An 89851-nucleotide genomic window follows, 5' to 3' on the forward strand; every position below is an offset into this window, starting at 1 on the left:
GTAGGCAGTGGTAGTAATACTGATATCCCTGAAATTATAGTTGGACCTCCGAGAGGTGGGGGAGGAATGTATTTCCCTCCTTACGACGGTGGAGGTGGATGTACAGCCTGCCCACCAGATCAAGGATCACCTTCGGGAGAGTGTCCCAAATATGGAGGGTGTAGCAGCAATGGAGGAAGTGGTATTGTAAATACTCCACCAGCTTCAACGAAAGATCCTTGTGAGAAAATGAAAGAACAGAATTCTAATCAGACCTTTAAAAATAAAGTTTCAGACTTGGATAAGCAAGAAGTATTTAATAAAAATCAGGAAACAGGACTTGCTGCTGCATATGGGCCACAGACCAATTACGAGCCCTTGGCAAATACTGCAAATGATAATTTGAAGTTCCCACCGGGGAATAAATATTTTGGCTATATGCATACTCATCTTGATAGTAAACCTGGAGTTGTTAAGATATTCTCACCCGCTGATGTATCTACTTTTTTAACAAGTTGTGTAAGAAATGCTCAAGTTAAGGGAACAATGAGTGATGCTTATGGCATGGTAATTACATCACAGGGGAATTATATATTAAAATACTCCGGAGATGGTAATTATGGTATTGGACCTAATACTCAAGCTAATTGGCAGTCTTGGTATGAAACAGCGTACGAACGATTATCTCAAAATGAATTGGCTAATCCTGCGATTGTTGAAAAGTTGTTTACTCAATTCCTTGAAGAGAAGGTAAAACTTGACGGGTTAGAAGTTTATAAAAGTGATAAGACTACAGGTAGTACAAGTAAGTTGAAATATGATGGAAAAGACAAACCTGTAAAGCCAATTCCTTGCCCTTAATAACAATTTAATTTCAAAATTATGAAAAATTTATTTCTATTTATATTCTTTAATGTGAGCATATTTTTTAAGGCTCAACAGATATATTCATTAAGACCATCTGAAATTGATCTTCCAGAGAATTCTTATCAAAAAGATACAAATAATGAGCTTCCTTATTATGAAGGAATATGGAAAGGAACATGGAATAATAAAATTATCTATGTAACTTTAAAAAAACTATCCAATAAATATGATAATAATTTTAAGCATTATAAGGATTATTTAATTGGAAAGTTCAAAGTATTAGATAATAATGGAAATATTCTATTTGACAATACCAGTTTAACAGATGATAATGCAAAAATAAATGGTGTGAGCTTTAGAAAGTATGGAGATAAGTATTCTCTTATTTATGTTGATCCAGACCTTTGTAATACTTCAGGAGGGATAGCAATTAATTTTACAGATTCCTCTAAAACACAGCTTAATTGGAAACTTACCCTTGGAAGTAATATGATTACAACTGATTGTCAGTATTATAATACAACTCCATTTCCTCAGGCTCTACCTAAAGAAATTGTATTGACAAAACAATAATAAAGCCTCTTCGGAGGCTCTATCATGAAAACAAAAAATAAAATAGTTCATTTCTCAAGCACGGAAAAGTCAAACATATCCCCTTGAAAATTGAGCAATATAATGCTAGCCTCTCCAAAGCGGGAGGTTTTTTTGTTTTACGATCAATAATGTTGTAACAATTTGTTGTAAAATCAACAATATGTTACTATTTTTGAATCATGATTAAAGCAAGAAATATCCATAAGTCTTATGGGAATTTAGAAGTGTTGAAAGGAGTTGATATTCACATCAAGATGGGAGAAGTTGTCTCTATTGTTGGGGAATCGGGAGCCGGTAAATCTACATTATTGCAGATTTTAGGAACATTGGATCATCCTACGGCTTCATCTAAATATGATACTGAAATTGCCATAGCTGGAGAATCGTTTATCAATATGAATGATAAACAGCTTTCTAAATTCAGAAACCAGAATATTGGTTTTGTATTTCAGTTTCATCAGCTTCTTCCCGAGTTTACTGCTTTGGAGAATGTTTTGCTTCCTACCAAAATTGCCGGAGCTAATGAAAAAGAAGCTCTTGATAAGGCACATGCTTTATTTGAAGACTTAAAGATAGAACAGAGACTGCACCATAAGCCCAATCAGCTTTCAGGTGGTGAAGCTCAAAGGGTAGCTGTAGCCAGAGCATTGATTAATTCTCCTAAGATTATTTTTGCGGATGAGCCAACAGGTAACCTGGATTCAAAAAATGCAGACGACCTTCATAGGCTGTTTTTTGATTTGAGAGATAAATATAATCAGACATTTGTTATTGTAACCCATAACCCGAATCTTGCTGAAATCACAGACCGTAAACTTGTTATGAAAGACGGAATGATTATAGAATAGCAGAGGCCAGCCAGATGATGAAACACTTTATTTTCCTTTTTATACTATTGATCTCCTGTTCAAAAGCTGAATCCCAGCAGTTGGATGTATCCGGAGTTCCTCAGTCTAAAATCTCTGAGATTAAAAGCTATCTCAAAGGGAAAAACTATAATCAGGAATTGGCTGTTTTTATAAATTTTAAAATACATTCCGGGAAATACCGTTACTTTATCTACAATTTAAAAAAAGATAGAATAATACAAAAAGCAATTGTATCTCATGGTTCAGGTTCGGCTATTCCCCATTCAAGTACTTTGCAGTTTAGTAATATTGAAGGATCTTATCAGTCTTCATTAGGAAAGTATGAAATTCGGGAAAGCTATGTTGGGAAATTTGGAAAAGCATACCGTTTAAAAGGGCTGGATAGCACTAATAGCAATGCTATGCAAAGAGCAATTGTACTCCATTCTTATGGATGTGTTCCGGATAGTGAATCTCAAAATCCGGCATGTCTGAGTCTTGGATGCCCAATGCTTTCTGCCAATGCATTTAATGAAACTGCAAAATATATTGATCAATCAGAACAGCCCATCATTTTATATGCATTTTATTAATTTTATATATAAATCATAACCCATAAATTATCTCCCATGCCCATAAAGTTTCTTGCCGAGGATGACAGACCGAGAGAAAAGTTTTTACATAAAGGTAAGAACTCGCTTTCTGATTCTGAGCTATTGGCTATCATAATGGGAAGTGGAAGTAAAGAGGAAAGTGCTTTAGAACTGGGAAGAAAGATTTTGGCTTCTGTAGATAATAACTGGCATCAGCTGAGTCTGCTTTCTATTAAAGATTTAATGAAATTTAAAGGAATAGGGGAAGCTAAAGCCATTTCTATTGCTACCGCTTTAGAAATAGGGAGAAGAAGAGCAGGACAGGAAATTCCGGAAAAATCAACTATTGGAAATAGCAATGACGCTTACGTACTGCTTAAAAATCAGTTGTCCGATCTGAGAACTGAAGAATTTTGGGCTATTTTTCTTAACAACAGTAACAAAGTCATCCATATATCACGGCTGACGCAGGGAGGAATCAGCCAGTCTATTGTAGATGTAAGAATTCTTTTTAAAAAAGCATTGGATCATTTTTCAACAGGTATTATTATAGCACATAATCATCCTTCGGGAAGCTTAAAAGCAAGCAGGGAAGATATTAATATTACACAAAAAATAAAAGAAGCCGGAAAAACCCTAAATATCCAGCTTTTGGACCATATTATCATTACACAGGATTCATATTTTAGTTTTTCGGACACAGGATTATTATGATTAGAAGATTAAGATACAATGAAATTGATTTCGTAAAATATTCCCGATGTTTAGAAAAGTCTGAACAGAAGAAGTATTCTGCTACAAAGGATTTTTTAGATACCACTTCGGAAAAGCAATGGGAAATCTTAGTCTATAATGACTATGAGGCAGTAATGCCTGTTCCTTTTGTAAAAAAATATGGAATTAAAATTGTTCATAATCCTAAACTCTGTCAGCAATTAGGTATTTTTTCTCCTAAAGATGATGTACAGCTTAACGAGGCTTTTTTGCATTTTCTGGAAAAAAACTATTTGATTAGAGCTTACCCACTGAATGATTGTAACCAGCTTCAAACGAAGCTCCGATTGAAAAAAAACTTTTTGCTCTATCCGGATTCTTACGAAAAAGTATATGCACGGTATTCTCCAAAAAGAAAAAGAAAACTCAGATTGGATGATGAAGTGGTAAAGAATTCTGAAATTAAAACAATTAGCTATGAGGAAGCTAAACTCTTTATAGAAAATAATATGATAGGGTTGAGTAAGGAAAATGATCTTCCTGATTTCATGAGGATTTTTGAAGCTTCCTATCACTTGAATTATCTCAAATTTTCTGCCTTTTTTTATTACCATAAGATTATCAATATTATTGCAACTTATTCTGATTGCAATATGGTAGCACTTTTAGGAACATTTAATGACAAGGATTACGTGAAAATATCGGGAGCTTCGGTTCTGATCGATACCGTCATCAGAGAAACTATTGAAACTCATATCTTTGATTTTGAAGGAGGGGAACTACCCAATATTGAAGAGTTCTTCAGAGGGTTCCGCCCGGAATTAAAACCTTATGCAATTATTGAAAATTCCAAAAAAGATCTTTTGAAGAAATTTGGATATTTTTTAATAAGCGGTAAACTCTTGTAATATGATAAAAACCATTGTTTAGATTGGTTCTAATTAAGTATTATTCCCTAACTTTATAACATACTTATTCCAACAATTATGTTCCAGCAACTTCGCAATTATAAATTATCATATATGTTATATAACTTATTTAAAAAGAGTAAGTTAAAGCATAATATCCCATTGTATAAAAAATACGGAATTAAGAAGAGTTATTTTTCCAGTATTTCCAGCTCAGATTTTGCCCATCTCCCTGATACAGAAAGAAAAGCAGATAAAGATAAGCTTACTGCCACTCCTTTTTTTACTAAATTATCAGAAGATGCTAAAGAAAGTGCTCTTCAATATGATGATAACGGATATATGATCATCAGAAACTATCTAAGCCCGGAAACTGCCGATAAAATCAATCAGGAGATTGAAAACATGGTTAATGACGGTACTCTGAAGTTTAGATATGGAGGGAAACTGATGTTTGCGATTCATCATTCGGAAATTCTTAAAAATATAGGAAATGATAAGGACCTCACAGAATTCTTATCCGTACTATTAAATGGTAAAGCCAAGCTTTTCCAGAGTATAAATTTCATCAATGGAAGCCAGCAGAAAACCCATTCGGACAGTATTCATATGACTACTTATCCATTGGGAGGACTTCTGGGGGTATGGATTGCGTTGGAAGATGTAGATGAAAATAATGGAGCACTGCATTATATCCCCAAAAGTCAAAAGCTTCCTTACTTCCTGAATTCTGATTATGATAATGAAGGAACTGCTTTCAAAATAGGTAAAAAGAGCTATACAGCATATGAAGAATTCCTTGAGAATAAAGTGAAAGAACTGGGATTGAAAAAAGAAATTTTCAGAGCCAAAAAAGGAGATTTACTAATCTGGCATGCTAATATTCTTCATGGCGGAGAACCTCATTTGGATAAAAACAGAACCAGAAAAAGTCTTGTTTATCATTTTTTTGATGAAAACAGCGTGTGTTATCATGAAGTTACACAAAGGCCTGCTTTATTTGAGTTATAGTTTCAGAAAATATTAGTAATTTTGCCACCTAAAATTATGGCTAATTTTTCAGAATATCTACCGTATGCATTTGCATTGATCATTGCGATTCCTTTCCTGGTATTGCTCAGACAGTTTGTACATTCGTATATTACCCTTAAAAATCAGGAAATCAAGCTGCTTTCGGTGAAGTCGAATACAGAAAATAAAGCACATTCTTATGAAAGGATGACTTTATTTCTTGAAAGGCTGAAACCTTCCAATCTTATTCAGAAATTTGATAAAGAGCTGGCTGTTCACGAATTCCTTTTCCTTACAGAGAAAACGATTAATGAAGAGTTTGAATACAATTCTTCACAGCAGCTGTATCTTTCGAAAAATTCATGGAAGAATATCGTAGATTCTAAAAATGCCGTAATAGAGCTGCTTCATAAAACTTACGAAGGACTGAATGGAAATGCTGATCTGAATGAGTTCAAGACTATTTTTATCATGAACTATATGGAGGACAATGACTATATTGCAGCGACAATAGAAGACTTGAGAAAAGAAATTTTAATAATAACTTAAAAAATAAGAGATAAAATAATGATTCCAAATTTTAAAGCACATCCATGGCACGGAATTTCTGCAGGAGAGGATGCACCGAATGTTGTTAATGTATTTGTGGAAATTGTTCCTTCAGATACAATTAAATATGAAGTAGATAAAGAAACAGGATACTTAAAAGTAGACAGACCACAGAAGTTTTCCAATATTATTCCGGCTTTGTATGGTTTTGTACCAAGAACATACTGTCATAATGAGGTAATGAAGCTTGCTATTGAAGCGGGAGCTGATGATGTAACAATGGGAGATCATGATCCACTTGATATTTGTGTATTAAGTTCTCATAATATCCATGCAGGAGGTTTATTGATGGAAGCTATTCCAATTGGAGGTTTCAAAATGATCGATGGAGGAGAAGCAGATGATAAAATTGTTGCCGTAATGATTAACGACCACGCATTCGGACATTTCAGAGATATTTCTGAATTACCGGAAGCTGAAGTTAAAAGATTGATGCACTATTTCCTAACCTATAAAAACTTACCGGATGAGCCTGCAAAATGCAGAATCCAGGAGGTATATGGTGCTGAACACGCAAGAAAAGTAATCAAGGCTTCTCAAGCTGATTACGCAGAAAAATTCGGAGGATAAAATTCTCTGATCCATAAAACTAAAAAGGATAAACAGTTTTCTGTTTATCCTTTTTTATGATAGGAAAGCTGTATAAGCTTTTTAATCTTGAATATAACAGCCGGGAAATTCTAAATAAAAAAAGCCCCCCAAAAAAGCGGGAGGCAAAAATTGACTGTATATTGAAGTGTAATTCAATCGGTTATTTATTGTTTTCAAGCCATTTCAGTCTACGTTCATCCGGCAAATGCTTGACCCTGAAATTTTCAAATGTTGCTGTAAACCCTTCACCATCGGGGCAGGCTGCCATCAAACCTACCATGACAGGTGTGTTATCCTGAAGTGGGGCATTTCTCATCATGCTGTAATTTTTGTCATCAAAGGAGTAAAATATCTCAACAGCATCCAGTCTTCTTACAGCTTTTATCCAGATGGCTGAGGGAATTTTGTCTAATGTAATGACACTCCAGTCACTTTTACCGTGAGTAACAACGGTACTCAGATTGTATTTTCCGTCTACAAATTCTACACCGGCTTTGATGTAATGCTCTTTATCTGTCCGCAACATAAGGCCCATCTGATCAAATCTAGCTTTGTAATTACCCGTTATTTTTACTTTGGCTTCAAATTCACCGCCATAGAGACTATAGTAAAAAGGAGCGTCATCTACTGTAAATCCGTAATGTGAGACCCTCCAGTAATCACTTTGGGGTGTGACAAACATGGATATACTGTTGTTTTTGATCTCCCATTTTTCGGGTTCATTAAACCAGGTCATTTTTTCTAAGGTCTGAGCCGAAATCTTTTGGGTCAGAAATAGCGCGCAGAAACCTAATATCAATCTCTTCATTCTCTTTTTTAATAAGTTCTAAGGGTAAATTATTATTTTAGCAAAAGTATAATTAAAGAAGTCTCATATCAATACTGAAAAATAACCATATGGAGATCCGGGAACAATTAAGTGATAAGCTGCTGGACAAGACCTCAAAGAAATGTTTACTGGACATCGAGATCTATAAGCAAAGGGCACAAATGTACTCGCAGATAGAAGGTGCAATAGGGGTGCTAAGCGACATGCAGGCTGATAAAAGTTATATTTATAAATCAAAAACTGCCTTAGAACTGGGAATAAGTTTTCATACGGATTCTGTAGAAATTGATTCCATTTGGGAAGAAGAGATGCTGAAGAAGATACATCCTGATGACAGACTTAAAAAATATATTCATGAGCTCCGTTTTTTTAATTTATTAGATTCAATAGAACCTGAATTTCGTTCGGACTATGCTGTTTTGTCAAACATCAGGATGAAAGATAAAAACGAAGAATACAAGGCGGTAAAACATCGTATGTTTTATATATATTCACCGGATAATGGGAAGTTAAGATTTGCACTTTGTCTTTATAATATTGCTTTAAAACAGTCTTTAATGCCTGAATTTATGATTGTTAATACTGTGAAAGGGGAAATTATTGTTAAAGATAAACTGGATTATAAAAGTATACTGACCCACAGAGAACTGGAAGTTTTAAAATTTGTAGGAGAAGGATATAGCAGTAAACAAATTGCAGATTTGCTTTTTATCAGCGTAAATACGGTGAGCAGACACCGCCAGAATATCCTTGAAAAGCTGAAAGTGAATAATTCTACCCAGGCCTTTAAAGACAGTTTTTACTAACTATATATTCTTAAAATCCGAAAAGTTCACCATATTGTTTTAATTCTTATTTTTAAATTTATAATCTGAATTAATTTAAGAATAACAAATGATGAAAAGAAGCGAAGAAATTACAAGTCAGTATTTTGACTTTATAGATAAACATGTCCGGGATGTAATTGCCGGGAATGTTCCTGAGTTTATGGAGCTGAATGAAATTGCAGGAAAACTTGCCATTTCACACACGCACCTTACAGATACCCTAAAAAAAGAAACCGGAAAACATCCATGCTATTTTTATGACGAAAAAATTATCATGGAAGCCAAGCTTATGCTGGCTAATTCTGGGAAGTCTGTTGCAGAGATTGCCCGTATTTTTACCTATGATCCGTCCAATTTTTCTAAATTCTTTAAAAAGAAGACTGGTGAAACACCTGGTAATTTTAGAGAATTCAATAAAAAATAATAATTTATTTTTATATAGAACCCTTTTTATAGGTGTTTACGTGTTATGATTTCTCTATAAAGTGAGTTAATTATATTAGAATTATATAATAAATCACCATTTAATAAACATTCAAAAGAGTACACAAAAAAATAATGTTGTATAAATGAGATAGTTGCAATTAACAACTGTCTTTTTTGTTATTTATTTATTGATATTACTTTATCATTTTCTTTTTTTTAGTAAATTTAGGTTAGAAAAATTGATTGAATTAATTAGAACAAAATATACTAAGAGCCATGGAAACAGAAGAAATCTTGTTTCTGTGAAAATAAGACTAAACCGCTGTATCTTAATAATATTTTAATGTCATACAGAAGGTGAGGACTCTTATAATAGTCATATATTTGTTTCTTAAATCACAAACACACACACAAACAACATTAAGGATGAGTATTGATTTTACAACGGCAACTTTTAAAGATTTTGAAAATATTCCGGATTATGATATTGCTCAAAGAGCCGAATATTTTTATGAATTCTTGGATCATATGAAATCTAGAGGACATATGAACTACAGACTGAAAAACACTTCAGGAACGAATGCAACATTAAATATTGATATTGCAAACCAAAATAAGGAATATGTAAGTTTCGTTTCCAGTGATTATTTAGGATTTACACAGCATCCAAAAGTAAAACAGGCTGCTATTGAAGGGATTGAAAAATATGGAACCGGAACAGGAGCATCACCTCTCATCGGTGGATATTTTGATTATCATAGTGCTATAGAAAAAAAAATTGCCGGCTTTTTTGGAAGAAAGGAAGAAGAAGTGATATTGTTCACTACGGGCTATGCAGCTAATAGTGCTACTTTGCAGATTTTAATGCAGAAGGAAGATCTTGCTATTTTAGATATGGGGGTACATGCTAGTGTGCATGAAGGATGTGTTTTTACAAATAAAAAAACATTTCCCCATAACAATTTGGAAGCTTTGGAACATATTTTGAAGATATCTGAAAATACGTACCGTACAAAACTTGTTATAGTAGATGGAGTATACTCTCAAGAAGGAGATACTTCACGTGCTAAAGAAATACATGCTCTTGTAAAAAAATACAATGCCTATCTCATGGTAGATGACGCCCATGGTGTCGGAGTGATGGGAAAAACCGGAAGGGGAGCCCTTGAAGATGATGGTTTATTGGATAAAGTAGATTTTATAACAGGAACATCAAGTAAGACATTTGGTAACTTGGGAGGATATGTTATTGCGAACAAAAAAATAGCATCATTCCTTAAGTTCCAGTCTCGTCAGCATATTTTCTCAGTAACAGCACCCCCTTCTTCCTTCGGAATTTTAAAAGCAATTGATCTAGTTGATGAAGAACCATTCTGGAAAGATAAGCTTTGGGATAACATTAATTATTTCAAAAATGGGCTTAATGATCTAGGGTTGGATACAGGAATTACCTGCTCAGCGATTATTCCGGTGAAAATAGGGGATCAGAGCAAAATGTGGGATATCGGAAGAATATTGCTTGAAGAAGGTGTTTATACAAACCCTATTATGTACCCCGCTGTAGCCAGAAAAGATGCCCGTATCAGAATGACTGTAACAGCGAGACACGAAAAAGAGCATCTTGACAAAACATTGAATGTCTTTGATGATATTAATAAAAAATTGCATATTGCAAAAAAATAATAAATTATGCCTAGAAAAGTAGTGCAAGGCCCCATTAGGGACAAAGAAAAAACAAAACAAAAACTGCTTGCAGCAGTTGGGAAAATTTTGAGAGTAAAAGGCTATTCAGGTCTGAAAGTAAGTAAAATTGCAGCCGTAGCCGGATTTGATAAAAAGCTTATCTATGAGTACTTTGGAAGTACTGATAAGCTTATCGACGAGTATATTAAATCTCAGGATTATTGGAGTAAGTTCAGCCCGAATATAGAAGAAGAAGTACAGATTGGAAAAGGTAAAGAAGCTTTAACTCAGGGAATCCTTACACAGTTTGAGAGCTTGAAGAAAAATAAGGAGCTGCAAAAAATTATTCTTTGGGAACTTTCCGAAAGTAAACCTATCCTTAAAAACATCTTAAAGCAAAGAGAAGAAGTAGGAGCCAATTTATTTGAAAATGTAACGGACCCTTATTTCGGAGAAAATGCGACGAGTATAAGAGCGATGCTGGCTTTGGTAGTGGCAGGTGTTTATTATCTAAACCTGTTCCCGGCCTATAACGGAACCGAATTCTGCGGTATTGATATGAGAACTGAAGAAGGAAGAGGAGAAGTTGAAAAAGTGATCGTTGAGATTATAGATCATTTTTACCAAACCAAAAAATGATGATTAGAAGTTTTCCGATTTGACCAGAAATAAAATTTTGTAGACAATTTGAAAACTTTTAATTTTCAAATTAAAACTATATTCCTTATTTTTGACCAATGGAAAATTTTATAGTATCTGCAAGAAAATATCGCCCCCAAGAGTTTGATACAGTTGTTGGGCAATCTCATATTACGGATACTTTAGAACACGCAATTGAAGAGAGCCAGTTGGCTCAGGCTTTGCTTTTTTGTGGACCTCGTGGTGTGGGTAAAACTACTTGTGCCAGAATTCTGGCGAGAAAGATCAATGAAAAAGATGGCTCAGTCTCAGAAGATGGCTTTGCTTATAACATCTATGAATTGGATGCAGCATCCAATAACTCTGTAGATGATATCAGAGAACTTATTGATCAGGTACGTTTTGCCCCTCAAGTAGGAAAGTATAAAGTGTATATCATCGACGAGGTACACATGTTGTCCTCTGCTGCTTTCAATGCTTTCCTGAAAACACTTGAAGAACCGCCGGCACATGCTATTTTTATTTTGGCGACTACTGAAAAGCACAAAATAATTCCTACCATTTTATCACGATGTCAGATTTATGACTTCAAGAGAATTGTTATTGAAGATATTCAGAATCATCTAAGGGGTATTGCTCAAAAAGAAAATATCCAGTATGAGGATGATGCTCTTTATATGATTGCCCAGAAGGCTGACGGTGCTTTAAGGGATGCATTATCTATTTTTGACAGGCTCTCCACATTTTCCCAGAAGAATATTACGCTGGCTAAGGCTGCTGAAGTTCTCAATATCTTAGATTATGACCAGTATCTGAATATAGTAGATCTGGCCAAAGAGAATAAAATTCCGGAAGTCCTGTTCGCATTTAATGAAATTGTAAAGAAAGGATTTGATCCTCACATTTTTATTGCGGGCTTAGGAAATCATTTCAGAGATCTTATGATGGCCCAGAATACAGCCACTTTAGAACTTATTGAAGTGGGAGAGAAGACGAAGGTCAAGTTTGTAGAACAGAGTCAGAAATGGAATGCCCAGCAATTGATTGATGCTGTTGAGATTTGTAATCACGCAGATATCAATTATAAAAATTCTAAAAACCCAAGACTTACGGTTGAAATTGCATTAATGCAGCTGGCTTCTCTGACAGCTAATTTAGGTGATACTAAAAAAAAAAGTTCTTAATACTGGCGCCATTTCTCAGTGAGAGGCAGGAAGTGAAATTACCTGCAAAGGCTCCGGAGAAAAAAGAATTATCTGCACAACCCACAACCCCACAAGCTGATACAGTTCAGGAAACTGTTATTCAGAAAACCAATAAACCTTTATCGAGACCAGGAGGTTCTTCGGGCTTCAGTATCAATTCTTTTCTGAATAAAGAGGAGAAAGAAGTGGTAGAAGAAACCGTAATGGTGAAAACTGAAAAACTCCCGCAAAACCATTTTACGGAGACAGATTTGCAGGCAGAATGGATTCTTATGCTCAAGCAGCTGCAAAGAAAAGACGGTTTTATCTTTAATGCGGTAAAAACCTTTAAACTGGTAAAGGAAGAAGAGAATAAAATCAAAGTTTTATACCCTTCAGATTCTGCTAAAGTAGAATTTGATAAAATAAGCGGAGAATTTTTCAACCATTTCAGAAGCAAAGTTCACAATCATGCTATCGTCGTAGAATACCAGCGGGACGTTGAAAATCTGAAGATTGAGGTAGTCACGAAAAGAAAAATATTTGAAAAATTTATAGAAAAAAATCCACTTTTAAAAGATCTTGATGATTTAATGAAGTTTGATTTGACATAATTTTTATATATTTGTAAAATCATTTTGTGAAAAATCATTTTTTGACAAAAGCAAATAGTAACAAGAAACGCTAAAACAAGACATTTCCAGAACAAAAATGGAAAATTTATTTACAACATATCTGTCTTATTTTACACCCGCTAATTATTTTAGCGGTTATTTTAGCTTTTCTGCTTCTTATTATAGAAATTTCAGAACCTATTACCGATTTTACTGGTATTACTAACTGAATTTCTTTCCAAAAAATACAGGAGGAGTGAAGCCCTTTTATTCTCCTGATTCCTTTAAAAAATTTTGAACGGCATTTTTTGAAAAGAATTATAAAGTAATTTTATAATGAAAGGGCCGTGCTGTGAACTTTAGAATAAATAACAACAATAAATTTAGAATATGAACCTAAAAGATTTAAAAAGCGAGTGGATTAGCGGGCTTACGCAACCTCTAATGATCGCAGGACCGTGTAGTGCAGAAAGTGAAGCTCAAATGCTTGAAACGGCTAAAAGAATTAAAGAATCAAATGCTCAGGTATCTGTTTTCCGTGCAGGAATCTGGAAACCTCGTACCAAACCTAATGGTTTTGAAGGAGTAGGAGTAATTGGTTTAAACTGGTTAAAAAAAGTAAAAGAAGAATACGGTTTTAAAACTGCTACGGAAGTTGCGAATGCACATCACGTGTTTGCCGCTTTGGAAGCAGATGTAGATGTTCTTTGGATTGGGGCGCGTTCTACGGTAAACCCTTTTACGGTGCAGGAAATTGCTATGGCTTTAAGAGGTACAGACAAGCCTGTATTCGTTAAAAATCCAGTGAATCCTGATTTAGCTTTATGGATTGGGGCATTAGAAAGACTTTTAGGTCAGGATATTAAAAATCTTGGAGTAATTCACAGAGGATTTTCCACTTACCAGAAAACAAAATACAGGAATAACCCAAATTGGCAGATTGCTTTGGATTTCAAAAGTCAGTTCCCGGACATTCCAATGCTGATTGACCCTTCTCATATCTGTGGAAACAGAACAGGATTAGCTGATATCACGCAGGAAGCGCTTAACGTAGGATACCAGGGAGCTATTATTGAGAGCCACTGTAATCCTGATGAAGCATGGAGTGATGCAGCTCAGCAGATTACCCCTGAAGTACTGGCAGAACTTATCGGAAACTTAAAAGTAAGAAGCTCAAACCTGGCAGGATTTGAAGGTGAAATGGGGAGACACAGAACCCTAATTTCTGATCTTGACTTCCAGTTAATAGAACTTCTTTCTCAAAGAATGAAGATCTCAGAAAAAATTGGAAAACTTAAAAAGGAAAATGATATTGCGATCTTCCAGCCTGAACGTTGGAAAGTAATTACTGAATATGCTAATCAAAAAGCTAAAGAAACAGGAATGTCTAACGAGTTTATCGAAAAGGTATTCAAGGCAATCCATGAAGAATCTATTGAGGTGCAGAATAATATCATGATTGATAGAGCATAAAATGAAAGGACTTAAGACAGGAGGATTTGAACTGAAAAGCTCAGAAACTCTATGAATTAAGTTCTGACAATACTAAATAAAGGGCTTAGAGCTTAGGGAGTAGCGACTGAAACATTGGTTTTAACCTATTTCCTAAACCCTAAGCCCTACTTTCTATCTCTTAATTTCTTATATTTGCACCTAGTATTATCTATGAAAGGAAAAATCATTAAATCTACAGGAAGTTGGTACCAGGTTTTGGAACTGGAAACAAATAAAATTTTCGAGGCCAGAATCCGGGGGAAGTTCAAATTAATAAAAACAAGGCTTACCAATCCGCTTGCAGTAGGAGATTTTGTTGAATTTCAATTAGAGCAGGATGATATAGCGTGGATTACTAAGATAGAACCCCGCAGAAATTACCTGATCAGAAAATCAGTAAACCTTTCAAAAGAAGCGCATATCATTGCTTCCAATATTGATACAGCATGTTTTATTTTTACCTTGAAACATCCAGAAACATCACTTGGCTTCCTGGATCGTTTTTTAGCATGTTGCGAAGCTTACAATATCACTCCTTTACTCTTATTCAATAAAATTGATGTCCTGCATGAGGAGGAAATTGAAATTGTAAAAGATATTGAATTCCTTTACCAGGAGATAGGGTATGAGACATTAGAAATTTCTTCTTACTCCCGTTTGAACCTGGATCAGCTTCAGGAACTCCTTCATGATAAAACTTCAGTATTCTTCGGTCATTCAGGATGTGGGAAATCTACTCTGGTAAATGCACTACAGCCTGGACTTAATTTAAAAACTTCTGAAATTTCAGATACCCACCTAAAAGGAAAACATACAACAACCTTTGCCCAGATGCACTTTTGGGATTTCGGAGGTAATGTGATCGATACACCTGGGGTACGTGAGTTTGCCATGATTGATATCGAAAAGGAAGAAGTTCAGCATTATTTTCCTGAAATTTTCAAGAAAAGAGAAGAATGTAAATTCCATAACTGTCTTCATATTAATGAACCAAAATGTGCGGTTTTAGATGCTCTGGAGACCGGAGAGATTCAACATTCCCGTTATGCTACCTACATTAAGCTTATGGATGAAGCAGAAGAAGCTTCTCAAAAATAATCACTTATTTTCCACTTTCCATTAAAATATCGGATCAGTATAAATTGACCCGGGAATAATTTATGTCAAACATCGAAAACAGGCTAGGGAATCATATTAAAAAAATACCCTATACATTTCGGGGTCTTATTTTTAATTAAAATTTTTCCCAGGAAAATATTCCGACTGATTTTTTCTACGCCTTAAAAAAAATATTTTTACAATAACTCCACTTTTTGACATTCAAAATATAGGGCGTAATGTCATATTTTTGATCGATATGGGTCGTCCCAATAAGTCACTCAAAAAAAAATCAAAAAAAAACCATTATTTCATTGATTGAAATAGAAGCAATAACGTATAAATATGATTTTATATGGTTTTTAATTTTACGAAATCAGCAATAAAAGTGTTGATTTTTTACAAATAAAAAACCCAGCCGAAGCTGGGTAAAAACTAATAACCATGAAAACTCAAATTAAACATGAGAATCGCAATAGAATAAACAATTACTGTGCCAAAGTTTAGTTCACGATTTCTTAATAAAAGTTATTTTTATGTTAAAAAAAAATTAAAATAAAAATCAAAGATATTTTTTGTAATTTTGCGGCATTAAAAAAATATACATTTATGTCTAACATTACATTCACTATGATTAAGCCTGATGCAGTTGCTGACGGACATATCGGTGCTATATTAGGTAAGATTGCAGAAGGAGGTTTTAAAATCAAAGCTTTAAAATTAACTCAGCTTACAGTAGCTGATGCTAAAAAATTCTACGAAGTACATGCTGAAAGACCATTTTATGGAGAATTGGTAGAATTCATGAGTTCAGGTCCTATCGTAGCTGCTGTTTTAGAAAAAGACAACGCAGTTGAAGACTTCAGAACATTGATTGGTGCTACAAACCCAGCAGAAGCTGCAGAAGGTACAATCAGAAAAATGTTTGCAAGAAGCATTGGTGAAAACGCTGTTCACGGATCAGATTCTGACGAGAACGCTCTTATTGAAGCTCAATTCCATTTTTCAGGAAGAGAGATTTTCTAGGAAACTACCTTACAAAATAAAAAATCCGGAGAATTTCTCCGGATTTTGTTTTTTACACCTATTCTGAAATTAAGATTAAAGATTATTTTCAATGGCTCCAATCTTTTCTCTGTAGAGCTCGATGGGCTTGTCAAGCAAAACGGCAATGACGGTCATATTTTTATCGAGTCTTTCCTTCGGAATATCTACGTATATAATACCTGGTCTGTCACTCCAATATAGCTTATTGTAAATGCTGTGATCAAGTAAAGTACCTTCTCCAACAATTCTGATTCTGGCAATGTTATTTTTTATTCCTTTTAAAGCAATAGGACCGGTAGGTTCACCTTCCACAAAAAGATAAACTGTCTGTTTGTCCTTAGACAGGCTGCTCATACCCGGATAATGACCTTCTGGCAACCCTTTTTCAGTGTCAAGAAGAGCTTCTGTATGCTTGCTGATCCATTGAAGTGTTTCAGGATTTGTATGAGCGCTTTTACCAAGATGCATATCAATCCCATCACCGGTTAATCCGGAATTGGTGAACAGATCATCCCCATCATGAAGGGCGTCAGCAATATCATAAATGGCTGATCGGGTGTTTTTTTGATCCATAAGCTTGGAAAGGGGTTGCTTTTCTTTCTCAAAATCCTTGAGAAATACAGGAGGGGTATCGAAAGATAGCTCTACAACACTAACATCTTTATCGAATTTCACATTTGAAAAGTGAAGGCTTACTGTATTTTTGTCATTATAGCTCACGTCTACTACAGCCTTGCTGTCTCCTATGATTTTTGCAGAGGTTGGCTTTGTGCCCAAACCATATATCTTGGTCATGTTTTTAGCCTCTTCCAGATAGAGGAATACAGACTTTTTAGAATCAGACAGGGAAGACTTTCCTTTATAATTTTCAAAAGGAATTCCCCGTTGTGTTTCATAAACAGCCTTTTCATTTTTGGAGACCCATCTTCCAAGATTTTTTAAGATTTCCACCTGTTTTTCGGGAATCGTTCCATCAGCTTTAGGTCCTATATCAAGCAATAGGTTGCCTCCCATGCTGATAACATCTGCCAGGGTACGGACAATCATATTAGGAGTTTTATAGTTTTGATCATAGGGTTGATATCCCCACGAATCGTTCATCGTATAGCAGAGTTCCCAATAAGGGTTTTGCGGAGCAATAACGGGAATTCCCTGTTCCGGAGTGTCATAATCACCATGATGATTAAGCCTTGAGTTGATAATGATATCCGGATTGTATTGCTTCAGAATTCCAAGTGTCTGCGTAGCTTTCCATTCTTCAGAGGTATGTTCCCAGTCTCCGTCAAACCATAAAAGATCAGGTTTGTACTTTGAGGAAAGTTCAGTAAGCTGGGTCTGGTAGTAATTGGTAAATTGCTGCCAGCGCTTGGGATCATTTTTTAAATCATACCGCTTTTTAGTCCGGGTATTGATGTCATAGTACGGATGGCTCCAGTCCGGAAGCGAAAAATAAAGGCCTGTTTTTAATCCTGAATTTTTAAGACTGGTAACAAAAGGACTTAAAACATCTTTTTGGGCTGAAGCATTACCGGGAATAGTGATCGCTTTTTCAGCATTAGAGTTCCAAAGTGCTATGCCATCATGATGTTTTGTGGTGATAACCGCATATTTTGCTCCTGATTCTTTGATAAGTCCAACCCATTGTTCCGGCTGGTATTTTGAAGCTGAAAACCCATTCAGTTGCTTCATATAATTCTCATAATTGATATAATTATTGAAGAAGGACCATGATTCAGAAATTCCGTTAACCGAATAAATTCCCCAGTGAATGAAAATCCCCAGTTTAGCGTTCCTGAACCATTCCATTTTCTTATTGTTGTCAACGGACTGTACTTGTGCATTGATGCTGTGTGCCGATATTGCCAATCCAAGGAAAACAGCTTTTATAAGCCTGTTTCTCATTTTTTATTTTTAATGATAAATATAAATAAAGAATACCTATTTTTCAAATATCCGTTTCAAATATTCGTTTAATAAGAGAAATACTACGTGAAAAAACTAAAATATTCAATGATAAATTATTGTATTTTTAAAGCAAAATAAATGGAACACTTATTGTAAACTTCCTTAAAAAGAAAAAAATGAAAATTCCAACCCTATTAATGGCCAGTTTATTAGCAGTAGGAGTGTCTGCACAAACTACCAAGCCTGCTACGAACACTAAGAAGCCCGTAAAGAAAGTTAAAAAAGCGGTAATTAAAGAAACGCCGGAAAAACCAAAACCGGGAACTCCTAAAGTTATTGCGAAGAAAGATACAGTGGTACGTTTACCTCATGGTTGTCCTGCCTGTGGAATGGGATAAGATATGGGAAGACCACTATTAGGATTATCCATGATGGCAGAGGCGGATTTTGTTTCTGCTATTTTGCCTTTATTACAGGACAACGCTGTGGATGTAGTAGAGTGGTCATTTGATACCTTCTTTGCAGCGGAAGAGCCGTCATGGCTTAAAGATCTTTTGAATTTTTATGCAGAAAATGGGCGTTTGCTTGGGCATGGCGTTTATTATTCCTTATTCGATGCAAGATGGACGGAGCGACAGGAAATGTGGCTTCAAAAACTAAAGCACGAAGTTCAAAAGAGAAATTATAATCATATTACAGAACATTTCGGTTTTATGAATACCGAAAACTATCATCAGGGTGTACCATTGCCCCTTTCGTTGCATCCGAAAACTCTTGAGATTGGAAAAGACAGGCTTTACAGACTACAGGATGCTGTACCTATTCCTATTGGAGTAGAAAATCTGGCATTTTCCTTTTCCGTTGATGACGTCAGAGAGCAAGGTGTTTTTTTGGATAAGCTGGTGGATGATATCGATGGTTTTTTAATCCTTGATCTTCATAATATATATTGTCAGTCTTGTAACTTTGATGTGAGCATACAGGAAATTGTTAGTTTGTATCCTTTGGAGAAAGTTAAAGAGATTCATCTTTCGGGAGGAAGCTGGCAGGATAGTGTTTATGGTAAAAAAATGATCCGTAGAGATACGCATGATGATGTAATCCCGGAAGAGATCTTTAGTGTACTTCCCTCAGTGTTGTCACAATGCCGTAACCTTGAGTATGTGATCATTGAAAGGCTGGGGCATACCATTCATACAGAAGAGGAGAAGCAGCGTTTTTTTAATGATTTTGTGAGGGTTAAAAGCATTCTTAATGATTCAGATGGGATGAAGAGGAAAAAAGAAAAGTGGGTGAAAAGAGAAATGCTCCTTCCAGAACCTGTGGAAGATTCCATTTTATATGAGGAACAGATCCGGCTTACAAAACTGTTATTTGATCATACTGACCCAACGTTGATTAAAAATCAGAATTTTCATTATTTTAAAACAGAAAATTGGGATCCTGAAATGATTCTGACTGCCCAGAACATTATTAAAAAATGGAATCCCTATTAAAATATACCGACTACTAACCACAAATCAAAATATATGAAAATGGCAACCCTATTATTAATTTTTACTGCTGTACTTACGGCTTTGATTGCCGGGCTCTTTTATGCTTATTCCTGTTCTGTAGTATTGGGATTGGGAAAGTTATCTGATGGAGAATATCTGAAAGCAATGCAGAGCATCAACCGGGAAATTCTTAATCCTGTATTTTTTATAAGTTTTATGGGAACTGCAGTTCTTCTTCCGGTAGCTGCATTTGTATTTCGTGGACAGCCTGCTTTTATTTTTCTTTTGCTGGCAACATTAGCTTATCTGATTGGTGTTTTCGGGGTTACGGTAGCAGGAAATGTTCCGATGAATGATATACTTGATAAATTTGATATTTCTGGAGCTACCACCGATGCGATTCAACAAATGCGCGAAGGGTTTGAGAAGAGGTGGAATCTCTTAAATAACATAAGAACGGTTTTCTCGGTTATCAGTATTGCTTTGGTGGTCTGCGCCTGCATTTGGAGCAAGGAAATATAAAGAAATAATAGTGATTACGTAGAAGTGCTTACGTTTAAATTCAGTATTTCTACTGATGGATGTGTGGATCTTTATTGAGAAATTTGTGTTGTTATCAGGAAGAAATAAAGATAAAAACTCAAAATAGCTAATAACCACATCTACTCAAAGTTCCAAAATGAGGAAAGGCAGTCCCTACGAACTGCCTTTTTCTGTATGTTTAAAAATACAATTTAAATTTTAAGAAGCTCGATGGTTCTTTCCGGGCTTTCTGCAGAGAATACCGCATTTCCGGCCACCAATACATCAGCTCCTGCTTCAAAAAGCTTAGAGGCATTATCAAGGTTAACACCACCGTCTATTTCAATGAGTGCAGTAGAGTTATTGCTTAAAATAAGATCTTTTGTTTCTGCAATCTTTTTATACGTGTTTTCAATGAATTTTTGCCCTCCAAATCCAGGGTTTACACTCATTAATAAAACAAGATCTACATCCGCAATAATATCTTCAAGCATTAAAACAGGAGTGGAAGGGTTTAAAACAACCCCAGCTTTCGCACCTTTGCTTTGGATATGATGAATTGTTCTGTGAAGGTGGGTACACGCTTCATAATGTACAGAAACAAGATCAGCACCGTGGTTGATAAATTCATCAACATATTTTTCGGGCTCTACAATCATTAAATGTACATCCACGAATTTTTTAGCATGCTGCTGAACCGTTTTCATCACCGGAAAACCGAATGAAATATTAGGTACAAATCTGCCATCCATGACATCAATATGGAACCAGTCAGCCTGAGAGGCATTCAGCATTTCAATGTCTCTTTGCAGATTCCCAAAGTCTGCAGATAAAAGGGAAGGAGCAATAAGCTTCGTTTTCATTTTTACTTTTTACTTAATATTAGATTTCAGATGTTAGACATCAGATATCAGACGTAGAATTCTGGTGTAATAGTCTAGGGTCTGATATCTGCTATCTAATATCTTTAATGATACTTCAGTTTCATTTCCGGTTTAATCTTCAGAATGGTTTCATAGATGAGTTTGATCACATTAGCCACATCTTCCTTAGATACCATTTCCACCGTTGTATGCATATAACGCAAAGGTAAGGAAATTAAAGCACTTGGTACCCCTCCGTTGGAGTGGGCGAAAGCATCTGTATCCGTTCCGGTTGCCCGGCTTGCCGCTGCTCTCTGGAAAGGTATTTTCTTTGTTTTTGCGGTATCAATAATCAATTCTCTGATCGTATGGTGAACGCTTGGTGCAAAGAATACCACTGGTCCGTCTCCGCATTTCTGATCCCCTTCTTTTTTCTTTTCGATCATAGGAGTGGTTGTATCGTGGGTAACGTCGGTTACTATCGCAATATTAGGTTTAATCGTGTCTGCGATCATGTCAGCTCCATAAAGGCCTACTTCTTCCTGAACAGAATTCGTGATATACAGCCCAAAAGGAATTGTTTTTTTATTCTCTTTTAAAAGCCTTGCCACTTCAGCAATCATAAAGCCTCCGATTCTGTTATCCAAAGCTCTGCATACAAAGTATCTGTCATTCATTTCAAAGAACTCATCCGGGTAAGTGATCATACAGCCTACATAAATTCCCATTTCCTCCACTTCTTTTTTGGAAGTGGCTCCGCAATCGATGAAAATGTTTTCAATTTTTGGAGTAGGTTCGTTCTGGTTGGTTCTGGTATGAATAGCCGGCCATCCGAATACTCCTTTTACAATTCCGTTTTCTCCGTGGATATGTACTACTTTTGAAGGAGCGATGGTCTGATCCGATCCTCCGTTTCGGATGACATAAATCAATCCGTCATCAGTAATATAGTTTACGTACCAGGAGATTTCATCGGCATGGGCTTCAATCACTACTTTAAATTCAGCTTCGGGATTAATGATGCCATAACAGGTCCCATAATGATCCACTTCAATTTTATCTACATACGGTCTGATATAGTCCATCCAGACCTCTTGTCCCTTGTGTTCGTAACCTGTTGGCGATGAAGTATTTAAATATTTTTCTAAAAATTTTAAAGATTTCTTTTCAAATTTCATAAAAAGGAATGATTTTTGCGTTTAATTTTTATTCTTATAAGTGTAAAAATAATGAATTTTAGGAAGATTATCTGCCTTTTTATTTTCTTTTTTGGAGTCAGTGTTTTTGGTCAGAAGGATTCTATTGTGGCAAAACCCCTTAACCAATACCCTGCTGAATCTCTGAAAGTGGATGAATTCGGTAATAAGTATTATTACGACGAGCAGCAAAAGGTTAAAATCTATGAGATTAACGGAGAACCTGTAGTGGTGATGGATGAGCTTGTTTTAGTAAACAAACCCCGATTCAACAATCAGCTGGATAAAAATTACTATTATTTCCTAAATAAAAAGCTATACAGAGTATATCCGTTATTTGTGACAGCTTTGCAACAGTATAGGGATATGCAGGCGGATATGAATGATATGGACAGCAAGGCTAAAAGAAAATTTATAAGAGAAAGACAGAACATGCTTGCTGACCAATATGAAAAACAGTTAAGAGATCTTACGACAACTGAAGGACAGGTTTTTGCCAAATTGATGAACAGAGCTACAGGCAAAAATGTTTATGAAATTATAAAAGAGCTTAGAGGAGGATGGAGCGCCTTTTGGTGGAATGTAAAAGGAAAGATGGCTGATATTGATTTGAAAGAACAATATGATCCTCACAGAAACAGAAGTGATGAATTTATAGAGTCATTGCTTCAGTCCAACTGGAATTCCGGTTATTTAAAACCTTATCCGGGAGCCAATCAGTTTAAAGTGAAAAAATAATAATATAAAATTCCTGTAAGTTTCTTACAGGAATTTTTCTTTTAATTTATCGAATACAATTTTATCTATGGGAAGAGGAAACGGATTGTCGGGTCTGTCGATAGCCATCCATTCTGTTTTCTCAATGCAGGGATCCATAATCAGGAAATCTTCTTCATTGGTGATATGGACAATATAATATATGGTAAGGAGCTGTTCGTTTTCTCTGAAGCGGGAAACCAAAAAATTTTCTTGAGTAAAGAAATGCTCTTTAATATCTATTTTTACATTGAGCTCTTCATCGAATTCACGGTGCAGACATTCCAGGACTCCTTCTCCATATTCCAATCCTCCTCCGGGGAATTTAACTAAAGCTTCTCCTGCATATTCTTCAAATAAGGTTAAAACTTTTTTGTCTTTCACTGCACAACCATACACTCTAATGTTGATCTTGTCTATCATATATAATAGGTATAATATTTTGTAAAGCTAAGGTAAGGAATTTTCATGAAGCAGTAGGGCGAAAATAGGAAAAAGGAATGGAGGTAAATCCACCTTTTTACACCCATTAAAGCTTTAGTGCGTTAATCATCTCTCTTTTTCCCGGGGGACCCTGTTTTTTCTCTACCTTAAAGTTCAGCTCCTGAAGAATTCTTCTTACGCTTCCTTTAGAAGAGTAGGTTGTTAATAATCCATTAATGGCCATTTTGTCAGAAACCATTTCAAATAATGGTTTTTCCCAAAGATCAGGCTGCACCCTTGCTCCGAAACAGTCGAAGTAGACCAGGTTAATGTTGGGCAATTCTATATCCTTCAGGTCAAAAAAGTCACATTCTATCTTTTTTAAGTTGAAACCACTAATGATTTCAACTGGCTTTTCCCAATCTGCTAGATGAATTTTCTGATAAATATTTTTGAATTCAGGGTTATCAAAAAGCTCAAAATATGCCAAATCGTTAACTTCGGATTCATTTACGGGGTATTTTTCGAGCGAAAAATAATTAATGACATGATTTTTGTCAGTTTTTAAATATTCATTAATTGTAACCAAAACATTCAAACCTGTTCCAAAACCGAGTTCTAAAATATTAATTTCGTAATAATTAACTAAATTTAGTCCATTTTTGATAAACACATGTTCTGCTTCTTGCAATGCGCCATGATGAGAATGGTAGTTTTCATTTAAATCATTGATAAACAATGTTTTACTCCCGTCGTTTGTGGTCTTTATTTCTCTTTTCAAGCTATTTTTTTGTCAAATTTACTCTAAAATTTTTATATTTAGAAAATTATATTAAATTTGTAGAACATCGTAAAAAATTTTAAAAATGATAATTCAAAAAACTGAAAACTCTAGAATTTCTACATTTGACCCAAATAATTTTTCATTTGGTGGTACTTTCATTGATCATATGATCATCTGTGAGTATGAAGATGGAAAATGGGGTGATGTGAAATTAGTTCCTTACGGTCCGATACCATTTACACCTGCTATGATGGGAGTAAACTATGGGCAAGCTTGTTTTGAAGGTATGAAAGCTTATAAAGACAAAGATGGGCAGGTTTTCCTTTTCAGGCCTGAAAAGAATTTTGAACGTATCAATAAGTCAGCAAAGCGTCTTGCTATGCCTGAAGTGACTGAGGAAATGTTTTTAGACGGATTGAAAGCGTTGGTAGATATCGACAGAGAGTGGATTCCACAAGGAGAAGGAATGTCTTTATATATCAGACCATTGATTTTTGCTACTGAAGAAGCTTTGAAAGCAAGAGTTTCTAACAAATATATGTTCGCTATTGTTGCAACCCCTGCGAAGAGCTATTATTCAGAGCCTGTTTCTGTAAAAATCTCTGATCACTATTCAAGAGCAGCAAATGGAGGGGTAGGTTCTGCTAAAGCTGCAGGAAACTATGCCGCTTCTTTTTACCCAACTCAGTTGGCTATCGAAGAAGGATATGAGCAAATTATCTGGACGGATGATGCTACCCATGAATATTTTGAAGAGAGTGGTACTATGAATGTATTTGTAAGAATTAACGATACTATTTATACACCTCCAACTTCAGAGAAGATTCTTGACGGAGTTACAAGAGACAGTTTCCTTCAATTGGCTAAGAAAAGAGGTATTGAAGTGAAAGTAGAACCAATTCCGGTAAAAACGGTAGTTGAAGCTCAGAAAAATGGTACTTTAAAAGAAGTATGGGGAGTAGGAACTGCTGTAGTAACTACGGTGTTCCAGGCTTTAGGATACCAGGGAGAAAAACTGGAGCTTCCAAGATTATCTGATGAGGATAGTTTTGCAGCTACTCTTAAGAAAGATTTGGTAGACCTACAGAACAATCTTTCTGAAGATCCATTCGGATGGAGAGTTGTGGTTGACCACGCTTTAGAAACAGTTTAATCTAAACTGAATATAAAATATATAGAAGCCGGAATATTTCCGGCTTTTTTTATTGACCTGCCATAGGGGATGAAAAATTAATATGGAAAATCCAGTATTTTTTAACATGAAAGAGCCTTGCATAAAGTTTTTCTTAGTCATCTTAAAAACCTGTAGTTGGAAGCAATTTTTTGTTACGGTAAAATATCGTATTTTATGTTCCTTAAATTGTTCCTGGAAATCTGATATAAGTTTTGTAATTGATTCACGAAATGTGTATTTTCGCAAAAGTTTATGAGAAAATTAGTCTTCATATCATTAGTCAGTCTGTTGAGCTGCAATAGAAATGCACAGCCGGCACATCCTCCCGTAGGCGGTGTTTTGAGCCAAAAAGATCTGGACGTTTCTAAAGAAAGGATGAAAAATCTGAATACCATAGAAAGAGGGCATATCCAGCAGTGGGCCAATAGCCAGCCGGTAAAATATTATCCTACACAGCTTAATTACTGGGTTACAGTGGAAGGGTATGATCAGAGAGAAAGGAGAGCAGATAATACCATGATCTCTTATTCTTATGATCTGTATGATTTTGATGAGACCAAGATTTATGATCAGTCTTTTGAAAGAAGAGACGCTAAATTTGGACATTTTGATGAGCTGAAAGCTGTAGAAAATGCATTACGATTTATACGTAATGGAGAAGAGGTAACCCTTTTGGTACCATCTTCCCTGGCATATGGAACATTTGGAGACGAAAAAAAAATAGATAACGACATCCCATTAATCATAAAATTAAAAGCTTTATAATACATGAAATTGTTTAACAAAAATATAATTCTGGCAGCGGCAAGTATTTCGCTGATGAGTTGTACTCCAATTTATAAAAAAATGAACGTAGACAAAGAAACTTACGAAGGTCTTAATGACGGACTTTATGCAAATTTTCAAACCACAAAAGGGAATCTGATTGTAAAGTTTGAAGACAAGAAAGCACCAGTAACTGTGGCCAACTTTATCGGTCTTGCAGAAGGGAAAATCGACAACAAGGCTAAAGCTAAAGGAGTTCCTTATTATGATGGAACAATTTTCCACAGAGTGATCAAAGATTTCATGATTCAGGGAGGTGATCCTCAGGGAACAGGAATGGGAGATCCTGGATATAAATTCGAGGATGAGAGAAACGACCTTAAACATACTGGAAAAGGTATTCTTTCTATGGCAAACTCTGGACCTAATACCAATGGTTCTCAGTTTTTCATCACTGAAGTGGCTACACCTTGGTTAGACGGAAAACACACTATTTTCGGTAAAGTAGTGAAAGGAAATGACGTAATTGATGCTATTGCTAACGTTGAAAAAGGAGCTCAGGATAAGCCTAAAACAGATATCGTTTTAGAAAAAGTTTCTGTTTTCGGTAAAGGTGATGAGTACAAAAACTACGATGCAGCTAAGACTTTCAGCGAAGGGAAAGCTAAAATCGCAGAAAATAATAAAGCTTTCATTGCTAAAGAGGAAGCTGAAAGAAAGAAAAAAGAAGAAGAATTCAAAGCTAATCAGGAGAAAATGACTGAAGCCCTGAAAGCAGGTATGCAGAAAACTGAATCTGGTCTTTATTACAAAATTACAAAAACGACAGACGGAAAAGCTCCGAAATCAGGTGATAATGTATCTGTACACTATGCTGGAAAGTTAGTAGACGGGACAGAATTTGATTCTTCATTCAAAAGAAATGAGCCTATCGATATTCCAATCGGAATGGGAAGAGTAATCAAAGGATGGGATGAAGGGATCCTGTTATTGAAAGAAGGTGAAACTGCTACTTTATTGATCCCGCCAGCAATGGCTTATGGAGAAAGAGGAGCAGGAGGAGTTATTCCGCCAAACGCTTGGTTAATCTTCGATGTTGAGCTTGTAAAAGTGAAATAATTGAAATCTTTTTAAGATATAAAAGCCGTTCCGGAAGGGGCGGCTTTTTTTGTTTTTGATGGAAGAATAAGAAATTTTGGTCAGACTTTAAAAAATATTATTTTAGTAAAAAATACCTTGTGAAAAAAATTTTACTTAGTCTCTTGTTATTATCTAATCTTAACTTGTTTGCCCAGGGGAAGAAATTCTTTGAAGGGGGAGAGGTTCAGCTAAAAGAAGCCGTTGAAAAACTCAACTTACAATATTCTACCGATTTACCTTTTGTAAAAGTGAATATTAATGGAAAAATGTATAATTTTCTGTTCGATACCGGAGCTCCAACTATTATTTCTACAGCCATCTATACTGATCTGGGGCTTGAAAAAAAACATAAAAGTACTGTAAAGGACTCTCAGAAAAACAAACAGGAACAGATTTTCACCGTATTGCCTGAGATGGTTGTCGACCAGGTTACCTTTAAAAATATAGGGGTTATGGTGATGGATCTTAAAGCGGCAGAATTCGGATGTCTAAAAGTGGATGGTATTCTCGGAGCCAATCAGATGGCAAAACTTTTTTGGCGGATAAATTATACTGAAAAATCTCTGGAAGTGACTCAAAGTCTTTCCAGGTTTGATCTTAAAGGGTATGATATTGTTATCCCTTTTGAGACGAAAGATCAGAAAACTCCCATCGTAGAAACAAAAATTTTAGATAAAAAAAATAATTTTACTTTCGATACCGGTTTTTCAGGGAATATAAAGATTACAGAGAATGACTTTAATGCTAAGAAAGTATCAGAGCGAATAGAAGTATATGGGAATAATGCGGTAGGAGCTTATGGTGCCGGAAAGCCCACACTCGGTTATATTTTCAAACCCTCAGATTGGGTATTGGGAAATAAAAATTTTACCAATGAGATAATGACTACAGGAAGTTCAAATTTGATTGGAAATGATTTCCTGAAAAATTTTGTTTTTATTTTAGACTGGTCTGATCATAAAATCTATATGAAACAGATTGGAAATAATTCTCATAAACTGGAATCTTTCGGTTTTGGATATCGTTTTATAGATACAAAACCTACGGTTGTTTATATATTTCAGGAAGAGCATTTTCCTTTACAGATTGGCGATTCAATTATCAGTATTAATGATATTAAGCTTGATAATCTCGATAAAGATGGTGCATGTCACTATTTTCTCAATAGGGTAGAAAGTCAATATGATACGATTAATGTGAAAATTAAGAGGAATGGGAATATACTGGATATAACCCTGAAAAAGAAAGCATATCTGAAATAACGAACAGCTGTTGTAGAAAAGGATTGTTGATATTCTAAAAAAGGATCAGGAAAATTGATGTATGCCAATATGGATTACCGTAGAAATCCGGATTTCTGTACAACCAATTTATGCTTATCTTTATCCATCACCAATGAAACAAAATATAAGAATATGATTAATCTAGATTATGCTTTGATCCGAAAAGAAATTGAAGCACAAGTATGTAAAGAACATGGTTTGCATCCTGAATTTGTGAAAACAGATGATGGTTTTGGAATAAAGGCCTGTTGTGAACCTTTCAGGATAGAACTGGGAGCAAAATCTGAAAAAATGATTGAGGAAGAAACGATAAAGATTCTTACCGAGATGATGAAAGGCATTGAATAAATGATCAGTGGGTCTAACACAAAAAACCGTCCCAAAGGACGGTTTTTTCAGTAAAAAAAAGAATTAAAAGTTATATGTTTCTGCTGGACCTTTTTTTCATACTTGTCCCCGCAAGGGAACTGATGAATACAAGACCAAAGCCGATGTAAGCGGCAAATGCGGTCAGATATATTATTAAGCTGTTAAAGCTTGGTTTTAAGGTGTATACCAATACAGAAAAGACGGCAAAACTCAATACCAAAAGCAGGCTCCAGATATGCATTTTTGCAGCATCTTCATTTCTCTTAAAAATCATTTCAAAAAAATCTCTCATCATTACTAACATTTTAAGGGTTATACATTAATTTATATGGATAAGCAGCTGTCTTACATGGTAAAAAGAATATATTCTCTTACTGGGCTAAGGTTCACGAAGACGTGCCATTTATTTATACGACTGAGCCCGGAGCATAAAGCTTAGGGTTGATCAGTAAATTTTTTGAATCATTAATGACTCATGGGTTCTGATACCAGTTTGATACAGATTATAAGTTTTATTGCGAAAAACAAACCGAAGGTTGATTAATCACAATTTCCATATCATTTAGGGTATCGTAGAAAAAAAAGATTCACATTTTGAATCAGTGGAAAACTGAAAATCTATAGAAGATCTTTTTTTTCATCTAGTGTTTTTATGTTTTTTTCGTTTTAAGACATGCCAATTTCATGCCAAAGTGAGTATTTTACCATTAACATTTTATTTTTTATGGCTGTATGTAGTTGTTTTACAGTGTTTTTTCAGACTTATTTCCTTAAACAAGGAGAAATGTTTTAAATTTTGGATTCTGATGATGAAAATTTCGGGCTAAAGCTCATTTCTATTAAGAAAATAAATAAGCCATTTGATTATATAATCACAACCGTAAAAATAGGTGTGATCATCTGTTTTTATATTCTATTTTTTTTGACTGTTTATTCCTGAAAGAAATGTACCAATCCGCTCATTAATTTCATTTGGAAACTCTCCATTGATTGCATGTGAAGCTGCCGGCCAAATTTCAGCTTCAATAGGGTTCGAAAGACTTTTTGCATAGGCTAAGGCTTTAGCTGAATCATGTACAATACTTTTGCCTGCAAAAATGACCAATATTGGTGCTTGAATAGAGTTTAACTGTTCAGTAGTAAACTGCTTAGGAGGTGGTGTTTTGATCAGAAAATCTTTTAATCCAATCGAAATAAGGCGAGCGGTAGAATCTTGCGGATCGACCTGAGCTCCTCCAGAAATCCAGCTCATTGATTTTTTGCGCCAGGATTCAGGAACAAAAGGAAGAATAGTAATCAGTGAAAACAGAATGATTTTCAGAGAAAATGGAGCAAAAACCAGCGCGGGATCCAACAAGATAATGGATGCAATATATTTTTGATAATAGACGGCATAATTTACTGCGGACCAGCCGCCAAAAGAAACACCCACCAGATGGACCTTTGTTAGTTGTAGTTCCCTCAAGACGTCTTCTACCCAGACAGCCTGTTGTTCATTATCTTTAATAGGTTTTGTTTGGGTACTCATACCGGGTTCACCCAGAAGATCCATAGAATAAACATCATAAGTCTTGAGCAGTCCTGCCATATTGGGTTCCCACATGGGTGTTGAAGCTGCTCTTCCCGGAAAAAGCAGAATAGGTATTCCTCCCCGGTTTCCAAACCGATAGACCCTTACTGTTCCATAAGTAGTATCGATATCGAAGATCTCCTGTGGTACAGGAAGTTTCTTCATGGCTTCATCATAAAATGTAAGAAATTTCTGATGTATTTTTTCTGATTTGAATCTACTTATTTCCATACCATATTCTATTATTCTAATGTAAGATGGTGTAATATAGCTATTTAATATGGTCAAAATAGCAATTCAGAAACAAAATCTGATTTAAAATATCCGGATCCATTGAAGACTAAAATGAAATTTGATCAGTTATAGTCTCCGGCAGATGTATTGTACAACCTCCGAATCTTTGCAAGCATCGAATGCGAATTATGTTTTGGCGACAGCCATTAGATGAATTTTTATAAGATAAAAGGGCTAAAGCCCTTTTCGATTGATGATAAATTAGAGAGTTCATAAAAACCCGAATTTTTCAAGGTTTCTATGAACTCTTTTGATGTTAATTTTTTAAGATACAAACGGGGATTACCAGTTTTTATCAATCATGTAGATCATCTGTGTCATTGCTGCAGCGCCTAGCAGAAGCTCTCTGCGGTTTACCTTTTCAAAGGTATCTTCTTCGGTGTGATGGATATCGAAATATCTTTGTGAATCGGGCATCAGCTCAGCAGCTGGGATTCCCATATCGTGAAGTGGGTATAAATCTGTTCCTGAGAATCTTTCGTTAAAGTTATAGACTCCATAAGGAAGGAAGAGTTTTGACCAGCCCTTGATTTGATTTCTTTTGGTATCATCCATATCCAGGGCAATACCTCTCGGGGCAAAACCGCCGGCATCAGATTCAATAGCGAAAAGATGTTTTTCATTGTTTTCTTTTACCGCTTTACCATACTGAACACCTCCTTTTACGCCGTTTTCTTCATTGGCGAAACATACAACTCTGATGGTATGGTTGTTTTGTATTCCCAGTTTTTTGAAGGTTCTCAAGACTTCTATACTCTGAACAATTCCGGCTCCGTCATCATGTGCTCCTTCACCTACATCCCAAGAATCCAGGTGTCCGCCAACAACAATAACGCTTTGGTCTTTTTTACCCGTAATTTCACCAATAACAGAGTGGGAGAGTTTCTCACCTTTCATCCCACAGTTGGAATTAAGTTTGGCCGTGATCTTCTGGTTTTTCAGCAGAGTTTCCAGCTCATCTGCCGTTGTGTTTCCAACAGCTACAGCGGGTACTTTGGATACATTATCTTCATAACGCATTGCTCCGGTATGGGGAACATCATCGAAAGCTGAAGAAAGAGAACGTATAATAGCGAATTTCCCCCCTTTTTTAGCAGTTAATGCCGCAGCAGTTACCCGATATTTGGCAGCATCACTATATCCTTTGAATGTTTCTATAAATGACTGACTGAAAGGGTAGTTGAAGAAAACAATCTTATCCTTTACTTTCTCAGCAGGCAATGCATTATATTCTTCAATGGATTTTACCATGATGATTTCTCCTGAAATATCTTTTCCTCCTGTCCCTTCAGAATTTCCTAAAGAAAGCATTTTAAGATTTTTCCAGCTGCCGTTTGCCGTTTTGATGTGCAAGGATTCCTTGCCTCTTTCCCAGACCGGAATCATTACTTCCTGAAGCCAGACTTTATCGGCTCCGGCATCTTTAAGTTTCTGCGCTGCCCATTTTACGGACTTTTCATAAGCTTCGGAACCGCTTAAACGATGGCCAATATTTTTGGTGAGTTCCCTCAATTCGTTATAGCCTTTTCCATTGTTTAAGATTTCAGTAGAAATCCTGTTAAACTGTACGGAATCTTCTTTGGTTTGGCCCAAAACAGCTACTCCCAAAAGTAATAATGTTGTACCTAATATCTTTTTCATGATTACCAATTTTTATCAATCATATAAATAAGTTGTGTCATCACACTGGAGCCGAGAAGAAGTTCTCTGCGGTTTACTTTTTCAAAAGTATCTTCTGAAGTGTGATGGATATCGAAATAACGTTGTGGATCAGGAACTAATTCTGCAGAGGGAACACCCATTTCATGGAGTGGAGCAATATCTGACCCTGAATATTTTCCCTCGAAATTGTAAACTCCATAGGGCAAGAAGAGGTTTACCCAGCTTTTGATCTGGTCTCTTTTGGTGTTGTCCATTTCTAACGAAATACCTCGTGGAGCATAGCCCCCTGCATCAGATTCAATGGCGAAAAGATGTTTTTCGTTGTGATCTTTAGCTGTTTTTCCATATTGCTTGCCTCCTTTTGTCCCATTTTCTTCATTGGCGAAACAAACGGCTCTGATGGTATGGTTATTTTGTATTCCCAGTTTTTTGAAGGTTCTTAAGACTTCTATACTCTGAACGATTCCTGCTCCGTCATCATGAGCTCCTTCTCCTACATCCCACGAATCAAGATGGCCGCCAACAACAATAACGTTTTGATCTTTTTTGCCTGTAATTTCACCAATAACAGAGTGGGAGAGTTTCTCACCTCTCATCCCACAGTTGGAATTAAGTTTTGCCGTTACCTTTTGATTTTTTAATAAAGCTTCCAGTTCGTCTGCGCTGGTGTTTCCAATCGTCACTGCGGGAACTTTAGACACATTATCATCATAACGCATATTTCCGGTGTGTGGAACATCATCAAAAGCGGAAGAAAGAGAGCGTATAACAGCAAATTTCCCTCCTTTTTTAGCCGTTAAAGAAGCTGCTGTCCTTCTGTAAGCTCCAGCTTCCCGATAGGCAATAAAGGTTTGTACATGTCCCTGATTGAAGGGGTAATTAAAGAAAACAATTTTATTTTTAACTTTTTCAGCCGGTAACCTGTCATATTCTTCCAATGATTTTACCATGATGATTTCTCCTGAAACATCTTTTCCTCCTGTCCCTTCAGAGTTGCCCAAAGAAAGCATTTTAAGGCTTTTCCAGCTTCCATTTGAAGTTTTGATGTGTAAGGATTCCTTACCTCTTTCCCAGACAGGAATCATCACTTCCTGAAGCCAGACTTTATCAGCTCCGGCATCTTTAAGTTTCTGTGCCGCCCATTTTACAGATTCTTCATAAGCTTGAGAACCGCTCAACCGGTTACCAATATTTTTGGTGAGCTCTTTTAATTCATTGTAGCCTTTTCCATTATTCAGGATTTCTGTGGAAATCCTGTTAAACTGTATAGAATCCTCTTTGGTTTGGCCGGATACAAAAGCCACCCCGAGAATCAGTACTGATAGATTTATAATTTTTTTCATGTTACCAGTTTTTATCAATCATGAAAATAAGTTGAGTCATAGCAACAGCTCCCAGAAGAAGCTCTCTTTTATTTACTTTGTCGAAAGTATCTTCTACAGAATGATGGTAATCAAAATAGCGCTGTGTGTCCACTACCAGCTCTGCCAGAGGAATATCCAGTTTTTTTAAAGGGGCAATATCCTGTATTGCATACGTTTGATCAAAATCATAAATTCCGTAGGGAAGGAAATAATTTTTCCATTCAAAGATCTGTCTTCTTCTTTGGGGAGGCATATCTAATGAGAATCCTCTTGGAGAATAGCCTCCGGAATCTGTTCCTAAAGCGAAAATATGTTTCTCATCTTTCTTTTTTACATACGAAGCATACATATCCCGACCCTGGCCGCCGTTTTCACTATTGGCGTACAAGACGACTCTTATCGTATGATTATTGGTGAAACCAAGCGCTTTAAGCGTTCTTAAAACCTCAATGCACTGTACAACTCCGGATCCGTCATCATGGGCTCCTTCTGCAAAGTCCCATGAATCAAGCTGCGCTCCCAAAACAATCACTTTCCCATCTTTATTTCCAGGAATTTCACCAATGATATTTTGGTTAACAGCTTCTCCTTTTGTTTCGGCAGATAGGTTCAGCTTGGCGGTTACTTTTTGCTTTTTTAGTAATTTTTCAAGTTCATCAGCTGATTTTACACCAATGGTTATTGCAGGGATTCTCACCCTGTCGTCCGGTTCATAATAAATCATTTTAGCATGAGGTGTATCATCTGAAGCTGTAGTGAGTGAGCGTATAATTAAACCTTTAGCCCCTCTTTTGCCAATAACAGAGGCTGAGAGCAATTTAGATTTGGCAGTGATAAGATAAGCGTCAACGGTATTAACTACTTTCTGGTCTAAAGGAGAATTGACAAAAATGATCTTATCTTTTAATTGAGCAGAAGTTAAAGCGTTCAGTTCTGTCATGTCATTCACCAGTAAAAGTTCTGCTGTAAGATCTTTTCCCCCTGTTCCTTCAGAATTTCCAAAGGAGAGCATTCTGATATTTTTCCATTCTCCGTTTCCTGATTTTATTTGCAGAGACTCTTTACCTCTGATCCAGACAGGAACTTTTACATCCTGTTTCCATATATTTTGTATACCGGCGTCTTTCAGCTTTTTTTCAGCCCATTCGGATGCTTTTGCATATCCCGGAGTGGCACTGAAGCGCGGTCCGATGCCTTTTGTAAGCTCTCCAAGATTAGAATAAGCTTCACCGTTGGTTAAGATTTCGTCTGATATCTTTTTAAATTCATCATGATAATTGAATTTGGCTACTGTGCCTTTTTTTGCCGGATGTTTTTGCGGCTTTTTCTGAGAAAATAAAAATCCACTCAAAAAGAGTGGAAGTATGATGAATATTTTTTTCATTTTTTATTTACCTTTCTTTTCCGATGTTAAAAGTAGGGAAAAAATAGGAATTTATTAAGGTTTCATGTCGTACATTAATAAAGCTGTAACCAATTTGGGTTCAATGAATGTACATTTCGGAGGCATACTTAATTTTAAGTCTGAAATTTTAATCATATCATTAAAACTTACAGGATAAATTCCGAAGCCTACTATGCCCTCACCACTGTCCACCTTTTCTTTTAGGATGTTGATTCCGTTCAGATTAGAAGTTCCTTTTACATAAGATATTTTATCTGAGCTATCAGGATCTTCAATTTTCAGGATATCTTTGAAAATATACTTATCCAAAAGATGGTGATCAAGGTTGTCCAGAGACATTTCTTTGGAACGCAGATCGTGTTTTACATGAAGTGAATAAAATTTCCCACCCAGATACATTGAAATATGGAATTTCTGAGAAGGGAAATAAGATGCTTCTCCTTTTTCATGAATAAGGAAATAAGTCTCAAGTTCCTTTAAAAACTGTTCATTGGAAAGACCGTTCATATCATGTAAAATCCTGTTGTAATCATGAATTTTAATAGATTGATTTGAAACGATGAAGCTGTATACAAAATTGTAAAGCTCGGTTCCGTTGTGTCTTTTATTTTTCTCTTTGTGACGTTTTGCATTGATGGCTGTAGAACCAATTCTATGGTGTCCGTCGGCAATATAAAATGAATCAATCTGATCGATTACTTCTTTGAACTGCTGAAGTTTCAAACGGTTATCTATTCTCCAGATTTTATGTCTTATCCCCAGGTTATCTGTATGATTAAAAATAGGAACATTTTTTTCCTCATGATTCATCAACAGCTCAATTTTAGAGTTGGCAGGGTAGGTAAGCAGGACAGGCTCGGCCTGCAGGCTTACTTTCTCAAGATAGTGTGCCAGTTTTTCTTTTTTCTGAGGAATGGTACTTTCATGTCTTTTGATTTTTCCATTCCAGAAATCTTCAATGCTGGCCAGTCCCAAAAGTCCTCTGAAAACCTGTTTATTGGGGTAGATTTGCTCATAAAGATAGTAGGCTGAACTGTCCTGGACCAATTTTTTTTCGTCCAGAAGTTCTTCAAATGTAGAACGGATCTTCCTTAGATTCCGGTCAATATCTTTGGATTTACTTACAACATAGGGTTTAATCATATTAATGTAAGTATTTTCAACTTGAGCCTTCTCTGCTATCTCTTCCTGGGTGAAATTATCCAGTGGGTGTGTAGGGAAAGTACTCTCCAAGTCTTTATGAGGTCTTATTCCACGGAAAGGTTTAAAAACAGGCATATTTATCTTATAGTTTCTTTTTGTAACTTAATAATTTGTTCCGCAAGTTCGACTCCGATTTTCTCTTGCGCATCCACTGTATTACCTCCTACATGAGGAGACAGGGATAATGAAGGGTTCATTAATAAAGGCAGTTCCGGGCTAGGCTCATTTTCAAAAACATCCAGTGCCGCTCCTGCTACTTTGCCTGACTCAATGAAGTCTATTAATGTCACTTCATTGATAACTCCGCCTCTTGCTGTATTTACAATATAAACACCGTCTTTCATTTTTTCAAACTGAGGGGTATCTATAATATACTCATTTGTTTTTGGAGTATTGATACTGATAAAGTCTGCATCTTTAAGAAATGCATCCATATCATTGGTAGAAGTGATTTCAAAATGAACAGCCTGGCCATCAAAAAAATTCAGGGTAAGAACTTCCGTTCTCGGACTTTTTGTAAGAACCCGAACCTTCATGCCTAAGGCAATTCCTATTTTTACCACTTCCTGGCCAATACTTCCAAAGCCAATCACTCCTAATGTCTTTCCTGAAAGTTCATAAGCATTACTGAATGACTTTTTCATGGCATTAAAGTGAGTATCTCCTTCTAAAGGCATCAGCCTGTTTGATTCATGAAGAAATCTTGCCAATGAAAAAAAGTGTCCGAAAACCAGTTCCGCTACAGACTTTGAAGATGCTGTAGGCGTATTGATAATCTTAATTCCTTTGCTTTTAGCATAGTCCACATCAATATTATCCATCCCAATCCCACCTCTTCCTATAATCTGAAGACCGGGGCATGCATCAATCAGTTCTTGTTTTACTTTTGTTGCACTTCTTACCAAAAGAACATCTACATTATTATCATTGATAAATTTAATAACGTGATCTTGGGCGACTCTATTGTCCAGAATCTCAATTCCGGCTTCTTTTAAAGCCTGTTCTCCTGATTTTGAAATTCCATCGTTTGCTAAAACTTTCATGTGTTATTTGATTTAAAGATTGAAAAATTTAAATATTTCAAAATTTTAAAACTGAGGTGCAAATTAATAAATTTAAATTAACTGCTTCTCAATCTTTCAATCTTTGAATTTTTAAGGTTTAAATTATTTGATAGATTTCATGACGTCCACTAAAACCTGTACGCTTTCAATAGTCAAAGCATTGTACAAGCTTGCTCTGTATCCGCCTAAGCTTCTGTGTCCGTTAAGTCCACTGATACCGGCAGCTTTCCATGCGTTATCAAATTCTTCTTTTTTGCTTTCATCCGTAATGTTGAAAGAAACATTCATTAATGAACGGTCTTCTTCTACACAGAATGTTTTAAACAAAGGATTGCTATCAATTTCATCGTATAAAAGTTTTGCTTTTGCTTCATTTCTTTGTTCTGCAGCAGCAATTCCCCCGTTATTTTCAAGATGTTGAAGAGTCAGTAAAGATGCATAGATAGGGAATACAGGTGGAGTATTGTACATAGATTCTTTGCTGATATGCTGAGAATAATCCAGCATAGACAACATATTCTCTCTTCCTGTTTTACCTAGAATTTCTTTTTTTATAACTACTAAAGTAACTCCTGCAGGTCCCATATTTTTCTGAGCTCCGGCATAGATTAAGTCAAATTTTGAGAAATCAAGCTGTCTTGAGAAAATATCAGAACTCATATCACAAACCATCAGCGTATCTACCTCAGGGAAAGATTTCATTTGAGTTCCATAGATTGTATTGTTGGAGGTACAGTGAAAATAATCATAATCTGAACCTACCGTATAATTTTTAGGAATGAAAGAATAATTTTCCTCTTTTGAAGAACCTACAACATCTACAGTTCCTAATTTTTTTGCTTCTTTGATCGCTCCTGCAGCCCACGTACCTGTATCCAGATAAGCTGCTTTGCCACCTACTTTCATAAGGTTATAAGGAACCATTGCAAACTGCATGCTGGCACCACTACCCAAATAAAGTACTTCATAGTCATCACCAAGATTCATCAACCTTTTTACAATAGCACGTGCTTCGTCCATTACGGCTACGAAATCCTTGCTTCTGTGTGATATTTCAAGAAGTGATAATCCAATACCATTAAAATCTAAAATAGCCTGGGCTGATTTTTCAAATACTTCCTGAGGTAAAATGCATGGTCCTGCGCTGAAGTTGTGCTTTTTGTTCATATTTTTTTACTTTTTGGTTGTAACAGGGAGCTGGCTTCCCTGCGATTTATTTTTTTCTTTTTTACTAGATTTTGAATTTATCGTTAAAAAAACCGCCTCACAGATGATGAGACGGAATTTTTTATTCGCCGTGTAAAAATGCTTTTTTATTAAGAAGTGCTTCCTCAGATTCTACATGATCCTCATCAGGAACACAACAGTCTACCGGGCATACAGCCGCACACTGTGGTTCTTCATGGAAGCCTTTACACTCCGTACATTTATCTGTTACAATGAAATATACATCATCACTTACAGGTTCCTGTGCCGCGTCAGCATCTACAGTAAGTCCTGATGGCAATGTAATTGTCCCATTCAGGGCAGTACCATCAGAAGCTTTCCAGTCTACAGCTCCTTCATATATTGCATTGTTCGGGCATTCAGGTTCACAAGCCCCACAGTTAATGCATTCATCAGTTATTTTAATAGCCATCGCTAATTTTTTTTAAATTTGCACAAAATTACAAAATATTCCCCAATTTTACAGTAATTATGAATACCGAAAATCAAGTTTTAGGACTTATTGAATTAAGTGATTATATAAAGGCGTTTTTATCGAAAAAAACGGAAGACTACAATCAGGATGATGTAGATATTGAATTATTATTACAAAAAACAAAAATAGAGAATCAATGGTTTACCCTTGAGAATCAGAAATTTGCTTTACAACAGTGGGCAGATTTACTGACAGCAGAAAGTATTAACGGTTGGCTGAAAAACTATTCTATCTCGAAAATTTCAAAGAGAGTAGGGTTAATTTTAGCCGGAAATATTCCTTTAGTAGGATTTCATGATGTGGTTTCTGTGGTTTTGAGCAATCATATTCCGGTCATTAAGCTGTCTTCAAAAGATAAATATATGATTCCGTTCCTGCTCAAAAAATGGAAAGAGTTTTCCGGAGATCAGGTTCAGTTTGAATTCGTAGAAAGATTAGAGAATTTTGATGCGGTAATTGCTACCGGAAGTAATAATACTGCGAGATATCTGGAATATTATTTTAAAAATCATTTAAGTATTATCCGTAAAAACAGAACATCAGTTGCTGTTTTGAAAGGTGATGAAACAGAAGAAGAATTACAGCTTTTAGCCAACGATATTTTTCAGTATTTTGGCCTGGGATGCAGGAATGTAACCCGAATTTTTATTCCACAGGACTATGTAATCGACAGATTATTTGAAAGTTTCATAGGCTTCCAGGATATTATCAATCATCATAAATACGCCAACAATTATGATTATAACAGAGCAGTATACCTGCTTAATCAGGATAAATTCTGGGACAATAATTTTGTCATGTTGAAAGAGGATGATAAACTGTTTAGCCCGCTTTCCGTGATCAATTTCAGCAGATATACTTCACTGGATGATGTCAAGGATTTTATAGCTGAAAATGAAGAAAATATTCAGTGTATAGTCGCTAAAGACGAATTGGGATTAGACTCTATTCACTTCGGAGATGCTCAGAATCCTGGTCTTGATACCTATGCCGATAACGTAGATACGATGAAATTTTTGGAAATGGTCTGATTTTCGTATCTTCCATCACTTATTGCACCAAAATAATAAAATGGATCATATGAAAAAATTATTTTTAGGACTTGCCATCATTGGAGGACAACTGATATTCGCCCAAAAAGTTGTAGGACTGGAGGTTGAGAACAATCAAAAGAAAGAACAGCCGGCTACTATAAGTAAGGAGAAAGTAAGTCTCTATAATGATAATTTTATGAAGTTTATGGGGGCTTTACAAGCCTCTGACCATAAGACTATTGACGGTCTGCTTTCTGATAAAGTAAAAGAAATTGTGACGGATGATATTCTTAAAAAAGTAAAAGAAGGTATAGATCCTAACAAAAAACTTGAAGTCTCAAAAGTAGGGTATTACGTAACAATGGACGGTGCTAATCATCCTAATATTAAATACAAATATGCAGGAGATTCTTCTTCAAAAGAAGTGGTGAGTGCCGTATTTGAAGAGGATGGAAAAATTCTGGGAATTATGCCCGGAAAAAAAGATAAATAAATTTATTTTCGATTAATTAAAAAATGTTAACTATGAAGACAAATGTTTTAGTCGCTCATTCTTCGGAAGTGGATAGAGCTGATTTTTACAAAAAAACCTATTTGCATGTTGCTTTATCAATTCTTGCATTTATTGGAGTGGAAACCATTCTGTTGAAGACAGTACCGGTAGAAATTATTGCCATGATGTTCGGACAAAGATATACCTGGTTATTGATCATCGGTGTTTTCTGGCTGGCTTCTATTTTAGCTTCTAAATGGTCACTTTCACAAAGTAAGTCTACCCAATATCTTGGTTTAGGATTTTATGTCCTGCTGGAGGCGGTAATCTTTATGCCAATGCTTTATATTGCTACGAATATGGCAGGAGGAGCCAACGTGATCTTTCAGGCAGCTACTCTAACTATTGCTATGTTTGCCGGTATTTCTGCTGTGGCATTTACTTCTAAGAGAGATTTTTCTTTCTTAAGAAATATTATCGTTATCGGAGGATTTATTTCAATTGGATTGATTGTTGGCGGAATGTTATTCGGTTTCAACTTAGGCTTATGGTTTTCAGTGGGAATGACTATTTTGGCTTCAGCAACAATTTTATACCAAACCAGTAAATTAAAAGATTCATACGGAACCGATCAGTATGTAGGAGCTGCTTTACAGCTTTTTGCATCTATCATGCTTCTGTTTTGGTATATCTTAAGCATCTTAATGAGTAAGAGAAACTAATTCAATAATGATATGCCCTGTGCTTGTCGTTTATACATATAATCCTGGTGATATTTTCATCTGGATTTTTTATTTCTGTCAAAATTAATGGTTTCATAGATAAAATTTGAAATTCAATAGGAGTGAGCTTTAGCCTGCTTGTTTTTTAGATTGTATCCATTGGCTTTAGCCTAAACTTGTTTAAAATTTTCTCTCGCAGATTGAGCTGATTTGGCAGATGTTTATGTAACCGTTTTATAATTCCTCTTGTCCTTAAATAGTAAAGTAATATTTTTTAACGCAAAGAAAAAAATTAGAAGCTTGATCAATAAGGTTGCAAAGGATTGATTAATTGAAATTAATCTGATGAAGCTTATGTGATATAGGATAGATGTATTTAGTCATTTTTTTAACCACAAATAACACTGATATTTTCACAGATGACACTATTAATGCAGTTTGTATTTGTGGTATTCGTGTAAAAATATTTGTGCTATTAGTGTTTACTTAAATGTAAGCAAAAGTGAGATTTGAAATTCAATAGAAGTGGGCTTTAGCCCGCTTGTTTTTTATATTATATCTATTGGCTTTAGCCTAAACTTGTTTAAAATTTTTCTCTCGCAGATTGTGCTGATTTGGCAGATGTTTATATAGCTGTTTTTACTTTTACGATTCCTCTTGTCCTTAAATAGTAAAGTAATATTTTTTTAACGCAAAGAAAAAATTAGAAGCTTGATCAATAAGGTTGCAAAGGATTGATTAATTGAAATTAATCTGATGAAGCTTATGTGATATAGGATAGATGTATTTAGTCGTTTTTTTAACCACAAATCACACTGATATTTCACAGATGACACTATTAATGCAGTTTGTACTTGTGGTATTCGTGCAAAAATATTTGTGCTATTAGTGTTTGCTTAAATGTAAGTCAAAGAAAATGGTTGGGCTACAGATGAGATATATGAATATTTAAAGCAGCGAACCCAAAAAATCCTGATGACATTTCATCGGGATTTTAATTGGATATTCTTTAACAGATACGGATATAACTTCTGGCTTCATATTGACCAGATAGGTTTTTGAAGTATTGTTCCAGTTGAAAGTAAAGCAGTTATTAAAGAATAGGGAAAAAATATAGTAATGGGGAAGCCCCAGGTATATTGTGTTTTTATAATTTTTAATTATTAAACCAATTGATGGTAAATAAGTAAAGAACTATTTGTCGATAGATCCTAAAACCTTTTGTGCAAAAGAGTTTAAAGCATCTTTTTCGCTCATTCCATTCTGTACATTAGAGTGAACTTCCAAAGCTCCACAGATGTTTGTAATAAGCTCTCCGGCTACATTAAGATCTTCTTCACTTGTTCCTCTGAATTCACAGAAACTTTCCAGAACTTCCAATGTTTTTTCAAGATTTTCAGGAGTCTGATTCTGATAAAATTGTCTGATTACGGGTAATTTCATTATGATAATTCGTTAAAAAGGTTAATTAAACTTTCTGCCTGGTTAGATTGAACCTGATTTACTAATTCACCGTTTTTAAAGATGGCGAAAGTAGGTAAGTTGTCCACTTTTGCTAATTTTCTGCTTTCAGGAAGTTTTTCAGCATCTACATATAAGAAAGGGATAGTTTCATTTTCTGATGCTAATTTTTTGAATTTCGGCTTCATGATTCTGCAGTTTCCGCACCATGTTGCGCCATATTGAACAACTACTTTTTCGTTGTCATTCACAATATTCTGTAATGTATCTTCGGTTAATTTTGTGTACATGATAATAAATTGAAAATTTGTTATTTGAAAATGCGTTAATAAGTATAATAAAGAAAATGAGATAATTCTTAAATAATTTTCAAATTATCTCATTTTCAAATTAACACATTATATTAGTTCTTAGCTAAGTATTCTGCTGTAGAAGTTCTGTCTGCTTTCATTGCATCTTTACCTTCTTCCCAGTTTGCAGGACATACTTCACCGTGTTTTTGAACGTGAGTATAAGCATCGATTAATCTTAAGAATTCTTTTACGTTTCTACCTAGAGGCATATCGTTTACCGCTTCGTGGAAAATTTTTCCAGTTTCGTCGATAAGGTAAGTTGCTCTGTATGTTACGTTAGAACCTATGAAAACCTCTTCTCCTTCTTCGTTATATTCGAAATCCTGATCTACAATTCCTAACGTGTTTGCTAATTGTCTGTGAGTATCAGCTAAAAGTGGGTAAGTAACCCCTTCGATACCTCCGTTATCTTTTGGAGTGTTTAACCAAGCGAAGTGTACTTCGTTAGTATCACAAGATGCTCCGATTACTTTAGTGTTTCTTTTTTCGAACTCACCTAAAGCTTCCTGGAAAGCGTGAAGTTCTGTAGGGCAAACGAAAGTGAAATCTTTCGGGTACCAGAATAAAAGAACTTTTTGTTGGTTGTTTACTGCTTCATCAAGGATGTTGATTCTAAGATCGTCACCCATTTCTGACATTGCGTCGATTGTTAAATTCGGGAATTTTTTTCCTACTAAAGACATAATTTTCTGTTTTTATATTTAATTTCTAATGCAAAGATATAAAAGTTTTATCTATCGAACAAGTTGTTTTCGATAAATAAAATCTATAATTGTTTTTGATTCATTCCTAAATAAAAAAGCCCTGAAACCAGGACTTTTTGTATATTTTAATATCCGAATATTTCAGTTAAATTAAGTTTTTTTACCTCTCCTAATTTCTGCATAGCAGCTTCATTTACTTTATCTTGAGAAGCTACCAGACAGTAGGTGTAGGTTTTGTTTTTCATTTCCTTATCATGAAAGGTATTGATATCTGTGAAAGACAGTTTGGGAGCCTGTTCGTAGACATTTTTTCTCATATCAAAGTTGTTTCCAAGCTTTTGGGATTTTAAATAAGAAAAAATGATACCATCCTGTGTAATTCTTTCTGATGCAATAGATTTTTTCAATCCGCTTTTGGCAGTTTCAAACAATTGCTCGGATTTTGGCAGTGTAGTCAGCAACTCATTCATTGCCGTAGTAGACTCATTGAATTTATCAGCCTGAGTTCCTACATAAGCCATAATCATATCTTTATCAGTTTTCTTACCCGGAAGTGCAAAATAAGAATAAGTAGAGTAGGCTAATGCTTTAGATTCTCTGATGGTCTGGAATACAATGGAACCCATTCCGCCTCCAAAATAAGTATTGAATAAACTTACAGTCGGGGTAATGGTAGGGTTGTACTGATCGGAGTTTCTTATCCAGAAAACCTCGGCCTGAACCATGTCATAATGGGCAAACAATACCTTGTTTCTATCCGTAGGTATCTGAACAAAAGTTTTACTTTTAGGCAACTCTTTCAGTGTTGCCGGAAGTTTGTGAACGGGAGTCAGGGATGCTACGACTTCATTTCCTGATTTTGGTCCGTAATACAGTACTTTATGCTTAAAATTGAATAAATCATGAAGTACATTGATCAGATCTTCTGCTTTCAAGGCATCAAGTTCTGCATCCGTTAAAACGTTATTAAAAGGATTTTGTGCCCCATACTGTGCATAACTTCTAAGCCCATTCATGATGGTTGCTTTATTCTGTTTGGCATTAGCCCTGGCTTTCTTAAGTCTTACTTTATAGGCATCTAAAGCTTCCTGGTCTGCCTGACTGTTTTTGATCAGGTCTTCAAATAAAGCAATGGTTTGGTCAAAGTTTTCATTTAAACCTTCCAGAGATACGGAAGTTTCCTCGTTTCCGGCACTTACCTCAAAACTTGAAGCAAGCTTATAAAACTCTTTACTGATGGCTTCAGAAGATTTATTTTTCGTTCCTAAATACTGAAGATATTCTGCTGCCAACGGAAGTATCTTGTTGTTCCATTTTCCGGAATCAAAATGATAATACATTCTGAACAGGGCGTTATCTGTGTTTTTTACAGAAAGAACATCTATAGCTCCCAGTTTATTTTTGGCGATATCTTTATCATAATTCAACCATATCGGAGAGATCGCATTTTCCGGCATCTCATCAATCTTCTTAAGGAAAGGAGACTGATCTTCTCTGTTTACTGAAACCGGAGTAATAGTGGGTTTGTCAACTTTTACAATACTTTTATCTTCTCCTTTTTTCTTGTAAACAGCTACATAATTATTGTTTTGAAGATACTTTGAAGTGAAATCCATAATATCCTTTTTAGTCAGATGGGAGATTTCATCCACATATTCCAATGAAGCTTTATGATCTACATCAGAGGTGAATTCATCCATCAGGATCCCTGCTCGGGAAGAATATTTTTCATCCTTCTGGATGATGTTTTTCTTTTCATTGTTTACTATAGACTGAATTAAGTCATCAGAGAATTCTCCTTTTCTTAACTTGTCTATTTCCTGAAGCAATAAGTTTTTGACTTCGTCCAGAGACTGTCCTTCAGTGGGCTTTCCCTGTATCAATAGAACAGAATAATCTTTTAAAGCATAAGGAAAAGCATCTGCGCCCAGTAATTTTTGTTTTTTGACCAAATTAAGATCAATTAATCCTGCCTGGCCATTGGTAAGCATATTTCCTACAAGGTTCAGCAATCTGGCATCTTTGGTAGAAGCTCCCGGAAATCTGAAGCCAAGCATTACGCTTTCAGGATTGGGTCCTACAACTTCTTTGACAACAGGAGCTGTAATAGGCTTTTCCTGTCCGATTTTATATTCAGGAACTGTTTTGGTTTTCATGTAGGAGAAGGCTTTGTCTATTTTTGCAATGACTTCATCCGGATTAAAGTCTCCCGACATGATGATTCCCATATTGTTGGGAACATAATAATTATTGTAATAATCTCTGATGGCCTGAAGAGATGGGTTTTTTAAATGTTCAATAGTTCCTATTGTTGTCTGCTTTCCATAATTGTTATTAGGGAAAAGGTTGGCAAACATGGTATCAAAAACTTTGTCTCCATCATCATCAAGTGATCTGTTTTTCTCTTCGTAAACTGCTTCAAGTTCTGTATGGAAAAGTCTCAATACCGGCTGTCTGAATCTTTCAGACTGTACAGCCAGAAATTTATCAATAACATTCGCCGGGATATCTTCTGTGTATACGGTCTGTTCAAAAGAAGTAAAGGCATTAGTTCCATCAGCGCCCATACCAGCCAGCATTTTGTCGTATTCATTGGCTATGGCATATTTTGCTGCTTCTCCGGAAACCCTGTCTATTTCTTTATAGATTTCTTTTCTTTTAGCTTCGTCTTTTGTGGTATTGTATTTCTCGTAAAGAGCATCAATCTGATCCAAAAGAGGTTTTTCTTTAGCCCAGTCCTTAGAGCCAAACTGATCCGTTCCTTTGAAAAGCATATGTTCCAGATAGTGTGCCAGTCCGGTATGGTCTGCAGGATCGGTTTTGCTTCCTGCTTTCGTGGCAATATAAGTCTGAATTCTCGGATCCTTATGGGTAGGACTCAGAATGACCGTTAAGCCGTTTTTCAGCGTGTAATATCTGGCTGAAGTAGGGTCATTGGTAACATACCTGTAAGAGTAGCCGTTTGATTTTGCTTCTTTCCATTGGAAATCCTGCCCATAAGCATAGCCTGTGAAACTTGCGGCAGCAATACTTGTGGCAATTGTCAGTTTTTTGAACAGATTCATTTGATATATTGGAATTGGGTTATTAATTGAAAGGAGCCAGTAAATTCTTGATTCGTTTCATTGCCTCTCTAAGTTCTTCTTCAGAAGCGGCATATGAAAAACGGATACATTCAGGGCTTCCGAAAGAAAGTCCACCTACACATCCTACATGGGCATTTTCTAAAAGGAACATGGCAAAATCATCTGAATTATTAATTTCCGTTCCGTTTAGTGTTTTTCCTATATAATGAGAGATATCCGGGAAGAAATAGAAAGCTGCTTTAGGAAGCAATACTTTGAATCCTGGAATTTCCTTGATGAGATCAAACATAAGATCTCTTCTCTGCTTGAAAGCATCGATCATGTATTTGTATTCGGAAGGATCTGCCTTTAATGCAGTAATAGAAGCTCTTTGAGCCACGGTATTTGCTCCGCTGGTCATTTGACCCTGAACTTTTTCACAAGCTTTTGCCAGCCATTCAGGACATGCAGAATATCCTATTCTCCAACCTGTCATTGCAAATGCTTTAGACATTCCGTTGATAACAGCAGTTTGTTCATATATTTCCGGAAACTGGGCAATAGAAGTAGTTTTTGTCTCGTAATTAATGAATTCATAGATTTCATCTGAGATAACAGTGATTTGAGGGTGTTTTGCGATCACTTTTGCTAACGATTTCAATTCGTCATATGTATAATATCCTCCGGAAGGATTACATGGCGAGCTGAAAAGTACAGCTTTCGTTTTTTCTGTGATGGCCTCTTCCAGCTGTTCTGCTGTAATTTTAAAGTCTGTTACATAAGAAGTAGGAAGCATGACAGAGTTTCCGCCCATCATTTTTACCATCTCATCATAGCTTACCCAATAAGGGGCAGGAAGCAGTACTTCATCTCCGTCATTGATAATAGCTGCCAAAACATTAATGATAGCCTGTTTGGCACCATTGGAGACACAAATCTGAGTGGGTTTATATTCTAAATGGTTATCCCTTTTTAATTTATAAGCAATTGCTTCCCGTAATTCCAGAAATCCGGGAACAGGAGAGTAGTGACTGTAATTCTCATTAATGGCATCAAAAGCAGCCTGTTTTATATTGTCCGGAACATCGAAATCCGGCTCGCCAAGAGTTAAGCTAATTACATCAATTCCGCTTGCCTTCATTTCTCTGGCTTTGTTAGACATTACAAAAGTCTGTGAGTATCCTAGTCTTTTTACTCTATCTGAAAGTTTATCCATGTTTTTTTTCAATTTTAACAAATATATAATAAAAAGGTCTTGTCGGGAAATAAAAACAGCCCTAGTTTAAAGATTTTTATCAGGTTTTGAAGTGTCGTAAAATATTTTGAACTGATGTTTTTCCTGAGTGTAATTGAAGATTTAAAATGAATCTGTAAAATAAGAAGGATTTCAGTGCCATTTTTTATAATTGAAAAACCTAAAGAAGCAGATGTGTTGTACAATGTGGTGCTGCCGTTTTATTTTTTGATATAGATGCTGCTAAAGTTTGAATAAAAATAATAAAATCTTATTTTTGCAGATTATAATAATTCACATGTCTACAACGTTACTATTAAAATATTTCCCGGATCTTACAGAAACCCAGCTAAAACAGTTTGCTCAATTGGAGGAACTTTATAATGAGTGGAATGAAAAGATCAATGTAATTTCCAGAAAAGATATGGAATCGCTGTATGAAAAGCATATCCTGCATTCTTTGGGAATTGCTAAAGTGATGGAATTTGCACCGGGAACAAGAGTATTGGATATTGGAACCGGAGGAGGTTTTCCGGGAATTCCTTTAGCCATTATGTTTCCGGAGACAGAGTTTACCTTAATAGATTCCATCGGAAAGAAAATCAGTGTCGTTAATGCGGTGGCAGAAGGTGTTGGTTTGAAAAATGTAAAGGCTATCCATGGAAGAGCGGAAAAGCTGAAAGAAAAATTCCATTTTGTAGTCAGCAGAGCGGTAACCCAGATGCCTGAATTTTTAAGATGGCTGAAAGGAAAATTTGAAAAAGAACAGTTGAATGCCAAGCATAACGGAATTTTATATTTAAAAGGCGGTGACCTTGCAGAGGAGCTTGCCGGGATTAAATCTGAGATCTATAATCTTAAAAACTATTTTGATGAAGAATTTTTTGATACAAAAAAAGTAGTTTATGTATCAAAAGGTAATTTTAATTCCTAAATTTGTATGATTGGGAAGTAAACTTTGCTAAATATTTATTGATAATCAGAAAATTGAAGGTTATGAAAACGTTTTTAAACATTGGATTTTCGACATTATTATTGGGATTAGTAGTAGTCTCATGTAATGATGATGATTACCAGACTATTGAATCTATTGCTAAGATCAAAATAGACAGTGTAAAGGTTATGAAAGACACCATGAGTGTATTTAGCATACAGAGTATAAAAACGTATTCTACTTATCCTTCTCATTGTGATGGTTTTTACGGATATGATTATATTTATGAAGATGATCTTGAAAGAACGGTGACTACTTATAAATATATGACAAGTGGTCCTTGCCAGCAGAGCAGCTATGTAGGAACAAATCAGATTAAGTTTAGCCCGCAGCAGAAAGGAACCTATACTTTTAGATTCTGGAATGGCGGAAAAAACTGGATTACAAAAACAATTGTAGCGGAATAAGCATGAAACTGATTGTTTTATCCCTCTTTTTAGCTGTACACCTTGTATTTGGACAAAAGATAATCTGGAAGGAAGATCAAAAACTTGACTGGAATAATTTTAAAAGTACAGCGAACAGAAAAAATAATCCGGATGTAGCCGCCTATACGCATTGTGGCTGGGAATATTCAGTCATCAAATCTACCAATCCTAAATCTCCTGTTAAAATAGAGATCAAAACAATTTTCAATGAAGATAAATCATGGAAGGATGTGAAAAAGATTAATGATTATATCTTAGTCCATGAGCAAAAACATTTTGATATTGCAGAGTTATTTGTAAGAAAAATGCGAAAAATGATTGCCGAAAAAATCAATACTTCGGCTGATTATGATAAATGGTTTGCTTCAATTTATAAAGACATATCCAACGATTATAAAAACTTTCAGATCTCCTATGACAAAGATACCAGTCATGGGATGAATAAAGAAAAGCAGGCAGAATATAATACTGCCATTGCTGAAGAATTAGAACATTTAAAAAGCTATAAAGCCCCTTGAAATTCCTCAATAAGATCATTCACGAACTGCTGGCACAAAACCAGGACCTTTCTGCGTTTAATATCATTCTGCCCGGAAAGCGTCCCATTGTATTTATCAGACAGATCTTAGAGGAGAGCAACTACTCAGGATTTCTTCCCAATTTCTTTACCGTGGAAGAGCTGATTAATACCATTGCAGATAAACAGCCTATCCAGGGAATACCTCTCTGGCTTTTTTCATTTGATGTTTACAGAAGTCTGAATCTTATTCCGAATGATGATTTTTCAGAATTTTTAAAATGGTTTCCTACTTTACAGAAAGACTGGGATGATGTTTTGAAATTTTCGGATAGTGATCAGGCCGTATTAGAATATATGTTTGATGAGGAGAGGATTAAAGAATGGGCTCAGAATCTTGGAGAAGATGATGATGTACCCAGAAAGAAATTCCTGAATTTCTGGCAGAATATGAATATATTTCTTCCGGCGTTAAAGGAAAGGCTTAAAGAAAGAAATTGGGCAACCTCAGGGATGATTCATGAAACGGCTAAAGCTGAAATTGTCTCCTTCGCTAAAAATACTTCAGAACACTTTGTGTTTTGTGGCTTTAATGCTTTCACACCGGTGGAAGAAAAACTCGTAAGGAGCCTGTTGCAATGGAATAAAGCCCAGTGTTTCTTTCAGGCTGACCGCTATTATTTTGATGATGAAAGACAGGAAGCCGGAAAATTTCTCAGAAACCATAAAACATGGAAGGAGTTTGATGACAACCGTGCTTTTCAGTGGATTGAAGATGATTTTAACCAGCCTAAAAATATCAAAGTATACGAAGTTTCAGGAAATGTTACGCAGACGAAAGTATTACCGGAAATATTCAAGGAAATTAATAATAAAACCTATTCCAATACAGCTGTAGTATTGCTTGATGAAAACCTTCTTCCGGCGAGTCTCGATGTGATGCACGGGATAGAGACTTTAAATATTACCATGGGTTTTCCATTGAAAAACCTGTCTTTTTCCAATGCTGTAAAACGCCTTTTCTATCTTCAGAAACAATTGGAGAAAAATAAATCTTCTTATTATTACCGGGATGTTTTTCCTATTTTGGAAGAACTGCCAAAATCTGCTGAAGATGAGCAGATCATCAATGATTTTAAAGCGAAAATAGAAGAAAGGAATATTGTTTATATTTCCAGAAAACTCCTGCAGGAGCTTTTAAGCGGACTTTCTTATTTCGGACTGCTTCAAAAGGCAGAGAATACCTATGCATACCTGGATATCCTTATTACATTTTGTCAGCAGGTAAAATGGCTGGAAATAGATGATATTCAATATGAAAATGTTTCTCACTTTGAAAATGCCTTCCGTATTATCAAAAACCAGCTGACTCCCTATAATATCAGTATTAAAATGGATACGCTGGAGATCCTGATCAATCAGTATATCAATTCTGAAAGTATTGATTTTCAGGGTGAGCCTCTAAGAGGACTACAGATTATGGGACTGCTGGAGACCCGTCTCCTGAATTTTGAGAATGTCATTATGCTTTCCGTTAATGAAGGAAAACTTCCTCTTGGAAACTCACAGAATACGTATATTCCTTTTGATATCAGGAAGTTTTTTGATCTTCATACTTTCCTGGAAAATGACAGTATTTATGCCTATCACTTTTACCGCCTGATTCAGGATTCTACCAATGTACATTTGTTGTACAATGCGTTGAGTTCCGGAGTGAATACCGGTGAAAAAAGCAGATTTATTACGCAGATAGAAATGGAGAGTTCCCATACTATTGAACACCTGATTATTGAAAATTCTTCAGAACCTATTCTAACCAAACCTATAGAAATTCCTAAGACAGAAATTGTTCAGGAGAGGCTTCAGAACTGGAAGAAAAAAGTATCGGCTTCCCACCTTACAAGCTACCTTTATAATCCTATCGATTTTTATTTATCAAAGATTTTAAATACTTCAGAAACAGATGAAATTGAAGAAGAATTATCTGTGAAAAATTATGGAAATCTTGTGCATTATTCACTTCAGGAAATATATGAAGAGATAAAGGGTAAGGTGTTAAAAGAAAGTGATTTAGAAAATTCAATTAAAGCGATTGATAAATATATAGATATTGCGATTGAAAAGCTTAAACATCAGCCGGAATTCTATGAAAAGGGAATGAACTATATTCACAAAGCCATTGCGAAAAAAGTGATTGAAAATATTCTGGGACATGATCTTGAGCTGGTAAAACAAGGGAATAAACTGGAGATCATCGATATAGAAAGGAGGTTTGAAAATATTGATTTTTATCTTGATGGAAATGATAAAATTTCCTTCCTGGGGTTCATTGACCGGATAGATAAACTGAATGGAACTTTAAGAATCATCGATTACAAAACGGCCAAGATTAAAAATCTCATTGTCAAGATTGATGGTGAGAATGTAGAGGGTTATTTTCATAACAGTGAAAGAAAACAGGCTTTACAGCTTTGTATTTATCATTATGTGGTGCAGCATTTACCGGAGTTCTGGGGTTTCCCGATAGAAACCGGAATCTGGAGCTTTTCTGAAGCTAAAAAAGGGGTCATTTCCTTACAGTTTGAAAAAGGAAATATTGATGATGCTATGAAATCTGTTAAGAGTCTTATTCTTGAAATTCTCAATCCGGATATTCCTTTTGTGGAAAGTATAAAGGCTTATTAAGAGTCCTTTTTCTTTTTATTGTTAACCCGATTTTTTTTGATAAAATTATTCTTTAGTACGCGAGTGTAGATCAAGGAAAATGCTTTTTGTTGTATATTTAGGGCTCGGTTAAACTCGTATATAGTTGAGCCTGAAAAAATAAAAATTCCGCATGAAGAAGAATCTGATATTTTTAAGCACATTTCTTTTCTTAACTGCCAGGTCCCAGCAAAAAAATGACTCTCTGAATATTGCATTACAACACATCACCAAGGATACTAAATTTGGTTTGGCCCTTAGTGGTGGTGGGGCTAAAGGATTTGCTCATATCGGGATTCTTAAAATGGTAGATTCATTGGGAATTAAAGTGGATTATATCACCGGAACCAGTATGGGAGGGATTTTAGGAGGTTTGTATGCAATGGGATATAATGCTGATCAGCTAAAGTCTACCGTTCATAAAGTTGACTGGAACAGAATTCTCAGCAATAAAATTCCTTATCGTAAAGTGAATATCAGTGAAAAGGATGAATATGATAAGTACATCCTTGAGTTTCCGGTTGTGAAAGGTTTTCCCACGTTACCCAGTTCCTATATTGAAGGACAATATATGGGTGAGGTTCTTAATACACTTACATTCAATGCAAAGCATATCAATGATTTCAGCCAATTGCGGATTCCTGTACAGCTTACTTCTTCAGATATCGAAAATGGAGGGTTGATCATGCAGAAAAAAGGCTCCCTGCCATTGGCTATCCGTGCTACGTTGGCTATCCCGGCAGCTTTTGCTCCGGTGTATATCGATGGGAAGCTTTTGGTGGATGGCGGTCTGGACAGGAATTATCCTGCGAATGAAGTTCGCGAGATGGGCGCCGATTTTGTGATTGGAGGGTATACGGGATTCAGGCTCTTTACCAAAAAGGAGATTGAGAATCCTATGAAAATGATCTATCAGACTCATGCAATCAGGTCTGTGGAAGATTTCAAGCATCAGAAAGCATTATCCAATATCCTGGTAGATTTTGTGGATCCTTTGGGAGAGATTACCACAAAAGATTTTGCCAAATTCAGAAGGATTATTAAAATTGGTGAAATTGAAGCTAAAAAACATCTTTCTGAGTTTGTAGCTTTGGCAGAGGCTCAGCGAAAAGCAGGCATCAAGTATGAGCATACGTTGATTGAAGAAGTAAAACTTCCTACTACAAAGTTTACATTTAACGACGAAGATGGAACGCCACTTACAGATGCCACAGAAATTGAGGTTATTAAAAACCAAATGAACCTGGAAGAAGGGAATTATTATGATGTGAAAACAGTTAATGAAGCAATAGACAGGGTATTTGGGATGCGGCAATATGTGAAGGTTTATTACACTTATACCAATGAAGGTGATGGCCTTGTAATGAATGTTTTTGTAAAAAAGGCCAAAAAAGGAGCTTTCAAACTGGCCCTTCACTATGACAATGAACAATCGGTAGGGATTATTGTCAATTATACCTATAGAAATATCCTGATGAACAGATCTAGATTTTTGGCAACGGTAGATGTTTCAGAACGTTTTAAGGCGAGATTGGCTTATCAGCAGTTTCTAGGTAAGAAGGACCGCTGGTGGTTTGATGCCGAAGCGAAGATTGTTCACCTTAAAAGTAATGACTTAACCTTCAGATTGCTTAATGTATCTGATGAAGATGCCAATGCAAAATTCCCCAATCATATGTATAGAAATATCACCGGGAAAATAGCGTTGAACTATAATGTGTCTCCCAATGCTTTTCTTTCTTTAGGAACGGAATTCAATCTGGAGAGAATGTATACGTTGCTGGATAAAGTAGATCAGACAAAAACGGATAATTATAACAAAAAGCTGTACAATCACAGCAATTTCAATACTTTTTTGAAGTTTGAGCAGAATAACCTTAATAAGAGATATTATTTTACCAGAGGAAATCATCTCCAGGTAAGTGCACGTTTGTATTATGGAGACAGCTATAAGTTATATGATTTAAGCAGTGTACAGCCCACGCTGTATGCGATACTGAATCCTGAAGCTGAATATTATTTTAAACCTAAGAACTTTGTTTCATTTACTTTGAATGAAAATTTTGCTTATCCTATTACGAGAAGACTGGCGCTGAAAGCCAATTTTTTTCTTGGAGCAAGCCTGGGTTCTGTAAGAGAAAAACAGATTCCTTATCTTTTTCTTAATGAAAAATACAATTTGGGAGGTAGTGAATATAACACTGAGCTGATGAATCCTGAGTTTAATGGACTACGGCAGAAAGAATTACCTACTAACTCTGTAGTTAAAGGGGGACTGTCACTGCAATACAGAGTGATGAAGAAGTTTTATATTGCCCCTTCTTTTACTTATGGGAAGATCAGTGATGAGCTTTCTCCTTTTAATAACAGTTTTGATATGTTCGGGTACGCTTTGAACCTGGGATATGAATCTCTTATAGGTCCCATTAATATTAATATTTCCCGAAATAACCAGCTCGATTTTTCAAGGATTTATTTCAGTATTGGATTTAAATTTTAATAAAAAAAGACCTTATATGAACGAAGTTCTTCTTACTTTTTGAAAGGGTAATCATAAAAAATGCACTTCATCCATCGTAAAATGAAGTGCATAAAATTAACTTGAAATGAATATGAAAATGGATTAAAGTGTGTTATAATTTTACTTTTTTGTGAATACTTTTCCCATTGGATAGAGTGAGCTGAACCACATACATTCCCGGATCTAAACTCCTCGATTCAAACTGTGGTTTATTAACTTCCTGTTGGAGAATTAATGCACCGGAAATAGAGTATATGCTGATGGTTTTAATATCATTCTGGGCTCTAGCCATAATCTGGCGGTTTTGCGTAAATAATTCGGTAGTGCTTTCGGATGGACGTTCTCCAACTGCTTTACTGAACTGCAGATTATAAAACGGAGTAACCACTTCAAAGGTATAATTTTGATGATCCAGATTTTGAAGGCTGATTCCGCCATCTTCACGGTATTGTTCCTTAGAAATTGTTTTGATCAGATTCTTCTTATCATCAAAAACATTGATAGAGGAAAGCTCGTCCTGATCAACTTTTAATTGTAGAAGGCCATTGTTTTCCGATTGTACAATCTCATTCTCTGCAATTACGGCAGGCGTATTTTTGACAAACGGAATCATTTTATTCTCATTGTTTTCTGATACTTTCAACAAATAGACTCCATCTTTTAAGGTGGTCAGGCTTTTTTCTGAAGCAGACCTGCCTGCTGCTTTTTCCTGATTGAAATCTGTGATTTCAACCAATTGTTTGTTTCCAAGATCCGGTTTTATCTGGGAGGAATACAATGGAGCGGCTTCGGGTGAAGAATTTCCTGCCTGTTTTGAAGTCAGGAATGCCCATTCATTTAGAAGTCCGCCACTTCTAAGCGTATTAAATTTTACATTGGAAGCCAGAGTGAATGGAATTATTCCTCCCACATGCCCCAAAGGTCCCCAATATATAGCATCCAGTTTATATTTGTTCAGATCCCACCACGGATAATAGCCTCTCTGTACATCAATGGTTTTTGAAGTGTTTTCCGGTGGAATAGCCAGGTCTACTGTAGAGTGCCCCAATGTCATGGGTGTTTTATTGTACCAGTCATAGACGTCTTTTGGTTTTAGACATTGTCTGAATCTGTGATTTGGATTGTTTGTAACTTCATTGACAAATGTATTGGTGAAAAGCTTTCTCCATATGACAGGCCCCCAAAGCAAACCTCCGTTATCCTGAACCACATGATAATTATATCTGTCCAGATATTCGGCTGAGATTACTTCCGAAATATCATTAGTATATGTTTTATATCCAGCGTTATTACAACTGTGAAGAACATTGGCCAAAAATGAGCTAAACGGATAGATATCTTTGTCTAAAACCCCTTTTTGTAAAGTGGTTCCGGACATATCATACGGCCCGTCGCCCATAAAAGCATATTTAAATTTTATATTTCCCGGATTGGAAATACTTAAGCTTTTTAATGTCGACATAGCCGCGTGGGCTCCCTGAGAATAACCCGTCAGAAAATATTCATCATAACGTTTGAGGCCAAGCTGAGCAAGGACCTTGTTTGCTGCGGTGATGAAATCTATGGTGGCTCCTGCTTCCGTAGGATAATCTACGTAAGGGTGTACACCGTCTCCACTTCCCATTCCTACATAATCAGGTGCCATTAGGATATATCCGTTGAGAACATAGGAGAGCTCCACAACGAATCCTGCCGTTAAAGCCCCTTTAAAATTAGAAGGTACATTATTTCTACTGTCTGTAGTCCCGTGCTCAGATACAACGGTTGAAAGCTTGAAATTGACATTAGGATACATAAGAAGCCCTGTTGCTTTTACAAGGACATCTTTTTCGTTTTTGGTATAATAGGTTATTTTATATCCTTTTACTCCTACATTGAAACCATTGAGATAACTGACAAAGTCCGGAGCATTCTGTTCACCAAGATTATTGGCAATAAAATTAGCAACTCCCTGTGGAGTAAGATCCAGTTTTTTTTCTGCGCTTATGAGATCTCCTCTTTGCTGAGAAAAATAAAACGGAGCGGTAATGCCCAATAAAAAAGTTGTAATTTTTTTCATATTGATGTATTTATAATGGGATTAAGGTAATATTTTTAAGGAATTGATTAAAAAATTACGACATCAATAACTATTCAATGAATATAAATTCTCTTGAAAGTGAGTAATACAAAGAGCCTGACCAACTGGCCAGGCTCTTTTATTCTATTTTGTCTTTTATTTAAAAAGCGTTGATTCCCGTAATATCTAAACCGGTGATTAACAAATGAACGTCGTGAGTTCCTTCATAGGTAATTACAGATTCCAGATTGGCAGCGTGTCTCATCATTGGGAATTCACCCATGATTCCCATACCTCCAAGGATTTGTCTTGATTCTCTTGCGATATCAATAGCCATTTTCACATTGTTACGTTTAGCCATAGAGATCTGCGCAGGAGTCGCTTTATGTTCGTTTTTAAGATTTCCTAACTGAAGGCATAATAACTGTGCTTTTGTAATCTCAGTTAAGAATTCAGCCAATTTCTTCTGTTGAAGCTGGTAAGATCCGATAGGTTTACCAAACTGTTTTCTTTCTTTAGAATACTGAACCGCCGTACAGTGACAGTCGATAGCAGCACCAATTACACCCCATGAAATTCCATATCTTGCAGAATTAAGGCAAGATAGAGGTCCTTTTAATCCTGTTACTCCCGGAAGTAAATTTTCTTTCGGAACTTTTACATCATTAAATACCAGTTCTCCTGTTTTTGAAGCTCTTAAACTCCATTTATTATGAGTCTCAGGAGTTGTGAAGCCTTCCATTCCTCTTTCAACGATTAATCCCTGTATTTTTCCTTCCTCATTTTTTGCCCATACTACGGCGATATCGCATAGAGGAGAATTGGTGATCCACATTTTAGCACCATTTAAAAGATAGTGGTCACCCATATCTTTAAAATAGGTCTCCATAGAACTTGGATCAGAACCATGATTAGGCTCAGTAAGTCCAAAAGATCCTATCATTTCTCCGGCAGCAAGCTTTGGAAGATATTTCATTTTTTGTTCTTCAGAACCGAATTCGTTTATAGGAAACATCACCAAAGAACTCTGTACTGAAGCAGCAGAACGTACTGCTGAATCTCCTCTTTCCAATTCCTGCATGATAAGACCATAAGAAATCTGATCTAATCCGGAACCGCCATACTCAACCGGGATATAAGGACCTAAAGCACCAATTTTTCCCAATTCTCTCATAAGGCCGGGAAGATCGGTGTGATTTTGAGCTGCCTGGTCAATCTGCGGCATTACATAACTTTCAACCCAGTCTCTTACAGATTGGCGGATCAGTTTATGTTCTTCAGTAAGTAAAGCATCAATTCCATAGTAATCAGGAATGCTTGTAAGAGGATAATATGACATGATTTTTTTGATTTTGTTAAAAATAGCATTTTTCGGGTGGTTAAAAAAATTTTTTTAAAAACTTAGATTAATGCTGATTTTCAGTAATATAGTGTTATTTTTTTGATTTTTATAAAAGAATGTTCCTTTTTTATTCCTCCTCATCATTAGATATAGGATACTGATTGGTAGAATTGTGGACTTCATTTTTGAATTTATACAGGTATGGAGCCTTATTAGCAGAGCCATCATAAAGTTTCTCCAGCCTGTCAAGGATATTTAAGCTTAAAATCTTCCGCTGAAAATTATTTCTTCGGAATTTCTGACCTAAAATTGTTTCATAGAGGGCCTGAAGGTCTTTCATGGTAAACTTTTCAGGAAGGAGATTACTGGCAGCTACTTCTGTATTGATGTTCATACGGAGATATTCCAAACCGGTTTCTATAATCCTGTCGTGATCGAAAGCCATTTTCGGTAATTTACTGACTTCAAACCATTCACAACTCTCATTGAATGCATCCGGAAAGGTATTGGCTACTGAGAAATCAATAAGACTGCAGTATCCCACTGTAATAAACCTCTGGAAAATCCAGTGGTCCTTTGGGACTTCAATTCCTTTGTTCTGAAGAAGGATCTGATGGACATTATTTTCTGTACGGTCAATTCTTCCAAAAGTATGAAACTGCTTTAAGAACAATCCTTTTAAGTGTGTTCTTTCAAACAGGACTCTTTCGGCAGCTTCCCGAAGATCTTCATCATTGAATACAAAACCACCGGGTAGTGACCACAAATCTAGATCATGATATTTCAGAAGCAATACTTTCAGAATATTATTATGGAATCCGAATATGGTGCAGTCTACAGATATATGAGCTACAAAATCTTTTGTATCAATAAGTTCCCGAAGGGTTTCTTTATTTTTTGTGTCTTTGATTTTCATGGGAGTAAAAATAAAATTATTTTCTATATTTTCTTTTTAGATACTTTAAAATAAAACAAACTAATCATAAAAAGCACAATTACAGAGCATAATATGTATAAAGGATAGAAATGTAAGAGTTGTTTTCCAAAAAGGACAGCCATGATGATAGAGCTTACAGAGCTGCCTAAAGAAGAGAATATGACGATGAGTGAAGTAAAAAGATTTACTTTCTCTTTATCGGTCTGGGCAATCATTTTCGAATTAATAACAGGGTAGAGGGGTGATAAGAACAACCCGATAACCGGAAACAAAAACAGCAGCAGGCTTGAATTTTCCGAACCAAAATACTGTATGCCGACAATGGCTATAAGAATGGCAAGGATTAAAAATATACATGAAATATAATAACCGGGTAATGAAAACCTTCTGATAATATTGGCGGTTACAGTTCTTCCGGCGTAAGAGAAAAGTGCCAGGAAAGAGGTAGCCTGAAGGGCAAAAAATGAATTAACCTTTAGGTGGTTTTTATAGAATGACGGAAGCCATGAATTGAATCCCTGTTCCACAAATACGATAAAGAAGACTACTCCCAGAAAGAGCAGTACCTGTGGGGTGGCAAATCCCGATAATTCGGAGATCATCCCTTTATTTTCCTGTTGCTTGGCCTCTGAAATATCAGCTTTTGCAAATAAAATAATGGTGATGATGCAGACCAGTGCTATAAGTAAGAACCCAAATTTCCAGAATTGAGAATAGGAGCTTGAAATCAGCCAGCCGAAACCTGTATTGACTACAAATATTCCAATCATAAAGGAAGCTTCCACATTATTCATGGTTTTAGCCAGCGATTTTTCATCTGAGATATTATTCCGGATAATTCCAAAAACACAAATTTTACCGATAGCAAAACATGCCCCAATGATGGCAAACCATAATTTATAAAACCAAAATACTTCAATAAACGGGAGAAGGCAGGAACATATTCCTACAATACTCAAAGCCATAATTAATGCTTTTTTCGTTCCTGTTTTATTAATGAAACCTACGGCAAACAGAGAAATGAATGCGATAGGTAAATCCTTGAATGATTCCAGAAGTCCCAGTTCACTGTAGGTAATTTTAGCCTCAGAAAGCTGAAGAATAATAAGCCCCATGCAATTCAATACCATCGAAAAAATAAGAAAAGTCAATTTTAACGGAAGAGAAATATTGGAAAGCTTGACGGTCATTTTGGGGATTAATTTTATTAGGTTTTTATTACTTTTTATGAAATATTAGTGCGAAGATAACGCTTCTAACCCTTAAAAATAAACGAAAAATTAAAATATTTATTAATGTAATGTTAATTAATTGAAAAAAAATATATTTTTATTGTCTCAATTTGAGAATTAAAATAATAACTGTATATGAATGTAAGAATATCAAGAAGCTTAGGGTTGGTTGCCGTCCTCTATTTTACGGCCAACTTCAGTGCCCAGACTAAGGTGAAGGACACGCTTTCTAAAGAAAACAAAATAGACGAGATCGTAATGATCGGTTACGGTAGTCAGAAAAAAAGTAATGTAACCGGAGCTATATCCAGTGTAAGGGCCAAGGATATTGAAGATATTCCTTCTGGTAAGCCGGAACAGGTTCTTCAGGGAAGGGCAGCCGGAGTTTCTGTAGTTACCAATTCCGGGCAGCCGGGATCTGCAGCGACAGTAAGAGTTCGTGGTGTAACCAGCTTTGGAGCCGGAAGTAATGATCCTTTATGGGTAGTGGACGGTATTGTGGTAGATAATATTGCATGGCTTAACCAGTCGGATATAGAGAATATAGAAATTCTGAAAGACGGTGCATCCTCTGCTATCTATGGTGTTTCCGCAGCGAAAGGAGTTATCCTGGTAACGACTAAGAAGGGAAGGAAGGGTAAGATGAACTTAAGCTATAATGGTTTTTATGGTGTAGGATCAGCTGCCAAGAAACTTGATCTTCTGAACGCCAGCCAGTATGGAACAATTATCAACGAAGCCCTGACCAATGCAGGAAAAGACCCAAGGTTCACCAACCCTCAATCTTTTGGTGCCGGAACAGACTGGCAGGATGTCGCTTTTAATACAGCTGAAAGAATGTCTCATGAGTTCAGTATCAGTGGTGGAAATGATAAATCAACTTTTTATTCTTCATTTGGCTATTACGAGCAGGACGGAATTGTCCTGAGAGATATTTCCAATTATAAAAGAATGAATGTTAGGTTAAATTCCACGCATAAAGTTTTCGATTTTCTTACCATTGGGCAGACCTTATCGTATACCCACCAAAAGACCAAAGGTATTAATGCCAATGATGAGTATGGAGGTCCTTTAAGCTCTGTGATCAACCTTGATCCTATAACACCTGTAGTGGTGACAGACCCTGCTTTACTGAATACGAGCCCGTATAACAACTCCGGACTTTCTCCTTACCTGATCAGGGATGCTTTCGGAAATCCATACGGAGTATCTACTATTGTGGAAAATGAAATGACCAATCCACTGGCATTCAGACAGACGCAGCTGGGAAAATACAACTGGTCAGATGATTTTGTAGCCAATGTGTTTGCGGAACTGAAGTTTCTGGATCATTTTACATTCAAAACGACATTAAACGGTAAACTTTCCTATTGGGGCAAAGAGCAGTTTACCCCTAAATACTATCTGAATACCAACTCCAGAAATACTGTTTTCAACAGCTTTTTGAGAGAGAGTAACAGAAAGCTGGAATGGAATACTGAAAATACATTGACCTATCAGAATAAATGGGGAGCGCATAACTTAAGTGTATTGATAGGCCAGGGGGCTTACTACTATAATATTGGCTCAGGAAACAATACGACTTATATTAATCTTCCGATTAATAGCTGGGAAGATGCATCTTTCAACTTTGATGTTCCTCAGGAGAACCGTTCTACCGTTGCCAATGATGGGGTTCAGACGCATAAAGCATCATATTTCGCAAGGGTGATCTATGATTACGAAGACAAATACCTTTTTACGGGAACAATCCGTAGAGATGGTTCTTCTAAATTTGCAAAAGGGCAGCACTGGGGAAATTTCCCGGCATTTTCATTGGGATGGAACGTTTCTAATGAGAACTTCTGGCCTGAAAATAAAATTGTAAACACGTTAAAATTTAGAGGAGGCTACGGTGTTTTAGGAAATGATGCCATCGAGAACTTCAGATTTGCCAATTTCCTTAAATCAGGAAGCAACTATACCTATGGTGACAATAATATTGTCATCGGATACGCTCCAACAACTTTGGAAAACCCGAATCTTCGATGGGAAGAAACCTCACAGCTGAATATTGCTGCAGATCTGAAACTATTGCAGGATTTCACTTTAACGGTAGACTGGTTTAAAAAGAAGACAACAGATATCCTTCGCCAGGTAGATATTCCCGGGTATGTGGGAGCTCCCGAAAGACCGTGGAGAAATGTTGGAGATATGGATAATACCGGAGTAGAGATCGCTTTAGGATATAAAAAGAACTGGAATGACTTTGGAATTTCTGTTAATGGGAATTTCTCCTATTTAAAGAATGAGGTAACCAGACTTGAGGATGATAAAATTTATGAAAATTTTGCTACATTCCAGTCTATGGGACCTGTGACAAGATTCCAGGTAGGATCACCATATGGTGCTTTTTTTGGGTATAAAAATGCGGGTATTTTCCAGACGCAGGCAGAAATTGACGCCTATAGAAATGCCAATGGCGACCTGATTCAGCCTGGTGCTAAACCTGGTGATTTTAGAAGAACGGATGTGAATGGTGATGGTAAAATCAGTGATGAAGATTACGAATATTTAGGAAGTTCCGTACCCAAATTTACATATGGGCTTACTGTGAATCTTAACTATAAAAATGTAGACCTGATGATATTTGCTCAGGGACAAGGTGGAAATAAAATTTTCCAGGGATTAAGAAGACTTGACCTATTCTACAGCAATTACCAGACTACAATTCTGGACAGATGGACAGGCCCGGGTACTTCGAATACTGTGGCAAGACTGGATGCTAACGACGATAATAAAAACTATACGAAAATGTCCGATTATTATCTTCAGGATGGAGGGTTTATGAGGATTAAGCTGGTACAGCTGGGATATACCTTACCGGGAGATGTTTCCAAACGCTTCGGGGCCAATAAGATCAGATTTTACGTAACAGGGGAAAACCTGTTTACATTTACAAAGTACACAGGATATGATCCTGAAATTGCAGTAAATGATTCTTACGGTATCGATAGAGCTTACTATCCGCAAGCCAGAACATTCTTATTTGGAGCTAACATTCAATTCTAAAAAAAACAACATGAAAAACAGATTCTATAAAACAATATTATTAGTCGTTCTTACATCAGGGATCGGATTCAGTTCCGTTTCATGTGGTGATGAATTCATCGAAGATGTACAGAATAAAGGAGCTTTTGACTCCAATAACTATTTCCAGAATGAAGAGCAGTCTTTCAGTGCTTTGGTATCGGTATATGATCTTCTCAGAAAATATTCCGGAGGTTTTGAAAATACAGTAACTTTCTTTAATGCAGGTTCTGATGATTTCTATTCAGGAGGAGGAAGCCCTACAGACGGCGCCGGTATACAAAGTTTTTCTAACTTTTCCATTGATCAGATATCGGTTCCTAAAACCTACTGGAATGATTTTTACCAGGGAATTGCCAGAGCCAATCTTTTGATTCAGCGTATTCCTGATGCTAAAATGAATGACCAGACCAGAAACAGGTTCATTGCTGAAGCTAAAACACTAAGAGCACTGTATTATTTTGAACTTCTGAAGATGTTCGGAAATATTCCTTTGATTCTAAAACCTATTACGGCTACAGACGATTATTATAATATTCCTCAGGCAGACCCTCAGGCTGTTTACAGCCAGATTGAATCTGATATTGAGGCTTCCATTAATGATCTTCCGTTAGCTATAGCTCCTACCAACAAAGCTGAGGTGGGAAGGATCAGTCAGGGAACAGCACGGGCTATTCTGGGTAAGATATATCTGTATAACAATAAAAAAGCTCAGGCTGCAGCTCAATTTGCAGAGGTAAACGGAACGCCGGGGCAGGCCAGTCAATATGGTTATAAATTAGTAGCCAACTACGACGACCTGTGGAAGGCTGGAAATAAATTTACCTCAGAATCTATTCTTGAAGTTATGCACACTAATAAAGGAAATTCCGACTGGCCTTTCTGGGGACAGGGAAAAGATGAGGGGAATTCTATATGCATCATGATCGGGCCAAGAGGATATGACAGGCTGAAGACTTCAGCACCGGATATTGTTTCCGGCTGGGCTTTTAATACTGCCACTGAAGATCTTTACAATTTCATGGCCAGCGATCCAAGGGTAAAATCTACTATATTGAATGCAAAACAGCTGGCTGCTAATGGGGAGATTAAATATTCTCCGGCTCACAACGATACCGGATATTTTCTGAATAAATATCTCCCTTCAAGAGACGAAGTATCTAACCTTCCGGGAGCTCCGGAGCTTAATTACAGCAGAAATTACATCGTAATAAGACTTGCAGATACTTATCTTATGGAAGCAGAAGCACTCAATGGTTCAGGAGCAAGAGCCCAGGCGTTACTGGATGCTGTAAGAGCCAGAGTTGGGTTGTCGTCAGTTCCGGTTTCCCTGCAGGCAGTAAAAGATGAACGAAGAAGAGAACTGGCTGGGGAAGGACACCGCTGGTTTGATCTTGTAAGATGGGGAGATGCGCCGTCCAAATTGGCATCAAGAGGTTTCAAGGCTAACAGGAATGAGCTTTTACCTATTCCTTATAACGAACTTCTTAATACACTGATCAAGCAAAACCCAGGCTATTAAACATGAAGTTTCACAACTTATATAGTTTCTTTAGAGGTACCGCACTACTTTGTGGTGTGGTACTTTTTCCTTTATCCTGCACATCGGTTGCTGAGGTTAAAGGCGATGAGGTCCAGTATTGGCTGACAAAAGGCGATGAAAGCGTAAAATTACAACTTCAGACTCCTTTCAAATTTGGAAATGGTTCCAATAATGATCAAAATATTGAAATTGATGGTTCTCAAAAGTTTCAATATGTTGATGGATTTGGATATACATTGACAGGGGGAAGTGTGGAAGTGATCAACCGGTTATCACCTTCAAAAAGAAAAGCTCTACTCAATGAGGTTTTTGGAAACGATAAAAATTCGATTTCTGTAAGCTATTTAAGGTTAAGTATAGGAGCTTCGGATCTTGATGGTGAGGTATTTTCTTATGATGACCTTCCGGAAGGGCATACGGATGCCAGTCTTTCAAAATTCAGTCTGGCAAAGGATAAAGCTCTGATTGCTATGTTAAAAGAAATCTTAGCTATTAATCCTAAAATTAAGATCATTGCAGCGCCGTGGTCTGCCCCGGTGTGGATGAAGGATAATGGAAAATCAAAAGGAGGGAGTTTACAACCTGAATTCTATGGTGTTTATGCCCGGTATTTTGTAAAGTATATTCAGGAAATGAAGAAAGAGGGGATTCATATTGATGCGGTTACGCCTCAGAACGAACCTCTGCATCCGGGAAATAATCCCAGTTTATATATGCCATCTGAGCAGCAAAGAGACTTTATCAAAAATCATTTAGGTCCGGAATTTAAAACAAATCAAATCCATACTAAAATTGTAGTCTATGACCATAATTGTAATAAACCCGAGTATGCCATTGACATTCTGAAAGATCCTGATGCGTATCGATATATTGACGGGTCTGCTTTTCATTTATATGAAGGTGAAATCTCTGCTTTAAGTACTGTGCACGATGCTTTCCCTGATAAAAATCTGTATTTTACGGAGCAGTGGACCGGTGAAAAGGGAACTTTTAATGAAGACCTGAATTGGCATACAAAAAATGTGATCATCGGTTCTATGAGAAACTGGAGTAAAATAGCTCTGGAATGGAACCTGGCAAATGATCCTCAGTATAAGCCCCATACAGATGGCGGATGTACAGAATGTAAGGGAGCAATTACCGTATCTGACAGTGAAAATTTCACAAGAAATGTTTCCTACTATATTATTGCACACGCTTCGAAATTTGTTCCTGCAGGTTCTCAGCGTATCGCTTCCACACAGACCGATAAACTTTCCACAGTAGCTTTTAAGACTCAATTTGGGAAAATAGTTTTAATTGTTCAGAACGATAATCAAGCAGATGAAAATTTTAATATTAAATTTGCCGGGAAAACCGCTGCTGCAACAATTTCAGGACGTTCTACAGCAACCTTTATTTTTTAATTTGATATCATGAAAAGAGTTTATTTCTTACTGGCATTTTCCACATTGGGAATGAGCACTTACGGACAGAAAACAATTGATCAGAAAGTAGCAGAGCTGCTGGCTAAAATGACCCTTGAAGAAAAAGTAGGACAGATGGTTCAGTATAGTGGTTTCGAATATGCTACAGGACCTCAGCAGTCTAATTCTGCAGCTGTTTTAGAGGAAATTAAAAAAGGTAAAGTCGGTTCCATGCTGAATGTAGCAGGATCGGAAGAAACCCGGGCATTTCAGAAACTGGCAATGCAGTCGAGACTGAAAATTCCTTTGCTATTCGGGCAGGACGTTATCCATGGATACCGTACTACTTTTCCTGTGAATCTGGGACAGGCGGCAAGCTGGGATCTGGGAATGATAGAAAAATCAGAAAGAATTGCAGCTACGGAAGCGGCTGCTTATGGTATTCACTGGACGTTTGCGCCAATGGTGGATATCGCCAGAGATCCGAGATGGGGAAGGGTAATGGAAGGTTCTGGTGAAGATACTTACCTGGGAACAAAAATAGGATTAGCAAGGATTAAAGGATTTCAGGGCAGAGGGTTGGGAAGTCTTGATGCCGTAATGGCCTGTGCAAAACATTTTGCAGCATACGGAGCGGCTGTAGGTGGGAGAGATTATAATTCTGTAGATATGAGTCTCAGACAGCTGAATGAAACCTATCTTCCACCATTCAAAGCTGCTGCAGAAGCGGGAGTAGCTACTTTTATGAATTCCTTTAATGACATTAACGGAATTCCGGCTACAGCCAACCAATATATACAGAGAGACCTTTTAAAGGGAAAATGGAATTATAAAGGTTTTGTAGTTTCAGATTGGGGAAGCATTGGGGAAATGATTCCTCACGGCTATGCCAGAGATGCTAACGAAGCCGCAGAAAAAGCTATACAGGGAGGAAGTGATATGGATATGGAAAGCCGTGTATACATGGCACAACTTCCCAAACTGGTTAAAGAAGGAAAAGTAGATGCTAAACTGGTAGATGATGCGACAGGGAGAATTTTAACCAGAAAATTTGAAATGGGGCTTTTCGATGATCCTTACCGATTCAGCAATGAAAAAAGGCAGAAAGAACAAACCGACAATCGGGAGAATAGAAAATTCGGAAGAGAATTTGGTTCCAAAAGTATTGTTCTTCTTAAAAATCAGGGGAATATTCTTCCGCTTTCAAAAACGGTAAAAACGGTTGCTTTGATTGGTCCTTTTGCTAAAGAAACTGTAGCCAATCACGGATTTTGGTCTATTGCTTTCAAAGATGATAACCAAAGAATCGTTTCACAATTTGATGGAATTAAAAATCAACTCGATAAAAACTCCACTTTAATGTATGCAAAGGGCTGCAATGTGGATGATCAGGATAAAAGTCAGTTTTCGGAAGCAGTAGAGACTGCAAAAAAAGCTGATGTTGTCATTATGACATTGGGGGAAGGCCATGCGATGAGCGGCGAAGCAAAAAGCAGAAGCAATATCGGGTTTACAGGCGTTCAGGAAGATTTATTGAAAGAAATTGCCAAAACGGGAAAACCTATTATTTTGATGGTTAATGCCGGAAGGCCTCTGATTTTCAACTGGGCATCAGACAATATTCCTGCGATTATGTACACATGGTGGCTCGGAACAGAAGCAGGAAACTCTATTGCAGATGTTCTGTTTGGTACCGTAAATCCTGGAGGAAAACTTCCGATGAGCTTTCCGAGAACAGAAGGGCAGATCCCTGTATACTATAATCATTTTAATACGGGAAGACCTGCGAAAAATAATACAGACAGAAACTATGTTTCCGCCTATATAGACCTTGATAATGATCCGAAATATCCGTTTGGATATGGCCTGAGCTATACAGATTTTAAATACTCTGATATGATTTTAAGCTCAGTAAACCTTACCGGAAATCAGACACTGAACATCAGTGTTACCGTTTCCAATACAGGGAAATATGACGGTGAAGAAGTGGTACAGCTTTATATCAGGGATCTTTTCGGAAAAGTAGTGAGACCTGTGAAGGAACTGAAAGGCTTTCAGAAAATATTCATCAAAAAGGGAGAAAGCAAAAAAGTAGATTTTAAGCTGACACCTGAAGAACTGAAATTTTTTGATGAAGACCTGAACTTTGACTGGGAAAGTGGGGAATTTGATATAATGATCGGAACCCATTCTCAAAATGTTCAGACAAAAAGAATTAATTGGGTGAAATAAGCCCAATTCGATAAGAACGGGTTTTAGCCCGCTTAGTAAAATGTCAGAAAATGGCTTTAGCCGAAACAAACCTAATCCATATGAACCTCAAAGCTAAAAGTATCATCAAAATATGTACAGTAGGAGCTTTCTTCCTTTCTGTTGTCAATTGTGCTTCAAACATACCGGATTCTGGCAGAACCCTTATATGGAATGATGAATTTAATGGTAAAGGACTTCCGGATTCATTAAAATGGAATTATGATACCGGAGGGGGTGGTTTTGGAAATGAGGAAGCTCAGTTTTATACTAAAAACCGGCTTGAGAATGTCAGAATGGAAAAAGGAAATCTCATCATTGAAGCTAAAAAAGAAAATTGGGAAAACAATAAATATACTTCTGCAAGACTTTTAACCAAAGGAAAATTTGCTTTTCAGTATGGAACAATAGAAGTCAGAGCAAAACTTCCCAAGGGCCGCGGAACATGGCCGGCAATCTGGATGATGAGCGAAAATATGAAAAAATGGCCGGATGATGGTGAACTGGATATCATGGAGCACGTGGGTTTTAATCAGGGGTATGTACATGCTTCTGTTCACACTAAAAAATACAACCATATTCAGGGAACACAGAAAACAGATACCCTGTTTGTAAAGGATGTAAGTGAAACGTTCCATGTCTATAAAGCAGACTGGACACCGGAAAAAATAGACGTTTATATAGATGAACGCAAATTTTTCACCTACGAAAATAAAGAAAAAAATTATGGAGCATGGCCGTTTGACCAGCCTTACTTCATTATTTTAAATCTAGCAGTAGGAGGAATGTGGGGTGGAAAAGAGGGGATTGATGATCTTGTTTTTCCACAGAAGTATTACATAGACTATGTAAGAGTCTATCAAAATAAATAGCGAAAATGAGGACGATAAGTCCAAAAACAGAAAAAAATATGAGAAAACTAATTGTAAGCTGTTTTGTTGTAGGTGTTGTTTTCAATGCCAATGCGCAAAACTATTGGAAGAAAAATGAAGGAAAAACAGCTAAAGTAATTCTTACCAATTCTAAGGTCAATGAAAAAATGACCGATAAAGGATCTGTAAAGTTTGAAAAATTCGGACAGCCTAAGGAAACGGAAGCCTGTATTTTTGTGGCTCCCGGTTTTAAATATCAAAAATTAATAGGAATAGGAGGGGCGATCACTGATGCTTCGGCTGAAACTTTTTACAAAATGCCTAAAAATAAGCAGAAAGAAATTTTAGACGCTTATTTTGGTAAAGATGGATTGGGATATACCGTGGTACGTACCAATATGAACTCCTGTGATTTTTCCAGCGACTCTTATACCTATGTGGCAGATAATGATACTTCTCTGAAGTCTTTCAATATTGCCCATGACGAAAAGTATAAGATTCCTATGATTAAAGAAGCGAAAAATGCGATAGGAAATAACTTTACCTTTTATTTTTCTCCCTGGAGCCCACCTGCCTGGATGAAGTCTAATAAGAGTTTATACAAAGGTGGAAGACTGGAAAATCAATATTATCAAACCTGGGCAGATTACTATATCCAATTCATCAAAGAATATGAAAAAAGAGGTATTAATGTGTGGGGATTAACTGTTCAGAATGAGCCTATGGCAACACAAAGCTGGGAATCATGTATCTATACAGCAGAAGAGGAAGGTGAATTTCTGAAAAACAATCTGGGACCTACCCTTTGGAAAAATGGATATAAAGATAAAAAAGTTATGATCTGGGATCATAACAGAGACCTGATCTATCAAAGAGCAACCACCACCCTGAGTGATCCTGAAACTTCAAAATATGCTCATGGAATTGGATATCACTGGTATGAAACATGGAATAATAAAACCCAGCTTTTTGATAATTTAGCAGAAACCCACAGAGCTTTTCCAGATAAATTTCTGGCGTTTACTGAAGGCTGTAAAGAACAGTTCAAAATGGATCAGATCTATGATGTAAGCTTAGGTGAGCTGTACGGGAAAAATATGCTTAACGACTTCAACAAAGGAAATGCATTATGGACAGACTGGAATATCCTGCTGGATGAAACCGGAGGACCTAATCATAAAGGAAATTTCTGCTTTGCCCCAATTATTGCAGATACCAAAACCGGAGAAGTACATTATACCTATGAATATTACTACGTAGGACATGTATCAAAATTTATTAAACCGAATGCCCAGAGAATCGGAAGTTCTTCTAACAGAGCTGCCCTTACGTCTACTGCTTTCATGAATCAAAACGGACAACTGGTAACCGTAATTATGAATGATTCAGACAATGATATCGACACAAATCTGTGGATAGAAGGAATGGCTGCCAAACTGAATGCACCTGCCCATTCTATACAGACTGTAATTTTATAACTTCATATTAATATTATTTTTAACGGAATCGGCGGCCTCAAAGAGGCCGCCGATTCTTATTTTATAAGTAAAAATAATATTCTTAATTATTCAACATCATACTTGCTGATTACTTTCTGAGTAACCCCTGAGCTGCTGAAACCACCATCATGGAAAAGGTTCTGCATAGTTACTTTTTGAGTAAGGTCAGAGAATAAAGTTACACAATAGTTAGCACAGTCAAGAGCTGTAGCATTTCCTAGTGGAGACATATCTTCAGCATATCCAAGGAAACCTCCGAAACCTTTTACGCCACTACCTGCCGTAGTAGGGGTAGGTGACTGAGAAACTGTGTTAACACGTACTTTTCTCGCTCCCCAGTAATTACCGAAAGTTCTTGCAATACTTTCAAGATAAGCTTTGTTATCAGACATATCATTGTAATCAGGGAAAGTTCTCTGAGCTGCAATATAAGTAAGGGCCAAAATACTTCCCCACTCATTCATACAGTCTTTCTCCCAAGCTACACGCATTACTTTATGGAAAGAAACAGCTGAAATATCCCAACCTTTTTCTAACCAGTCATAATTCATTTCAGTATAATGTTTTCCTTTTCTTACATTTACGGACATGCCTATAGAGTGAAGGATAAAATCTATTTTCCCGAATTTTGCTGTCGCAGCATCAAAAAGCTTTTCAAGGTCTTCTATAGAAGTAGCATCTGCAGCTATCACTTCAGAACCTGTTTTTTCTGCTAACCCATTAAGCTCTCCCATTCTCAAAGCGATAGGAGCGTTAGATAAGATGAATTCCGCACCTTCTTCATGACATCTTTCAGCAACTTTCCATGCGATAGATTGTTCATTAAGGGCTCCAAAAATAATCCCCTTTTTGCCTTTAAGTAAACCGTATGACATAATTTTTTAATGTTTATTGAAATACAAATGTAGCAATAATTGTGGTTATGACATAATAAAAATGGAGCCTTATCGATTTAAGACTCCATTTTATTGAAAATATTTATATGACTGAAATTATTAGTTGGTTTTCTTATTCCATTCTGCTTTTACATCCTCTGCCGCATCTTTGGTTTTTTCCCATGCCTCATCCGCTTTATCTTTTATATCTTCCCAGGCATCTGAAACATTAGCTTTTACCCTGTCTAACCAATCTTCTTGATTAGCTTCCTGATCGTTACCCCTTTTCTCATTAATATAATCTTTGGCCCTGTCTGCCAATTCATTGATTTTCCACTTGGCCTGATCTGTTGCATTTTGTAAAGAGTTCTCTACATTATTCACTGCATTTTCCGCTTTGTTATACTCTGAATTGTTCATAATATTATATTTTGTAATTTGAATTGTGTGTTAATAAATAAACAATAACCATTCCTAAAAAGATGTGATATTGTTAAATTTTTCATAATCTTTTTTTATTTTTTCTAAAATGGGTATTAACTTTAACCTATAAATTTTTAATCTATGGAAAAAATTCGTTGTGGATGGTGCGAAAAAGATGATCTGTATAGGGCATATCATGATCAGGAATGGGGAAGGCCTGTATATGATGATAAGACTATTTTCGAATTTTTGATTCTTGAAAGCTTTCAGGCAGGACTTAGCTGGTATACTATTCTCAGCAAGAGAGAGAATTTCAGAAAGGCATTTGATCATTTTGATTATCAAAAGATGGCTTTATATTCTGATCATAAAATAGAAGAATTAATGAATGATTCCGGGATTATCAGAAACAGGCTGAAGATACTGGCTGCTGTAACCAACGCTCAGAAGTTTATGGAGGTACAAAAAGAATTCGGAAGCTTTTCTCAATATATATGGAATTTTGTAGATGCAAAACCTATAGATCATCAACCTAAGACTTTGTCGGATGTTCCTGCAACAACCGAAATTTCAGACCGTATATCTAAGGATCTGAAGAAAAGAGGATTCAAATTTATGGGATCTACCGTTGTATATGCTCATATGCAGGCCACAGGAATGGTCAATGATCATATTGAAAGTTGTTTCATTAGATTGTGAGTAATTTTGGTTAAATCATTTTTATAAGGTTATTTTTAAGAATAATTTAAGTAGGTTTTGATGTATTTATAGTAGAGTTATTGCTAGGGGATACCAGTGGTTTTTGTTTAAAGTATTGATATATAAATAATTTTCATTCAAGTGTGAGTAAAGTTTAATTTAATCACTTTTGTGTGTGTTTAATTATGTTATTTTTAATAAAATTGTTGATTTATTAAAATATTTGTATCTTTGCGCCTCCAAAAAAAACATGGTAATGCAGGAAAATTCTAAATTTCAACTCAGTCTTCTTTTTTTATTATTTGCTGGTTTTACATTCGCACAAGTAGGGATAGGTACGCCTGATCCTGACCGTTCTGCAATGCTGCAAATCAATTCAAAAGATAAAGGAGTACTGCTGCCAAGTATTAGTCTTGAATCTATAGCAGACCAAACTACTATACAGTCTCCTGCTGACGGACTTATAGTATGGAATAACGGGAAAGCAGGTTTACCGGAATCCGGATTTTATTATTGGTATGCTTCCAAATGGAACAAAATTTCAACGACGGCATCTGGAAGTATGGTTAAAGATGATGGAAGCGGCTGGAATACTACCGGTACCAATGTGGGAAACTATGGCGGAGCCAATACCAATTTATTCTTGGGAACAAAGACCATGGATGATTTGATATTTAAAGTTAATTCATTAACTGCCGGTAGACTTGGAGTTGATAATTCTGTTAGTTTTGGACAGGGAGCCAATGCCGGCCAAAACGGAATTGCTATCGGAAGTTCAAGTTCGGCATTCCAGGGAGTATCCATTGGAAGTGCTGCGTCAGTTTCAGCAAATGAGGGGCTGGCCATAGGAAATAAATCATCAGCAGGTGCATTTAAGTCTACAGCAATCGGACACAATGCCCAAACCAGTAAAAATGAATCTACAGCTATTGGAAACAACTCCTCTGCAGGAGGTTTTCAGTCATTGGCAGTAGGGTATAATGCAAAAACAAATACTAATAGTGAAACCGCTCTAGGGTATAATGCGGTTACCAATAGTGAAAATTCAACGGCTGTGGGCTCTGGAGCTAATGCTCTGGGACAATATTCAACGGCTGTAGGATATGGAGCAACCACTTCACAGGCCAATGCCATTGTTTTGGGAAATAATAATGCGAATGTAGGGATTGGCACTGTTGCTCCGAACACTTCTGCTAAGCTGGATGTAAACGGACAGTTTAAGCTGGGAGAAAAGGGAAGTATACAGAAAAATCAGATGAATTTTGAATCATGGCCGGGAGTGTCAATCAATAATCTGCCTCCGGGGAAATCTGTAACATTGGAAATACCGGTTCCGGCAGGATTTCAGCCTGCTTCTACAAGAGCAGTTGTAGTGGTATCTCCAGCAGGAGACTTTGCCGGAAATTCATCATTTTCAATTTCAAATCCGAGAATGACCTCAACTTCCAGTGTTACCATTAATCTTACCAATATTTCCGGAAATGCAAATAGTTTGTACTCGGGACATTTTTACGTCATGATTAATGAGTTTTAATTTGAATAATAAAGTTTTTATTATATGTGATATGGTGTTAAGGGCTTCCAATTTGGAAGCCCTTTTTCTATAATAGGGTTTTATAGTTTAATGTAATGCCGCAGCAATAGCCCCCGATAAATATCCAATAACCATTACAAAGAGCATAAAAGTAAAGGGAATCATAAGACTCCTGAAAAGTACGGATACTCTGGAATATCCCGATTGAGAAAAGAATTGGAAATAAAACCAGGTTCCATAAGTTAGGCTGACAAGATAAGTTGCTAACAAATACAGATAAGTAAGAGTCTTGCTGTTATCAAAAAATAAGGTAATTAAAGTAAATACCATGCCTGCAATCATTTCGGCGGCCATTTTATAACAATTGAGAACAAGATGTTCAGAATAGTTAAAAGAAGCCTTCCGAAACCAGATATAACTGAAAAAAGAAGTGATAGGTATGGTAATGAGCATTACTATTTTAGGGTAAGCAGACGTAAATTTCTGAAAAGAGTTCATGGTAGATTTACTCGATTCCGGAACCAGATCTCCAAAATTGATATGAGAATAATGTGAAATGAGTGCAGAGAACGTGATCGCAAGTACTAAGAGTGTTATAAAACTAAAATAATTAACTCTTTTTCCCTGAATATATTCTCTTACGCTATGACCAGGCCTGGTAAATAATTCTTTTACTGTAAACAAAAGCCCTTTATCCACATGCCAGACGCCATGGATAAAATCATGCTCTATAAAATGTTTAAGAGAATATCTATGGGTACTGGTTTTTTGTCCACAGCTGCCGCAATACACTGTAGTGACGGTCTGACTACAGTTTAAACATGTATTCTGCATTTCGTAAAGTTTTTAATTGGATTTACGGGATCTGATTTCTTTGCGTACCTCTCTATAATTATTCCATATGATCAGATACATTGGAATGAAAAATATAGAAAGGAGGCTGATGACGCTGAATCCATTTTTGATCGTGGCATAGATGGAAGCCCCAATCATAATTCCAATAATAATACAGTATGAAATAAAAATGGCTGAACGTTTTTTGTCTTCTTTGGTGAGTTCGTCAATAGACAGACCGGATAGCTTAGTGTTTTTCATGCTTAATCTTAGTTTTTAAAGGTTTGTTCATTGCGAATTTAATAAAAAAACAAAGGTGTAAATAAGAAGCATACAATAAAATAAACAAATGGTAGTAATTTTACACTAAAGTGTAGTAGTATTTCGTGACAGATTACTATTTCTATCCATATTCAAAAAATTTGTGCACAAAAATATTGTGCACAAAATAATTATATTACTTTTGTTGCTTAATAAAAAATTATGATGGCTCTTTCCGAACATATATGTTTTAAAACATATGCTCTTTCAAGATATATCACAGGATTGTACAAACCTTATCTGGATGAAATTTCACTGACGTATCCTCAATATCTGGTTCTGGTTGTTCTATGGGAGAATGGAGGGATGAATATCGGTAAAATAGGAGAACACCTTCATCTGGATAATGGAACTCTGACTCCTTTATTGAAACGAATGGAAACCCATGAACTTTTAACGAGAACCAGAAGCACAGAGGACGAAAGGGTAGTGCTTATACACCTTACAGAAAAAGGAAAGGCGCTTCAGGAAAAGGCAAAACATATTCCGGAAGCGGTTCAGCAATGCATCCATATCAATGAAGAAACAAAAACTGTTTTAACGGCTGTCCTGGATGAAATGCTTTCTTCTCAAAAAAAATCAGACTTATGAAAAAGATTGGAATTATAGGCTACGGATGGCTGGGAGAAAGAATTGCAACAGCTATGTCTGATCGATATACAATATGTGCCACCACCACTACACAGGATAAAGCAGATGAACTGAATGCTAAAGGATTTTGTGCAAAGGTTGCTCATTTTATGGATTATCAGCTGACAGAGCCCTACCCGCAATGGGAAGAAATTCAAAATATGGATGCTTTGATTATTACAATTCCGGTTTCAGAGAAAAGCTGCTGTGTAAGTTCATTATACAACAGAATTAAGAATTTGTCATTATTTATCGGCGATTTCAAAGGACAGATGTTTTTGATGAGCTCTACGGGTGTTTATCCGGATATTTCAAAAGACTTAACCGAAGAAGATGTACCTGTAGAAAAGGTTTCGGGAGAACGATTGGTCAGAAATACATATCCACAGGTGAATATTTTAAGATTGGGAGGTCTGATGGGAGATCACAGGCTTCTTAAAAACTATACTGTGACCAATGCGGATGCTGCAGTCAACCATATTCATTATACTGATATTGTCAGGGTGATTTCAGAAATGATAGAAAAGGGATCAAAAGGAAAGCTTTATAATGTGACGGCTCCGATGCATCCGTCAAAAAACCAGGTAATTCATGCTCAGAAGGATTTACCGGATATTGAAGCTGATGAAGTAAAGGGAAAGAAAATCCTGTCTTCAAAGTTAATTTCGGAACTCGACTTTGTTTTCCGTTATCCGGATCCAAGATATTTTCATTTATAATTGTTTGGCAGTAAAAAAGTAAAATGGTTTCATAGGGATCATTGAGATGCATATGAAACCATTGATATTTATACCAATTCTATAAGCAAGTTATTTTCCTTGTTCTACCCGTTGTAAAGCTTCATTGTTTTTTGTAGTGAACTGAAAGTTTTGAAAATCCTTATTTTGGGGGAGCTCCAGCTCAAAACTATTCAAATTTGCAAGCTCAATTTTTAGATTTTCACCTACAAAATCGAGAACATGTCCCCCTTGTTTTTTATCGGCAGAAAGAAAATGAAAGTGAAAGTCTTTTACATTGATGCCATTGAGATATTCCGGAATATAATACCCCACCAGCACCCCTTCTGCATGTGAAAAATCAAAAGTTTTCTGTGTATGAAAGATAGAGGTTAATACAGGAAACGGTTCCTCTTTGACAGGCGGGAAAGCTCTCGTTTTGACCATTTTGAATCTTCCGGTTATTTTAATAGCATATATTGAATTTTTATTGGGAAGATTCGCGCTTATCAGCTGAAAAACAGCTTCTTTGTCTGCTTCCTTTTCCATAGAGAACCCCTTGTCTGGTCTGAAGAAGGTAACAAAGGATAAAGAGGTTTTAAATTGATCTCCAGCCTCAATAGTAATCCCTGTCGCCTTGGTTTGGTATACTTTTCCGTTTAATATCGTGAGTTCTCCATCCAGCATGTCAGGGGCTCCCAATCCAAAATCACCTTTTGACTTTAAATCTTTTAAAGGTAATGTTCCTTTATAAAGTCCCCCAACAAATGCATCTGCTATTCCATATTGGTAAAGCCTGTTGTATAATGTTATTTTTTTTGTAGTGTCTGTTGCCATATTCTTTGAAATTGGAAAGTCATTCATTGTATCCTGTGGATATCCCAGCATATAAAAAAATAAAAAGCATAATTTTTTCATTTTTAAATAGATTATCGTTGTCCTCCAATAGCCAATCCTCCATCTATCAGAATGCTTTCACCTGTAATAAATGATGAAGCAGAACTGCTTAACCATAGAACGAGCTCAGCAACTTCTTCAGGAGCAGCAAAACGTCCGATGGGTGCATGTTTCTTAAAAGGCTCTATGGCCTCTTCTGCATTTTCTTCAGGAAAAAACCTGTCAAACATAGGAGTACGGATATAGCCAGGCTGAATGTTATTGATGCGAATGTTTTCAGAAGCGGTTTCCACAGCTAAAGCTCTGACCAATCCGTCCAGAGCTGCTTTGCTGGCTGAATAGACTCCCGAACCTACAGATGCTCCCCGGGCCAGCCACGAAGAGGTATTGACAATGACTCCGCCTGTTCCTTGTTTCTTAAATTGTGTGATTTCATATTTACAGGCAAGCCAGACTCCTTTTGTGTTTATATTCATTACCCTGTCGAATTCTTCTTCAGGAGTTTCGTCAATCTTCAAAAACTGACCTTCAATTCCGGCGTTGTTAAATGCAATATCCAACTTTCCAAAATGTTTCACTGTTTCATTAATAAGATGCTGGATTTCATTGCTCTTTGAGACGTCTGTCTGGATGAAACAGACCTCGGGACTTATGATCTGTAATGTTTTTATCGCTGCATTACCTTGTTCAGATTTGCGTCCTGCAATTACCACTTTGGCCCCGCTTTTCAGGAACAATGTTGCGGAAGCCAGTCCGATACCTGTAGTACCTCCGGTGATAAGAACTACTTTTCCTTTTAAAGTTTGTTGTGTCATTATTTCTCAATTTAGATGAGACGAAGTTCGGCTCTGTGGGAGAAAAATAATTATGCGAAACAAACTAAAAATTATGAAATGGAAAGAACTCTTTTTCTGAACCGATTAGGAGATTCGCCCGTCTTTTTTTTAAAGAATATGATGAAATTTGAAGAATGCTCAAATCCGAGGCAGTAAGCAATTTCACTGATATCCCAATTGCTGAAGTGTAAAAGGGACTTTGCTTCCTTTATAATACGTTCGGAAATCCATTCTGTAGTAGTTTTGCCTGTAGTTTCCTTTAATATCTTGTTCAGATGATTAGTATGTACATTCAGCTGAGAGGCAAATTCATTGGCATTTTTTAATGAGAGTACTTTATCAGGTGAATTGATGAAAAATTGGTTTTCCAGGAGTTCAAAAAATAAAGTATGAATACGCTCTGAAGCATTCAGATGTTTGTGAAAGGTTTGGGGAAGCTGCATTTTCATCACCTCGTGCATGATGATCTGGACATAGCTCCTCAGAAGCTCATACTTGTGGTGATAGTCTGACTGTACTTCTTTAAGCATATTTTCATAAACCGTCTTTAAGAACTCAATACTGTCGGCAGTAGGAAAAAATATGTGATCGCCTCCAGCTTTGAACAAGACTGATTTTGAAAGGCTCTCATTCTTTAGTGAAGGGTTGACAAAGTCTTCTGTGAAAAGACAGAAATAACCGGTTTGTACTGCAGAAGTAGGTTCCCATGAATAAGGGATAAGTGGATTGAGAAAAACAACGCAGGGCCTGTCAATTTTGATAAACCGGTCTGCATAGCTTAATATTCCGGTTCCGCCTGAAATCATTGAAATTTTATAAAAATCTCTTCGATAGACGGGTTCCAGATGCGCACTGCATTCAAAACTTTCCCTACGGTACACATTGAACGGGCTTATATTGCTAGCCCCTTTTCCATGCAAAGCATAGAATTCTGTCAAAGTTTCTTTTGCTTTCATTACATAAAGATATAAAATTTTACTTCGCTGGAGTATAGATTATGAGACCGTTAATTATAATTTAAGAGAATCTGTAACTGAGAAATAATGAAAGTCCCAAATAATTTCCAGTTCTGAAACTTTCTCAGTATTTTTACTGAACTTTTTAATTACAACAAAATGATTCAGTATTTAGATAATATCCAACACAAAGATTCAAAAAACTTTTTTCTTATTGCCGGACCTTGTATTATTGAAGGTGAAGATATGGCCTTAAGAATTGCAGAAAAAGTAATAGAGATCACAGACAAATATAATATCCCCTATATTTTCAAAGGAAGTTTTAAAAAAGCAAACAGAAGCCGTGTAGATTCTTTTACCTCTATAGGAGAAGAAAAATCTCTTGAAATCCTTAAAAAAGTAGGTGAAACATTCAATATTCCTACGACAACGGATATTCACGAAAATGAGCATGCCGCGTTGGCAGCACAGTATGTGGATGTTTTACAGATTCCTGCATTTTTGGTACGTCAGACAGACCTTTTGGTGGCAGCTGCAAAAACCGGGAAATGTGTTACCCTGAAAAAAGGACAGTTTCTGTCTCCGGAAGCCATGAAATTTGCCGTTCAGAAGATTACAGATTCTGATAATCAGAAAGTAGCGATCATTGAAAGGGGAAACTCTTTCGGATACACAGATCTGATTGTAGATTACAGAGGTATTCCTACAATGAGAGAATATGCGCCGGTCATTCTAGACGTTACCCATTCATTACAACAGCCTAACCAGAGCTCGGGAGTGACAGGAGGAAGACCTGACCTTATTGAAACAGTAGCTAAAGCCGGAATCGCTGTAGGTGCAGATGGACTTTTCATAGAAACACATCCTACACCTGAAACAGCATTGTCTGATGGGGCCAATATGTTAAGACTGGATTTATTAGAAGATTTACTGCAAAAATTAACAAGAATTAGAGAATCAATTTTGTAATTGTTAAAAAAACATTAATTTTAGAAATTCTTAAAATATTTCTTTTGAAAAAACTAGTTTTACCGTTAAGCCTTATAGTTCCCGTACTGATTTTCTCCCAACACAGAAAAAAGGATACGGTGACTAAAGTAACCGATATTGAGGAAGTTGTATTCCAGAAAAAAACAACAGGAAGAACAAACGATCTTACCAATGTAAAAATTTCAGCCAAAGAAGCTAAAGCAGTGGCTTCTATAAGCGGAGGAATTGAAGGGCTACTTAAAACCCTTCCTTCCGTAAACTCAAATACTGAGCTTTCTTCCCAATATATGGTGCGTGGTGGAAACTATGATGAAAACCTTATCTACATCAATGATATTGAGATTTACAGACCTTTCCTTGTGAGAAACTCTCAGCAGGAAGGGATGAGTATCATTAATCCGGATATGGTTTCTACGGTCAACTTCTCTGCAGGAGGATTTGAACCTAAATATGGAGATAAAATGTCTTCTGCATTAAATATTTATTACCGTGAGCCTGAAAAGTTTGAGCTTTCCGGGGAGGCAAGTTTAATTGGAGGAAGGCTTACCACAGGACTTGCTTCAAAAAATAAAAAACTTACGGCTTTATTTTCAGGAAGATACAGAAATACCAATCTTGTTTTAAATACACTGAATGAAGATACAGACTTTAACCCTACGTATTGGGATTTTCAGTCTTATATCAATTATCATGTGAGTGATAAGTTTTCCATGTCATTCATCGGCTATTATTCCAAGAATGATTATGAAATGGTTCCCAAAGCAAAAGATGTTACTTTTGGAACGCTTCAGCAGCCTATCAATGTATATATCAATTATTACGGGCAGGAAAAGGACCAGTATAAAAATATGATGGGAACTTTTTCCATGAATTATAAACCATCCGATAAATGGAGACTGACATTGGATAGTTTTGCGTACCAAAACAGGGAAAAGGAATATTATTCTATACAGTCAGGCTACAAGCTGCAGACTTTTGATCCTATTACAAAAGATCCGCTTCCCAGCTTTGATGCAGGGGCACAGATAGATCATGCCAGAAATGATCTTTTTGTAAGGACATACGGAACGCAGTTCAGAGCCCGTTTTTCCCCTAATAGCAATACAGATATAGAAGTTGGATTCAAATATGAAAAAGAGAATTTAAAAGATCTTACCAACGAATGGAAACTTGTAGATTCGGCAGGGTATAGCCTTCCGAGACCTATTGTAGATCCACGAGGAGGGACCGGGGATCTTAAGCTGGCGTATTATATTGCAGGAGCCAACAATATTGAGCCCACAAGATTATCTGCTTATGCACAGTATTCTCAAAAATTTTATTGGGGTGCCAGTAAGGTGTTTATCAATGCCGGAGCAAGGGTAGCAAACTGGAGCTTTAATAAAGAAACAATATTCTCACCAAGATTCCAGTTTGCCATAAAACCGGACTGGGAATCTGATATGTTATTTAAAGTTTCAGGAGGTATTTATTATCAGGCTCCTTTCTATAAGGAGATCAAAGACCTTGATGGGAATTTCAACAGCAATATAAAGTCTCAGCGTTCGATACAGTTAATTCTTGCTAACGACTATGAATTCCAGATGTATGACCGACCGTTTAAGCTTACTACAGAGCTCTATTATAAGAAAATGGATAATCTGATTCCTTATTATATGGATAATGTAAGAATCCGTTATTCAGGGCAGAATAATGCTACCGGATATGCTTATGGTATAGATACCAGGTTATTTGGAGAATTTGTTCCCGGAGTAGACTCATGGCTGTCTGCCAGTTATGCAAGGGTATTTGAGAATATAGACGGACAGGGGAATATCCCAAGACCTACGGACCAGCGTTTCAGGTTTGCGATGTTCTACCAGGATTATATGCCGAGATTCCCTTCAATGCGTGTTAACCTTACATTGGTTTACGCTATGGGACTTCCGAATGGGGCACCTGTTTTCACAAACCCGTATCAGTATCAAAGTACATTGCCTGCCTATAAAAGAGTGGATCTTGGGTTGTCAAAAGTTTTTATTGATCCAAAGGATAAAAAGAAAAGATATGGATTCTGGGGGAACTTCGAGGAGCTAACACTGGGGGTTCAGGTTTTCAATGCATTCAATATAAACAATACGGTCGCTAATCAGTGGATAACAGATTACAACTCTAATGTTATGTATCCGGTTCCTGTACGTCTTACCGGGCGGTTCTTTAATGTTAAGTTAGAGTTTAAGCTATAGAACTTAGAAGTCAGCCGTATTTTTGTAGATATACTCAATCCGCATGAAATACTAAAAAATATTAAAAGCTCCGGAAAATATTCCGGAGCTTTTTTAATAAACCAGAATTTTGTAACAACAATACCGAATTTTATAACAATGGTTTCACAGATATTTTTAACTTTGTCCTATCAATGAAAAAGATTCTTGCCATATTGTTCTCTATTTTCTACTTTGGATTTTCTTCCGGAGCAGCATTTAGCGTTCATTTTTGTATGAAGGAATTTGTTTCTGTAAGTCAGAAAACAAGTGACATCTGCGGAAAATGTGGTGTTAAAGAGAAAAAAGGATGTTGTAAAACAGAAATCAAAGTTGTAAAAGTTGATGATTCTCAAAAATCAGATTTGATTAATATTGACTTTTTAGGCCAGATTTCTGAAATCCCTGTCACACACCAGTTTTTCTTTGCAGACAAATCTTTTTCAGCTTCAAAATTCACTCAAATTCAGATCAATGGGCCTCCGGAATACAGACCGGTTCCTATTTACATTCATCATTGTAATTTTAGAATTTAGAATAAGTCCGTCGTTTTCGGTATGATAATCATATCGTTACAGACGACACGCTCTGACGCATTTTCTGATGTGTCCTTAATATCCTTTATTAAAAATTAATTCTAAAATTTAAAACAATGAAAAAATATATCATTACAGCAGCCCTATCTTTATTCTCAGTACTTTCACTTTCTGCACAGTCTAAAAAAGACGCTCAGGTGTCAAAACTATATCAGAACTATATTGCCATCAAATCGGCACTGGCTTCAGATGATGCAGATAAAACCTCAAAAGCGGCTTCAGAATTCATTAAGACAGCTTCAGCTGTAGATTATAAGGTAGTGTCTGAAGGAAATCTTAATATCCTTAGAAAAGATGCTTCTGCGATCTCTGAGGCAAGAAGTGTTACAGCACAAAGAGAAACTTTCCTGAACCTTTCAGACAATATGATTGCGCTGACAAAAGACTTCAAGCTTTCAGAAAAACCGGTGTATGTACAATATTGCCCAATGGCTGACGGAAGCTGGTTGAGTGATGAGAAACAGATTGTCAATCCCTACTATGGTAAAGCTATGCTTTCTTGCGGAAGTGTAAAGTCAGAAATTAAATAATACAGTGTATTTATCTTTAAAATAATAAGTTGCGTATCTTAAATTATAATTGACTTTAAGGTATGCAACTTCTAAAAAAGTTCGGAATATTATGAAAAAACTAATCATATTTCTGTTGCTTTTGTTTTCTGTCTTTACTTTTGCACAAACAACCAAAACCTATTATACCTGTCCGATGCATCCGGAAGTGGTCTCTTCAAAACCTGGAGACTGTCCGAAATGCAAAATGACTTTGGTAAAGAAAACGGTTGTCGTAAAACCTAAAGTCGTAGCAAAACCACAGGAAAAATCAATACCCAAAGTAGTGGCAAAATCTCAACCGGTAGAAGCTAAAATAAATAAGCCAAAGGTTGATATCAAAAAAGTAACTAAGGCGAATGAAGCTCAAAAAGTGAACGTGATAAAGCCTGATGTAAAGGCTGCAACACAAAATCAAATCGTATCCAAGCCACAATCTCAGCAACAGTCTGTTTTCACTTGTCCCATGCATCCTGAAGTCATTTCAGATAAGCCGGGGAAATGTCCAAAATGTGGAATGGAGCTGGTGGAAAAAGAGGAGCATCAACCCATTGCTTCAGAAAATCCAAAAGATGAAAGTTCTGTTTTAAAAAGAAATTCTGAAAATGGCAGACTTAGTTTTGGAGGCAAAACAGTTCGTTATGATTTATACGTAAAAGATACAATCGTCAATTTTACCGGAAAAAACCGAAGAGCTATTGCGATCAACGGAAAACTTCAGGCTCCGACATTGTATTTTACTGAAGGGGATACTGCAGAAATCTATCTCCATAATATGCTTAAGGAAAACACAGGGCTCCACTGGCATGGTGTCATTTTACCCAATGAACATGATGGTGTTCCATACCTTACCACAAAGCCTGTAAAACCTGGGGAAACCCATCTGTACAAATTCAGGGTTTCACAAAATGGAACCTATTGGTACCATTCCCATGAAGCACTTCAGGAGCAGATAGGAATGAATGGGATTCTGGTGTTTAACAAGAGAGAAGGAGAGCCTAAGACAGAATATAATGCCGAAATACCGGTATTGTTGGGAGATTGGAGTGATGATGATCCTATGCAGATTGCTAGAAGACTTCATATGGCAAATACAGACTGGTATGCCATAAAGAAAAATGCTGTTCAGAGTTATTGGGAAGCTATCAAATCCGGAAATTTTGGAACAAAAGCCCTGAATGAATGGAAAAGGATGGAAGCGATGGATGTGAGTGATGTGTATTATGATAAATTCCTGATTAACGGTAGTCCCAGCTCAGAGTATTCCCATCTAAAAGCAGGAGATAAAGTAAGATTAAGAGTTGCCAATGGTGGTTCATCCACTTATTTCTGGCTGAATTACGGAGGTGGAAAGATAAAAGTAGTAGGAAATGACGGTAATGATGTAGTTCCTGTAGAAGTAGACCGTTTGATTGTCGGAGTTTCGGAAACCTATGATATTGAAGTCACCATCCCCGAAAATAAAAGCTTTGAATTCAGGGCCACTTCAGAAGACAGGATAGGGCATGCTTCCCTTTGGCTGGGTTCAGGTGAAAAATCAGAAGCTCCCAATTTACCAAGATTAATGCTTTTTGAAGGGATGAAAATGATGAACGGGATGATGGAAATGAGCGGAAATATGAAGCCGATGAATATGACGATGGGAAATCAAATGATGGACATGAATGAAGTGATGTATCCGGAATTATCTGAAAACCAAAGGAAAACGACCATGAAGCATATGAATGAGATGATGGGCGTAAAAACGAAGGAAGAGGAGAAAAAAGAAGATCATTCTCAGCATGCTGGAATGGATATGAAGGAAGAAAAGACCATCAAAAGACTGTCTTACAATATGCTGAAGTCTCCCGAAAAAACAATTCTTCCGGCAGACAGTGTTCGTGAAATGAAGTTTACCCTGGAAGGGAATATGAACCATTATCTGTGGACTTTAGACAATAAAACAGTCACAGAAACAGATAAGATTATGATTAAAAAAGGTGAAATCCTTAGAATCAAACTCTATAATAACTCTATGATGCGACATCCTATGCACCTTCATGGTCATGACTTCAGGCTGATCAATTCAAAAGGGGAATACTCTCCACTGAAAAATGTGGTGGATATCATGCCGATGGAAACGACTACTATTGAGTTTGCAGCCAATCAGGATGGCGACTGGTTTTTCCACTGTCATATCCTGTATCATATGATGGCCGGGATGGGAAGAATATTCAGTTATGAAAATTCAAAACCAAACCCACAGCTGCCTAATAGAAAACTAGCCTGGAAGAACTTCCTGCAGGACAATAAAATGATCAGCTCTATGGCTATGCTGGATGTTGCCAGCAATAAAATGCATGCAGAAACAATGACGATGTTCGGACCAAGATGGGCTAATCTCAATGAGTTTCATTCCAATTGGAATTTTGATCATTTTGAAGGGAATGTAAAAGTAGGAAGGTTCTTAGGAAAGTTCCAATGGGCACTTCCATATGCGGGAGTGAGAATCCAGAAGAACCACGAGATCATGGAAAGACAGATGGCAGAGGATATGGGAATGGATTTTCATGGTAAGAAATCCTGGTTTGGCCAACAGAAGGCTTCAAAAAGTAAATATGCTTTCATTGTCGGGATGCAATATGTATTACCGATGTTGATTACAGCAGATGCAAGTGTTGACCACAATGGAAAAGTATTATTGGAGCTGAGTAGGGAAGACATCCCGCTGTCCAGAAGATTAAGAGGTAATTTCAGTGTTAATTCCGATGGAGAATTCTCAACAGGAATAAGATACATTGTACAAAAGTGGTTATCTCTTTCCGGAAATTATGATAATGAAATGGGCTGGGGAGCCGGTCTTACTTTTACCTATTAATCTTTTAATCAGACAAATTTTTATAAAACTAATCAGAATACAATGAAAAATATATTAACCGTGTTTGTAATGGGAGCCCTTTTATATTCTTGTAATAATCCCAATAATTCATCAAAAAAGGAAACAAAAGCTACACCTCAATCTATAGATAAACCTGTTTTAGCTTCAGATCCAACAGTAAAAGAAAAAGCAGTAGAGGATAAAAAAGAACCCGAAAACGCTTCAGTAGTATCAGTCAAACAAATTATTGAAGGCTATCTGCCCTTAAAAAATGCCTTGACGAAAGATGACTCTAAAGCCGCCTCTGACGCAGCTCAACGCTTATTTTCTATTTTAAAGAAAGTCGATATCAGCAAGCTGAGTCCTGAAAAAGATGCTGAGTTGCGCGATATTATAGAAAGTGCAGCAGAAAATGCAGAGCATATAAGTGAAAATTCTGAAGATATTGCCCATCAGAGAGAACATCTTCTGTCTCTAAGCAATGATATTACAGATTTAATAGGAGAAAAAGGAACCGATGGCTTGAAATTATATCAGGACTTTTGCCCAATGTACAATAATGGGAAAGGAGGAACCTGGATAAGTGAGTCCAAAGAAATTGTGAATCCTTATGAAGGTTCCAAAATGATCAACTGTGGATCAATAGAAAAAGTATTGTAGACAGATGAAGCCTGTTAAAAAAATACTTTTGGGGTTTATCCTTATTTTTTTAATAGTTCAAATGATTCAGCCTGCCCGCAATATTGATTATGGGCAGGTACCTTCATCTGATATTTCAAAGATTTATCAAGTGCCTCAAAAAGTACAGTCTATTTTGAAAACATCTTGTTATGACTGCCACAGTAACTCTACAGATTACCCTGTTTATGCATATGTTCAGCCTGTAAGCTCTTATCTTGAAAATCATATTCAAAAAGGAAAGAAAGAATTGAATTTTAATGAATGGGGACTTTACAGCCAGCGTAAACAAACCAATAAATTAAAGGCAATAGCGAATCAGGTGAAACAGAGGAAGATGCCACTTCCTTCTTACTTGTATCTTCATCAGGACGCAAAGCTCTCTAAGGAAAAGGTTGAAGAAATCGTTAATTGGATAGAGTCTCTACCAACTGAAAAATAAAGAAATCAGAAAAATTTCAATAGCCGGATACCAATTCCGGCTATTTTTTTATATTTCCAGCTCTATAATTTTATGAGCCATTTTTTGATGGGTGGTCTCAGGGATTAGCCAATATTTGTTGAAAGCTTACATTGTCATTGCATTTCGCCTATCCACCGTAAAAAATGCAGATAAGATTATTGTTTTGAATAAAGGTAAGGTCGTTGAAGAAGGAAATCATAAGGAATTGGTTTCTCTGAAAGGGGAGTACTATTGGTTAGTTAAAAATCAACTAGAACTTGGCAATTAAGAAGCAGTTATTCTATGTTTTTTTCAAACTTATTAATAATCTTATATGCTCTATCTTTTATTACAATATCATAATTGCCTTGGTCTAAAATAAGATATCTTGAGTCTTTTACACTTAGTAATTCTATAATATCTGCCGGAACACCCTTATTTTCAAATTCACCCTTTCTATATGCAAAAATCAAAGAGGGGTAACTTTTAATGTCTGAGGTTGGTATTTCATAAAATCTGCGACTTTTATTAAGCATCCAATTAGGTCTTGCTTTAATATAGGTGGTAATTGGATGTATAATTTTTATGTCGGTAAAAGGCTCCTTTTGAATTCCTGTAAGTACCGTTTTATTTTCTTCTAATAAAACAACAGGATAATTTCCATTTATAGTGCTTAATAATAGATCATTCTGCTCGGGGTTACTTCTTTCAGAAAATTGCGTTTGATCAATTGTAAGGGGATTAATCTTTGTTAGATCAGAAAGTCTTCCTGCCATTGTTTTTTCCCAAGTCTGGTGTTTTCCTTCATATGCATGCTCATATCCACAGTAAATAAAATATTTT

84 protein-coding genes are annotated in these 89851 nt (G+C 36.3%); 52 read left to right on the forward strand and 32 right to left on the reverse strand.

The features are described 5' to 3' along the window. The 9 genes from DRF57_RS23680 to DRF57_RS16745 form a co-directional block, all read left to right on the forward strand. Positions 1-840, forward strand: an 840-nt coding sequence (locus DRF57_RS23680; protein WP_206607197.1) for a hypothetical protein, incomplete at its 5' end; no start/stop codon positions are given. A 21-nt stretch (positions 841-861) separates the two neighbouring features. Further along, the gene (locus DRF57_RS16710) at positions 862-1419 is read left to right on the forward strand and encodes a DUF6705 family protein (protein ID WP_115919732.1); all 558 of its coding nucleotides are present in this window, start codon (positions 862-864) and stop codon (positions 1417-1419) included. Positions 1420-1619: 200 nt separating this feature from the next. Continuing rightward, positions 1620-2288: an ABC transporter ATP-binding protein gene (locus DRF57_RS16715; protein WP_047495625.1), complete on the forward strand. Its 669-nt coding sequence runs from the start codon at positions 1620-1622 to the stop codon at positions 2286-2288. Between the two features lie 14 nt (positions 2289-2302). Further along, positions 2303-2881 (forward strand): murein L,D-transpeptidase catalytic domain-containing protein, encoded by a 579-nt coding sequence (locus tag DRF57_RS16720; RefSeq protein ID WP_115919734.1) that lies wholly within the window; start codon positions 2303-2305, stop codon positions 2879-2881. Between the two features lie 36 nt (positions 2882-2917). Continuing rightward, positions 2918-3595, forward strand: a complete 678-nt coding sequence (gene radC, locus DRF57_RS16725) for a RadC family protein (protein ID WP_115919736.1) — start codon at positions 2918-2920, stop codon at positions 3593-3595. After that, positions 3592-4503, forward strand: coding sequence for a hypothetical protein (locus DRF57_RS16730; protein WP_115919738.1), 912 nt, complete (start codon positions 3592-3594; stop codon positions 4501-4503). Before radC ends, DRF57_RS16730 begins: the two co-directional genes overlap by 4 nt. 114 nt (positions 4504-4617) lie before the next feature. Continuing rightward, a complete protein-coding gene (locus DRF57_RS16735; RefSeq protein WP_228405966.1) occupies positions 4618-5514 on the forward strand; it encodes a phytanoyl-CoA dioxygenase family protein in 897 nt (298 codons plus the stop codon). Positions 5515-5550: 36 nt separating this feature from the next. Then, a complete protein-coding gene (locus tag DRF57_RS16740; RefSeq protein WP_047495611.1) occupies positions 5551-6063 on the forward strand; it encodes a DUF7935 family protein in 513 nt (170 codons plus the stop codon). Positions 6064-6081: 18 nt separating this feature from the next. Further along, on the forward strand, positions 6082-6693 hold the full coding sequence (locus DRF57_RS16745; protein ID WP_047495607.1) for an inorganic pyrophosphatase: 612 nt from the start codon (positions 6082-6084) through the stop codon (positions 6691-6693). Between the two features lie 181 nt (positions 6694-6874). Here DRF57_RS16745 and DRF57_RS16750 read toward each other — a convergent pair whose 3' ends face one another. Next, positions 6875-7522, reverse strand: a complete 648-nt coding sequence (locus tag DRF57_RS16750) for a DUF1349 domain-containing protein (RefSeq protein WP_047495604.1) — start codon at positions 7520-7522, stop codon at positions 6875-6877. Positions 7523-7611: 89 nt separating this feature from the next. Here DRF57_RS16750 and DRF57_RS16755 point away from each other — a divergent pair, with 89 nt between their 5' ends. The 9 genes from DRF57_RS16755 to DRF57_RS16795 all read left to right on the forward strand — a co-directional run bounded on the left by DRF57_RS16755 (position 7612) and on the right by DRF57_RS16795 (position 16534). Further along, positions 7612-8349 carry a response regulator transcription factor gene (locus DRF57_RS16755; protein WP_115919740.1) on the forward strand — a complete coding sequence of 246 codons (738 nt, stop codon included), beginning with the start codon at positions 7612-7614 and terminating at the stop codon, positions 8347-8349. Positions 8350-8437: 88 nt separating this feature from the next. Further along, positions 8438-8794: a helix-turn-helix domain-containing protein gene (locus DRF57_RS16760; protein WP_047495598.1), complete on the forward strand. Its 357-nt coding sequence runs from the start codon at positions 8438-8440 to the stop codon at positions 8792-8794. Positions 8795-9222: 428 nt separating this feature from the next. Then, the gene (locus DRF57_RS16765) at positions 9223-10479 is read left to right on the forward strand and encodes an aminotransferase class I/II-fold pyridoxal phosphate-dependent enzyme (RefSeq protein WP_115919742.1); all 1257 of its coding nucleotides are present in this window, start codon (positions 9223-9225) and stop codon (positions 10477-10479) included. 6 nt (positions 10480-10485) lie between these two features. Then, complete coding sequence (locus DRF57_RS16770; protein ID WP_047495592.1) at positions 10486-11118, forward strand: TetR/AcrR family transcriptional regulator; 633 nt, start codon at positions 10486-10488, stop codon at positions 11116-11118. Between the two features lie 98 nt (positions 11119-11216). Further along, positions 11217-12302, forward strand: coding sequence for a DNA polymerase III subunit gamma/tau (gene dnaX / locus DRF57_RS16775; protein ID WP_084084021.1), 1086 nt, complete (start codon positions 11217-11219; stop codon positions 12300-12302). A gap of 32 nt (positions 12303-12334) precedes the next feature. Further along, entirely contained in the window at positions 12335-12916 is a 582-nt protein-coding gene (locus DRF57_RS24125; RefSeq protein ID WP_228450426.1) for a hypothetical protein, read from the forward strand. 390 nt (positions 12917-13306) lie between these two features. After that, positions 13307-14389 (forward strand): chorismate mutase, encoded by a 1083-nt coding sequence (locus DRF57_RS16785; protein ID WP_047495586.1) that lies wholly within the window; start codon positions 13307-13309, stop codon positions 14387-14389. Between the two features lie 192 nt (positions 14390-14581). Further along, the gene (gene rsgA / locus DRF57_RS16790) at positions 14582-15508 is read left to right on the forward strand and encodes a ribosome small subunit-dependent GTPase A (RefSeq protein ID WP_047495583.1); all 927 of its coding nucleotides are present in this window, start codon (positions 14582-14584) and stop codon (positions 15506-15508) included. A gap of 609 nt (positions 15509-16117) precedes the next feature. Continuing rightward, complete coding sequence (locus tag DRF57_RS16795) at positions 16118-16534, forward strand: nucleoside-diphosphate kinase (RefSeq protein ID WP_034687444.1); 417 nt, start codon at positions 16118-16120, stop codon at positions 16532-16534. Positions 16535-16609: 75 nt separating this feature from the next. Here the strand turns inward: DRF57_RS16795 and DRF57_RS16800 are convergent, their stop codons facing one another. Continuing rightward, entirely contained in the window at positions 16610-18457 is a 1848-nt protein-coding gene (locus tag DRF57_RS16800; protein WP_115919744.1) for an alpha-L-fucosidase, read from the reverse strand. A gap of 179 nt (positions 18458-18636) precedes the next feature. Here DRF57_RS16800 and chrA point away from each other — a divergent pair, with 179 nt between their 5' ends. Genes chrA through chrI form a run of 3 tightly spaced genes read left to right on the forward strand, consistent with a single transcriptional unit; the run spans position 18637 to position 20478 of the window. Next, positions 18637-18858, forward strand: coding sequence for an MNIO class RiPP chryseobasin precursor ChrA (gene chrA / locus DRF57_RS16805; protein WP_047495576.1), 222 nt, complete (start codon positions 18637-18639; stop codon positions 18856-18858). Between the two features lie 3 nt (positions 18859-18861). Further along, a complete protein-coding gene (chrH, locus tag DRF57_RS16810; protein WP_115919746.1) occupies positions 18862-19956 on the forward strand; it encodes an MNIO family chryseobactin maturase in 1095 nt (364 codons plus the stop codon). A gap of 39 nt (positions 19957-19995) precedes the next feature. After that, complete coding sequence (gene chrI / locus DRF57_RS16815) at positions 19996-20478, forward strand: chryseobasin maturation helper ChrI (RefSeq protein WP_228450427.1); 483 nt, start codon at positions 19996-19998, stop codon at positions 20476-20478. A 212-nt stretch (positions 20479-20690) separates the two neighbouring features. Here chrI and rpe read toward each other — a convergent pair whose 3' ends face one another. After that, positions 20691-21341, reverse strand: a complete 651-nt coding sequence (gene rpe / locus DRF57_RS16820; RefSeq protein ID WP_047495569.1) for a ribulose-phosphate 3-epimerase — start codon at positions 21339-21341, stop codon at positions 20691-20693. A gap of 104 nt (positions 21342-21445) precedes the next feature. Further along, positions 21446-22519: a chryseobasin maturation metalloprotease ChrP gene (gene chrP / locus DRF57_RS16825; RefSeq protein ID WP_047495567.1), complete on the reverse strand. Its 1074-nt coding sequence runs from the start codon at positions 22517-22519 to the stop codon at positions 21446-21448. A gap of 51 nt (positions 22520-22570) precedes the next feature. On the opposite strand from chrP, the gene DRF57_RS16830 reads away from it, so the two are divergent. Beyond that, positions 22571-23275 carry a DUF4294 domain-containing protein gene (locus DRF57_RS16830; RefSeq protein ID WP_047495564.1) on the forward strand — a complete coding sequence of 235 codons (705 nt, stop codon included), beginning with the start codon at positions 22571-22573 and terminating at the stop codon, positions 23273-23275. A gap of 24 nt (positions 23276-23299) precedes the next feature. On the opposite strand, the gene DRF57_RS16835 is transcribed toward DRF57_RS16830, so the two are convergent. Both DRF57_RS16835 and mnmD read right to left on the reverse strand, forming a co-directional pair. Beyond that, complete coding sequence (locus DRF57_RS16835) at positions 23300-23716, reverse strand: NUDIX hydrolase (RefSeq protein WP_047495561.1); 417 nt, start codon at positions 23714-23716, stop codon at positions 23300-23302. Positions 23717-23822: 106 nt separating this feature from the next. Then, a complete protein-coding gene (gene mnmD, locus DRF57_RS16840; protein WP_115919750.1) occupies positions 23823-24497 on the reverse strand; it encodes a tRNA (5-methylaminomethyl-2-thiouridine)(34)-methyltransferase MnmD in 675 nt (224 codons plus the stop codon). Between the two features lie 85 nt (positions 24498-24582). On the opposite strand from mnmD, the gene DRF57_RS16845 reads away from it, so the two are divergent. The 5 genes from DRF57_RS16845 (at position 24583) to DRF57_RS16865 (ending at position 29210) form a co-directional block, all read left to right on the forward strand. Further along, positions 24583-25653 carry a branched-chain amino acid aminotransferase gene (locus DRF57_RS16845; RefSeq protein WP_047495555.1) on the forward strand — a complete coding sequence of 357 codons (1071 nt, stop codon included), beginning with the start codon at positions 24583-24585 and terminating at the stop codon, positions 25651-25653. A 273-nt stretch (positions 25654-25926) separates the two neighbouring features. Next, positions 25927-26439 (forward strand): FKBP-type peptidyl-prolyl cis-trans isomerase, encoded by a 513-nt coding sequence (locus DRF57_RS16850; protein ID WP_047495552.1) that lies wholly within the window; start codon positions 25927-25929, stop codon positions 26437-26439. A gap of 81 nt (positions 26440-26520) precedes the next feature. Then, positions 26521-27558 (forward strand): peptidylprolyl isomerase, encoded by a 1038-nt coding sequence (locus tag DRF57_RS16855; RefSeq protein ID WP_228406042.1) that lies wholly within the window; start codon positions 26521-26523, stop codon positions 27556-27558. Between the two features lie 119 nt (positions 27559-27677). After that, positions 27678-28841: an aspartyl protease family protein gene (locus DRF57_RS16860; protein ID WP_123863339.1), complete on the forward strand. Its 1164-nt coding sequence runs from the start codon at positions 27678-27680 to the stop codon at positions 28839-28841. 153 nt (positions 28842-28994) lie between these two features. After that, the gene (locus DRF57_RS16865; protein ID WP_206607198.1) at positions 28995-29210 is read left to right on the forward strand and encodes a hypothetical protein; all 216 of its coding nucleotides are present in this window, start codon (positions 28995-28997) and stop codon (positions 29208-29210) included. Between the two features lie 70 nt (positions 29211-29280). Here DRF57_RS16865 and DRF57_RS16870 read toward each other — a convergent pair whose 3' ends face one another. The 9 genes from DRF57_RS16870 to DRF57_RS16910 all read right to left on the reverse strand — a co-directional run bounded on the left by DRF57_RS16870 (position 29281) and on the right by DRF57_RS16910 (position 39432). Further along, positions 29281-29526: a hypothetical protein gene (locus DRF57_RS16870; protein WP_123863341.1), complete on the reverse strand. Its 246-nt coding sequence runs from the start codon at positions 29524-29526 to the stop codon at positions 29281-29283. A 618-nt stretch (positions 29527-30144) separates the two neighbouring features. Then, positions 30145-31032, reverse strand: coding sequence for an alpha/beta fold hydrolase (locus DRF57_RS16875; RefSeq protein WP_115919756.1), 888 nt, complete (start codon positions 31030-31032; stop codon positions 30145-30147). Between the two features lie 345 nt (positions 31033-31377). After that, a complete protein-coding gene (locus DRF57_RS16880; protein ID WP_115919758.1) occupies positions 31378-32736 on the reverse strand; it encodes a M20/M25/M40 family metallo-hydrolase in 1359 nt (452 codons plus the stop codon). A 2-nt stretch (positions 32737-32738) separates the two neighbouring features. Then, on the reverse strand, positions 32739-34100 hold the full coding sequence (locus DRF57_RS16885; protein WP_115919760.1) for a M20/M25/M40 family metallo-hydrolase: 1362 nt from the start codon (positions 34098-34100) through the stop codon (positions 32739-32741). Position 34101: 1 nt separating this feature from the next. Further along, on the reverse strand, positions 34102-35505 hold the full coding sequence (locus DRF57_RS16890; protein ID WP_047495533.1) for a M28 family peptidase: 1404 nt from the start codon (positions 35503-35505) through the stop codon (positions 34102-34104). A gap of 54 nt (positions 35506-35559) precedes the next feature. After that, a complete protein-coding gene (locus DRF57_RS16895; RefSeq protein WP_047495531.1) occupies positions 35560-36804 on the reverse strand; it encodes a DUF1015 domain-containing protein in 1245 nt (414 codons plus the stop codon). Positions 36805-36806: 2 nt separating this feature from the next. Beyond that, positions 36807-37772, reverse strand: coding sequence for a D-2-hydroxyacid dehydrogenase (locus tag DRF57_RS16900; RefSeq protein ID WP_084084044.1), 966 nt, complete (start codon positions 37770-37772; stop codon positions 36807-36809). Between the two features lie 123 nt (positions 37773-37895). After that, on the reverse strand, positions 37896-38960 hold the full coding sequence (gene serC, locus DRF57_RS16905) for a 3-phosphoserine/phosphohydroxythreonine transaminase (protein WP_115919762.1): 1065 nt from the start codon (positions 38958-38960) through the stop codon (positions 37896-37898). Positions 38961-39081: 121 nt separating this feature from the next. Next, positions 39082-39432, reverse strand: a complete 351-nt coding sequence (locus DRF57_RS16910) for a 4Fe-4S binding protein (RefSeq protein WP_047495523.1) — start codon at positions 39430-39432, stop codon at positions 39082-39084. A gap of 59 nt (positions 39433-39491) precedes the next feature. On the opposite strand from DRF57_RS16910, the gene DRF57_RS16915 reads away from it, so the two are divergent. From DRF57_RS16915 to DRF57_RS16925, 3 genes are read left to right on the forward strand one after another with little or no spacing between them, the layout of a single operon-like run. Further along, entirely contained in the window at positions 39492-40526 is a 1035-nt protein-coding gene (locus DRF57_RS16915) for an acyl-CoA reductase (RefSeq protein WP_115919764.1), read from the forward strand. Between the two features lie 49 nt (positions 40527-40575). Then, the gene (locus tag DRF57_RS16920; RefSeq protein ID WP_228450428.1) at positions 40576-41022 is read left to right on the forward strand and encodes a peptidylprolyl isomerase; all 447 of its coding nucleotides are present in this window, start codon (positions 40576-40578) and stop codon (positions 41020-41022) included. 32 nt (positions 41023-41054) lie between these two features. Continuing rightward, positions 41055-41744 (forward strand): Bax inhibitor-1/YccA family protein, encoded by a 690-nt coding sequence (locus DRF57_RS16925; protein WP_052188787.1) that lies wholly within the window; start codon positions 41055-41057, stop codon positions 41742-41744. A gap of 1194 nt (positions 41745-42938) precedes the next feature. Here DRF57_RS16925 and DRF57_RS16930 read toward each other — a convergent pair. The 5 genes from DRF57_RS16930 to DRF57_RS16950 form a co-directional block, all read right to left on the reverse strand. Then, the gene (locus DRF57_RS16930) at positions 42939-43187 is read right to left on the reverse strand and encodes a DUF6952 family protein (RefSeq protein ID WP_047495508.1); all 249 of its coding nucleotides are present in this window, start codon (positions 43185-43187) and stop codon (positions 42939-42941) included. Beyond that, positions 43187-43495 carry a thioredoxin family protein gene (locus DRF57_RS16935; protein ID WP_115919768.1) on the reverse strand — a complete coding sequence of 103 codons (309 nt, stop codon included), beginning with the start codon at positions 43493-43495 and terminating at the stop codon, positions 43187-43189. Before DRF57_RS16935 ends, DRF57_RS16930 begins: the two co-directional genes overlap by 1 nt. Before the next feature lie 113 nt (positions 43496-43608). Next, positions 43609-44241 (reverse strand): peroxiredoxin, encoded by a 633-nt coding sequence (locus DRF57_RS16940; protein WP_115919770.1) that lies wholly within the window; start codon positions 44239-44241, stop codon positions 43609-43611. Between the two features lie 146 nt (positions 44242-44387). Next, positions 44388-47327, reverse strand: coding sequence for a M16 family metallopeptidase (locus DRF57_RS16945; RefSeq protein ID WP_115919772.1), 2940 nt, complete (start codon positions 47325-47327; stop codon positions 44388-44390). Between the two features lie 22 nt (positions 47328-47349). Further along, a complete protein-coding gene (locus DRF57_RS16950) occupies positions 47350-48543 on the reverse strand; it encodes a pyridoxal phosphate-dependent aminotransferase (protein ID WP_047495500.1) in 1194 nt (397 codons plus the stop codon). A 316-nt stretch (positions 48544-48859) separates the two neighbouring features. Between DRF57_RS16950 and rsmG the strand changes: the two genes are divergently transcribed. From rsmG to DRF57_RS16975, 5 genes are all read left to right on the forward strand, one after another. After that, on the forward strand, positions 48860-49495 hold the full coding sequence (gene rsmG, locus DRF57_RS16955) for a 16S rRNA (guanine(527)-N(7))-methyltransferase RsmG (protein ID WP_047495497.1): 636 nt from the start codon (positions 48860-48862) through the stop codon (positions 49493-49495). 62 nt (positions 49496-49557) lie between these two features. Continuing rightward, the gene (locus DRF57_RS16960) at positions 49558-49962 is read left to right on the forward strand and encodes a hypothetical protein (RefSeq protein ID WP_047495495.1); all 405 of its coding nucleotides are present in this window, start codon (positions 49558-49560) and stop codon (positions 49960-49962) included. A gap of 2 nt (positions 49963-49964) precedes the next feature. Beyond that, a complete protein-coding gene (locus tag DRF57_RS16965; RefSeq protein WP_047495493.1) occupies positions 49965-50501 on the forward strand; it encodes a DUF922 domain-containing protein in 537 nt (178 codons plus the stop codon). Continuing rightward, positions 50498-53185, forward strand: coding sequence for a PD-(D/E)XK nuclease family protein (locus DRF57_RS16970; protein ID WP_115919774.1), 2688 nt, complete (start codon positions 50498-50500; stop codon positions 53183-53185). Before DRF57_RS16965 ends, DRF57_RS16970 begins: the two co-directional genes overlap by 4 nt. A gap of 151 nt (positions 53186-53336) precedes the next feature. Then, entirely contained in the window at positions 53337-55703 is a 2367-nt protein-coding gene (locus DRF57_RS16975; protein ID WP_115919776.1) for a patatin-like phospholipase family protein, read from the forward strand. A 133-nt stretch (positions 55704-55836) separates the two neighbouring features. On the opposite strand, the gene DRF57_RS16980 is transcribed toward DRF57_RS16975, so the two are convergent. The 4 genes from DRF57_RS16980 to DRF57_RS16995 form a co-directional block, all read right to left on the reverse strand. Further along, positions 55837-57783 (reverse strand): T9SS type A sorting domain-containing protein, encoded by a 1947-nt coding sequence (locus DRF57_RS16980; protein WP_115919778.1) that lies wholly within the window; start codon positions 57781-57783, stop codon positions 55837-55839. Between the two features lie 160 nt (positions 57784-57943). Next, on the reverse strand, positions 57944-59122 hold the full coding sequence (locus DRF57_RS16985; protein ID WP_047495482.1) for an acyl-CoA dehydrogenase family protein: 1179 nt from the start codon (positions 59120-59122) through the stop codon (positions 57944-57946). Between the two features lie 130 nt (positions 59123-59252). Beyond that, positions 59253-60041, reverse strand: a complete 789-nt coding sequence (locus DRF57_RS16990) for an NUDIX hydrolase (RefSeq protein WP_052188786.1) — start codon at positions 60039-60041, stop codon at positions 59253-59255. A gap of 23 nt (positions 60042-60064) precedes the next feature. Continuing rightward, on the reverse strand, positions 60065-61252 hold the full coding sequence (locus tag DRF57_RS16995) for an MFS transporter (protein ID WP_081989214.1): 1188 nt from the start codon (positions 61250-61252) through the stop codon (positions 60065-60067). Positions 61253-61429: 177 nt separating this feature from the next. Here DRF57_RS16995 and DRF57_RS17000 point away from each other — a divergent pair, with 177 nt between their 5' ends. From DRF57_RS17000 to DRF57_RS17025, 6 genes are read left to right on the forward strand one after another with little or no spacing between them, the layout of a single operon-like run. Continuing rightward, complete coding sequence (locus DRF57_RS17000) at positions 61430-64345, forward strand: SusC/RagA family TonB-linked outer membrane protein (RefSeq protein WP_115919780.1); 2916 nt, start codon at positions 61430-61432, stop codon at positions 64343-64345. 10 nt (positions 64346-64355) lie between these two features. After that, a complete protein-coding gene (locus DRF57_RS17005; protein WP_115919782.1) occupies positions 64356-65885 on the forward strand; it encodes a RagB/SusD family nutrient uptake outer membrane protein in 1530 nt (509 codons plus the stop codon). A gap of 2 nt (positions 65886-65887) precedes the next feature. Next, positions 65888-67312: a glycoside hydrolase family 30 protein gene (locus DRF57_RS17010; protein ID WP_115919784.1), complete on the forward strand. Its 1425-nt coding sequence runs from the start codon at positions 65888-65890 to the stop codon at positions 67310-67312. 9 nt (positions 67313-67321) lie between these two features. Then, entirely contained in the window at positions 67322-69544 is a 2223-nt protein-coding gene (gene bglX / locus DRF57_RS17015) for a beta-glucosidase BglX (protein ID WP_115919786.1), read from the forward strand. A 50-nt stretch (positions 69545-69594) separates the two neighbouring features. Then, positions 69595-70434, forward strand: coding sequence for a glycoside hydrolase family 16 protein (locus tag DRF57_RS17020; RefSeq protein ID WP_228405975.1), 840 nt, complete (start codon positions 69595-69597; stop codon positions 70432-70434). Positions 70435-70472: 38 nt separating this feature from the next. Beyond that, entirely contained in the window at positions 70473-71912 is a 1440-nt protein-coding gene (locus tag DRF57_RS17025) for a glycoside hydrolase family 30 protein (protein WP_115919802.1), read from the forward strand. A gap of 86 nt (positions 71913-71998) precedes the next feature. Here DRF57_RS17025 and DRF57_RS17030 read toward each other — a convergent pair whose 3' ends face one another. Both DRF57_RS17030 and DRF57_RS17035 read right to left on the reverse strand, forming a co-directional pair. Further along, the gene (locus DRF57_RS17030) at positions 71999-72808 is read right to left on the reverse strand and encodes an enoyl-ACP reductase FabI (RefSeq protein ID WP_047495453.1); all 810 of its coding nucleotides are present in this window, start codon (positions 72806-72808) and stop codon (positions 71999-72001) included. Positions 72809-72928: 120 nt separating this feature from the next. Beyond that, positions 72929-73228 (reverse strand): hypothetical protein, encoded by a 300-nt coding sequence (locus tag DRF57_RS17035; protein ID WP_047495450.1) that lies wholly within the window; start codon positions 73226-73228, stop codon positions 72929-72931. A gap of 144 nt (positions 73229-73372) precedes the next feature. Here DRF57_RS17035 and DRF57_RS17040 point away from each other — a divergent pair, with 144 nt between their 5' ends. After that, entirely contained in the window at positions 73373-73930 is a 558-nt protein-coding gene (locus DRF57_RS17040; RefSeq protein WP_115919788.1) for a DNA-3-methyladenine glycosylase I, read from the forward strand. A gap of 256 nt (positions 73931-74186) precedes the next feature. Beyond that, complete coding sequence (locus tag DRF57_RS17045; protein ID WP_167449382.1) at positions 74187-75464, forward strand: hypothetical protein; 1278 nt, start codon at positions 74187-74189, stop codon at positions 75462-75464. Between the two features lie 87 nt (positions 75465-75551). On the opposite strand, the gene DRF57_RS17050 is transcribed toward DRF57_RS17045, so the two are convergent. Continuing rightward, entirely contained in the window at positions 75552-76298 is a 747-nt protein-coding gene (locus DRF57_RS17050; RefSeq protein ID WP_115919792.1) for a DUF3667 domain-containing protein, read from the reverse strand. Positions 76299-76310: 12 nt separating this feature from the next. After that, a complete protein-coding gene (locus DRF57_RS17055) occupies positions 76311-76559 on the reverse strand; it encodes a hypothetical protein (protein ID WP_047495439.1) in 249 nt (82 codons plus the stop codon). A 222-nt stretch (positions 76560-76781) separates the two neighbouring features. Here DRF57_RS17055 and DRF57_RS17060 point away from each other — a divergent pair, with 222 nt between their 5' ends. Both DRF57_RS17060 and DRF57_RS17065 read left to right on the forward strand, forming a co-directional pair. Further along, positions 76782-77210 (forward strand): MarR family winged helix-turn-helix transcriptional regulator, encoded by a 429-nt coding sequence (locus DRF57_RS17060; protein ID WP_115919794.1) that lies wholly within the window; start codon positions 76782-76784, stop codon positions 77208-77210. Beyond that, positions 77207-77968: a Rossmann-fold NAD(P)-binding domain-containing protein gene (locus tag DRF57_RS17065; RefSeq protein WP_115919796.1), complete on the forward strand. Its 762-nt coding sequence runs from the start codon at positions 77207-77209 to the stop codon at positions 77966-77968. Before DRF57_RS17060 ends, DRF57_RS17065 begins: the two co-directional genes overlap by 4 nt. Positions 77969-78058: 90 nt before the next feature. On the opposite strand, the gene budA is transcribed toward DRF57_RS17065, so the two are convergent. The 3 genes from budA to DRF57_RS17080 form a co-directional block, all read right to left on the reverse strand. Next, a complete protein-coding gene (budA, locus tag DRF57_RS17070; protein WP_228450423.1) occupies positions 78059-78883 on the reverse strand; it encodes an acetolactate decarboxylase in 825 nt (274 codons plus the stop codon). Between the two features lie 11 nt (positions 78884-78894). Next, entirely contained in the window at positions 78895-79677 is a 783-nt protein-coding gene (locus tag DRF57_RS17075) for an SDR family NAD(P)-dependent oxidoreductase (RefSeq protein WP_115919798.1), read from the reverse strand. Between the two features lie 71 nt (positions 79678-79748). Next, positions 79749-80654 (reverse strand): helix-turn-helix domain-containing protein, encoded by a 906-nt coding sequence (locus DRF57_RS17080; protein ID WP_084084088.1) that lies wholly within the window; start codon positions 80652-80654, stop codon positions 79749-79751. Between the two features lie 159 nt (positions 80655-80813). Here DRF57_RS17080 and kdsA point away from each other — a divergent pair, with 159 nt between their 5' ends. From kdsA to DRF57_RS17115, 7 genes are all read left to right on the forward strand, one after another. Continuing rightward, positions 80814-81623 carry a 3-deoxy-8-phosphooctulonate synthase gene (gene kdsA / locus DRF57_RS17085; RefSeq protein WP_047495421.1) on the forward strand — a complete coding sequence of 270 codons (810 nt, stop codon included), beginning with the start codon at positions 80814-80816 and terminating at the stop codon, positions 81621-81623. 44 nt (positions 81624-81667) lie between these two features. Continuing rightward, positions 81668-83869 (forward strand): TonB-dependent receptor plug domain-containing protein, encoded by a 2202-nt coding sequence (locus DRF57_RS17090; RefSeq protein ID WP_047495418.1) that lies wholly within the window; start codon positions 81668-81670, stop codon positions 83867-83869. 173 nt (positions 83870-84042) lie between these two features. After that, complete coding sequence (locus DRF57_RS17095; protein WP_228450424.1) at positions 84043-84423, forward strand: HYC_CC_PP family protein; 381 nt, start codon at positions 84043-84045, stop codon at positions 84421-84423. A 116-nt stretch (positions 84424-84539) separates the two neighbouring features. Beyond that, a complete protein-coding gene (locus DRF57_RS17100) occupies positions 84540-85013 on the forward strand; it encodes a DUF3347 domain-containing protein (RefSeq protein ID WP_047495415.1) in 474 nt (157 codons plus the stop codon). A 91-nt stretch (positions 85014-85104) separates the two neighbouring features. Then, positions 85105-87888 carry a multicopper oxidase domain-containing protein gene (locus tag DRF57_RS17105; protein ID WP_174772387.1) on the forward strand — a complete coding sequence of 928 codons (2784 nt, stop codon included), beginning with the start codon at positions 85105-85107 and terminating at the stop codon, positions 87886-87888. Between the two features lie 42 nt (positions 87889-87930). Further along, a complete protein-coding gene (locus tag DRF57_RS17110) occupies positions 87931-88548 on the forward strand; it encodes a DUF3347 domain-containing protein (protein ID WP_047495409.1) in 618 nt (205 codons plus the stop codon). A 4-nt stretch (positions 88549-88552) separates the two neighbouring features. Then, positions 88553-89008: a heme-binding domain-containing protein gene (locus tag DRF57_RS17115; RefSeq protein ID WP_047495406.1), complete on the forward strand. Its 456-nt coding sequence runs from the start codon at positions 88553-88555 to the stop codon at positions 89006-89008. A 296-nt stretch (positions 89009-89304) separates the two neighbouring features. On the opposite strand, the gene DRF57_RS17125 is transcribed toward DRF57_RS17115, so the two are convergent. Further along, positions 89305-89784 (reverse strand): hypothetical protein, encoded by a 480-nt coding sequence (locus DRF57_RS17125; RefSeq protein ID WP_123863342.1) that lies wholly within the window; start codon positions 89782-89784, stop codon positions 89305-89307. Positions 89785-89851: the final 67 nt, after the last annotated feature.

This window comes from Chryseobacterium rhizosphaerae (genome assembly GCF_003385455.1).
GTDB classification, from domain to species: Bacteria; Bacteroidota; Bacteroidia; order Flavobacteriales; family Weeksellaceae; genus Chryseobacterium; species Chryseobacterium rhizosphaerae.

Excerpts from the sequence above, each read along its gene's own strand:
- DRF57_RS16710 (WP_115919732.1), top strand. The coding sequence starts at position 862 with ATGAAAAATTTATTTCTATTTATATTCTTTAATGTGAGCATATTTTTT.
- DRF57_RS16715 (WP_047495625.1), top strand. The coding sequence starts at position 1,620 with ATGATTAAAGCAAGAAATATCCATAAGTCTTATGGGAATTTAGAAGTG.
- DRF57_RS16720 (WP_115919734.1), top strand. The coding sequence starts at position 2,303 with ATGATGAAACACTTTATTTTCCTTTTTATACTATTGATCTCCTGTTCA.
- radC (WP_115919736.1), top strand. The coding sequence starts at position 2,918 with ATGCCCATAAAGTTTCTTGCCGAGGATGACAGACCGAGAGAAAAGTTT.
- DRF57_RS16730 (WP_115919738.1), top strand. The coding sequence starts at position 3,592 with ATGATTAGAAGATTAAGATACAATGAAATTGATTTCGTAAAATATTCC.
- DRF57_RS16735 (WP_228405966.1), top strand. The coding sequence starts at position 4,618 with ATGTTATATAACTTATTTAAAAAGAGTAAGTTAAAGCATAATATCCCA.
- DRF57_RS16740 (WP_047495611.1), top strand. The coding sequence starts at position 5,551 with ATGGCTAATTTTTCAGAATATCTACCGTATGCATTTGCATTGATCATT.
- DRF57_RS16745 (WP_047495607.1), top strand. The coding sequence starts at position 6,082 with ATGATTCCAAATTTTAAAGCACATCCATGGCACGGAATTTCTGCAGGA.
- DRF57_RS16750 (WP_047495604.1), bottom strand. The coding sequence starts at position 7,522 with ATGAAGAGATTGATATTAGGTTTCTGCGCGCTATTTCTGACCCAAAAG.
- DRF57_RS16755 (WP_115919740.1), top strand. The coding sequence starts at position 7,612 with ATGGAGATCCGGGAACAATTAAGTGATAAGCTGCTGGACAAGACCTCA.
- DRF57_RS16760 (WP_047495598.1), top strand. The coding sequence starts at position 8,438 with ATGATGAAAAGAAGCGAAGAAATTACAAGTCAGTATTTTGACTTTATA.
- DRF57_RS16765 (WP_115919742.1), top strand. The coding sequence starts at position 9,223 with ATGAGTATTGATTTTACAACGGCAACTTTTAAAGATTTTGAAAATATT.
- DRF57_RS16770 (WP_047495592.1), top strand. The coding sequence starts at position 10,486 with ATGCCTAGAAAAGTAGTGCAAGGCCCCATTAGGGACAAAGAAAAAACA.
- dnaX (WP_084084021.1), top strand. The coding sequence starts at position 11,217 with ATGGAAAATTTTATAGTATCTGCAAGAAAATATCGCCCCCAAGAGTTT.
- DRF57_RS16785 (WP_047495586.1), top strand. The coding sequence starts at position 13,307 with ATGAACCTAAAAGATTTAAAAAGCGAGTGGATTAGCGGGCTTACGCAA.
- rsgA (WP_047495583.1), top strand. The coding sequence starts at position 14,582 with ATGAAAGGAAAAATCATTAAATCTACAGGAAGTTGGTACCAGGTTTTG.
- DRF57_RS16795 (WP_034687444.1), top strand. The coding sequence starts at position 16,118 with ATGTCTAACATTACATTCACTATGATTAAGCCTGATGCAGTTGCTGAC.
- DRF57_RS16800 (WP_115919744.1), bottom strand. The coding sequence starts at position 18,457 with ATGAGAAACAGGCTTATAAAAGCTGTTTTCCTTGGATTGGCAATATCG.
- chrA (WP_047495576.1), top strand. The coding sequence starts at position 18,637 with ATGAAAATTCCAACCCTATTAATGGCCAGTTTATTAGCAGTAGGAGTG.
- chrH (WP_115919746.1), top strand. The coding sequence starts at position 18,862 with ATGGGAAGACCACTATTAGGATTATCCATGATGGCAGAGGCGGATTTT.
- chrI (WP_228450427.1), top strand. The coding sequence starts at position 19,996 with ATGGCAACCCTATTATTAATTTTTACTGCTGTACTTACGGCTTTGATT.
- rpe (WP_047495569.1), bottom strand. The coding sequence starts at position 21,341 with ATGAAAACGAAGCTTATTGCTCCTTCCCTTTTATCTGCAGACTTTGGG.
- chrP (WP_047495567.1), bottom strand. The coding sequence starts at position 22,519 with ATGAAATTTGAAAAGAAATCTTTAAAATTTTTAGAAAAATATTTAAAT.
- DRF57_RS16830 (WP_047495564.1), top strand. The coding sequence starts at position 22,571 with ATGAATTTTAGGAAGATTATCTGCCTTTTTATTTTCTTTTTTGGAGTC.
- DRF57_RS16835 (WP_047495561.1), bottom strand. The coding sequence starts at position 23,716 with ATGATAGACAAGATCAACATTAGAGTGTATGGTTGTGCAGTGAAAGAC.
- DRF57_RS16845 (WP_047495555.1), top strand. The coding sequence starts at position 24,583 with ATGATAATTCAAAAAACTGAAAACTCTAGAATTTCTACATTTGACCCA.
- DRF57_RS16850 (WP_047495552.1), top strand. The coding sequence starts at position 25,927 with ATGAGAAAATTAGTCTTCATATCATTAGTCAGTCTGTTGAGCTGCAAT.
- DRF57_RS16855 (WP_228406042.1), top strand. The coding sequence starts at position 26,521 with ATGAACGTAGACAAAGAAACTTACGAAGGTCTTAATGACGGACTTTAT.
- DRF57_RS16865 (WP_206607198.1), top strand. The coding sequence starts at position 28,995 with ATGATTAATCTAGATTATGCTTTGATCCGAAAAGAAATTGAAGCACAA.
- DRF57_RS16870 (WP_123863341.1), bottom strand. The coding sequence starts at position 29,526 with ATGATGAGAGATTTTTTTGAAATGATTTTTAAGAGAAATGAAGATGCT.
- DRF57_RS16875 (WP_115919756.1), bottom strand. The coding sequence starts at position 31,032 with ATGGAAATAAGTAGATTCAAATCAGAAAAAATACATCAGAAATTTCTT.
- DRF57_RS16880 (WP_115919758.1), bottom strand. The coding sequence starts at position 32,736 with ATGAAAAAGATATTAGGTACAACATTATTACTTTTGGGAGTAGCTGTT.
- DRF57_RS16885 (WP_115919760.1), bottom strand. The coding sequence starts at position 34,100 with ATGAAAAAAATTATAAATCTATCAGTACTGATTCTCGGGGTGGCTTTT.
- DRF57_RS16890 (WP_047495533.1), bottom strand. The coding sequence starts at position 35,505 with ATGAAAAAAATATTCATCATACTTCCACTCTTTTTGAGTGGATTTTTA.
- DRF57_RS16895 (WP_047495531.1), bottom strand. The coding sequence starts at position 36,804 with ATGCCTGTTTTTAAACCTTTCCGTGGAATAAGACCTCATAAAGACTTG.
- DRF57_RS16900 (WP_084084044.1), bottom strand. The coding sequence starts at position 37,772 with ATGAAAGTTTTAGCAAACGATGGAATTTCAAAATCAGGAGAACAGGCT.
- serC (WP_115919762.1), bottom strand. The coding sequence starts at position 38,960 with ATGAACAAAAAGCACAACTTCAGCGCAGGACCATGCATTTTACCTCAG.
- DRF57_RS16910 (WP_047495523.1), bottom strand. The coding sequence starts at position 39,432 with ATGGCTATTAAAATAACTGATGAATGCATTAACTGTGGGGCTTGTGAA.
- DRF57_RS16915 (WP_115919764.1), top strand. The coding sequence starts at position 39,492 with ATGAATACCGAAAATCAAGTTTTAGGACTTATTGAATTAAGTGATTAT.
- DRF57_RS16920 (WP_228450428.1), top strand. The coding sequence starts at position 40,576 with ATGAAAAAATTATTTTTAGGACTTGCCATCATTGGAGGACAACTGATA.
- DRF57_RS16925 (WP_052188787.1), top strand. The coding sequence starts at position 41,055 with ATGAAGACAAATGTTTTAGTCGCTCATTCTTCGGAAGTGGATAGAGCT.
- DRF57_RS16930 (WP_047495508.1), bottom strand. The coding sequence starts at position 43,187 with ATGAAATTACCCGTAATCAGACAATTTTATCAGAATCAGACTCCTGAA.
- DRF57_RS16935 (WP_115919768.1), bottom strand. The coding sequence starts at position 43,495 with ATGTACACAAAATTAACCGAAGATACATTACAGAATATTGTGAATGAC.
- DRF57_RS16940 (WP_115919770.1), bottom strand. The coding sequence starts at position 44,241 with ATGTCTTTAGTAGGAAAAAAATTCCCGAATTTAACAATCGACGCAATG.
- DRF57_RS16945 (WP_115919772.1), bottom strand. The coding sequence starts at position 47,327 with ATGAATCTGTTCAAAAAACTGACAATTGCCACAAGTATTGCTGCCGCA.
- DRF57_RS16950 (WP_047495500.1), bottom strand. The coding sequence starts at position 48,543 with ATGGATAAACTTTCAGATAGAGTAAAAAGACTAGGATACTCACAGACT.
- rsmG (WP_047495497.1), top strand. The coding sequence starts at position 48,860 with ATGTCTACAACGTTACTATTAAAATATTTCCCGGATCTTACAGAAACC.
- DRF57_RS16960 (WP_047495495.1), top strand. The coding sequence starts at position 49,558 with ATGAAAACGTTTTTAAACATTGGATTTTCGACATTATTATTGGGATTA.
- DRF57_RS16965 (WP_047495493.1), top strand. The coding sequence starts at position 49,965 with ATGAAACTGATTGTTTTATCCCTCTTTTTAGCTGTACACCTTGTATTT.
- DRF57_RS16975 (WP_115919776.1), top strand. The coding sequence starts at position 53,337 with ATGAAGAAGAATCTGATATTTTTAAGCACATTTCTTTTCTTAACTGCC.
- DRF57_RS16980 (WP_115919778.1), bottom strand. The coding sequence starts at position 57,783 with ATGAAAAAAATTACAACTTTTTTATTGGGCATTACCGCTCCGTTTTAT.
- DRF57_RS16985 (WP_047495482.1), bottom strand. The coding sequence starts at position 59,122 with ATGTCATATTATCCTCTTACAAGCATTCCTGATTACTATGGAATTGAT.
- DRF57_RS16990 (WP_052188786.1), bottom strand. The coding sequence starts at position 60,041 with ATGAAAATCAAAGACACAAAAAATAAAGAAACCCTTCGGGAACTTATT.
- DRF57_RS16995 (WP_081989214.1), bottom strand. The coding sequence starts at position 61,252 with ATGACCGTCAAGCTTTCCAATATTTCTCTTCCGTTAAAATTGACTTTT.
- DRF57_RS17000 (WP_115919780.1), top strand. The coding sequence starts at position 61,430 with ATGAATGTAAGAATATCAAGAAGCTTAGGGTTGGTTGCCGTCCTCTAT.
- DRF57_RS17005 (WP_115919782.1), top strand. The coding sequence starts at position 64,356 with ATGAAAAACAGATTCTATAAAACAATATTATTAGTCGTTCTTACATCA.
- DRF57_RS17010 (WP_115919784.1), top strand. The coding sequence starts at position 65,888 with ATGAAGTTTCACAACTTATATAGTTTCTTTAGAGGTACCGCACTACTT.
- bglX (WP_115919786.1), top strand. The coding sequence starts at position 67,322 with ATGAAAAGAGTTTATTTCTTACTGGCATTTTCCACATTGGGAATGAGC.
- DRF57_RS17020 (WP_228405975.1), top strand. The coding sequence starts at position 69,595 with ATGGCTTTAGCCGAAACAAACCTAATCCATATGAACCTCAAAGCTAAA.
- DRF57_RS17025 (WP_115919802.1), top strand. The coding sequence starts at position 70,473 with ATGAGAAAACTAATTGTAAGCTGTTTTGTTGTAGGTGTTGTTTTCAAT.
- DRF57_RS17030 (WP_047495453.1), bottom strand. The coding sequence starts at position 72,808 with ATGTCATACGGTTTACTTAAAGGCAAAAAGGGGATTATTTTTGGAGCC.
- DRF57_RS17035 (WP_047495450.1), bottom strand. The coding sequence starts at position 73,228 with ATGAACAATTCAGAGTATAACAAAGCGGAAAATGCAGTGAATAATGTA.
- DRF57_RS17040 (WP_115919788.1), top strand. The coding sequence starts at position 73,373 with ATGGAAAAAATTCGTTGTGGATGGTGCGAAAAAGATGATCTGTATAGG.
- DRF57_RS17045 (WP_167449382.1), top strand. The coding sequence starts at position 74,187 with ATGCAGGAAAATTCTAAATTTCAACTCAGTCTTCTTTTTTTATTATTT.
- DRF57_RS17050 (WP_115919792.1), bottom strand. The coding sequence starts at position 76,298 with ATGCAGAATACATGTTTAAACTGTAGTCAGACCGTCACTACAGTGTAT.
- DRF57_RS17055 (WP_047495439.1), bottom strand. The coding sequence starts at position 76,559 with ATGAAAAACACTAAGCTATCCGGTCTGTCTATTGACGAACTCACCAAA.
- DRF57_RS17060 (WP_115919794.1), top strand. The coding sequence starts at position 76,782 with ATGATGGCTCTTTCCGAACATATATGTTTTAAAACATATGCTCTTTCA.
- DRF57_RS17065 (WP_115919796.1), top strand. The coding sequence starts at position 77,207 with ATGAAAAAGATTGGAATTATAGGCTACGGATGGCTGGGAGAAAGAATT.
- budA (WP_228450423.1), bottom strand. The coding sequence starts at position 78,883 with ATGAAAAAATTATGCTTTTTATTTTTTTATATGCTGGGATATCCACAG.
- DRF57_RS17075 (WP_115919798.1), bottom strand. The coding sequence starts at position 79,677 with ATGACACAACAAACTTTAAAAGGAAAAGTAGTTCTTATCACCGGAGGT.
- DRF57_RS17080 (WP_084084088.1), bottom strand. The coding sequence starts at position 80,654 with ATGAAAGCAAAAGAAACTTTGACAGAATTCTATGCTTTGCATGGAAAA.
- kdsA (WP_047495421.1), top strand. The coding sequence starts at position 80,814 with ATGATTCAGTATTTAGATAATATCCAACACAAAGATTCAAAAAACTTT.
- DRF57_RS17095 (WP_228450424.1), top strand. The coding sequence starts at position 84,043 with ATGAAAAAGATTCTTGCCATATTGTTCTCTATTTTCTACTTTGGATTT.
- DRF57_RS17100 (WP_047495415.1), top strand. The coding sequence starts at position 84,540 with ATGAAAAAATATATCATTACAGCAGCCCTATCTTTATTCTCAGTACTT.
- DRF57_RS17105 (WP_174772387.1), top strand. The coding sequence starts at position 85,105 with ATGAAAAAACTAATCATATTTCTGTTGCTTTTGTTTTCTGTCTTTACT.
- DRF57_RS17110 (WP_047495409.1), top strand. The coding sequence starts at position 87,931 with ATGAAAAATATATTAACCGTGTTTGTAATGGGAGCCCTTTTATATTCT.
- DRF57_RS17115 (WP_047495406.1), top strand. The coding sequence starts at position 88,553 with ATGAAGCCTGTTAAAAAAATACTTTTGGGGTTTATCCTTATTTTTTTA.
- DRF57_RS17125 (WP_123863342.1), bottom strand. The coding sequence starts at position 89,784 with ATGGCAGGAAGACTTTCTGATCTAACAAAGATTAATCCCCTTACAATT.